This window comes from Aedoeadaptatus acetigenes, assembly GCF_025566985.1.
GTDB lineage: Bacteria > Bacillota > Clostridia > Tissierellales > Peptoniphilaceae > Aedoeadaptatus > Aedoeadaptatus acetigenes.
This window is the reverse complement of record NZ_JAOQJD010000008.1, coordinates 1-107742: the sequence shown is the minus strand read 5'-3', so window position 1 is coordinate 107742 and position 107742 is coordinate 1. Positions and strand designations below refer to the sequence as shown.

The window sequence follows — 107742 nt, the reverse complement described above, 5'->3', positions numbered from 1 at the left end:
GTTCGAGTCCCACCCTGAGAGCCATAAGCCGGGGTGGCGGAACTGGCAGACGCACAGGACTTAAAATCCTGCGGTCGTTGAGATCGTACCGGTTCGATTCCGGTCCTCGGCACCACTATGGATGTAATGTATCCATCAGCAATATGTATCGCGGGATGGAGCAGTCTGGTAGCTCGTCGGGCTCATAACCCGAAGGTCGTAGGTTCAAATCCTGCTCCCGCTACCAAATGGCCCCGTGGTCAAGCGGTTAAGACACCGCCCTTTCACGGCGGTTACCCGGGTTCGAATCCCGGCGGGGTCACCATATAAGGGCGCATAGCTCAGTTGGGAGAGCATCTGCCTTACAAGCAGGGGGTCATAGGTTCGAGCCCTATTGCGCCCACCAACCTGGCCTGGTAGTTCAGTTGGTTAGAATGCCAGCCTGTCACGCTGGAGGTCGTCGGTTCGAGTCCGATCCAGGTCGCCATTACATAAGTTACCGCTTATGTTTTTTGAAAGAAGAGCTCTTAATTAGTTGTCATTGTGCTGGTGTAGCTCAATTGGTAGAGCAACTGATTTGTAATCAGTAGGTTAGGGGTTCAAGTCCTCCCACCAGCTCCAGTGCGAAAGCACTTTTGGAGGAGTTCCCGAGTTGGCCAAAGGGGACGGACTGTAAATCCGTTAGCTCAGCTTTCAGTGGTTCGAATCCACTCTCCTCCACCATATAAATTATCAATCAAAGTTAGAGGCGGTAGTTGGGTCGCTGTGCGGTTCTTCGAATCGACCATCTCTAGTACCGGGAGTTATTTCGATATTCACCTGCGGGTGTAGCTCAGTGGTAGAGCCCCAGCCTTCCAAGCTGGTTGCGAGGGTTCGATTCCCTTCACCCGCTCCACGAGCACCTATAGCTCAGTAGGATAGAGCAACGGACTTCTAATCCGTGTGTCGGGGGTTCGAATCCTCCTAGGTGCGCCATTAATTTTGTTGGGGCGTAGCCAAGTCGGTAAGGCACCAGACTTTGACTCTGGCATTCCACAGGTTCGAGTCCTGTCGCCCCAGCCATTATGATCCATTAGCTCAGTTGGCAGAGCACCTGACTTTTAATCAGGGTGTCCCGCGTTCGAGTCGCGGATGGATCACCATAATAGGAGAGGTATCGAAGCGGTCATAACGAGGCGGTCTTGAAAACCGTTAGGGTTCACGCCCACGTGGGTTCGAATCCCACCCTCTCCGCCAATAAGGAGAAGTACTCAAGTGGCTGAAGAGGCTCCCCTGCTAAGGGAGTAGGTCCTTCACGGGGCGCGAGGGTTCAAATCCCTCCTTCTCCGCCAATTTGTGAGGGCCTTTAGCTCAGTTGGTTAGAGCTCCCGGCTCATAACCGGTAGGTCCAGGGTTCGAGTCCCTGAGGGCCCACCATTAAGCCCAGATAGCTCAGTCGGTAGAGCAGCAGACTGAAAATCTGCGTGTCGCTGGTTCGATTCCGGCTCTGGGCACCAGTTGAGTAAAGACTCGGAGCTGTAGCGGAGGCTACAGTTTTTTTATACAATTCCCAAATCGGGAACCATGAAAAGGGATTGAAAACAGTGTAAAAATCTGTTAGTATATTAACATCGAGTATAGGAGTATAGTTCAGTGGTAGAACGTTGGTCTCCAAAACCAAATGTCGTGGGTTCAAATCCTACTACTCCTGCCAAATGAAGCCGAGTTTGCCTCGGCTTTTTTTGTGTCTTTATAATATGGCTCTATACTATTCATTGGGGAGTAACTCTTCAATGGTTGTCATAGAGCCATATTTTTGATACGAATTAACGAGTGTTTGATCAAGGGAAAAAAACAATCATTTCTATGAACAAAAGCAGCGTCTAGGGATGAAAGATTCATTGAATAGTTATAGGTTAAAGGAGAATAGAATAAGAACAGCTCGACATGCAAACGTTTGACAAAATATTAAAAAGATGCGATCATGTCTCATAAGCAGATAATAGTGTGGATTAAAACAATTTGCTACATACCACTACTTATTACAAAAAAGTGAGGAAGGAAATATGTTTGTCGATAAATTATTGTTAAATTCTGCTAGGTATAGTAATGGCGACATATTGAGTAAGGCTCGGCCGGTTTAAGTAGGCCTACAAAATTGCGTTGGTAAACAGTACCGGAATAACCGGAAAAAGGAGATGGAAACCCCCATATTGTAAGTTTTTAACAACTAAAGTAAAGGAGAGATGGTATGAAAAGAGCATCTATAGTTAGTTTATTAGCTTTAGCCCTGACCCTGGTGGCCTGTGGTCCCAAAGAGACCAAAGACCCGGCCCAAGCACTGGCCCAAGACTTTGCCAAGCTCTACCTGGCCCAGCTGGACTTTAAGGAAGAGGATTGGAGGCAGTTGGAAGAAGAACTAAGCCGGGCAGGCCAGGTCATTAAACTGGATGGAGACCCGGAAGCTGGCCGAGAAGCGGCCCGGGATCTGCCCGCTCTCTATGACCCCTTTAAGGAAGTCATGACCCGGGAGGCACTGGAGACGATGGTGGCCAATGGGGATTACCCCTACTTCCCCCTAAGAGAAAAGACTTTGGACAGTGTGGATCTGGTTTCTGTTACAAGAGTGGATCCGGATGATGATAGCTACGACCTGGTCTTTGTCACCAAGAAGGGGGACCGAGAGACCCGGCATGTCATCAGGGCTACTATTCGCCAAAAAATTTTCTATTTGGAAAGTCCCAGCCAGGTTTTTGACCTGTGAGGGTAAGTAAAAAGGCTGCTAGCAAATGCCATGGTCATTCTGCCGGCAGCCTTTTTTGGCCAATCTCTTACAATTTAGCCTCCATGAAAAATCGGCTCTATGTGAACCATTGGGGAGTTTAGTGAAAACCAGACTCCTCTTTGTTTTCCTAAGTTACTCATCACCGATCTGTCAAATAAACACCCATTTGATTCGGAGATGGTGAAAGTTGCGCATCTCAAAGGCGATGTGCTTCACCATCTTGATCTTGTTGTGCATTCCTTCCACATAGCCGTTGCTCTGCGTGAAATCAACGCTGTCGCAAGCACTCTAAACCGATTCTTGTAGGCTCATAAGCAAATGCGCGACTCTCCTTGTCCGCCTTTTGTCGCCTTGCCTATTCAATGTGAAAGAGGAATGCTTTGAAGCGGCTATCTTTGTGAAAGGATATGGGTAAAAAATACGCGACTTGAATGGCATCGCTTCTATCGAGCATGGTGGCGATCGGTGCCTTTTTCTCCTCTCTCAGCTTCCGAACCCGGCGTCTTTAAGCGGTTGCGACTCCTTTTAAAGCAATTTTTTTCGCCCCCGTGATCCGCTGCCGCTCCCGTTACCTTCACATCTTGGATTTCTAAAAGCAATGTGGTAATATTGTTTTTACTTTTTTTCCCCCCTTTACTTCATTGTAGTGATTTAATTTTAGGCGATAGAGAAAACAAGTGCTATCTTTTTGCACAATACTATCCATTGAGGAGGTTACTCCTCAATGGATAGTATTGAGCCTGTTTAGTATTGGTGGTGTTAAATGAAAAAAATGTATTTGTTGTTTTTGAGTGGGTTATTTTTATTTATCATAATTATCCCATCCATTGATTATAGAATAAGTCACCAGAAATATATAAGTAAATTTGGAATGTTCAATATAAACTCAAATGAGACAGAAGCGAGAAGACTAAACGATTCAAATTTTGAAATTTATGAAATAGTCTTTAAGTCTAAAATAGACTATAAGAAATTTATTGAAAGTGTAAATAAGACAGAAAATACGCTCAAGTATGATTCGACTGCAATTGAAAAAAATCAGAACATTAATAACCTATTAATGGAATTGAAGCGGAAAAAGAGCATTAGAAATGAAGTAGATGAAGTGTACTGCATATATAAAACGATCGACCATGAAGTTTATGCAGATATTATTTTTACTGATTTGGCAAGTGATTCATGTTATTTTATGATGGACTTTAAATGCAATGATTAAAACTTATTTTTGACACTTATTTTAAGGATCACTGTTTTACGCTGATGATGAACGTTTGAAGCGGCTATCTTTGTGAAAGGATATGGGTAAAAATACGCGACTTGAATGCCATCGCTTTTCTCGAGTATGGTGGCGATCAGCCTCTTTCCGTCCCCGTGATCCGCTTCCGCTTTCGTTACCTTCACATCTTGGATTTCTAAAAGCAATGTGGTAATATTGTTTTTACTTTTTTGCCCTTCTTCATTAATTTGTGATGATTTAATTTTAGGCGATAGGGAAAACAAGTGCTATCTTTTTGCAGAAAAATATCCATTGAGGAGCTTACTCCCCAATGGATTTTATAGAGCCTTTTAGGTGGTGAATTATCGACTTTTGTTGCGGAGTTCATGAATGAACGAAAGTAGGGTGTCGTAATAGACGATATTCTCCAAAGAAAAAATCAAATAGCCTTCCGGCGCCGGCACGCTTTGTTCGATGAGCATGTCGCTTTCAAGGACGAGGGCGCGGCGTTCGGCGTCGTAGGGAAGGATTTTCGCCGGAGCATCCAGGGTAAAGCGGCCCGCCTTTTCCACATAGAGCAGATCGTCGTATTGCACATAGCGGTCCATGGCGGAATCGGTCTTTCCCGTGATTTGGAAAGGATGGAGGCTGAATCCGTCGATCTCCAAATCGGCTCGGCGCAGGCGGTCTTTTAGACGCGATAAATATTTTTCTGCCGCCGCCATGGCATTCAGATTACCTTTGATTTGCTCCACGAGATCATTTGGACCCGCTTCTTTAAAGAAGCGGGGGAAATTCTCGCCGACGCATACGGATCCCTCAAATCCGCCTTGAAGGGCCAGATTGGCCAGGCGATAGGAAGCGAGGGACGCGATCGCCGTGCGCTTTTTAATTTCGTCGAAAAGATCCGCCGCCACCTCCAGGCGCTCGCGGGCTTTTTTTGTTAAATAAGGCCAAAGAATGCGGGTTTCAAATTGCCCGTGAAAGAGATATAGGGTATTCTGTATAGGTAAAGACTCCAAGGCGCGGTTTAAGGGCGCGATCCAATCTTCTGCAGGATCTTCCGCCTCCCGCTCGATGATGTAATCCTCTCCGAGGAGGCCGTAGGCTACGGGGCGGGCCTTGGGACCGTAATGAGAACAATAAATTTGTAAGAAATAAACCATAATTTCCTCCTGGGGCAAGTATACCACAGGAAAAGGAGGCAACAATGATTTACTTAGACAACTGCGCCACGACGCGGCCGCTGAAATCGGTAATCGATGCCATGACCACGGCATTGCAGGAGGATTTCTCCAATCCCTCCAGCTTGCACCAATTCGGCTATGCCGTGAGCAAGAAGAAGGAAGCCATTCGCGAAAGCATCAAGGACTATTTCAATTGCCGCAGCGGCGAGCTCTACTTCACTTCCGGCGGCACGGAGTCCAATAATACGGCCATTCGCTCCGCCATCGAAAACAAGGCCGCGGGAAAAAATGTGGTGACGACGAATATCGAGCATCCGTCAATTTTAAATGTCATTAAAGCATCGGAGATGGAGCTGCGCCAAGTGGCCATCGACGAAACGGGGCATATCGCTTTCGAGAAACTCATGGATGCTATCGACGAAGACACGGTGCTTGTGAGCCTCTTTCACGTGAACAACGAGCTGGGGAGCATCAACCCGGTGGTAGAGTGGGTGCCGAAGATCAAGGAGGCCTACCCGACGGTGAAGGTCCACGTGGACGGGGTGCAGGCCGTGGGAAAACTGGTCGTCGACTTCGATGCTATCGGCTGCGACACCTATTCCTTTAGCGGCCACAAATTTCACGGACCTAAAGGCATCGGCGGCCTCCTCGTGAAAAAATCCGTGAAGCCCTTTATTTACGGGGGCGGACAGGAAATGGGCATGCGCAGCGGCACGGAAAACATTCCGGGCATTTACGGCCTAGGTGCCGCCTTCGACGCGCTGAAAGAAGAAGGCATCGCCTTGGATGAAGCCGAGGCGCGTATGGCCCATTTAAGAGCCGCCATTGAAACCATCGACGCCATTTCCATCAACACCACGGCGCCGGCCAGCCCCTATATTTTAAATGTCAGTTTGGCCGACACCAGAGGCGAAGTGCTCTTGCATATGCTGGAAGAAAAGGAAATCTACATTTCCACCTCCAGCGCCTGCTCCAGCCATCGCACCGGAAAGAATCCCGTGTTAACGGCCCTGGGTCTTTCGGACAATCTCGCCGAAGGGACCATCCGTTTGTGTTTGAGTCGGGAAACGACCATAGAGGAATGCGACGAATTCGTCGAGGCCCTGAAGGAAGCGGTGGAGACCATTCGCTCCATTATGAGGAGGTAATATGAAGCGTATACTCAGTTTAAGTTTAGGCGAGGTGGTATTAAAAGGCGCCAATCGCCGCTATTTTATCCGCAGGATCATTCAAAACATCGAGAGTAGCCTCTCCGATGTCGGGTATATAGACATTAAGCCGGAAATGGGGAAAATCCAAGTGGAAATCGACCCGGCGGTGGAAGATACGGCCATCAATCGCCTGCGCTTCGTCTTCGGAATCGTGTACATTTCCCCCAGTTGGTGCTTTGATAAAGATTGGGACCGGCTGAAAGAAGAGACGGTAAATTACATCGACGCCCTTTTAAAAGAAGAGCCGGAATTCAAGACCTTTAAGGTCGTGACGAAGCGGAGCGACAAGGCTTTTTTCAAGGACTCTCAAGAGGTCAATATGGATCTCGGGGGAGTGATTCTGGATCACTTCTCAGATCGCCTCGCTGTGGATGTCCACGATCCGGACTTCTATCTCTACGTGGATATTAAAAACGAGATGTATCTGTACCACAAAAAAATCCCCACCTACGGCGGCCTGCCTTTAGGCACCAACGGCAAGGGCCTGCTCCTTTTAAGCGGCGGCATCGATTCGCCGGTAGCGGGTTTTTTAATGGCGAAGCGCGGCGTGCAGGTGGATGCCCTGCATTTCCACTCCTATCCCTTCACCTCGCCTCAGGCCGAGGAAAAGGTCATGAATCTGGCGAAAATTCTCGCCCGCTACGTGGTCAAGATGAATGTGTACAGCGTGAACCTTTTGCCCATTCAAAAGGAACTGAACAAACACTGCCCGCCGGAAGAGATGACCGTCCTCTCCCGCCGCTTTATGATGCGCATCGCCAATCGCCTGGCGGATCAGCACGGCTACAAGAGCGTGATCACCGGGGAAAACCTGGGACAAGTGGCGAGCCAAACCATCGACGGGCTCACGGTGATGAACGATGTGGCCGAGCGCATCGTCTTCCGTCCCCTGATCGGCATGGACAAGGTGGATATTATTCGCTGGGCCGAGCGCATCGAGACCTACGAAACCTCCATTCAGCCCTTTGAAGATTGCTGCACCGTCTTTTTTCCGAAACACCCGAGCCTGAGGCCCACGGTGGAAGACATGGAAGCCTCGGAGGCGAATTTAGATATCGAAGCCCTGGTGGACGCATCCATGGAAACATTGAAAATTACAACCATTCGAGCAAAGGAGGACCGATGAAAAAATTAATTCCCGTACTGGCGATACTGTTGATCATTGCCGGCATTTTCGGATCCACGTACAACAAACTCCAAGTAAAAGACGAAGATGTAAACCAAGCCTGGGCCCAAGTGGAAAACACCATGCAGCGCCGGGCGGACCTGATTCCCAATTTAGTGGAAACGGTGAAGGGTTATGCAAAACACGAAGAAGATGTGTTTACAAAAGTGACCGAAGCGCGGAGTGCCGTCAAGGCGGCCTCCACGCCGAAAGAATACGCCGCGGCCAACGAGCAAATGGATCAGGCGGTGAGAAACATCAATGTGGTCGCCGAAGCCTATCCCGAGCTGAAGGCCGACAGCAACTTCGCAAACTTGCAAGCGGAACTGGCCGGCACGGAAAATCGCATTGCCGTGGAGCGCAAGCGCTACAACGAAGCCGTGGCGGATTTCAACAAATCGGTGAAGCATTTCCCCACCAATCTTGTGGCGAAGGTGTTGGGCTTTGGTCAAAGAGAGTACTTCCAAGCGGCGCCCGGTGCCGAAAAGGTGCCTCAAGTTAAATTTTAGGACCGGGCCATGAAAAAGCGCCTGTTCCTACTGGTTCTGGCCCTGTGCTTTTTGTCTCTACCCGTCTTTGCCGCCGGCCTTCCCGAGGCGACCCGTGATTTCTACGTCTACGACGAGGAAGGCATATTAAGCGACGAGGCGAAAAGCGACATCGTAAGAACCAATGAATCCCTTTTCGAACAAACCGGGGCCCAGGTAGTGGTTTGTATTCTGAATCACTTGCCCGAGGACAAAACCGTCGAAGAAGCGGCTGTGGATATTTTCGACAAATGGGACATCGGCACCAAGGAAAAAGACAACGGCATTCTGCTACTTATCGTCATGAAAGACAGGAAGTTTCGAATCGAAGTGGGCTACGGTTTGGAAGGCGCCATTCCGGACATGGTGGCCAAAGAGATTTTAGACGACATGGTGCCCTACTTTCAAGACGGCAACTACGAAGCGGGCATTCGCGTAGCTTTCGGCGAAATCCTGTCGAGGGTGGAAGACGAATACCAAATCACCATCGAGGGAAAAGATGCCGTAACCGAGGGCATCGAGGAGCAGACTGAAGAAGGCGATTTAATGGATATGATTAAAATGGCAATCGTCGTCATCTTTATTCTGTTCCTTATAAGCCGAGGCAACAATCGTCGCGGCTTCTACGGCGGAGGCTATACCGGCGGTTTCGGCGGCGGCTTTGGCGGCGGCAGCTTCGGAGGAGGAGGCGGTTTCGGCGGCGGAGGAAACTTCGGAGGCGGCGGATCCTCCGGCGGAGGCGGCGCCAGCGGCGGCTGGTAAACGCCAAAACATCGCGTCGAAAAATCATAAAACCGAGAAGGCTTTCGCTTTCTCGGTTTTTTGCATGAAAAAACCTCCGAAAAAATCGGAGGCTTATCACTTTATTTTGTTGTTAGCGGATAGGACGCCTCTGCGATTCGGGCATTGGATAGACCGACAAAGCAGATGGTTCCGCTCATTTCCAAATATCTTTTTTAAACCTAAATCCGGCCGGTGTGGGTTTTGTCGTAGTGAACGCCGCTCCAATACATGGGCGTGTAGACGATGGCCTTATCCGGAAGATTGACGCCTTCCATGACCCAATCTTTAAAGACATTAAAGCCGGTGCGGTCCACGATGTAGCCGATGTGTTCCTTTCGTGCCGGCGCATTGGGATCGATGTACTTCTCCACATAGCTATAGGTGTTTTTAATGATCTTAATGATGGAGTCTTCGTCGGCCCATTTGATGAAATCTTCGCCGAGGCGCGGGTTGCGCTTGCCCGTGCGACCGAGTAGGGTGAGCTTATAATATTTTTCTTTCGAGCGGGTCCAGGCACGCATGGGGCAGTAAACGACGCAGACGCCGCATCCGATGCATTTGTCCGGATCGCGCTCCGGTTTTCCGTTTACCATTTTAATGGCCTGCACGCTTTTGTTGCGGCAATACTTTTCGCAAGCGCCGCAACCGACGCAGCGATCCTTATCGAGCTGAGGCTCCGTCATGCCCATAATGCCGAAGTCGTGCATGCGAACTTTGGCGCAGTCGTTGGGACAGCCGGTCAGGGCGATCTTAAAGTGAAGATCGTGGGGGAAAATGGCCTTTTCAATGCGTGTGGCAAAACCCGTGGTTTCGTAGCAGGCATAGGGGCAGACGCGGTTGCCGATGCAGGCCGAGATGTTTCGCGTGCCGGCAGAAGTGTAGCCTTCGTCCCGGACATCCTGATTAATGTCCAGCTTGTCGATTAAGGGCTGCACGGCTTTATTGACTTCGTCCATTTTATCGAATGGAATCCCCAAAATTTCAAACCCCTGGCGCGAGGTGATGTGGACTTCGCCGTTTCCGAAGGTATCGGCGATGTATTGAACCTGGCCCAACAGCTCGCCGGTGATGTGGCCGCCGGGTACGCGAATTCGGACGGCGGTAATTCCGCGCCGTTTCGTAACGCGGAAGGCGTTTTTGCGCATCTTTAGTGCGTTGTAATCGTGACTCATCATAGCCTCCTTAATCGAACATATGGCGGCCCACGGTGTAATTATAAACCGGGCCATCGGTGCAGACGTAACTTTCATTGATTTTGCAGTGACCGCATTTTCCAAGGCCGCAACACATCTTTCGCTCTTGGCTGATCCAGATATTTTCTTCTTTAAAGCCGAGCTCGAGCAGTTGCAAACAGGTGAAGTGCATCATCATCGGCGGGCCGACGACGATGGCCACAGCCTCTTGGTAATTGTCGATTTTTAAATTGGGCAAGTGCTCCGTTACCAGGCCGATCTCACAGGTCATGTCGCCGGGATCGCAGTCCAGGGCATCGACGGTGAGAATCAGATTGACGGTTTCGCGCCAACGGGCTTGATCGGCCAAAAACAACACATCGGCAGGCGATTTAAACCCGGCGACGAGGGAGATGTGCTTGCATTCCTCCGGATGACCGGCGAAATAATCCACCACGCCGCGCACGGGACTGAGCCCGGTGCCTCCGGCGACGACGAGAAGCTCCTTGCCTTTGTAAATCTCCACGTCGAATCCGTTGCCGTAAGGTCCGCGCATAAATAAGCGGTCGCTGTGGAGGAGATCGAAGATTTCGTCGGTGACCTTGCCCACTTTGCGGATCGTGAGGTCGATGGTATTTTCGTCGATGCCCGAAACGGAAATCGGCGCTTCGCCGACCTTGGGAATCGAAACTTCGAAAAATTGGCCCGGACGCACGTCGCCTGTGTATTCGACGCGGAAGGTGTGTTCCAGCGGTGTATGCTCGATGATTTCTACAATTTTTGTAGGGAAGGGCAGGTATTCGTTACGCATTCTCTTCCTCCTTGTCCCTGGTCATAGAGGCGACCTCCGTCACCATGGTGGAAAATGAAATGTATTCCGGACACACGTCGTCGCAGCGGCCGCAGCCGGTGCACATGTGGTAGCCGAATCGCTTTTTAAAATCATAGACCTTATGCAATGTTTTAAAGCGCATGCGTTGGCCGTGTTTGTCGCGGTATTTTCCTCCGCCGGCCACATCGGTAAAGCCGTCGACCATGCAAGAAGCGTGCACGCGGCGCCGTTCGCCGGCGCGCCCGTTGTCTTGATAGAAGAGATCTTGCATGGTAAAGCAGGTGCAGGTGGGGCAGACGAAATTGCAGCGGCCGCAGGCGATGCAGCGCTTGTCGTATTGGTCCCAGAAGGGGCTTGTGAGCACTTTGTGGGGATCAATGGCGTCGCTTAATTTGACGCGGGTCGGCGTTTCGGTAACGTAGCGAGGCTCCACCGGGAGATTTTCCTCACTGTGGCGTTCAAAAATCTCGTCGAGATCATCGTCCCGCACGTCCATGTAAAAGAAATCGCCGCCGCGATCAATGGACGCCGCATAATTGTCGCTCTTGTTGGTTTCCATATCCACGCAGAAACAATTGTCGTAGGCAGTGGGGCATCCGATTAAGACAAATTTCATCTTTTCGCGAAGTCGCTTGTAATAGGGATCGGCGAACTTGTTTTCAAGATAAATGGCGTCCAGGCGCTTGACGCTATGTAAGTCGCATGAACGTAAAAACACCAGAGCATCTTTTTTTATGCGGGGTTCCGACTCGGTAACGGTGTTTTCCGTAAAATAAAACAAGGTCTCGCTGATCGGGTAGAAGACTTCCTTCATCGAGTAATAGCTTTTTGCATCGAGCTCCGCCTCTTCAATGGATTCGATTTCTCCGTAGCGAATACTGTCGAGATCCGAATAGGGGGCCTCACCTTCAAAGCGCTTCGGGGCGAAGATCAAATAGTCTTCCGATAAATCCTTCAGTAGCGCATTTAAAGAAGGCAGACTGAATTTGTATCCCATATTGACTCCTTCCTGTGCCGAATTGCTAAAAACAATTCCATTGACAAAAAATAATAACATCCATTCTACTTATTATCGTAAAAGGATGTTATTATTTATTCTGTGAGAAATATCACGTTAAATGAAATTAGTCGCCACTTTTAAAGTAATGTTCCAGGCGTTTGCGATCGGGAATGACAAAACGCGCTTTGTCGTAGATGACGAGCCCGCTCTCGAGCAAAGGCTTTATACTTCTCGAGACGCTTTCGCGGCTGGCGCCGATCAGTTCCGCGAGAAACGTCATGGTAATTTTCATGTCGATGGCCACCCCTTCGGGATGGGGTGCAGGGTAATCCTTCGAAAGCTTCCAAAGCTTGGCGGCGATGCGCTTGTCCAGGCGCACGAAGCCCGATGAATTTTTCAGCTGACGATACAGCCGGCGCATGCGTAAATTGTAGAGATCGATGATATTTAATGCGAGGATCGGGTCCTTTACCATGGCATGAGACAATGCCTTTTGCTCCAATTTATAGACGATTCCTGCGCGGATCACATTGCATGAAACAGAAATCGGCCCGGGGTGTGGTTCGGGGTAATTGATGATTTCGCCGGGACCCAAGGTAAAGATGACGCGGTGGTCTCCGGAGGAAGCTAGTTTATAGAGGGAATACTGGCCGCTATCGACCAAATAAATCGAATTCAAGATGTCGCCTTCTCGGAACAGAAGGGAATTGGCTTCGGTATTCACTTTGATCAATTTATTCGTCAGCGCATGGACGATTTCTCGGTCCACGCCCTGAAAAATATTTAATCGTTCACTTAAAAAGTCCATGGAGAACCACCTTGTGCTTTGATAAGAAAATTATAGCATGTATAGGGCGAGGCTGTTTAGAATCAGCAAAAAAAGCGGCAAAAAATGACAAACCATCCATGGAATGTATTTTATCAAAAAGGCTTGTCAAAAAAGGCGCAATCTTATAAAATAGATAGGGAACGCCTATTCCATTCGATCGCAACACATCGAATAAATGGGGGTTTCATCGTCTATTTCGAATTTAAAGGACGGCAACCCCGTTCTTTTTCTATGTTTTCGCCCAATCGGGCGCTGAGAGAAGGAAAACATGAAAAAATTACTGGCCCTGTGGATGGCGGCCCTGGTCCTTATGACCGGGTGCGGACAAAAGAATACGGCACAAAACGAGCCGAGCAATAAGAATGAGGTGCAGGCAAGTGAGGCGGGGGAAATTTCCCGCTACCAAACCACCTTTTACGATACCTTCGATACGGTGGTGAGCGCCATTGTCTATGCTTCGAGCGAAGAAGAGGCCAACGCGTATTTTGAAACCATTCACAAGCGCTATCAGGAGCTGGACCATCTGTACAGCAGCTTTAAGAATTACGACGGCATCGTCAATGTGAAGTCCGTGAACGATCAGGCCGGCAAGGGCAAGGTCGTCGTGGACGAGGAATTGTACGATCTGCTTCGCTTCTCGAAGGAGCAGTACGAAAAATACGGCGAGACGAATATCGCTTTCGGCGCCGTCACATCCATATGGCAAAGCTACCGGGACGCCTACGAGGTGGTGCCGGAATCGGAACGCTCCGCCGACGACGAGGCCTTGAAAAAAGGCCTGCCCGACGCGAAGATCCCCACCATGGAGGAGCTTCAGGCGGCCAATAAACATACGAATATCGACGACATCGTCTTAAACGACGCGGATCATTCCGTAGAAATTAAAGATCCCGAGCTGAAAATCGACGTGGGCGCCGTGGCCAAAGGCTATGCCACGGAGCTGATCGGCGAAGAGCTGCGGGCATCGGGCCTTGAAACCGCCCTGATCAGTGCCGGCGGCAATGTAAAAATCATCGGATCCGCGCCGGAGGCGGAGCGCAACAGCTTCGGCATCGGCCTGCAAAATCCGGAAGCCATCACAGGTGACAGCGCGTCGGAAGATAACATGAAAGACATTATCTACACCAACGACACCTCCGTGGTGACCAGCGGCGACTACCAACGCTACTACATCGTGAACGGGAAGCATTACCACCACTTAATCGACCCGGACACACTCATGCCGGCGGATCATTTCCGCTCCGTCACCATCGTGACCAAAGACAGCGGCCTGGCGGATTTTCTTTCCACTACGGCCTTCTGCCTGCCCTATGAAAAGGGCCGCGCCCTCATCGAAAGCTTGGACGGCGTGGAGGCCTATTGGATTTTCGAAGACGGCTCCACGGCTTTCACCGACGGCCTGAAATCTATGCTGGACAGTCAGGGGGCGACGAATGCGCAATAATTTGCTCATTTTCTCACTGGCTCAATTGTTTTTGATATTGATTTACGCCGTGGTGTTGATCTATCTGCACTTATCGCCTACACTGGAAAGTGCCGTTTACAGCCACTTTTTTCTCCGGCTGATTCCGGCGGTGCTCACGGCTTTGGTCTATCTCATCGTCGGCCGATTTATGAATGTCAAGGGACTGACCGACGGCATTTTGATCCTGGTCCTGCCGGCTGTGATTTGGGGCATCTGCCTCGCCATGGCCTACTTCGGCGGCGGTGCCGAAGGCTTTGTGCGCGGCGCCTTCCGTTCCCTGTGGCGCTTTCCCGCCGACATCACCATGCTGCCCCAAATGGCCGTGGTGAGCCTTCTCAGGATTAAGCAAACCACGGCGGTTTACGCGGCATCGGCGGTGATTCCCCAGTGCCTCGCCCTACTTGTGGCGGCGCGAGGCCCCGTTACCTATCGGCATCGGCGTGACAGCAGACGTCGGGAGAAATAGAAAGAGGACAACATGTATAATTACGATATGAAACGCCTGTATGAAACCACCATCGAGGCGTTAAAAGATAAAGGCATAGAAATTTCCGACATTGCGGCCATCGTTTACGAGCTGCAAAAGGACTACGTGCCCGTCACCATGGATTTGTGCGAAGAGCACGTCCTGGCCGTGCTTCGAAAGAGAGAAACCATTCACGCCGTCTTAACGGCTCTGGCCATCGACAAAGCCGTGGAACAAGGGCGCTTTGAAGAGCCCATCCAATCCATTATTGCCAAGGACGAAGGCCTCTACGGCATCGACGAGGTGCTGAGCCTTTCCATTGTCAATATTTACGGCTCCATCGGCCTCACGAATTTCGGCTTTTTAGATAAAAACAAAATCGGCATTATTGATGAATTAGATAAACGAAAAGGCGATGAAGTCACCACTTTCAGCGACGACATGGTGGCGGCCATCGCAGCAGCAGCGGCCTCTCGCCTGGCCCACAGCAACAAAATGAAAGAGGAGGGGGAAAATTATGAAGCGTAAACTCACGACCCATTGGATCGCGACTACAGCCGTATTGGCGGCGGTTTACTACGCTCTTACCGTGGTTTTTGCCCCTATTTCCTACGGCCCCGTTCAATTCCGCGTGTCGGAAATTATGAACCTTTTGGCCTTTTACAACCCCGCCTTCGCGCCGGGCATCGTCCTCGGCGTCTTCCTTTCGAATATAAGCTCGCCCCTCGGCCTATATGATTTATTCTTCGGCACCTTTCACACGGCGATCAGCTTGTATTTTATGTGTAAGCTCCACAAGAAGTGGGTGGCAAGCCTCATGCCCGCCCTATTCTCCTGGATTATTGGTTTCGAGTTGGTTCTTGCTTTCGGCGGCGGACTCGTCGGATTTTTGACCATGAGCCTATCGGTTGCGGCCAGCGAAGTGATCATCTGCACCCTGATCAGCTTGCCCGTGTACGAAGCTTTGGACAGAAATGCGGCCTTTCGTTCCATTGTCAGCAAGAATCCGCAGTAGGTAAATTCAGAAGGAGAGAGTATGAGAGTAAAAGTTTGTGTCGGCGCCCGCTGCACCATGATGGGCGCAAGTGCCGTTCTCGACGCCTTGGAGGATCTTCAACAACGCTATTTTAAAGACGGCGGCCTGGATATCGTCCACGTCAACTGCATGAACGTATGCAAAGAAAAGGGCGAAAAGTATACGCCGGTCGTTGAAATCGACGACGAGGTTTTCACTTCGGTAAAACCCCACGAGATTTCGGGCGTTATCTTAGAACGCGCCGGAATACAATAAAACGGATCGAATAATTCAGAATATGAGGAGGTAAAAAAATGAAAGAAAGTTATGCAAGTATCGTAAGTCTTCGCCGTCGCGTATTCTCTGAAATCGCAAAGATGGCCTATGCGGACACGCCACTGCAAGAATTGGAATCCATCGGTCACCGTCTCTATCCCGGTACGTCTCCCGACGACAGAGAAGAGCTCTTCAGAAAGCGCGCCATCGTCGAAGAAATGACGCGCCTGGCTATGGGTATGAACTTGCGTGATTACGACGAGTACATAAAGGTAACCGAAGGCTTCGACGACGTGGACGTCTCCACGAGCATCTTTAAGACGCCCTTAGTCGACGTCATTAAATTCGCCTGCGAATCCTGCCCCACCCGCGCCTTTACCGTAACCAATAACTGCCGCAAGTGCATGGCCCATCCCTGTACCAATGTGTGCCCGGTAAACGCCGTGTCCATCGGCCAATACGGCGCCGTCATCGACCAATCGAAATGCGTGAAGTGCGGACGCTGTAAGCGTACCTGCCCCTACAACGCCATCGTCGAATATGATCGCCCCTGTGCATCGGTTTGCGGCGTAGGTGCCATCGAAAGCGACGACAAGGATCGCGCAATCATTAACCACGACAAATGTGTGGGCTGCGGCCGCTGCGTCGTACAATGTCCTTGGGGCGCCATCGGCGACAAGACCATGATCTATCAATTGGTCAAGGCCCTAAAGGAAAAGAACAAGCGCATCTATGCCATTCCCGCGCCGAGCTACATCGGCCAATTCGGTGCCGATACCTCGCCGGAGCAAGTCCGCGCCGCAGTAAAGGCACTGGGCTTTGAAGACATGGTGGAAGTCGGCCTCGGTGCAGACTACACCACCCTCCACGAAGCCAAGGAATACTTGGAGCGCGTACCCAACGAAATTCCCTTCATGGGTACCAGCTGCTGCCACTCCTGGACGCTTCTCATCGAATACAAGTTCCCCGAACTGAAAGAATACGTCTCCGACTCCGGCAGCCCCATGCGCTACACGGCGGAACACATTAAGCGAAAGGATCCCGACGCGCTGGTTTGCTTCGTCGGTCCCTGTACGTCGAAAAAAGTGGAAGCCATTACCGGTGAAGTCAAAGACTATGTGGACTTCGTCATTACCTTCGAAGAGCTCATGGGCATGTTCGTTGCAAGAGACATCGAACCCTCTGAAATCGAAGCAGTGGACGAAGAGGAAGAATCCTCCTCCTCCGCCAAGGGCTATGCTATGGCCGGCGGCGTCGCCGCAGCGGTAAAGGAAGTGGCCGAAAAGATCGATCCCGAACGCCACATTAAGATCGAAGGCGCCAACTCCCTTAAGGAATGCATCCGCATGCTTCAAATGGCCAAGGCCGGCAAGAAAGACGGCTACCTCTTGGAAGGCATGGCCTGCGAAGGTGGCTGCATCGCAGGGATGGGCACCATCGCTTCCACCACCCGCGTGCGCAAGGCATTGGGCAACTACATGAAGGATTCTGAATATCAAACGCCCTTGGAAAACGTCCTGATCGACGATTCCTTAAAGGACTTCAGCAAATAAAAAGCGGTGTCAAACCGATTTAAAATTCTAAGAAAAGGCATTTTTCTCTTTCAGAAAGATGCCTTTTCTTTTTTATTGAGCCGACTATAATAAAGGTGAAGACGCGTGTTTTTCGTAAATACATGAATCGAGGCGCAATATGAAAGACAGCGGGTATTTCACCATGACCGACGGCACGGACATTTATTATCGGCGCATGGGCGCCGGAGAGCCGGTCTTATTTTTACACGGAAACGGCGGCAGCAGTCGCTTTTTTAAGTACCAAGTCCCTACCTTTGAACCGTATTTTCAATTGATCTTTTTCGACAGTCGCGCCCACGGCAGGAGCACCAATGGCGGTGAGGCATTAAACTTTCGCCTTATGGCAAAAGATACGAAAGAAGCCCTGGACGCCTTGGGGATCGAAAAAACATCCATCGTGGGCTTTTCCGACGGGGCCAATCTGGCCATGGCCTTCGCCGCACTTTACCCAGAAACCGTAAACAAACTCGTATTAAATTCGGGGAATCTGTATTTCAGCGGCACGAAATTCTTCGGGCGCATCACGTCCTATCTGCAGTACGGCCTCGGCGCCGCCTTGAGCAAAATTTCCGATAAATTTGAGGACATTCGCCTCAAGGCCAAGCTCCTCGTAAAGGATTCGGACATTCCCGAAGGCGCACTCCGCCATTTGAATTGCCCGGCCATGGTCATCGTCGGCGCTCGGGATGTGGTGGAGACGGCCCATTCCAAATACATCGCCTCGCTGATTCCCCATTGCCGCTACGTGGAGGTGCCCAATCACGGCCATCGCCTGGCCAGGACCAATGCGAAGGCATTTAATGAAATCGTCATAAACTTTTTAAAAGGAGCGTCATGAAAAAAATCATCGAAACCCTAAAGAAATACGGGGAGCCCCTGTTTGTGCTGAGCGTATTTATTCTCGTCGTCGTGGAATTTAAGAGCTTATCCAAGGAAATTTCCTACGACCAAGTGGTGGCCACCTTGGGCGGCATTCCATTTTTGAACGTCACGCTCATGCTCATCGCGGGCATACTCGCCGTGCTGCCCATGTTGAACTACGATGTGATCTTTAATCGCCTCCTGGAAAACGACCTGGACAAGCGAACCATTTACGAAACCAGCTACACCGTCAACACCATGAACAACCTGATCGGCTTCGGCGGCTTGATTAATATGGGCCTGCGCCATTATTTCTACGGCAGGAAGCAGGACAAGGTGGAAATGGTGAAAGTCGTGTTGGAAACGTACTTTTACTACTTAATCGGCATTTCCGCCCTGAGCCTCTTCGGCCTCGTGTACCTGTATTTCAATCGGGATTCCACGGCGGCGATCTACGCCCCCTGGCTCGTCGGCGGCTTGATTTACTCCCCGGCGGTGATCCTCTTTTCCAATCGCAAAAAAGAAGACAAGAAACGAGTGCCTCAGTGGGCGCAAAGGGAACTGCTCTTAACCTCGGTTTTGGAATGGCTTAGCGCCATCGGTACTTTCATGCTCATCGGGCGGGCCATGGGCCAGTCCTTTCACCCGGCGGAAGTTTTTACCGTGGTGGTGGCCACGAACCTTATCGGCATGGTGTCCTTAATGCCCGGCGGCCTGGGCTCCTTCGATCTCATGACCTTGGTGGGGCTCGGGAATTTGGGCATCGGCTACGAAAACGCCCTGGCCTGGCTGCTCTTGTATCGCCTCTTTTACTACGTGGTGCCCTTTTTTATCGGCCTGTACTTTTTCATCAAACACTTCGGCCGCAGCTTCAACGAAGAAAACGACGGCGTGCCGGCGGAGTTCGCCAAGTCCATCGGCCACGACCTTTGTTCCTTGATGATGTATATCTTCGGAATCTTTATGATTTTGTCCGCCACGATTCCCGACAAAGTAAACACCATCAAGCTTTTGGCGAAACTCAATCCCATTCACGCCAACATTCTCTACCAATCGCCGAGCATCCTTTTGGGCCTGGTCTTTATCTTCCTCGGGCGAATTCACGTGGAGCGGCAGGAAAAAGCCATGGGGCCCACCTTGCTCTTCTTGGCCCTCACCTTCGTCTACGCCGTCATGACGGGCTTCGGGCTCATCACCTATCTGTATCTGATCCTCCTCACGACCCTCACCGTCGCCTCCCGGCGGGATCTGTACCGCAAACAATTCATCTACCGAAAAGAAAGCCTGTTTACGGACTTGGGAATCGCCCTTTTCTTTATTACGATGTACCTGCTTTCCATCGCAAGCAAGGCCAAGGGCATGGGGTTCTTGTTGAAGGCCCGGGAATTTATCGTCCTGCCCTTTGAAGAAAACTGGTTGCGCATCAGCCTGATGCTTCCCATTATCGCCGGGGTGCTCTTGGCCATCTACCGCCACGTGCGGGGCGAAGGCAAAACCGTGGGCGAGGCACCGGACATGGCGCGCGTCGAAGCCCTTCTGAAGGCCTACGGCGGCGGTATGGACGCGGGCCTCGTGTACTTGGGGGACAAGGACCTCTATTGGTATCAGGTGGAGGGAGAGGACATGTGTGCCCTTCAAATGAAAACCGCCCAAGACCGGGTCATCGTCATGGGCGAGCCCATGGGCAATCCCGAGTATGTAGATGACTGCGTAAAAGAATTTATTCGGGACGCGGACGAAATGGGTTATGAGACGGTCTTTTACGAGGTATCGAAAGAGCTGATTATGAAGCTCCACGACTACGGCTTCCACTTTATGAAATTCGGCGAAACCGCCGTGGTGGATCTGGAGGATTTTACTTTAGAGGGAAAGAGCAAAAAGGCCTTTCGCAATGTGCTCAACAAATTCGCCAAGGAAGACATGCACTTTGAGGTCCTCGAGCCGCCCTACGACGCGTCTTTTCTCGCCGATTTAAAAGCCATTTCCGACAAATGGTTGGAAGGCAGGGGCGAGCGGGGCTTTTCCATGGGCTACTTCGACGAAGCATACCTGAACCGGGCGCCCATGGCCGTGGTAAAAGACGGGGCAGGGGAGATGATCGCCTTCGCCAATCTCATGCCCGTTTACAAAGAGGGTTGGGCCACCATCGACCTCATGCGCTACGATCCCCAAGAAGCCCCGGCGGGCACCATGGACTTTATCTTCCTGAATCTTTTCGCTTACTTTAAAGACCAAGGCAAAATCGCCTTCGACCTGGGCATGGCACCTCTGGCTAATGTAGGCATCAACGAACACAGCTTTTTGCAGGAAAAACTGGCCTACTTCGTGTATAAATTCGGCAGCAGCCTTTACTCCTTTGAAGGGCTGCGCAGCTTCAAAATGAAATACGCCGCCTATTGGGAGCCGAAATACACGGGCTACAGCCATCGGAGCAGCCTGCTCTTTACGGTGCTGAGCCTGGTGCGAATCGACCGAAGGGGGTCGAGGAAAGAAAATTAGCGCATCTTCCGTTGAATGCGGCTTAAAATATCGTCGCCGGACATGAGGGATTTTAGATTGTCTCGGTCAAGGAGCAGAATTTTGTTTTCGCGAAGGGCCTTTTTCGCTTCGGAATCCAAGACGGCGGAATCCATGAGAAGCACCTTCTTTTCCTTTACCTCTTTCGGGAAGTGGGCGAGGATACTGTCCAAATGTTCCGCATGGGCCACGCCTTCGATGGCGATGCGCTTAATTTCCACGGCGTAGACGAGGCCGTCTTTTTCCATGGTAAAATCGTAGGGAAGCTCGGGATTGTCGTAGTCGTTTTCCAAAATCTCGTAGCCGCAGCGGGAAAAGGCCATGGCCGCCAAGCGCTCGTGGGTCATTTCCTCTTCCAAAAGCTTTAAGGCGCTGACCAGATGAAGGGGATCCAATTTCAAGACGGCGGTGCAGCCGTAGGAGTCGTCTTTTTTCGGAAAATGCTTCACGTCAAAGGCGATCATGCGGTCTTCCACCACGGTAAAATAGCCGTGGGCGATGGCGTTTCGCATGTGGCGCACCAAGGCGGAAATTTTGGTCTCGTGCTCCCCGGTGGTGAGGATCACCTTCTGGCAGTTGGTGCAAATGGCTTCCATGTAGTAGTCGACGATGTCGTCGTCAATGTAATCCAAAAACAAAATGTCCTCGGCATTCAGGTGAAGGGCCTCGGAGACCAAGCCGAAGCTGAAATCCTCGTAAAGGGGCTCGGTAATCAACACATTGGAAGGGGACTGAAAGGAATTAATATTGGGCACGTACCACAAGAGATACTCCAGGGCCCGGGTGATGGCCTCGGAGAGAGGCAGCGGCCGCGGGTCGTGGACGATGGAGTAGTCTTTTTTTACGTGGTGGTCGCAGTCGTAGGAAAAATATTTAAAGCGGGGAAGATGCCCGTTGTGGTTTGTCATAAGTCACGTCCTTTCTTGTTCGTATCTTTATTATAGCCCGAAGTAAAAAACTTCGCCATGGGAGAAAAGGGCACAAATCAGCGAAAAACACTTGACAGATACTGCGGTTTGCTCTATACTAATTGCTAGTGTTTTAAAGCCCCGGAAACTTTTGAACATTATCCCTTTTGATATAGCAGGAGGTCATCCATGAAGACAACCATGGCGAAAGCCAATGAAGTAGATAGAAAATGGTACGTCATCGATGCCGAAGATAAAGTCCTCGGCCGCTTGGCTACCGAAGTCGCAACGCTTTTACGCGGCAAGCACAAGCCCATTTACACCCCCCACGTGGACACCGGCGATTACGTTATCGTCATTAACGCCGATAAGGTAAAATTAACCGGAACCAAATGGGACAACAAGATTCACGCATCCCACACCGGTTACCCGGGCGGACGTCGCGAAGTTGTTTACAAAGAAATTCGCGAAAAGCACCCGGAACGCGTCATCGAATACGCGGTCAAGGGCATGCTTCCCAAGAGCCGTTTGGGTCGGTCCATGTTCGGTAAATTAAAAGTTTACGCCGGTCCGGACCATCCCCACGAAGCGCAAAAACCGGAAGTCTACGAAGTGTAAGGAAGGGTGAATTACATGGCAGATCAAATTAGAGCAACAGGTAGAAGAAAAACGTCCGTAGCCCAAGTCAGACTCCTCTCCGGTAGCGGCAAATTCCTCGTCAACGGCAGAGAACTCGACGACTTCTTCGGTTACGAAACCTTACGTACCGTGGCAAAAGAGCCCTTAACCATTACGGAAACCGAAGGCCAATACGACGTCCTCGTCAAGGTCAACGGCGGCGGCTACACCGGACAAGCCGGTGCCATCCGCATGGGTCTTGCACGCGCACTGCAAGAAGCCAATCCCGATTTCCGTCCCGTTCTTAAAAAAGCAGGTTTCTTGACCCGCGACCCGAGAATGAAGGAAAGAAAGAAATACGGCTTGAAGAAAGCCCGTAAATCTCCCCAATTCTCCAAACGTTAAGCACATACAGACAAACACCGCCGAGAGCGGTGTTTTTTTGTTGCGCAAAAAAACCGCCGGTTTTTCCGGCGGCTTGGGCGAAGTTATTTTAACAAATGCAAGTCTTTTACCATGGCGATAAGATCGTCTTTGTCCGCGCCTTCGGCGGAGATGGAGACGAGGAGGCCGTCTCGTTCGAAGTCGGCATCACGGCCTTGAATGATGACCTTTACGCCGTCCACATTGACTTCGTAGATTTTGCCTTCGCCGCCGGTTTCATAGGCGGTTTCAGGAGACGAGATTCGCTCGTTAAGGTAGATGGTCTTGCCGTCTTTTTCATAGGTGAAGGCGACGTAATCGGAAAGTGTCCCCGGATCGGCGAAGATTTCCGATTCCACGTAGTTGTATTTCTCCGAGAAGACCAGGGGATTGAAGTTTAATTTTTTGGCGATAACATCCACCGGGGCCTTGTCGCCCGTATCTTTTTTCACTTCGTCGGCGTACTCAAAGGTGACTTCGCCGGTGCGGGTGGCTTCGTCGTAATTGCTTCCCACGATTTCCCGGCCGTCTTTGGAGTAGACGTGCTCTGCATTTTTCAGGACTTCGAGGTCGGTGATTTCATTTCCCTCTTTGTCGAAGACCTTTCCCTTTAATTCGTCGGGGAAGGGGATGGCCACGGCCGGCTCGTCTTCGTTAACGACGATGCGGCCCGAGGGGCTTACAGCTTGTTTCACCGTGTTCACGATGCCGCCGCCGAAGCTCGTAAAGGGGAGGGTGGCGATTAAAAGGGCGCAGGCCGCGGCGATGGCGGGCTTTTTATATTGTTTCTTTTGTTTATTTTTCATTTTTGCGTAGACCTCCTGCTTGTCTTTTTCATCGGTAGCGTAGAGATTTTTTAAATTTTGGCTTACGTCAACCTGGGGGTTTTTATTTTTATTCATAATAGGCCTCCATTTCTTTTCGCAATTGATTCAGCAGGCGGTGGATCATGACGCCCACGTGATTGGGATTCGTGTCCATGAGTGCGGCGATGGTCTGATTGGAAAGCTCCGCACCGAATTTGTAGCTGACCAACAACTGATCCCGGGGCTTCAGTTTTTTCACGGCACAGCGCAAATAGGCGATTTCTTCTTTGTTTTCCATTTGTTCTTCGGTCGTGGGATCTTCCTCCGCCATGTCTTTTGCTGCAGTGATAGGCAACCACTGAAAGCGATTCTTTCTGCGGTAGTAGTCTTTCACATGATTGCCGGCGATGGTATAGAGCCACACCTCGAAGCTGCCTTTTTTCGGATCGTAGGCGGAAAATTTCCTGTAGATCTTAAGAAAAATATCCGCCGTGAGATCCTTGGCCACTTCTCGATTGCCGGTGCGGTAGGTGACGAAACGAAAGACGGGCTCGAAGTAGCGATCGTAGACCGCTTCAAATGTGACGGTATCGTCCATGACCGTCGGCATGTCGGTGGTTTTATCCATTGGCTTCACCTCCTTGTCCTTTCACTTGTATATACGCGGGAAGGTGTTCTTTATTACAAAATTTCTCGTTTTATTTATTGTACCGAGTGGGGGATAAAATTTTAACCGTGTGGCGACAAAATCTCTTTACAGGGTAAGCTATAAGTGGTATCATAATGAAAGGAAAACATTTCCTGAACTTCATATATTCTTCGGGGCGAGGTGCAATTCCTCACCGGTGGTAAAGTCCACGAGTCGTATGATTGAATCGGTGCAATTCCGATACCGACGGTATAGTCCGGATGAAAGAAGAAGCGAAGGCAACTTTTGTTGTCTTTCATTTGATTGTCACTCCGAAGCATTGCGCTTCGGTTTTTTTAATGCAGGAGGCTTTATGGATGAGCAGTATATGAATCGGGCATTGACTCTTGCGAAAAAGGGCTTGGGCAAGACCAAGACCAATCCCATGGTAGGCGCCGTCTTGGTAAAGGACGGGCGAGTCATCGCCGAGGGCTACCATCACGGTTTCGGCCTGGACCATGCCGAGGTGGATTGCCTGAAGCAGGTGGAGGAATCGCCGAAGGGCGGCACCATGTATGTGACCTTGGAGCCTTGCTTCCACTACGGAAAGACGCCGCCCTGTGTCGTGGCCATCGAGCGGGCGGGGATCGCCCGGGTAGTGGTAGGCACCTTGGATCCCAATCCAAAGGTCGCCGGTCGCGGCGTCGCCGCTTTGGAAGCGGCGGGGATTCAGGTGGATGTAGGCGTCCTTGAGGAGGCATGCCAATCCCTGAACCGGGCCTTTTTCACGAGCATTTTGACGCAGACGCCCTATGTGATTTGTAAATTCGCCACTACATTGGACGGCAAGATTGCCACGGATACAGGCGAAAGCCAATGGATCACATCGGAGGCGGCGCGGAAGGACGGTCATAAGCTTCGCGGTGCAGTGGACGGAATTCTCGTGGGCACCAACACGGTGATCAAGGACAATCCCCGCCTCAGCAATCGCAGCGGCGAAGGAGAGGATCCCACGCGGATTATTTTGGACCGCCGCGGCGCCGTGAATCTCGAGGCCAATGTCTACGACGGCACTCAGCCCACCATCGTCTACACGGTGCACATGGAGGAGGCCAAGATGAAGGCCCTAAAAGAACGGGGCGTCGTCGTGGAAGTCGTGAAAGAGAAGAAGGGCAAGCTGGATCTTCGGGCCGTGTTAAAGGACCTATACGCCAAGGACATGGGCCGCATTTTGGTGGAAGGGGGCGGACGCCTCCACGGCAGCCTCATCGACGAAGATTTAGTGGATGAATTCGCCCTCTACCTAGCCCCGACCTTGTTCGGCGGCGGAAAAGATGCCGTCGCGGGCCGCGCCATCGCGTCCTTAAGTGAGCGGCGGGACTTCGCCTTTGACGAGGTGAAGATGCTGGGGCCGGACCTGTTTGTAGGAGGGGTCAGAGGATGTTTACGGGAATCGTAGAGGAAGTGGGCACCGTGGCTGCTCTTGAAAAGCGGGGCGAGAGGATCGTCCTGCGGGTCAAGGCGCAGACGGTGCTTGAGGACACGAAGATCGGCGATTCCATCGCCACCAACGGCGTCTGCCTCACGGTAACCTCCATGGCGGAGGGCACCTTTACGGCGGACATGATGACGGTGACGGCGAAAAAATCCGCTCTGGACCGCTTGCGGCCGGGAAGTGCCGTGAATCTGGAGCGGGCCCTTCTTCCCGCGAGCCGCATGGGCGGACACATCGTCCAGGGTCACGTGGACACGGTGGGAGAGGTGAAGGGCATCGAGCCACACGAAGGGGGCTATCTCCTTCACATCGCCGTGAAGCCGGACTGGGCGCCTTATTTCGTGGCCCAGGGCTCGGTGGCCCTAAACGGCGTCAGCCTAACCATCGCCCGGGCGGGGCGGAACGATTTTTCCGTCTCCCTGATTCCGGAGACCTTGCGCTCCACCAATTTAGGTGAGCTGAAGCCCTCAGATCCCATCACCGTGGAATTCGACATCGTGGGCAAGTATTTATTGAGACAAAGTGAAGTGGCGGAAGAAGCTTCTGCCCTTGATATGAATTTTTTAAGAAAGCATGGATTTTAGGAGGAAATTATGTGGAACACAATTGAAGAAGCAATCGACGCGCTGAAAGCAGGCAAGATGATCATTGCCGTGGATGCGGAAGACCGTGAAAACGAAGGGGACATGATCGTCGCCGCCGAAACCTGTACCACGGAGCAATTAAATGCCATGGCTACCTACGCCAAAGGCCTGATCTGTATGCCCATGAGCCAAAAAGAAGCGGATCGCCTGCACTTAAAGCCCATGGTCTCCAAAAACAGGGACAATCACGAAACGGCTTTTACCGTCACCATCGACCACGTGGACACCACCACGGGGATCAGTGCTGTGGAACGGGCATTCACCGCCAGAAAAACCGCCGATCCCAATTCGAAAGCCGAAGACTTCCGCCGCCCGGGCCACATGTTTCCTCTTATCGCCAAGCCCGGCGGGGTATTGGAGCGTGAAGGGCACACGGAAGGCACCGTGGATTTATTGCGCCTCGCCGGTTTAACGGAGGTGGGTCTTTGCTGTGAAATCATGGAAGATAACGGAGAAATGATGCAGCGGGACCGCATCTGCGAACTGGCAAAGGAATTAAACGTCCCCCTCATTAATATCGAGCTATTAAAAGAATACAGAAAGACCCACGATTGCCTTATCGAACGGGTAGCGGAAGCGGACATGCCCACGAAGTACGGCCATTTTAAAGCCGTAGGCTATCGCAACACCTTAAACGGCGAACACCACGTGGCCCTGATCAAAGGCGACATTACAAAAGAGGACGCCATCTTAACCCGCGTCCACTCCGAATGCTTAACCGGCGACGCCTTCGGCTCCCTGCGCTGCGACTGCGGCGATCAATTGCAACGTGCCATGATGCAAGTGGAGGAAGAAGGCAATGGCATCGTCCTTTACATGCGTCAAGAAGGCCGGGGCATCGGTCTTTTGAATAAATTAAAAGCCTACGCCCTTCAAGATGAGGGCATGGACACGGTGGAAGCCAATGTGGCTTTAGGCTTCCCGGAGGATGCCCGGGAATATTACATCGGCGCGCAAATTTTGAAAGATCTCGGCGTGACAAAAATGCGTCTTTTAACCAATAATCCCGACAAGGTGTATCACCTGGAACAATACGGCATGGAAATTGTAGAACGCGTACCCATTGAAATTCAATCCCACGAAAACGACCACTTCTATTTGGAAACCAAAGCCAAAAAGCTGAACCACTATTTACACGAATTCGGCTGCGATTGCCACGGACACGTGGAAAAACAAAGCAAGGAGGCCAACCGATGAAAATTATGGAAGGAATGTTAAGAGGTGAGGGAAAATCCTTCGCCATTGTCGTCAGCCGTTTCAATGATTTTATTACGTCGAAACTTTTAGACGGCGCCTTGGACTGCTTGTACCGTCACGGCGTGAAGGACGAGGACCTAAGCCTGGTGCGCGTGCCCGGAGCTTTTGAAATTCCCGTGGCGGCACAAAAGCTGGCCCAATCCGGCAAGTACGACGGCGTCATTTGCCTCGGCGCCGTGATCCGCGGAGCCACCACCCACTACGACTACGTCTGCAACGAAGTGTCCAAGGGCATCGCCAAGGTATCGCTGGATACGAATATTCCCGTGGGCTTCGGCATCGTCACCACGGAAAACATCGAACAAGCCGTAGAACGTGCCGGCACCAAGAGCGGCAACAAGGGCTACGACACCGCCATGAGCGTGTTGGAAATGGCGGATCTCTTCGACGCCATGTAATGGCCGAAAATCCCGCCGAGAAGAATAAGCGAAAATTCAGAAAGACGCTTCCGATTCGGGGGCGTCTTTTTTGCGTAAAAAATTTTTCGAACAGCCATGATTTTCAATGTGAAAAGGGTATAGTGGAAGTGACAATGTGTCACTTATCTATCGGCGATTCGAATAAAGTGCCTGTGGCGCTTCCCATGAGGAGATGAGAATGTGGTAAAAAAGAGAACTTTATTTTTGCTGGCCGGGCTGATTTGGTCCCTCGCCGGCGGCAATGTATTAAAAATAGGCCTTCAGGCCTATACAAATGCCTTTAGCGTGCTCAATGTCGGCCTCACCGCCTTGGTGTTTTTCCTGTTTTGGACGAAAGTCTTCCATCCCTTGGTGGGAAAGCACGTGATCCGCATTCACGGCTATGAAGAGGAGTACAAGCGGCCGTGGAATTTCTTCGATAAAAAATCCTTCCTGATTATGGCCTTTATGATGACCTTCGGCATTGCCATTCGGGTGATGAACCTGATGCCCGAGAGCTTCATTGCCTTTTTCTATACGGGCCTCGGGACGGCTTTGGCCATGGCGGGAATTTTGTTTCTGGCGAATTACATCGGCTACAACAAAAAGGCCGTGAGCGAAGAGTAAAGCATCTCAGGTGCTTTTTTGCGCAAGAAAAGACCCTCGCCGAGGCGAGGGTCTTTGTGATTCAGTTGAAGATTAGTCTTCTTCAGACAGTTCTTTGTAGCGTTTGTAGGTTTGTCTTGCATCTTCTTCCGAAGCGTCGAGAAGTTCTTCGCCTTCTTCGGGGGAGCGACGGAGCAGGGATGCGTAACGGTTTTCGCTCATAAGGAATTCGCGGTAGGACTTGGAGGGTTCCTTGGAATCCATGCTGAAGGGATTTTCGCCCTTGGCGATGAGCTCGGGATTGTAGTGGTACAGTTGCCAGTAGTTACTTTCGACGGCTTCTTTTTGTTGTTTCGTAGCATAAGCCATGCCCTTGGTAATACCGTGGTTGATACAGGGCGAGTATGCGACGATGAGAGAGGGTCCGTCGTAAGCTTCGGCTTCTTTAATGACCTTGATTAAGTGGTTCATATTGGCACCGAGGGCGACCTTGGCGACGTAGATGTCGCGGTAGCTCATGGCCAACAGACCCAAGTCTTTCTTCGCGGTCTTCTTACCTGCAGCGGCAAATTGTACGACAGCACCCTTCGGGGTAGCTTTCGAGGATTGACCGCCGGTGTTGGCGTAAAGTTCGTTGTCAACGACGAGGACGTTTAAGTCGGCGCCTGTTGCGAGGACGTGGTCCAATCCGCCGTAGCCGATGTCATAAGCCCAGCCGTCGCCGCCGTACATCCAGAAGGATTTCTTGGTGAGTTGTTCTTTGTGGGCGAGGACATAGTCTCTTGCCTTCAATGCTTCGCCGTCGAGATCCAGGCGTTTCAGCGCTTCGATCACAGCGTCGCTGCGTTCGCGGGTGCCTTCGCCGACATTGTAGTTGTCGACCCATTCTTTAAAAGCGGCTTTTGCTTCCTTGTCGTCGATGGCGGCATTGACCTTTTCGAGTTCCATGGCCACTTTTTCACGTTGTTGACCGGTAGCCAGGTATAGACCTAAGCAGAATTCCGCATTGTTTTCAAACAACAAGTTGGACCATGCGGGACCGAAGCCTTGGTGGTTGGTGGTGTAAGGTGCGATGGGGAATGCGCAGCCCCAAGCTTGGGAACAACCCGTCGCATTGGCGATGTACATTCTGTCGCCGAAGAGTTGGGTGAGAAGTTTCGCATAGGGAGATTCGGAACAGCCGGCACATGCGCCCGAGAATTCGAGGAGCGGTTGTTCGAATTGACTACCCTTGATAGTGAACTTGTCCATGGGGTTTTTCTTGTGGGACAAGGTCATGGCGTAATCCCAGTTTTCTTGTTCCGGAAGTTGTGTTTCGAAATCTTCGAAGACCAGGGCTTTTTCCTTGGCCGGGCAGGTTTGAACACAGTTGCCGCATCCCGTACAGTCGAGGGGATCCACTTGAATGGCGAATTCGTATTCTTTGAAGCCCTTCGCGGGGAGCGTGCGGAAGTTTTCGGGTTTGTTCTTTGCTTCTTCTTCATCTAACAAGAAGGGGCGAATGGCTGCGTGAGGGCAGACGAAAGAACATTGGTTACATTGGATACAGTTATCCGGTTGCCAACGAGGAACGTGAACGGCGATGCCCCGTTTTTCGAATTTCGAGGTACCCAAGGGAATGAAGCCGGATTCGTAGCCTTTAAATGCGGATACGGGCAGGTCGTCCCCGTGAAGTTCCGTAATGGGAAGCATCATGTTGCGGACGTAGTCGGATAAGGTCGGATCGACTTCCGGTTTTTCCACGGTGAGGTTCTTCCATTCGGCCGGTACTTCGAATTTGCGGAGGTTTTGATAGCCCACTTCGATGGCCTTGTAGTTCATGTTGACGACTTTTTCGCCTTTTTTGCCGTAAGATTTCTTTGCGAATTCCTTCATCAAGCGTTCGGCTTCATCCATGGGGATGATTTCTGCGAGCTTAAAGAATGCGGATTGCAGAATCGTGTTGGTACGACGACCTAAGCCGATTTCTTCAGCCAATTCAACAGCGTCGATGGTGTAGAATTGAATGTCGTTTTCAGCCAGGTATTTCTTAACCTTGTTGGGCAGGTGGCTGACAAGGGTTTCGTCGTCCCAAGTGGTGTTCAACAAGAAGACGCCGCCCGGACGAATTTCGTTGACGATGTCGTAACGGGAAATGTAGCTTTGGTTGTGGCAAGCGATAAAGTCGCCATAGGTGACGGCGTTGCTGTTGCGAATCGGTTCGTGGCCGAAGCGTAGGTTGGATTTGGTGATCCCGCCGGTCTTCTTGGCGTCGTATTCGAAGTACGCTTGTACATACATATCCGTGTTGTCGCCAATGATCTTAATGGAGTTTTTGTTGGCACCGACGGTACCGTCGCCGCCGAGACCCCAGAACTTGCAGTTGATGATCTTGGGATTGCGAATAACGAAGCTGCGATCCACCGGTAAGGAACGATAGGTAACGTCGTCGACGATACCGACGGTGAAGTCGTCTTTCGGTTCGTTTTGATTCAGGTTTTCGAAAATGGCGTTAATTTGTGCGTGGTCCACGTCTTTGGAGGAAAGACCGTAGCGGCCACCGTAAATTTCAGGCGCATTTTCCATGTTGTTGTAAACAGCGGAAACATCTAAGAACAAGGGATCTCTGCCGCCCGGTTCCTTGGTACGGTCGATGACGGAAATCCGTTTGACGCTCTTGGGCATTTCAGCTAAGAAATGCTTCTTGGAGAAGGGGCGGAAGAGGTGTACTTGTAAGTAACCGGTCTTTTGGCCTTCTTCATTTAAACGGTCGACGGTGTCTTTTACCAAACCGCTGACGGAGCCCATACCGACGATGACGTGTTCTGCATCATCTGCGCCGTAGTAATTAAAGAGGCGGTAGTCCGTGCCCTTTAATTCGTTGACTTTATTCATGTAGCTTTCTACGATTTCAGGCAGACGGTCGTAGAAAACGTTAATGGATTCTCTGGATTGGAAGTAAGTATCCGGGTTTTGAACGATCCCTCTTTGTTTCGGGCGTTCCGGATTCATGGCGTTTTGTTTGTAGTGTTCCACGGCATCCCAGTTTAAGAGATTGCCCAGATCTTCGTAATCGAAGACTTCGACTTTTTGAATTTCGTGAGAGGTTCTGAAACCGTCGAAGAAATGCATGAAGGGTACGGAGCCTTCAATGGCTGCCAAGTGGGCGACGGCGGCCAAGTTCATGGTTTCTTGAACATCGCCGGATGCGAGCATGGCCCAGCCTGTTTGACGGCAAGCCATAACGTCCGAATGATCCCCGTAAATAGAAAGAACGTGGGAACCTAAGGTACGTGCGGCAACGTGCATAACGCCCGGGTACAGAGAACCGGCGGTACGGAACATACTGGGGATCATGAGAGCAAGACCTTGCGATGCGGTGTAGGTCGTGGTCAATGCGCCCGCTTCCAAAGAGCCGTGCAGGGTAGCTGCAGCACCGGCTTCAGCTTGCATTTCTACTAAACGTACTTCTTGTCCGAAAAGATTCTTCTTTCCGTCAGCAGACCAGCTGTCGACTGAAGCTGCCATGGGGGAAGAAGGGGTAATCGGGAAAATTGCTGCTACTTCGGTAAATGCGTAAGAGACGTAAGCCGCCGCTTCGTTACCGTCCATAGACTTATAGACTTTTTCGGTCATGTACACACTCCTTAATATTCTTGCGAGTATTATGTCCAATCGTCGGCGGAACCGACAGGTGCGGGGTGCGGCCCGAACATGAAAACGTTATCAGGCTGAATTCCCCGTCCTCGAAAAACATTATATACAAAGGCGTCGAAAAATGATAGCTGATTTTCAGAAAATTGTGAAAAAGCATAATTTCTAAAGAATTTTGTCGACAAACAACAATATTGGCGGATGTAAATTGAAAAAACAAAAAAATGAACGAAGGAAAAGGGGGAAGTTAAAACTTTCACGGTCCGAGGCAAAAATTTTCGGCTGTTTTTTAAATCAAAGGTGAGAAAAATGACGAATCTTCCTTAAAACGCGCGGGTCGAATGATTCGATCGCCGGATTTTTTTAGGGACAGCCGTTGCAATGGTTAACCCGGCCCGATTTGGCGCGTGTATCTTCGGCAGGCGGGAAAGTCGACGAAACAAGGGAAGCGAATCGCCGCATCGACGATAAAAACGAATCCGAAGGCGGAGGTTTACGCCCGTAAGAAAGAGAGGAGGAAAAATTATTTTTGACGGGAAGGACGGTCGGGGTCGGGATTCCGGTTCATAGAATGCTTTTCATCGAGACGTAGTTAATTGAAAGAAGAGATAAATTCTCGTAGAAAAAGTCGTCATAAAAAAGGAGTTGGGCGATTTATTTTTCCTTAAGAGGCCGTGAAGATTTGATTGATCTCGTAGAGAAATTCGATTATAATATACATTTAAATAATCAATTCTCTGTTACCGGAGATGAATCCGAAAAATTTAGGCGCAAACAGGTGTACGGAGGTTTTTATGGACAGCATGAACGGAAAGAAGAAAGTAAAAGCCATAGGTGTCGAGACCTTTGTGTTTCTCGTTATACTTCTCGGCGGATTCTATTTAATCGGTCACAAAATGGGCGTCGGCATGATGTTCAAGACCATGATGGCCACGGCCCACGATCTGCTCTTGTCGACGGTCTTTTTAATTATGGCCATGGCCGTGTTGGCAGGCGCCATTAGCGGCGTCATGTCGGAATTCGGCGCCATCGCCCTGATTAATAAAATCTTCGCGCCCTTGATGAAACCCGTCTGGGGACTTCCCGGTGCCAGCGTCACCGGTGCCGTGGCCACCTTTTTGTCGGACAATCCGGCGATTATTTCCTTTGCAAAGGACAAGACCTTTACCCAGTACTTTAGAAAGTATCAAGTGCCCGCCCTTTGCAATTTAGGGACTTCTTTCGGCATGGGCCTCATCGTCACCACCTTTATGATTGCCCAAGGCGAGGAATTTATCGCGCCGGCCATTATCGGAAATCTCGGCGCCGTCATCGGCTCCGTCGTCAGCGTGCGCCTGATGCTGATTCAAACGAAAAAATATTACGGCGACGTGGCTGAAGATCCCTACGACGAAACCTTGACGGCGGAAGATCTCGAAGGCAAAAATGAATTCCGCTACATTCGCGAAGGCAATCTCTTCCAACGCACCTTGGATGCGCTCCTCGAAGGGGGAAGAAACGGCGTGGATATGGGCGTGTCCGTCATCCCCGGCGTGCTCATCGTCTGTACTTTCGTCATGATGATTACTTTCGGACCCGGCGAGGGTGGCCAATACACCGGCGCGGCCTATGAAGGCGTGGAATTTTTGCCCTTGGTCGGTCAAAAGCTGCAATTTATCTTTGAACCGATCTTCGGATTCCAATCGCCGGAAGCCATTGCCTTTCCCATTACGGCACTTGGCGCCGTCGGTGCGGCGATTTCCCTCGTACCGAACTTTATCGCAACGGGCGTGGCCCTGCCCAACGACATCGCCGTCTTTACGGCCATGGGCATGTGTTGGTCCGGCTATTTAAGCACCCACATCGCCATGATGGACGCCTTGGACTCCAGAGAATTGGCGGGCAAAGCAATTTTGTCCCACACCATCGGCGGCTTGGCGGCGGGCATCGCAGCGCACTTCATTTTTATGCTTATCGGTTAAGACACAAAGGCGCGGAGGAATCTGCGCTTTTTTTCATTGCCCTTTATGAGATTTGTGTTAAAATCATGTAGAAAACCGTGAAAGAAATGGGGAATCAATTTGCAAAGTTTGAATAAAAAAAGATTACGAAGCTATGCCATTCTCGGCATCGCCATGATTTTATTGAGGCAAGGGGTAATGGCCGCGGGATTTATGCGGGCGACCACGAATTTCATCGCCGCATGGGGCATGGCCCTTGCGGGCATCGGCTTTGTCGTCTTTCACCTTGAATTGCGCCGCGGCCGGGGCATATCTCCCGAAGGCGAAGAAGTGCTCTTCGGCGGGCCGATGCTTCACGGCGGGCTTATCGTCGCTTTGTCGCTGTTCTTTTTTGCGCTGACATTGGCAAAGGGCCTGATTATCGGCGTCCTCTTCGGCGGCCTGCTTCTGCTTTTTACGAAGTTAATTCGCAATGTAAAACAATCATAGATGAACAGCCATGGGATCTCTGCGGAGATCCTGTTTTGATTTGAGGCCTGTCTTTTTTTATTTTCAAAATAAGGGAAATAAATGGAGAGGGAAAAGAACGGAAGATTGTGTATTTGCCCCTGTGGCGGGTAAGAATTATAAATCGGAGAAAACCATTTAGCGACCGGTACGGATCAATCGTATATTGGAAAGAGCCTTTATGAAAAAAGTAATGACAATTTTAAAACGGGATTTTAAGCGGATACTGACCAACGAGGCGGCACTTCTCGTTCTCGTGGGCATTTCTTTGCTTCCGTCTTTTTACGCGTGGTTTAATATTGCCGCAAACATGGATCCCTACGGAAATTTGGATCAGGTAAAGATCGCTATCGCCAACGAAGACACCGCCGTGCCCTTTCAGGGGAAGGACCTTAATGCCGGCGACGAAATCGTGGCGGAACTAAAAAAGAACGACCAGCTCGGGTGGACCTTTGTGGATAAAGAGACGGCCATCGAGGGAGTAAAGGCGGGGGATTACTACGCCGCCATCGTCATTCCTTCGGATTTTTCCTCGTCTTTTCTGTCCATTTTAGATGAAGGCGCCATTCGCTTCCCGGCCCTGGATTACTATGTCAACGAAAAACTCAATGCCATCGCGCCGAAGATCACCTCCACAGGGCTCGGCACCCTGGAAGCGCAAATTGACAGTCGCTTCGTGGCCATGAGTTCGGAGATTTTAGGGGAAAAAGTGGCGAAGGCCACGACGGATTTCCGCGGCGAGACGGAGGAAAAGCGCGACGACGCCATTCAAAGTCTGGGCAAGGTGAGTCAAAACCTGACGGAATATGAAACGGTGTTAAAAAACATGGACGACGAGCTGAATCGCCTGTCGGAATTGAGCCGCGGCGCCCGCAAGGACGTCACGGCTTTAAAGGATGCGGTGAAAAAAGGCGAAATCACTTTAGATGAAGCCTCGGCGCTTTTGGAAGAGACTCGTCGGCAAAGTGAAAAGATCGCCGGCGCCTACGAAAACATGATGGACGACATGAATCGCATGGGGCGCATGGCCGACACCTATTCCGAGAAAAAGTACTTATCTTTGGACCGAGACTTTACTTATGAAAAACAGCGCATCGAGCGCAGTCTCGTGGACATGGAATTGATTAACGACATAAACAGACGAATTCTCAGGGATTTGGACACGCTCTCGCCCATACCGAAAGAGGCGCGGCCCTTGGATGTCGTAGGGCGTTGGCAGCAAATCAATAAAAGGAACGGCGCCCTCTTGGACGCCGCGAGGGAGCAAAATGCGGCCATAAAATCGGCGAGGATCTCTCTGGAAGACAACCACCGCACGATTCAAAATCGCCTGAAGGAATCCTCCGACGCCCTCGACGATTTAAGGCTGGACTTTAGGAACAGCGTTCCTCCGATCATGAATCAAAGCTTCGATTTGCTGAATCAAGTGGAAGGACATTTTTCTGCAAGCTTATCCACCATGCCCGTGCTCCTGGACGAATTTGATCGCCTGCTCGGCGACATGGAGGCTATGACCGGCGAAGCCCACAAAACCGTGGAAAATAGCTTGGAAAGTCTTGGACGCGCCCAAAACAGCATTTCCGGCCTACAAAAGGATTTGGGGCAATTGGACCGCGGTCCCCTCTATGAAAAAATTCGCCGGGCCACCATCTTCGACGAAAACACCTTTACCACCTTCATGGAAAGTCCGGTGAAGATCAACGAACACGTGGTTTATCAAAGCGAGAACTACGGCAGCGCCATGACGCCCTTTTTCACGAACCTGGCCCTTTGGGTCGGCGGCATGATTCTTATTTCGATTATAAAAATCGACGTAGACAGAGACGAGTCCGTGGAACCTTTGAGCTTTAAAGGAGCCTACGTCGGCCGCTGGGCCCTCTTTGCCTCGATCGGCCTGATTCAGGCCCTTATCGTCAGTGTCGGCGACCTGTGGCTTTTAAAGGTTCAGTGCGCCCATCCCTTCCTCTTTGTGCTAACGGCCCTCTTGTCCTCCCTGGCCTATGTGTCCATGATCTATTCCTTGGCGGCCACTTTCAGAAACATCGGCAAGGCCATCGCCGTTATCGTGCTGATCTTGCAAATTCCCGGCGCCTCCGGCACCTATCCCATCGAAATGATGGCGCCCTTTTTCCGCTCCATCTATCCCGCGCTGCCCTTCCACTACGGCATCGACGCCATGCGGGAGGCCATGCTCGGCGTGTATGGATTCCACTTGGGAAAATATTGGCTGATATTGCTGGCCTATTTGCCCCTGTCTCTTTTCATCGGCCTGGTCGGTCCTCGGATCTTCGGCGGCCTCAACCATATTTTCGATTTAAAACTGGCGGAAAGCGAGTTGATCCACGGCGACCTTCCGGAGAAACAAAGCATTATGAGCGGCGACTTGATCCCCATGATTTTATCCCAAGATACTCGAGGCTTGGCGCAGGTGAAGGATAAGCACGCGCGCTTCTTTGCCGGCTACGAAAAAAAGAAGTACTATGCCTTTGTGGCCTTGGCCCTGGTGCCCGGCATTTCCCTCTGTCTGCTCCTGGGCATGGACACAAAGATTCGCTACCTGGTCATTTGGGTCGCCTCCATCATCGCCTTTGCCACCTATTTGATTTGGCTTGAATATTACCGCCGTCGCTACGAAGTGGAAGCAGAGTGGTTAGCCCTTTCCGAATCGGAAGTACTGGATCGACTGAAAGAGAGGGACGCCCATGAATAAAATTAAGAACCATATTAAGGAAGATTTTTCCAGAATTAAAAACAACAGCATTGTCCTCGTGTTGTTTTTGGGCATTAGTTTGATTCCCTGCCTCTACGCCTGGTTTAACATTGCCGCCTCCTGGGATCCTTACAAACATACGGAGAACATTCCCATGGCCGTGGTCAATGAAGATAAGGGTTACGAGCCCACCTTGATTCCCAAAACCTTTGACATCGGCGAGAAGCTGAAAATGAACCTCGCCGTGGAAGAGACGGTGAATTGGATCTTTACGGATCGGGAAGATGCCGTAGAAGGTGTGAAAAGCGGCACCTATTACGCCGCCATTATTATTCCCGCCGATTTCAGTGAAAAGATGTTTTCATTCCTGTCTCCGGGAGGCGAAGCGCCGGAGCTGGAGTACTACGTCAACGAAAAGAAAAACGCCATCGCCCCGAAAGTTGTGGGAAAAGAAGCGGGCAATCTGACCGATTGGGTGAAAGAAACCTTCACGAAAACCCTCTACGACACGGTCTTCGATTCCCTCCTGACGTTCAAAGAAGACGGGGAAAATGCCCGCACCGACGCCCTGTGGGATCAGCTGCAGCAACAATTGGGCCAAAGCAGCGACGCCTTAAGTGTGCAGGCCGCCACCCTGCGCTCCTTTAAACAATTGGCCGAGGCCTCGAAAGTGGTCATGAAAAGCGGCGACAATCTCATGGATACGTCCAAAAGCGCCCTGGACGAAAACATGGGGCGAATGAAGGAAGATCGAAAGGATTTAAATGAATTAAAATCCACATTAAACCTCTTTCGCCGAAACATGGAAACGGCTTTGGATAAAAACATTGCCTACATGGAAAAATTAGGCGGCGACGTGGACGACCTTTTCGAAGACGGAGAAGCGAAGCGCGACCGCTTTGTGGCCAATCGTCGGGCCGTGATCAGCACCTTGGAACAGGACATCAAAGACAAAGAAGAGATGGTGAGAAAAATCACGGATCTCAATGACGAACTCCCCATTCCCCTTATGGGCTTGGAACGGGCAGCGGAAAAAATTTGCCGAAGCAAAGGCTACGAAGAGGCCATGCTCAAGGATCTTAAGGCCGTGGACGACGGGGAGGCCGAAGCCTACGAAGACATCGCCGCCTTGCGCCGTGAATTTCTCGACAGCAAAGAGAGAAACCAAGAGAATTTAGATGCCCTTCGCCGGGAAATCAACGAAACCATGTTTGCGCGTTTGGATTCCGTTCAAAATCAATTGGACGGCGTGGGCAAAGATACAGAAAAACTCTGGGCCGATGCCCGTCAGTCGGCGAAGGAAGTGGCCCGCCTGTCGGCCCGGCTTCAGGGAAATTTGTCCGATCTATCAAATCATATGGATCGTTCCATTGATTTAATCGACGGGGCGAAACAATCCGTCGACGACCTCTACGACAAAACCGTGGTATTGGAAAATTCCGAAGGCGTGGACAAGATAAAACTCTTTTTATCGGAAGATACGAAACAGTTGAGCCAATTTCTCGCCAAGCCCATGCAGACGCGCATCCACCACATATTTGCCGTGGAAAACTACGGATCGGCCATGGCGGCCTTCTACACGACCTTGGCACTGTGGGTCGGCGCGGTCATCCAGGTGGCGTTGATCGACGTGAAGACGCCGGCGTCCTACGAAGAAAAATACGGCGAATTTAAGCCCCACGAGCAGTATTTGGGAAGGCTCAGTCTGTTTCTGATTATCGCCACCATCCAAAGCCTGCTCATCGCCCTGGGCGACCTGTACTTTTTGGATATTCAGTGTTTGCATCCGGCTCATTTTCTCTTTACAACCTGGGTGGCGTCCATGGTATTTACCATGGTCATCTACACCCTGACCGTCTCCTTCGGCGACATCGGAAAAGCTATCTGCGTCGTGCTCATGGTGATTCAGGTGGCGGGCAGCGGCGGGACCTTTCCCATCGACGTGGCGCCGAAATTTTTCAGGACCATGTATCCCTTCCTGCCCTTCGTACACAGCATGAATGCCATGAAAGAAACCATCGCCGGTTTTTACGGCGCAACCTACACTCGGTCCCTTTTGATCCTTCAAATCTATCTGATCGGATCGTTGGTGCTCGGCCTCGTTCTCAGAAAGCCCATTGTAAAATTGAACGACCGCTTTATGGAGCGTTTGGAAGAGACCAAAATTATGTAGACAAACGAGAAAAAATCTTCTCTGTCCTTTTTGCGACGGGGAAGATTTTTTATTATAAATTGTTTCAAGAGGGAAACTAGAAAAGACTTTTATAATTCCTTGACTTTCGGACTTTAGTAGACTAGAATATTAGCAACTTAAGGAAAAACTTAAGTGCAGAAAAAATACTTAGGGATTTAGGAGAGATGACTATGAAACTAAGAAGAAGACGCATTCTGTCCATGGCTCTCGTAGCCATGATGCTGTTAGTGTTCACGGCAGCCTGCACCAAAGTCGATACCGGAAAAGCCGGCGACAACGGCGGCAAAGATGCGCCCCAAGAAGCCACGCGTGCAAAATACGAAACCTTAAAAGACGGCGACACGATCCATATCGGTATTGTAACCGGTACCGTATCCCAAGCGGAAGACGAATTCCGTGCGGCTCAAGAAGCCATTAAGAAATACGGCAACGCCGACGAAGGCGGCATGATTCGCCACGACACCTATCCCGACCGTTTCGAAGCGGAACAAGAAACCACCATTTCCAAAATCGTCGCCATGGCAGACGACCCGGACATGCGCGCTGTCATCGTGAACCAAGCGGTTCCCGGAACTTCCGCCGCATTCCAACAAATCCGCGCCAAACGCCCGGACATTATCTTAATTAACTTGACGGCTCAAGAAGATACGGTCATGGCTGAAAACAGCTCGGACTTAGTATTAGACGCCGACAACGTCAGCCGCGGCTACCGCATCATCAAGGCTGCAAAAGACATGGGCGCAACGAAGTTTGCACACATTACCTTCCCCCGCCACATGTCCATCGAGCTTTTGGCTCTTCGCCGTGCCATTATGGAAGAAGCCTGCAAGGACTTAGGTCTTGAATTTATTTCCTTAAACGCTCCCGACCCGACCACCGACATCGGTGTTCCCGGCGCACAACAATACATCGCAGAAAACATTCAACCCTGGATCGACAAGTACGGCAAGGACACGGCGTTCTTCTGTACCAACGACGCCCACACGGAACCCTTGTTAAGAGGGGTCGCAGCCGGCGGCGCCATCTTCGTCGAACAAGACTTACCTTCTCCGATTATGGGTTATCCGAAAGCATTCTCCGTCGACATTCAAGACAAGGCCGGTGACTGGCAAGCCATCAACGCCGAAGTCGAAAAAGCAGTCGTCGCAGCCGGCGGTTCCGGTCGCATGGGTACCTGGGCATACTCCTTAGGTTACTCCCTCACCTTAGGTGCCGTTGACTTAGTTCAAGAAGTTCTCCACGGCAAAATGGAACTCACCAACATCGACAACATCATCGACTGCATCGACAATTACACCGAAGGTGCAAAATGGATGGCCGTCAACTACGTCGACCGCGCATCCGGCGAAAAGAAAGACAATCACGTCCTGCTCGCGCAAGATACCTACGTCTACGGCAAGGGTTACCTGGGCATGGATAAGGTCGAAGTACCTGAAAAATACATGACCATGAATATCGACTTGGATGCCATTAAAGCATCGCAAGAACAAGCGGAAGGCGAAACAGGTGAATAATCGTCACTAGACGAGCATACGCATCGGAGATAAACCAGCGATTTTCGTTGGTTTATTTCCTGTTAGGAGGTAAATTTTGGCTGAGAACATGTTGGAGGTTCGACATGTCGAAAAGCGCTTTGGAGAAAACGTCGTATTGAGAGACGTGAGCTTCGCCCTGGCGCCCGGGGAAATTCTCGGGCTCGTCGGCGAAAACGGCGCAGGCAAATCGACCTTAATGAACATTATCTTCGGAATGGAAGTCATCCGGGACACCGGCGGCTTCGACGGAGAAATTTTACTGAACGGAGAGCCCATCGACTTTAAATCCCCCATCGACGCGTTGGATGCGGGGATCGGCATGGTGCATCAGGAATTTAACTTAATTCCCGGTTTTACCGCCGCCGAAAACATTACGTTTAATATGGAGCGAACCAAGCAATCGGTGATCTCTTCCATCTTCGGAAAGAAGTACGCCACCATTGACACGGAGGCAAACATCGCCCTCTCCGGCGAATCCCTTGATACCTTAGGCGTGGCCATCGACCCGAGAGGGATGGTGTCTGAAATGCCCGTAGGTCATAAACAGTTTATCGAAATCGCTCGGGAAATTACCCGGGAAGATGTGAAGCTTATTATTATGGACGAGCCCACCGCCGTCTTGACGGAATCGGAAGCCGACCAACTGATGGCGGCCTTGAAACGATTGTCGGATTTGGGCATCGCCATTATCTTCATTACCCACCGGTTGAGAGAGATCTTAAATGTGTGCGATTCCATCGTCGTCTTAAGAGACGGCGAAATCGTGGAACGCCGAAAAAACGAAGGTCTCAATATCGACCAAATCGCCGCGTGGATGGTGGGCCGTGAAAACGGCATTCGTCCCGAAGCGAGAGAAGAACGAAGAAAGACTTCTGAGGAAGTGGCCCTCAGCATTCGGAACCTGGCCGTGGACATGCCCGGCGAACAGGTTTACGATGTGAATCTCGACGTCTGTGAAGGGGAGATCTTAGGCATCGCCGGTCTCGCCGGCCAAGGCAAACTCGGCATCGCCAACGGCATCTTGGGCACCTATCCCGTCACGGGCTCCGTGGAATTTCACGGAAAGCCCTTGGAGCTCGGAAACACCAATAAAATATTAAAAAGCAAAATCGCCTTTGTTTCCGAAGACCGTCGGGGCGTGGGCCTCTTGCTGGACGAGCCCATTTACTGGAACATTTCCTTTAACGCCATGCAGGTGCAAAATAAATTCGTGAAACGCGTCCTCGGGATGCGCTTCAGAGACGAAGCGGAAATGCGTCGCGTCTCTGACGAATACATTCAGTCCCTAGCCATTAAAACCACCGGCGGCGATCAAAAGGCCGGGAACCTTTCCGGGGGCAATCAACAAAAAGTCTGCCTCGCCAAGGCCCTGTGCATGGATCCGGAGCTTCTGTTTGTATCGGAGCCCACCCGGGGGATTGACATCGGCGCCAAAGAATTGGTGTTAAACGCTCTTGAAAAAATCAATCGGGAAGAAGAGACGACCATCGTCATGATCTCTTCGGAACTGGAAGAATTGCGCAGCATTTGCGACCGCATCGCCGTCATCTGTGAAGGGCGCATCGCGGGGATCTTGCCTGCGACGGAAGATCCGAGAAAATTCGGCTTGTTAATGAGTGGTGAGAAAGTAGAGGTGGATACTCTTGAATAAAACATGGATTCAACGAATCGGGCTGCCTCGACTGATCATCGGTCTGTTCCTATTGGCCCTCTTCGTGGCGGCGCCTGCCGCCGGCGTGTCCCTGGGCGATTCCGTCGAAAACGTCCTGGCGCGCTTCGGCATGTTCTCAATCCTAGTTCTTAGTTTGATTCCCATGGTCCAATCGGGCTGCGGGCTGAACTTCGGTTTGCCCATCGGCGTCGTCGCCGGCATCTTAGGCGGTGTCACCAGCATCGAATTCGGTCTCACGGGTTTTGCCGGCATCTTCTTAGGGATGCTTTTAGGCGCCTTGGTGGCCATCGTCTTCGGATGGGGTTACGGCGTTTTGTTAAACAAAATCAAAGGCGACGAAATGTTGATCGCCACCTACGTCGGCTATTCCTTTACGGCATTTATGTGTATGATCTACTTGATCCTGCCCTACAAAAACCCGGTTTCCGTATTAAGTTACGCCGGCAAGGGCCTTTCCCAACAAATTCCCGTCGCCGATTACTGGATGAACAGCGCCGTGGATGCGGCGGGAACGAGAACCTCCACCGGCGTCTTGACGGACTTCTTAAGCTTCCACATTTTCGGCGTGCGCATTCCCGTGGGAATGTACTTGATCTTCGCCATCCTGGCACTGGCCGTGTGGGCCTTCTTCCGTACGAAAACCGGTACGGCCATGACCGCCGTGGGATCGAACCCGGAATATGCCAGAGCCGGGGGCATTAACATCAACCGCATGCGCCTGTTCTCGGTCATTCTTTCCACCGTCATCGCCGCTGTGGGCATTATCGTCTATCAACAATCCTACGGATTTATTCAGCTCTATCAATCGCCCCTGTCCTTTACCTTCCAAACCGTCGCGGCCCTCTTAATCGGCGGTGCCAGCATTAACAAGGCGACGATCCCCAATGTCATCATCGGGACCTTCCTGTTCCAGGGGATTATTACCTTGACGCCGACAGTCATCAACGGCGCCATTAACATCGACGTGTCGGAAGTTCTCAGATTGATCGTCACCAACGGTATGATCGTCTACGCATTGACCAGGAGGAATCGCAATGAATAAGTCCTTTACATCAAAGCTGTCGCGATACGCCGTGCCGATTCTCTTTACAATCATCATCGCCATCGGCTTATGGATCGCAAAGCCCCCCTTAAGTTATGTGACGTCGGAAATCGGCAAGCGCATGGTGCGCAACACCTTCCTCGTCCTTTCCCTTATTATTCCCATTATCGCCGGCATGGGGATCAACTTCGGTATCCCCTTGGGAGCCATGAGCGGCCAAATCGGTCTGATCTTCGCCCAAGACTGGGGCATCACCGGCCCGGCAGGTATCTTGGTCGCCGTATTAATCGGAACGCCCATCGCCATTATGCTGGGTAAATTCTCCGGCCACGTCTTAAACCGTGCCCGAGGTCGAGAAATGATCACCTCCATGATGCTCGCCTTCTTTATGCTGGGCGTGTACATGCTCTTTTTGCTCTACCTGTGCGGGTCACTTGTGCCCATGCACAATCAATCCATGATTTTGTCGAAGGGCTACGGGATTAAAAACTCAATCACCCTGACGACGGGTCATGCCATCGACAACATTCTGCTCTACAACATTAATTTCCCCGTGACGGCGAAACAGTCCGTCAACATCGACATCCCCGTGGTGACGATTTTGATCATCGCCCTGCTCTGCGTGTTTATCGTATGGTTCAAAAAGACCAAGCTGGGCCACGACATGAAGGCCGTCGGCATGGACCAAGTCATTTCCAGAAATGCCGGGATCTACTCCGACAAAGTGCGGGTACAATCCATCGTCATCTCCACGGTACTGGCGTGCTACGGGCAAATTATCTATCTGCAAAACATCGGTACCCTGGCTACCTACGCCGGGCAAGACCAAGCGGCCCTTTACGCGGCGGCCTCCATCCTCGTCGGCGGCGCCAGTGTTATGCGGGCCTCCATTCCCAACGCCGTTTTGGGAACCATGCTGTTCCACTTAATGTTTATTATCCTGCCCCAAGCCGGCCGGATCCTTACCGGCGACGCCATGATGGGCGAGTACTTCCGTACCTTCATCTCCTACGGCGTCGTAACCGTTGCCCTGATTATGCACGCGTACAACCGCCTGAAACAAGCGGAAGAAGCGCGTCAGGAAAACAGGCGAGAGGCATTGGGTGGCGGCGAACCCACATCCGGTGAATCGGCGGCATCGTAACATGATTAAGAGACTCGAAAGGGTCTCTTTTCATTTTGATCGCAAGAGGTGGTAAAATAAATAGCATCGAAAAAGGATTGGTTTTTGTAGGAGGTGTTTATGTTTAAAAATGAAGTCGACCGCGTCGGGCAAGCGGCGGCGGACAAGGTTCGCTTTTTAAGGGAAAATCCCGGCGGCTATTTCGTCTCATCCCTTATGGCGGGCATGTACATCGGTTTCGGTATTTTGCTTTCCTTTACCATTGGCTCCATGGGCTCCTTGCCTCTCATGAAGCTCTTCATGGGCATGTCCTTCGCCTGTGCCTTGAGTTTGGTCGTTATGGCCGGGGCGGAGCTTTTTACGGGCAACAACATGATTATGGCCACGGGCTTTTTGAAAAAAACCGTGTCGGCCAAGGAGGTGCTGAAGCTCTGGCTGATTTGCTATGCGGGCAATTGGCTGGGAAGCATTCTTCTCGCCTGGATTTTTTCCCGCACCGGGCTCATGACCGAGGCTTTTTGCGAGACGGTGGCGAAGGCGGCTGCGGCAAAGGTGAGCATTCCCTTCGGTGCGCTGCTTCTTCGCGCCGCATTATGTAATATGCTCGTATGCCTCGGCGTGTGGTGCTCCATAAAAATGGCCTCGGAGTCGGGGAAACTGATTATGATCTTCTGGATCATCGTCATCTTCTTCACGGCAGGCTTCGAACACTCCGTCGCCAATATGACCTTGCTCACTTTGGATTTTCTCGCACCGCACACGGCCATGACCGCAGGGGCTTATATGTATAATCTTTTAACCGTCACCTTGGGAAATATTTTAGGCGGCGTGTTTCTCGTGGCACTGCCTTACGTCCTTATGGGCAAAAATGAATAGCATGTCTTCTTCAGATGAAAGATGACAAGATAACAAGGCGGTTTTAGATCCTTTTAATGAAAGACTTCATCCTATAATATTTAAACGGCATGAAGGTATTTATCTTTGTGTCGATTTTTTAAGAGTTCGATATAAAATTTATAATAATGGATGTGGAATATGGTGGTAAAAGGCATGAAAAAGATACTAATAATCGAAGATGATAAAAATTTAAATAAAGGTCTCTCAATCGCTTTGAATAAGGACTATGAGGTTTTCTCTGTAAGCACAATGAGTGAAGCCAAAACTTTTATTGATGATACCGATTTGATTTTACTTGATATGAATTTGCCGGATGGAGATGGACTTGAAATAATAGAATACACGAGACAAGGTTCGTCAATTCCTATTATAGTTTTATCAGCTATAGATTTAGAAGCATATATCATTTCAGCCATAAATTTAGGGGCAGACGACTATTTAACCAAACCTTTTTCTCTAGGAATCCTAGAAGCAAAGATAAAAAGAGCCTTTGAAAAAATAGTGTCTTGTGATTTAAATCTTTATAAGAAAGAGGGTCTAGACTTTGATTTCAATAAAAATATTTTCTATGTAGGTAATAAAAACATAGATTTCACAAGGACCGAGACAAAACTGTTGTACTATCTAATAAAAAACAAGTCTCAAGTTATAACTAAGGAATTGCTATTTGATTTTGTTTGGGGAACAGATGATGAATTTATTGATCAAAATACATTGAGTGTCAATATTTCTAGAATCAGAAACAAATTAAAACCTTATGACCCTATAGATACAGTCTTTGGAGTTGGCTATAAATGGAATTATTAATAAGTATTCTAGTAATTATAATTGGAATTCTTGCATTTAAATACATCGTCTTGAGAAATGAAATGCGTGAATTTTCAGCTTATATTGACAAGGCTTTAGCCGGAGATTTAGAAACTACTGAATTTGATGAAAAAGAATTATCTAAAATTAAATCAAAACTCATTAAATTCTTATATGCCAGCCAAATAAAAGAAGCGAAAATAAATGCAGAAAAAAATAAAACAAGAGATTTAATAGCAGACATATCTCATCAAACCAAGACGCCAATCGCCAACCTTTCTCTATACATGAGTCTCTTAGAAGAAGATCCAAAAGATGAGTATATTGAAATTATAAAATATGAGTTAGAGAAACTAAAATTTTTAATCGATACTCTTGTAAAATCTTCTAGACTTGAAACTGACATTATTGGACTACAAATAAGTCCAGTAAATCTAAAAGACGTAGTAAAAGAGGTTTTAGAAGAGTTTGCAACCATCTTATCGGAAAAAAATATAAGAGTTATTTTGAAAGATGAAGACTTAATTTTTGATATAGACGAAAGATGGCTTAAAGAAGCAATCCATAATCTAATAGATAATGCCATAAAATACTCGCCAAATGGGTCTACTATCACTATTTCAGTTTATAAATCTTACCTGAATTACAATATAGACATAGAGAATGAGTGCCAAGACGTATCAGAAGAAGCTTTGCCAAAAATATTTGAAAGGTTTTATAGGGGCAAAAATTCAGTTTCCAAGGACGGTTTGGGTTTAGGTCTTTATATAGCCAGAGAAATTATAGAAAAACATGGTGGCAATGTAAAAGCATCATTGAACGAAAATAGAATAAAACTTTCAGTAGACTTCCCCTTGTGAGAAGTCTTTTTTATCTTACAAAACAGTAAGAAGTCTTGTAAGTACTTTGTAAGACAGGAATGTTATATTAAATGTAAAGAGGTGACATATATGTTAAAAGTAGAAAATTTAAAAAGATTTTATAAAACAAATGATGTTGAGGTGAAAGCTCTTGATGGAGTAACTTTCGATGTAAATAAGGGAGAATTTATTTCTATAATCGGAGCATCAGGATCTGGCAAATCAACTCTTTTACATTTACTGGGGGGACTTGATTATCCTACAAGCGGAAAAGTTTTAATTGATGATACCGACATTTATGCATTGAAAGATGATGAGAGAACCATTTTTAGAAGAAGAAATATTGGTTTTGTCTTTCAGGCATATAATCTCTTGCCCATGCTAAATGTATATGAGAATATAATTATTCCCTTTGGTCTTGATGGGGACAAAGTGGATAAGAGATATGTTGATTCCGTAATAGACATTCTAGAAATAAGTGATCAAAAATATAAAATGCCTAATGAATTATCTGGTGGACAGCAACAAAGGGTTGCCATAGCAAGAGCCTTGGTTACCAAACCATCTTTAATTCTAGCTGACGAACCTACAGGAAATTTGGATTCAAAATCTTCTTCCCAAGTTGTTTACTTACTAAAAAAGATTAATAAAGAGCTTGGAAATACTATTCTTATGATTACTCACGATGATGCCGTCGCTCAAGCTGCAGAAAAAACTATAAGGATAGAAGATGGAAAGCTGGTGGGAAAAAATGAAAGTCAACAATAAGGCTTATATAAGGCGTCTTGCAAAAAGTATTTTAAATGCGAATAAAAGTAGGAGAAATATACTCTTATTAGCCATTGCCTTAACTTCTATACTATTTACGAGCCTATTTTCAGTAGCCTTAGGGTTAGGAAAAAGCATGGAAACTCAAACGATGAAAACTATTGGAACAATCAGCCATGGCTCTTTTAAAGAACTTTCTGACAAAGACATAAGTATTTTATCCAAGGATAAAGACATAAAGGAATTTTCAATAAGAGAGAAAGTTGGTATTCTTGATGATGAAAAAATAAGTGCAGAACTATCCTATATAGATAACAATGGATTTGAGTGGTCACTAATAGAAAAAGTTAAAGGGAAATTTCCTGAAAAAGAAAACGACGTATTTATAGATTTGGCAACTGCAAAAAAGTTAGGTTATCAGGGTGAAATTGGTGAAGAGATAGAAGTTCCTTTCAATATAGAAAGACCTTACACAGGAGAAATTATCGAAAAGAAAAGTGATAAATTTATTATATCGGGGACTTTCCAAAATCCTATTGACTCCAATGTTGGTGTAGGACAAATCTATTTATCAAAAGCGTATGTAGATAAATTATCTCTTCCAGAAAATAATAAAGATGTGGAGGTAATGCTAAAGAATTCCTTTATGATAAGAGATAAGCTTTTAAACATTGCAGAGAGAAATGGTTATAAGGTGGCAGATAATCCCGGGCATTTATCAGATAAGGAAATAAGAATTGGTGTTAACTTTGCATATCTTTTATCTGGTGATTCTAGTTTTGATTTTAAAACATTTCTACCCTTCTTAGCTTTTTTAATTTTGGTAATGGTCGCAGGATACTTAATTATAAACAATATTTTTAAGATATCCGTTAATGAAGATATTAAACTTCTGGGACTTTTAAAAACAATTGGAATGACAAGGCCGCAAATCAAAAAACTTATTCATCTAGAGTCTTTAGCAACCTCCCTTCCAGCAATAATAGTTGGAGATATAGTAGGAATTTCTATCGGGAAAATCATTTTAAATAAAATATTTGCCAATAATGAGATGCTAACGGATGTAAAATTATCGCTCATTGTAATAATCTTAATTATCTTATTTTCGACAGCCTTTACTTTGCTTACAGTATTTCTATCGGTTATGAGGCCTGCAAGGTATGCAGCCAAAGTTTCTCCAATAGAAGCCAGCAGATACAATGAAACCACAATAAAAAAGAAATATAAAAGCGAGAATATTACTCTAGGCAAGCTTGCTAGAAGACAGGTATTTTCCAATAAATTTAGATTTGTGTCGATTGTACTTTCCATTAGCCTTTCGGCAGTTATTCTAAACAGTGTGTTAACCTATACTGGAAATATTGATTTAGAAAAGGGCGTTTCTGATGTCATTGCAACAGACTATAATATAGCAAGCCCAAAATATTTTAGGTATATGTACTCAGGAAGTGAGGATGGAATTAACGAAAAGTTTATTGATGAGATAGAAAACCATAAAGGTTATAAAGGTGGGGGAGCATTATACTATTATGGTTATGAGCACACGTATCCAGATATTAAAATAGAAGATCATAGAATTGCTCCAATTCTATTTGGTATAGATGAGTTTCTAATAAACAAACAAAAAATTACAGAGGGGGACTTCGATAAAGATAAATGGCAAACCGGGAATTATGTCATGCTTGGAGAATATGGAGATAAAAAATCCGCATTTAAAACTGGCGATAAAATAAAAATCAATGTAAAAAACAAGGTAAAAGAAGTCCAAGTGATGGGCAAGGTTGAATATAATTTTTCAAATGGATTAAGATATTTTCCTGTAATTAAGGAAGATGTAAATGACGAGTCAAGTACTACTTTAGGCTTGGAGTATATTTATATGAATCCGAATGAGTATAAAAAACTCACAGGTGATAAAAGCATCATGTCCTATGGATTTGATGTAGAAAAGAGTGAAAAGGAGAATTTTGATAAGCTGTTAAAATCTTTTGAAAATGAACCAGGATTTTCCTACGATTCAAGAAATCTTCAGATCAAATCTACAATGGAATTCAAAAATCTAATAGAATTTGCCGGCTACAGTTTATCAATCGTGTTGTTCTTAATATCTGTATTGAACTTTATTAATGTTATTGCGACTGAAATATTGAGAAACATGGTGAACCTATCAATCCTTGAAGCAATTGGAATGACAAAGAAAAACATCAAAATATATTTAGTGAAAAAGAATTTGATTTATTCTTTTTGTGGCTTAGTATGTTCTTTTATTATTATGCTTCTTGTTGATCAATATATCTTGATAGATTTTATGGAACAGACGAAGTGGACATCCTTTAGATTTGTGATTAGACCTCTTATTCTTGTGAACTTTGCGAATATAATCATTGGAATAATATTTACTTGTAAGTTTTATGAAAAGCATAGTCAAAACAGTCTTGTAGGTAGAATTAAAAGTTTAGAATAGAATCATTCATGTTGTGTTAGCAAGAGAAAAGGCTATGAGCATTCAAGTTCATAGCCTTTTCTCTTGCCATCTAAGGATTCCCTACACTGGCTCTTATAAGATTTGCATTTAGTGAGCCGCTCGGGCCGCTTTTTTGTTTTAGTCAATGGGCTTTCATGATATAGTGAATGGAAACACAGAATTGTAGAAAGGGAAAGGAAGATATTATGCACTACACAGGACAGACATTTCGCCCGCCGAGAGAGGCATACAGCCCCCTATTGGAAGTGACGGTGGGCTGTTCCCATAACGAATGCACCTACTGTGCCATGTATAAGGACGTGAGTTTCAGAAAGGCGCCGAAGGAGCAGGTAATTGCGGATCTTCAAGAGCTTTCGCCTTATGCCGATCGCCTGGACCGCATCTTTCTCTTAAACGGCGATCCCTTTATTTTGGACACGGACTACCTTCTGGAAATCGCCGATTGGATTTACGAGTACCTGCCCAATATCGAGACCATTACCTGCTACGCGTCGATTTTCGACATCAAAAACAAAACTGTGGAAGATTTGAAGCGGCTGAGAAAGGCCGGGTACAATCAATTGTACATCGGCATCGAAACGGCCCACGATCCCACATTAAAGCGCATTAAAAAAGGTTGCACCCAGGAAGACGAGTACCGCGAACTGGCCAAGTTGGAAGAAGCGGGCATCGACTGGATCTGCATGGTCATGTCCGGCATCGCCGGCAAGGAAGACAGCTTTGCCCACGCCGAGGAAACGGCGGCGCTTTTAAACAAGCATCGGCCCTTGAGTGTCTCGCCCCTGACTACCTCGGTCCACGCGGGCACGGAGCTTGCGGAAGAAGTGGCGCGAGGGGATTTCGTGCCTCTGACGGAAGGGGACATTCTTCTCGAGGAAATCCACCTTTTAGAACATTTGGACCTCAACCCGCGAGCACTGTTTTTCGGCGTTCACGCCTACAATACGGCGCCGGTCATCGGCCGCTTCTCGGAAAAAGAAGAGATGCTGAGAAAGCTTCGGGCGGTCTACGACAGCATGACGGAAGAACAGAAAAACGCGCGGTTGCAACGCTACGGTTATTAATGAAAAGGCCTTTGTATGAAGCTGTAAAAGGCCTTCGCGGCGGGGCGAATTTCGCCATGCCGGGGCACAGGGGCCGGGTGGCTTTTGATTTTAATTTTAAGGACGATTGGACGGAGGTCACCGGGGCGGACAATCTTTTAAATCCCACGGAGGCCATTGCCGAGGCTCAGGCGGAAATCGCCGCGGCTTACGGCGTGAAGAAAAGCGTCATCGTCCCCGCGGGATCCACCACGGGAATCAAGCTGGCCCTTTATCTCGCGTTAAAGCCCGGGGAGAAGATTTTAATTCAGCGCAATTCCCACCAGTCCCTCTTTCACGGGGCGGTGACCTTGGATCTTCACCTTTCTTATTTGCCGGCAAATGTGGACGAGTCCACGGGTCTGTTTTCCGGCGTGGATCCCGCAGATGTGGAGAGGGCCCTGGACGAAGACCCGTCCATTGCCGCCGTGTTTTTGACGAGCCCCGATTACTTCGGCGGCGGTCTGAAGCTGAAAGAAATCGCAGACATCGTCCATGCCCGGAACAAGATCCTCATCGTGGACGAGGCCCACGGCTCCCACTGGGCCTTTACGCCCTTAGCGGATTTCAGCGCCGTCAATTTCGCCGACTACACGGTGCAGTCCCTGCACAAGACCATGGCGGCCCTGACCGGGGCGGCGCTTCTGCACATAAATGGGCACGTGGACGAGAAGAAGCTTTTAAAGGGCATGGGCCTCTTTCTCTCCACCTCACCTTCTTATTTGCTTATGTTGTCTTCGGAATACGCCGTGGCGGCGGGGAAGGATTTGGATTGGGAGAAGCTCCTACGCCATCGGGCGCGGATTGAGAGAAACCTGCCGCAGCTCACCGTCGTAAAGGCGCGGGGGCCTTTTATGGCCTGCGAGGATCCCATGAAATTTCTCTTTCATCTGCCCGGATACCGCGGCGACGACGTGGTGTCTCTCTTGGCGGAGGAAGGTGTTTACCTGGAAATGGGCGACGGGTATTACGCCCTGGCGATTTTGTCTCCCTATCACGAGGACGAGGATGTGGACCGATTGATTCGCGCCATTCACTCCCTTCCGAAAAAAGAAGAGGGAAGCGGCTTCGAAAAGGGTATATATCCCGAAACGGAGGCGGTCTTTCGGCCCAGGGAAGCTTTTTTTACGGAGACGGAAATCGTATCCACTGACGAGGCGAAAGGCCGCGTGGCGGCACAAAACATCACGCCCTATCCGCCGGGCATTCCCGTCGTAATCTATGGCGAGCGGATCACGGAGGAAGTGATTCAGGCGATTAAAGGGAGAAAAGACATCCCGGGCTTTGAAGGCGGAAAAATCACGGTCATTAAGGAGGCATTATGAAGTATTATCTCATCGAAGGCAAGTTCAAGACCTTCAGCTTTTCACTGTACGACGACGAAAACAAGGATTTGAAGGCGGAATTCGACGCTTTTATTCAGGCGGGCATGGACCGAGGGGATTTCCTCATGTTCGGCGATAAGGCCCATGGCCTTCTCGGCTTTGCAAGGGGCGGCCATTTAGACGACGTGCTTTCGGAATTTGAAAGCGACCCGCTGACTTTGGCTGATGTGGTGGAATACCGCATCGTCGAAATCGAAGATGCCGTGATCAGCAAGCATCCGGAGAAATTCTTAGAAGAATAAACAAGCAAAAAGCGAGCGCGCAGGCTCGCTTTGGACGCAAGACAAGCGATCAACATCATTAGGTGTTTATCTTCTTATGTGCGTTCCTGTATGAAAAATGCCGAAGTCCAAAGGGGCTTCGGCATTTTCATATAAAAAGGCTCTTGATCGCTGATGTGATTTATTCTATATTTTCAAGGACGTCAATCTTACGGAAAAAGTGCGATTCATTTGCTTGCAGACAAATCAAAGATAAATTCGTCGCCTATCGCTTCCTCCTTATTGGATTCTTTCCCGCTACGGTTGGGAAGTTCCGCTTTATATAATTGACACTTCAATGATGTGATGTCGTTTAACAATTCGTCGGCGGTGACTTCGCTGGTAACCGGCGAGAAGTAGAGAGTCGCCGTGTTTTCATCTGCTTCGAGCGTTTCGAAATGAACTAAGCGACCTATGGAATCTCTCGCCTTTACCGAAAAAATACTGTCCTTTGCCGATGATGGATAGGTGAGAATCATTTTTTGTGAAGCCGGGCTCATGGCAAATTCTTTAATCATAATTCTGTTTGAATTCGGCACGGCAAAATCATTTGAGATGATCCTTTTATCCATTTTCATCTTCGCCATATCCACATTGGTAGCAATGGAAATTTTTTTGCTGTTGCCTAAAAGCGTGTCAAAGATAAACTCCAGCTGTGCCGTGCCTTCCTTCGGTAGGGGACTTTCCAAGCAATACTTTAAAGAGGTGGCGGTTACATTGGGCTTGCCCGGCAAATTTCCTTGCTGGCCGCTTGAGCCGAGGACGCCGACTCTTTTACCGTTTACTTTAAGTTCCGTTAAGTTGGCACCCTCCGACAGCTTTTCACCTGGACCATTGAAGCTCAAAAGCACGGCGTAGAGGTTATTGTCCTCTGTCGTGATGGTATCCAAAACATAATTTTTGCCGTCGATTTCGAAGGGTTCATGTAATTTGACGCTATACTTGTCTACATCGGCTGATAGGCCCATTGCGCTCGACAAACTCAGTGTGATGTTGTCCGTGATCTCTCTCGTCTTTGCCAAAACATAGCCGCCAGATGCATAGTTCGTAACGCCAAAGGCCAATAGCAATATGGCCGTGATCGCTCCTGTTTTTCTGACGAAAAGTTGCCTCTTGTTGTTGTGTTTCAATTTCTTCACCACCTTTTTGAGATTTTCTCTTTCAAAATCTTTGAGAGGAACCTCTTCGTATTCTATTTTCATATCGTTCAATCGATCGTAAAGATTATCTTTCATACATTTTCACCTCTCCATCTTTTTAAAAGCTTCCTTGCCCTGCTGACCTTTTGATAGGCATTTTCCGTAGAAATATGTTGTTCCGATGCCGCCTCGCCATAGGAAAGTCCACGAATAAAAATATTTTCAAAGAGTTTTCTATCCTCATCGTTTAAGGCGGATAGAGCTTCTTCTATTTCTAAATTGGAATGGACGTCGGAATCTTTTGACGCGGAATTTTCGTCGAGAAGAATAGCCTCAAATTTACTTTCTCTTCGGAGCAAATCGATGGCTTTGTATTTTGAAACCGCAGCACACCAATTTTTAAAAGAAGACCGCTTCGGATCAAAATAGTCGATATTTTGCCAGATACTTAAAAGAGAATCATTCATCGCCTCATCCCAAAGGCTTGGGTATTTCCAAAGTGTTTTTGAAATAACGCCTTTTAATACTTTTCCATAGACTTCGATCACGACGTATAAAGCGTCTTCATCTCTGTTCTTCAGCCTTTGTATCAATTCTTTATTCTCCATATTTCCTCCTTTCACTAGTATATTCGTGTTGAGAGTCGGCGTTCTGACAATTTTTTTTGAAGGAGCTTCTTATTAAAAAAAGACGAGCCCATCTATTTCGGATTGCAAACAAATCGAAAACGTCCCTTTTTTATGGCGTGGAGTCGACCGGCGGTTTTTAATAGTTTACTACTTAGAGCTTAAAGAGGTTTGAAGACACAAAAAAGGAAGGGTGAATCGGGTGATTCTCCCTTCCTTAGCATCACGCTGAAGCGAGCATCGGCTCGCTTTTTTTGGCCATGATTTACTTTTCGAAGAAGGATTCCGCATAGCGCACGGATGCCATGGCGTCTTTGCAGTAAGCGTGGGCGCCGATTTCTTCAGCGTAGTCTTTCGTTAAGACGGCGCCGCCGACCATGACCTTCGTCTTGGGGGCTTCTTTTTTCAGGAGGCCAATGGTCTCTTCCATAAAGGGCACCGTGGTAGTCATAAGGGCGGAGAGGCCAACCAGGGGAATGTGCTCTTCTTTCACGGCCTCGACGATTTTTTCCGGAGACACGTCTTTTCCAAGATCCAAAATATCGAAGCCGTAATTTTCCAAGAGGGCCTTCACGATATTTTTTCCGATGTCGTGGATATCGCCTTTCACCGTGGCCACGAGTATGCGGCCTTTGTTTTCGGCAACATTGCCCTCTTCATCCATTTTGGCGCGGATCACCGTAAAGGCCGCGGCGGCGGCATCGGCGGCGCGAAGAAGCTGGGGAAGGAAGAGGGTCTTTTCCTCGAAGCCCCGGCCCACTTTGTCCAGGGAGGGCACCAGGTAGCCGTTAATAATATCGATGGGGCTGTGATCGGAAAGAAGGGCCACAGTCATGTCTTTGGCGTCTTTGCTCAGGCCCTTTTCGATGGCGTAGGATAGATCCCGGTCGCCGGTATGGGCTGAGGTTTTTTCTTCTTCCGTAAAGGCGGCGATAAATTCGCTGAAATCCGGATCGCAGCCTAAAAGGGCCATGGAGGATTTGTAGGCCTTTTGCATGAGGGCAGAGGAGGGATTCACGATCCCTCCGCTGAGCCCGGCGGCGAGGCACATGGCATAGAAATTGCTGTTAATGAGCTCCCGATTGGGCAGGCCGAAGGAAATATTGGACACGCCCAAGGTGGAGTGGAGTCCGCGAGCCTTTAGTTGGCGCAAGGTCTCCAGAACGACGACGGCCCCGCCTTTTTGGCTGGAGATGGTCATGGCCAAAGGATCGAAGAGAAAAGCTTCAGGGCCCAGTCCGTAACGTGCGCCTTCTTCGAGGATTTCATCCACGATGGCCATGCGTTTTTCCACGGTTTTCGGAATGCCCTCGTCGTCTAAAAGAAGGGCTACGCACAGGCCGCCGTATTTTTTCGCGATGGGAAAGACGGCGTCCATGGTGGAGCGCTTGCCGCTCACGGAATTCAACAGGGGGCGGCCGTTGTAGATGCGGGCGGCGGCTTCCATGGCTACGGGATTGCTGGTGTCGATGGCCAGAGGCAGGTCGCACACCCCTTGCAGGGCGCGGATCATTTCGGGCAGCACCGCCAATTCATCCAGGCCCGGCACGCCCACGTTCACGTCCAAGACGTGGGCGCCGTCTTCTTCCTCTTCCAGGGCGATGGCCAATACCGCCGAGGTGTGGCGATCCTTCAATGCTTGCCCGAGGTATTTCTTTCCTGTGGGATTGAGCCGCTCGCCGATCATCACCGGCTTTTCGTCGAAATCCACCACGTGGGTGTAGGAGCTTACGGCGGACCGGGGGCGCCCCTTCGGCTCCATGACGTCAATGGCCCGGGTTTTCTCCACGGTTTTTTCGATGTAGGCGGGCAGGGTGCCGCAGCAGCCGCCGAGCACACGCACGCCCATCTCCGCAAATTGAATCATGTAATCGGAAAAGGCATCGGCGTCGATGTCGTAGGTGGTTTTTCCGTCTTTGATACTCGGCAGGCCCGCATTGGGGCTCACGATCAGAGGGATCGTGGCGAGGGAAGCCATTTTTTCCATAAGGGGCAGAGTTTGCACCGGGCCGAAGGAGCAGTTCATGCCCATGGCGTCGGCACCTAAGGCCGTAGTCATTTCCACATAGGCGTCCATGTCGCAGCCCGTTAAGAGGCGCCCGTCTTCCTGAAAGGCAGCGGTGACGAAGACGGGAAGATCCGAATTTTCTTTTGCGGCGAGAAGAGCCGCTTTAATTTCGTAGGTATCGGACATGGTTTCGATGGTAATCAGATCCGCCCCGGCCTCGGCACCGGCCAAGACGATTTCCTTAAAACAATCGTAGGCATCCTCGAAGGCCACATCCCCCAAAGGCGCCAAGATTTTTCCCAAGGGGCCGATGTCCAAAGACACGTAGCCGTGGCCTTCGGCCTTCACGGCAGCCTTCCCGTTGGCCACGGCGGCGGCCACGACCGTTTCCACCGACACGTCGGAATCCGCAAACTTAAAACGGTTGGCGCCGAAGGTATTGGTGAGAATAATGTCCGCGCCGCTTTTTAAATAGGCCCGGTGCATATCCACGATCACCTCGGGGGCGTCGATATTCAGAAGTTCCGGCAGGGCGCCGGCCTTCAATCCCTGTTGCTGCAAGTAGGTGCCGCAGGCGCCGTCGTAGTAGAGGCGGCCGTTTTTCAATGAATCCAATAGCGATGTCATACAATCCTCCGATCCAAACCCATAAGGGCGGTAATGGTTTTTGTCGGGACGAGCATATTGCCTTGTGTTAAGGCGATGTGCATTTTTTTATCCGCCTGCAAGCTGCGTATTAAAGGCCACTGAAATTCCAAGCCGAAATCGGCGAAGCCGGGGGAGAAGCGCGGGTGGGCGATGAAACCTTGTTGCGCCGCTTCTTCCCGCACATGGGCGCAGTAGCCATTGGCGTAGCTTTCCAAATATTCCGCGCAGCAGGCGTCGGTAATAAAAGCGTCGGCCTTGGATGTAATGAGCAGGCGGCTGATCAGTCGGTCCACGGCCGGGCCCAAGGTCATGGCGAAGAGAAGGGCGTATTCGCTGGTCTTCATATTCTTTTGAAGGACGGCGCTCGATGTAGAAAAATCGCCGAAGACGATGGCATCGCCTTTTTTCGTCACCGGGCGAAGGGAAGCCACGTGCCGCAGGGAGATCGCACCCTCGAGGCGCTTTAAATTCCGCTCCACATCGGCGGAAGTGGCGGCATCGGGGGCATTTCCCTCCAGGCGCAGGTAGCGGTATATTTCCCTGCGCCTGAGATCCTCGGGACCGATGGCGGGTACCTCGTGAATAGAGGTCAGATCAAGCATGGAAGAGGCGGCCCAAATCCCGGACGATCCGCTCCGGTATGGCCGGCTTGTTCATGGTGTAGACGTGAATACCGCTGACGCCTGCAGCCACGAGATCCGCCATTTGATTTTCGGCAAAGGTAAGCCCCGCATCGAACATGGCGTCGGGATCATCTTTAAAGCGGTCCACCATGCGCAAGAGGGAATCGGGAAGGGCGGCGTCGCTTAAATCCTTGATGCGGCGCACCTGCCCGGCGCTGGTAATGGGCATAATGCCGGCCAAAATGGGCACGTCGATGCCCATGGCGCGGGCCTTTTCCAAAAAGCGGTAAAAGACCTCATTGTCGAAAAACATCTGCGTGGTCAAAAAGTCCACGCCCATGTCCACTTTTTCCTTTAGGTGGCGCAGCTCTTCATCCATGGAAAGGGCGGGATCGTTGCCTTCGGGGAAGCAGGCGGCGCCGATGGTGAAATCGCCGCGCTCGCGGAAGTAAGCCACCATGTCCTTGGCATAGGGCAAGTATGCGTCTTCGCCCAGCTCCCGGGCGGAGTCGCCGCCTAAAGCCAGAATATTCTTGACCTTGTTTTCCGTGAGCTCGTCGTAAACGGCGGGGAGCTCGGTTTTCGGAATACCGGAGCAGGTCAGGTGTGCGATGGAGGGAATTCCCATCACTTCGCTGACGGCATTTGAAATTTGAATGGTCTGATCCCCGCCGCTGCCGTCGGCCTTAAAGGTCACGGACATAAAGTCGGGCTCGTAGGCCGCCATGCGTGCCGCTGAGGCCATGACGGCTTTTAAAGACATTCGTTGATTCGGGGGAAAGATTTCAAATGAAAGTCGCGTGTGATCGGGTGAGAAAAATTCTTTAATGTGCATAAATTACCTCCAAATGTAATTTTCACATTATAACATAGAAAGCACGTAGCGAATAGATGCCGTGAAATGTGCGTTCCACACTTCACGGCATCTATGGCGACGTGCTTTATTTTTTCTTGGCGAAGATATAAAAATGTTGAACCAGGTAGCTGATGATGAATACGGTAAATTCCACGCAGAGTTTCGCCACCGTGGCCTGAAGGCCCAAGACATTGCCGTAGAAGCTTAAAAGCAAACTGTTGGCGGCAAGAAGAATGGCGACGAGGGCGGCGTACTGCAAAAAGTCTTTAATCAAGGGATCCTTGGATTCAAAGACGTAATTTCGGTTTAAGTAGAAATTTAAATTGGCGCTGATCAGCCTCGCCGCCACATTGGGAATGGCCAGGGCGTAAGCCATGTGCAGGGGGCGGGCGAGGTAATAAAATACATTAAAGAGCAAAAAGTCCAGAGTAAAGCTGATGATGCCGCTCAATGTAAAGAGTACCGCCTCGCCGTTATCCAAGAGGCTGCGAAAGATCCTGGAGGAATCCTTCAGGGCGTTGTAGTGGGAAGTGGAATTTTCCTTGTCCCGGTAGATGGTCTCGATGGGCACCTGCACCAGGGGATAGGGGCTCTTCGCCCAATCCATGAGCTGGCGCATTTCATATTCGTAGCGTTCCCCTTCCATGGAAAGAAGCTGATCCAAATGCTTGGTGCTGAAAGCCCGAAGCCCCGTTTGGGTATCCTCCAAATCCTTAATGCCCGTCAACCGGCCGAAGACTTTTGCCGTGAGGCGATTGCCGATGCGGGAGCGCAGGGGCGTGTTCTCGGGAAAATCCCGCACGCCTAAGACGAGGGCATCGGGATTTTCGTGGGCCGCCTTGAGAATGCGCAAGGTATCCTTCGGGCTGTGCTGGCCGTCGGCATCGGCGGTGACGATAAATTCCACTTGGGGCATGGATAAAATCTTTTCCATGGCATACTTCATGGCATAGCCCTTGCCTCGATTGATTTCATAGGAGAGGAGCGTGACCCCTTCGGGAAGGCGGTCGAACACCGGTCGAAAGGCCTCGCCGCTTCCGTCGTCCACCACCATCACCTGAAGATCCTCGGCCAAGAGAGCCTTAGCGAAGGAAAGCAGGCTTTCGTCGGGCTCGTAGGCGGGGATTAGAACCAAATCCCTATTCAGTTGAAGGCCGCGATCAGTCATTGTCCGCGCCGAGGGAAATAAATTCCACTTTTTGCGGCAGGCGGCTACGTAAAAATGCCGCCGTGTCTTCGCTCAGCTCGCCGGTAAAAGCCATTTTCAATTTTCCCTCTCCCTCCTTTTTAATGTTTCCCTCAAGTTTTCGCATGAGCTGGCGCACCGTAGCGGCGTTGCCGTCTAATATTTCCATGTGCTCGGGAAGAAGCTCGCGAAACAGATCCCGGTACCAAATAAAGTGGGTGCAGCCCAAGACCAAGGCGCCGTATTCCTCGAGAGGATAGGAGGCGAGAATGGTCTCCAGATCGTAGCGAACGGCGTCGGTGTCGAATTCCAAACGCTCGGCGAAATCCACCAAATTCGGCAGAGGCAAAATGTCCACCAGGCGGTCGTCGTCGAATTTTTCGACGAGGCGGCGCAGGCGGGCGCTTTTTCCCGTGCCCTCCGTGGAAAGCACCAAGATCCGCTTGAGGTCCACATCGTGTTCGATGGCGGGCTTCACGGCGGGTTCCATGCCCACAATTGGAATGGTGTATTTCTTCCTCAGGTAATCGGCGGATGTGACCGTGGCCGTGTTGCAGGCGAGGAGCACGGCCTTCGGTGAATAGGGGCGGGTAGCCGCCATCATTTGATCCAAATAGCCCTGAATTTTCTCGGCACCTTTCGGGCCGTAGGGCACGTGGGCCGTGTCCCCGTAATAAATAAAATGCTCCGCCGGCATGGCGCGAACTGCTTCCATGAGTGCCGTGACGCCGCCGAGGCCGGAGTCGAAAATAACAATTGAATCTGACATAGGTCACAACCTTTCTCAATCTATTATAACAGAAGAAAGGCGCCGCTTCCTAAGGCGCATCTATTCTGACACTGTATTTGATACAATTTAACGCTGGTGCGTAAGTCATGTGTTTATCCTCGAAATCCCTTGATTTACAGGGATTTTCTCCTTTCCGCAGAACTTCCTCTGCTGCTTTTCGTGGCAGTTTTTGTATGATTTTTTGCTTTTATATATCTCTTTCCATCATACCTGTTTCCGATTTTCGTACCCTTCGGGAGCAATCGTTAAAAAGTGTCGGGAATCGTTAAAATGAAAAAAGGCGGCCTTAGCGAAGGTCGAAGGAAAGCTCAAAAAGATGCAGGCGACCAAAGCCGATATCAAGTTCTGCCTGAAACAGCTGCAAAAACAAGACAGGCTTCTGCAAGCATTCAATGCACAAAGCTTATGTGCCCTCGTAAATCATATCACGGTATTCAGCAAAGAAGATATCCGCATAACCTTAAGAAATGGCTCAGAAATCAAGGCTCTATAAAATGTCCGAATGGAGCTTTTTATTTTAACCGGGGTTGAATGAAATGCTTTTAAAGAGGTTTAATCAAATGTACTAAGTTAGCTTATTTTAACTCAATGGAGGTTAATTGTATGAAAAAATCATCTGGAATTAAAGCAAAAGATTTGATCACCACAGGTGTTTTTACTGCCATTATGTTTGCTCTTTGCATGGCAGTAGCAATGCTGGGTTACATGCCAATATTTATTCCGCTTTTAGGCATCATCGTGCCGCTTATTGACGGTATTCCGTATGTGTTGTTTGTGAGCAAAACGAAAAAGTTTGGGCTTATAACCATTATGGGATTTTTGCTTGGACTACTAATCGGGGTCATGGGAATGGGTGTATATGCACCCTTCACCGGACTTATCGCGGGCCTTTTAGCGGATTTGTTATTAAAATCCTCGGATTATTCCAGTGCAAAAAAAGTAATTCTCAGCAAAGGTATTTTTTCAATATGGCTGATCGGCAACTATATTCCTATTGTTATTAGCCGTGATGCTTATTATCAAAATTTAGCACAAGGCGGTTACGGAAAGGCCTATGCGGATGCACTTATGAAGCTTATTCCGGACTGGAGTTTGATCCCATTACTTGTAGGCATGTTTATTGCGGGCATCCTTGGTGCTTTGATTGGACGTTCCCTTCTAAAAAAGCAGTTCGAACGCGCCGGGATTGTCTAATTCATCATGCAACCTATTCAAACGCGATCAAAAAAAGAATTTCTTGATCCTCGAACAAAAATACTTCTTGTCTTTACCATCGCTGCAGTCGTTGTGGGAGGAGGACATGGATATTGGCTGGCTCCGATTCGAATACTCCTTATATCTGTTCCCTTTATACTGTTTCTTACTGAAAGCAAGTGGAAATATGCCTCCATATATGCCATTTTATTCATAGCGGCCTATGTAGGGCAGATATATCTTTTGCCGCTCGTTACCGGATTTTTAGGTTTTCTGTTGGTGGCTTTTTGCGGTATTTTTGTTCGCATGATGCCGGGACTTGCCATGGGTACCTATTTGCTCAGCTCAACGAAAATCAGCGAGTTTATGGCAGCAATGGAACGCATGCGTGTTCCTACCCAGATTACGATTCCACTTTCCGTTGTTTTTCGCTTTTTTCCTACCATCTTGGAAGAGTATCACGCTATAACCGATGCAATGAAAATGAGAGGCATCTCTTTAGGTGGTTCAAAACCGTGGAAAACAGTGGAATATCGTCTGGTTCCGCTGATGGTGTCCTGCGTAAAAATCGGTGACGAACTTTCCGCATCTGCTTTAACACGTGGCTTAGGCGCGCCGATTAGGCGCACCAATGTCTGTAAAATTGGATTCCATTTGCAGGATATACTCTTTCTGATGCTTTGCCTGGTTAGCTTGTGTGTACTTATCTTTTATAAGATCGGAGGTTCGTCATGATAGAAATAAGAAATTTTTCTTTTTCCTATACATCCTCTGACCAAAGTACACTTAAAAATATCAATCTGAGAATCCCTGACGGTCAATGCATTCTTTTAACGGGAATGTCCGGATGTGGTAAGACGACCATAATACGAGCTTTAAATGGGCTTATTCCTCATTACTATGAAGGGAAAAGTTTGGGAAGTGTTTCTGTTTTTGGTAAAAATCCACAAACGCTTGCTCTGTATGAACTCGCGCCGATTGTTGGCTGCGTATTTCAAAATCCCCGCAGCCAGTTTTTTAATGTAGATACGGATAGTGAACTGGTTTTTGCCTGTGAAAATTTAGGTATGTCAAAAGAAGAGATTCGATTGCGCTTTAACAAAATCGTATCCTCTTTGCATATTGAGAGATTGATGGGAAAGAGTTTGTTTCATCTTTCTTCCGGAGAAAAACAAAAAATTGCTTGTGCCTCTGTGGCTGTGCTTTCTCCCGATCTTGTTCTTATGGATGAGCCAAGCGCTAATCTTGATTTTTCCGCTATCGCAAATTTGCAAAGGATGATACAATTTTGGAAAGATGAGGGAAAAACAATCGTTATTGCCGAGCATCGCATCCATTATTTAAAAAAATTGGTGGATCGTGTGATATTGCTTGATGCCGGCGAGATGATCGGAGACTATCAAGGCGTTAACTTTTTCGAGTTACCGAGTTCGTTTTATGAAACGCATGGGATACGTATTCCGGACATAAAACAGCTTTCATTTGGAGCTTCCGATACATTTTCGCCAACGAAAGATTTTTTAGAGCTTTACGATGTGAATTTTTCCTACCAAAATACGCAAAGCGTATTGAATATTCCGAAGTTTCAACTTCCTCTGGGAAGGGCAACAGCTCTCATAGGTTCAAACGGTGCCGGTAAGTCCACTTTTGCCAAACTTCTTTGCGGACTGGTGAAAAAAGATAAAAGCAAACTGATCTATAAAAACAAGACTTTTCCACCTAAAAAAAGACGTGATCTGACCTATCTTGTGCAACAGGAAGTGAATCATCAGTTGTTTACAGAAACGGTTATGGAAGAGCTTTTGATTTCTCAGGAAGAAGAAAATCATTCTGCAGCCGAGGCAATGCTCCAAGAACTCCATCTGGATGGCTTTAAAGATGAACATCCCATGTCTCTTTCAGGAGGGCAAAAGCAGCGTGTTGCAGTAGCCTCCGCTCTAATGAGCAATCGAAATGTTTTAATCTTTGATGAGCCGACCAGTGGTCTTGATTTAGAAAACATGCAGCGTTTTGCACAAATTATAAAGAGGATAATTCTTTTAGGAAAAACATGCTTAATTATTACTCATGATCCTGAGTTTATCGCTCTTGCCTGTCAGCATATTGTTGAAATGAAAGATGGGCAGATTAAGGAGCAATATGATTTGAACCAGACGACAGTACAGAAATTGCAGAATTTTTTTAGAGAGGAGGTTTCATGGCAATGAACGCCTTAGGCAATATGGGAGATAATATCAAAATGCAGAAACGAGAAGATGGCAGTTCTATCTTTTTTTTGCATGATGAAACCGGCTCGGGGACGATGACTTGCTACTCCCTTTTCGAAGGCGTCTTTGTACTTTTTAATGACTTTCATCTCAAAACTTGTTACTCAGCTTTCAAGCCACATCAATCGATGTTCACCATTGATTACTGCAAAGAAGGAAGAATAGAAAATAGCATTCATCCGGAAAAGTACACTTATATTAGTGCTGGTGATTTGCAGATGGAAGTACGCACCCATCATCGCGGAGAGTTTTACTTTCCACTTAAACACTATCACGGAATCACAATCAGCATTCTCTTTCCGCAGGGTTCTGAAACGATAAGGACATTATTAAACGGATTTCCGGTTGATGTGGAAAATTTGAAAAACAAATTTTGTAGAACATCAAAAGGCTATGAAACCTTTATTATGCGTTCCAATCCACAAACGAACCATATCTTAGCCGAGATCTATCAAATTCCTGAAAAAGATAGAGTTCCTTATCTGAAAATTAAGGTATTAGAACTTCTTCTTAATTTGGATGGTATGGATATTTCTTTGGCAAAACAACAAAACGACTTTTTAAATTTCGCCCAAGTAACTAAGATCAAATCGTTGGAAAAAAAGTTGACTTCACATCTTGACCGATTTTATACGTTAACTGAATGCTCGAGTTTCATTGATATGCCACTCACATCTATGAAAAAAGCGTTCAAAATTATTTATGGAAAATCGATTTATGCCTATATGAAAGAGTATCGCGTTAATGCAGCGGCTTTGCTCTTACAAGATTCATCGAAGAGCATACTTGAAATTGCGAATGATTTAGGCTACCAAAACCCATCCAAGTTTTCAGCTGCCTTCAAGTCCCTTCGTGGATTAACGCCACGAGACTATAGAAAAACTCTTGTCTGAACGGGGCTGTTTTCCCATTAGAGGGTGGAACGGATGACACCTTATTTCATAAACTGTTTTAGAGAATACGTTGAATTCTCTTCGACCAAAACAGTTTTGAAATGAGGTGTTTTTATTTTGAAAAGCAAAAAAAGAATATTTCCGATTGTTCTGTCTTTTGCAGATAGTGCGAAACCACAGTTTATACTATCTATTCTATTTGCCGTGCTAAGCGTTTTCTGTGGTTTTTTGCCTTATTTTGGGATCTATCAAGTCCTTCTCGTGTTTTTTTCAAAAGTACAAGATAGCAGTCAAATTTCTGTGCATTCACTTGTCCCTTGGTTCCTTTTGTGCGTCGCAGGATATGGCCTTAAAGTCTTGTTTCACACAATCTCAACGAATCGGTCTCATCATGCCGCCTACCATATTCTTAAAAATATACGAAGCCGACTGACTGATAAATTAATGCGATTGCCGCTTGGAACTGTAACAGGAAAAACCGCCGGTGAACTCAAGAGCATTATTGTTGACCGTGTAGAAACGATTGAATTACCTTTGGCACACTTGATACCGGAAGGCTTTTCGAATCTGATTTTTCCTGTTATCGTATTTATTTTCATGCTGGTATGGAATTGGAAAGTCGCATTGGCATCTGTTGCCTGCATTCCTTTTGGCGTACTCGCCTATGCGATCGTCATGAAGACATTTAACAGCAAATATGACAGCTATATGAAAGCTTCTAAAAACGTGGACAGTGTGATTGTGGAATATGTGGAAGGCATTGAGGTTGTCAAGGCTTTTAATCAATCCGGTAAATCCTATAAAAAATATACGAATGCGATCACGTCTTTTAAAGATTTTACATTAGATTGGTTTCGCTCCACTTGGCCGCTGATGAATTTTGCAGCCGCGATACTGCCGAGCACACTGTTAGGCATTCTTCCGGCAGGTATCTTGCTTTATGCTACAGGAGATCTAACACCTGCTGAACTAACGCTTACCATCATCCTTTCCTTAAGTCTGGTAGGCCCCGTTTCATACTTTACGACAGCTGTCAACAGCTATAAATCCATTGAATACGCGCTGCTGGATGTTCAGAAAATCTTAGACTTGCAAGAGCTTCCGGAAGAAAAAGAGTCGAAAGAACTGTCCGGTTATGACATTTCATATAAGGATGTCACATTTTCTTATGAAGAGGCTCAAGCACCTATCGTTAAAGATTTTTCCTTACAAATACCCGAGGAATCTTTCGTAGCTTTGGTAGGTCCTTCCGGCGGAGGAAAATCTACCTTATCTCGATTGCTTTTGCGTTTTTGGGATGTGAATCAGGGATGTATTTGTATCGGAGGAAAGGATATACGCTCTTTGCCACTTGAACAGCTCTCAGGACTCATCAGCTATGTTTCTCAGGATAATTTTCTTTTCAACATGTCCCTTTTTGAAAATATCCGCGTAGGCAATCCGGCCGCAACAAAAGAAGAGGTGTTTCAGGCTGCTCATATGGCACAATGCGAAGAGTTTATTTCACGTTTAGAACAAGGTTGGGACACGCCGGCTGGAGAAGCGGGGGATAAACTGTCGGGCGGTGAAAAACAGCGTATAGCGATTGCCAGGGCAATACTAAAAGATGCCCCTATCGTTGTTTTGGATGAAGCAACCGCATTTACTGATCCGGAAAATGAACTTCAACTCCAAAAATCGATTAATGAACTAACGCGTGGCAAGACGCTGTTAGTAATTGCCCATAGGCTTTCTACGATAAAAAATGCCGACAAAATCGTTGTTTTGCAGGAAGGCACAAAAGTGGCGGAAGGAACGCAGAATGAACTTCTGAAGGCTTGCTCCCTTTACCGCTCCATGTGGGAAGCACATGTTGGTGCCAAAGCATGGGCGACATCCAATCAAGAGAAAGGAGCGGATAAATAAATGTTTACCATGATCAAACGTATCGTTAATTGGACAGGTTCTTATAAAAAAAGATTTTACTGGGGCATCGTCTGGTCGTTATTAGAGAATTTCTTTATTGCTTTTCCCTTGATGGGAGCGGCTTATGTACTGAACCTTATGCTGCAGGATACGGCAGGGCTCAGGAGTCTGCACACAAAGGAAGCTTTATGGGCGCTTTTGTTTATGGTTTTCTGTGTTTTAGGTCGTTTCTTCTTCTCCTATCTGCGGGCTGTTTTTCAAGAAAGCATTGCTTATGAAAAAACAGCCGAGGAGCGCATCGAGATAGGCGATATATTAAAGCGAGTTTCCCTTGGCTTTTTTGATCGTCACAAGACCGGTGAAATTGCGGGAACAGTTACAACCGACTTATCTGCTCTGGAATTGTATGCCATGAAGATGACGGATACGGTTATCGGAGCTTATTTGCAGACTCTTGCCATGATTCTATGCATCCTTTTTTTCTCATGGAAAGTGGCAACTGTTGCTTTAGTGGGTGTATTATGCTCTGCATTTTTCCAGCGCCGACTGGTGAAAGATAGCCGGGCAAACACAGCGGTGCGCCAGAAAGCCAATGATAGCATGATTAACGCAACACTCCAATTTATCCGTGGAATAACGGTTATTAAATCGTATGGGAGAACAGGAAGCGCCGTTGCGGAACTACAAAAATCTTTTTCCGATCAACGTGACATCAACATCAAAATAGAAAATGCTTACATGTGGACGAACGGTCTTTATCAGTTAAGCCTAAAATTGACCTCCGTAGCAATCGCTTTTATGGTATGCCTTCAAACCATTCACGGTGAAATTTCTCTGCCTATCATGCTCATGATAGTGATCTTTTCATTTGTTATGTTTGCTCGTTTGGAAACGGTAACTTCTGCTGCTCACACCTTGGAAATGATGCGAGCAGCGCTGGACAAACTTCAAACAATTAAGACGGCAAACTATATCGACGAAAATTCAAAAGACATTGTTTTAAACAATTTTGACATTTCTTATCAGAACGTATCCTTCGCTTACGATCACAAAAATGTTATCGAGAATGTGAGCTTTTCGCTTCCCGAAAATTCAACTTTAGCCATCGTGGGACGCTCCGGTTCCGGTAAAACAACGCTCTGTAATTTGCTTGCCAGATTCTATGATGTCAATCATGGGTCTATTTCTATCGATGGACATGATATCAGGGAAATGACTTGTGATACTCTGCTGCGATATATTTCGATCGTTTTTCAGCATGTCTATCTGTTTCATGACACGATATTGAACAACATTCGTTTCGGTAGACCGGAAGCCAGCATGGAGGAGATTAAAGAAGCTGCCAAAAAGGCGGCTTGTCATGAATTTATTGAGAATTTACCAAACGGCTATAACACAATGCTTGGCGAAGGCGGATCGACACTTTCAGGAGGAGAAAAACAACGCTTATCCATTGCTCGTGCCATACTAAAAGATGCACCTATCGTTATATTAGATGAAGCAACTGCCAGTGTTGATCCTGAAAACGAGCATTTAATTCAACAAGCCATATCCGCCTTGGTCAAAGGAAAAACATTGATCGTTATTGCTCACAGGCTAAACACAATACAGTTCGCTGACAATATTTTAGTTATAGACCAAGGAAAGCTGGTACAGCAGGGAACGCATGAACAGTTAATAGAAGAAGAAGGAATATATAAAGATTTCCAAAAAATACTCAATAAGACAAGTAACTGGCAACTCAGTTGAACAAGTTTATTTTAATTTAGCAACTCCAATTATTATGAAAAGGGGGACTCCTGCATACTCATATTTGCAGTCAGTCCCTTTTGTTTTAGGGTTAGCGCATTAGTTTTCGTACCCCTGAGAATGAGTTCCGTACCCTAAGCGGCTGTGCCGTTAAAATGTATCAAATATGGCGTTTTGTTCTCATGAATTTAAATAGTTGTAAAAAGGCATAAAAAAAGTCGCCCTATCGGCGACCTTGGTGGAGATGAGGAGAATCGAACTCCTTACCTCTTGAATGCCATTCAAGCGCTCTCCCATGTGAGCTACACCCCCGCAATTGAGTTCTTAATTAGTATACGAGGATGTAAGATAAATGTCAAGCCTTTTTTAAAGGAGAATGGAAAATAAAGCATTGCTTCCGAAATCCGGCGCGTCCCGGCGGTAGGAGTGGTAGCGGGGATCGGTGAGGGTATCGGAGGGATCAACTTCGATGTTTTCCGCCAAAATACCGGCTTCACAAAGCATGCGGGCGTTGGTTTTTTTCATGTCGATAAAGTCGTGTGCGTCGTCGTCAGGCAAAATTACGTCTTCTGCAAAAGAAAATGCTTCCCGCCAGAGGGCGCTCACTTCCTTTCCCACCTGAAAACTCGCGGGACCGATGCAGGGCCCGATAAAGGCAAGTACGTCTTTCGGATCCGTGCCGTAGTGCTTTGTCATGGCCGAGAGGGCCTTCGCCGGCAATTTCTGCACCGTGGAGCGCCAGCCCGCGTGAACGGAAGCCATGGCGTCCTTCACGGGATCGTAAAGAAGCACCGGCGTGCAGTCGGAAATGCGCGTCGCGAGAGCCACGCACTTTTTGTTCGTAATCATGGCGTCGGTGTCGATTATGATGCGCCAGCCGAAGTAGTCTTCGCCGCAGTCTTCGTCGATCACAGCCACGTGATCGGAATGGGTTTGGTTCATAAAGTAAACGTCTCTCGCTTTGACGCCGAGTTCGTTGAGAAAATTCTTCGTATCCTTTCGGAAATGGTCTTCGCCCAATGCGGCGCGAAAATCGTAGGGCTTTTTCGATACGGCGAAGCGTATCCCTTTAGAATCTCTGAGTAACACGGTTTGATCCGCCTTTCCATCTTTGTTTCCATTGGTTATAATGGTGCTGGAGGATTTTATGAGCAAATTTAAAAAGAGGATCGTCCTCTTTCTTATTATTATAATGGCGGCGAGTCTGGGAATCAAAGGAAAGACCCTTCTTCCCTACAAGGCCGAGCCCCTGTTTCAGGTAAAGACCGATCAGGAAATCATGAACATGGGCATTCTGAAAGGCGGCGTGCTGGCCACATTCGACGGCGACCGCCTGGCGTTTTACGACAGACAGGGCCGAAAGAAGACGGTGGATCGCCTGGGCGAAGGGCAAAAGGCCTTTTTTGGTGAGGCCGACGCCATGCTCTACGACGAAGATGTAGACAAAGTGGCGGTCTTCGGCGAAGACGGAAAAGAAAAACAAACTTACCGCGTCGACGGCACCCTATTTAACGCCCGGGTGCAGGAAGGCACGCGGATTTTCCACTGCCGCTACGACGACGGAGAGAAACTTTTTGTCGCCTCCGACGGCGGCAGCCTCACGGAAGTGTTTCAGACGAAGAATTACATTTTGGACTACCGCTTCGATTCGTCGAAGTCCTTTGTGGTGACGGAGCTTTCCAACGCGGCCAACGGCTACAAAACCACGGTGTATCGAGAAGAGGGAAAGGGCGATCGCAGCGCCATGGCGTCCACGGAATTTCCCATGGAAGTAGCCATGCGCATGGTGATGGGGAAGTACCCCGTCGTCGTGACGGAAAAGCATTTGTACGGCCTGGACAAGGAATTGATTACGGAAAAGACGCCGATTTTATCCGACATCATCTTGTACAACGGCCGCTTGCATTCTCTGCACAGCGGTTTGTTGAGCGTATACGACGGCCACCTGAAGGAGAAAAAACACTACCTTATGGAGGCCAATGTGGATCGGCTGGCGGTGATGAAGGAAGGGCTTTTCGCCTACGGCAATCGGGAGATCTTGTCCCGGCCCATGTCCAAGGCGCCTTTTCACATTCGCTTCGACGACAATCAGGAAAAGCTCCTTTTAAAAGACGGCTACCTGGCCGCTTACGAACACAAGCACGTGGCTTTCTATCGCCTGAAGCCCCATTTTTCATTTAGCAAGGATAAGATTCAGGAATTAAAACACACAGAATAACAGAGGGGAGTTGTTATGGCTGAAGTCAAAGCCTTTTTATTTACGGCGCCCGGGAAATTAAGCATTCCCGGCATAATCCTCTCGGGGATCATTCTCTTTTTTGTATCGCGGATTGCCGTGAGCCTTATCGGTACGGCTCTGGGCAAGTACATCGCCAATCGGGAGCAAAAAGAGGTGCGAAACAAGCGGCGGGTCATTACCTTAACCCATTTGGCGGGAAGCGCATCAAAATATGCCATCTACGGCGTGGCCCTTTTAATCTTTTTAAATCTCTGCCGGGTAAACACATCCACCTTAATCGCAACGGCGGGGATCGGCTCTCTGGCCATTGCCATGGGCGCCCAGGAAATCATTAAAGACTTTCTCAACGGCTTTTTCATTATTTTTGACGACCAATTTGCCGTGGGCGAGTACGTGGAGTGCGCCGATAAAAAAGGCTACGTGGCGTCTCTGGGCTTTCGCGCCACAGTAATCCGCGACTTCGACGGCACCTTGCACACCATCCCCAATTCCGCCATACGCATTGTCACCAATCGTGGGCGGGGCAGAAAGCGGGCCAAAGTCGTGGTGCCCATCGACCGCAGCGAAGATCCGGATCGGGCGATTGCCGCCATCGACGGCGCGGCAAAATCCTTAAAAGAGATTTACCCCAACGCCACGACGGAAGTATGGGGCGTGACGGATTTTATCGCCAACGGCTACGAAATTACCGTGGTGGCCTGGGACGAAGCGCGCTATCAATTTGATTTGGAATACGATCTGAGAAAGGCCATCGCCAAGGCCATGAACGCACAAAACATCAGCATACCCATCGCCCGTTACGCGGGCCCCCTTAAAGGAGAGGTGAAATGAACCGACTGTATTACGAAGAAGGCGACGTGGTCACACTGAAAAAAGGCCATCCCTGCGGCGAAAATCTGTGGAAGATTTTGCGCACCGGCGTGGACATTAAACTGGCCTGCATGGGCTGCGACAGAACCATTTGGATGGCGCGCATGGATTTTGAAAAGCGCGTGAGGAAAATAAAAGAAGGAGAAAAAATGGTGGCCATCGTCCACCATCTTCCGAAAGACGCCTCAAACGAAGGTGAATAAATGATGAAATATTCGCCATTCGTTGCGGGATTCGGGCGGATTTGCTAAAATAGAAAGTTAGTGAAAGGAACGTGTATAAATGTCTCTATTAGATAAAATATTCGGCACCTACTCCAGTCGGGAGATTAAAAAAATCCGCCCGACCATGGAAAAAGTCCTCGCTTTGGACAGTGCCATGCAAAAATTAACCGATGAAGAATTAAAGGCAAAGACCGCCGAGTTTAAAGGCCGTGTGGCCGGCGGCGAAAGCCTCGACGACATCCTCCCCGAAGCCTTTGCCGTGGTTCGCGAAGCCGCCGACCGGGTTCTAGGGATGAAGCACTTCCCCGTGCAAATTCTCGGGGGGATCGTACTGCACCAAGGCCGTATCGCCGAAATGAAAACCGGTGAAGGGAAGACCTTGGTCGCCACCCTGCCCGCCTACTTAAACGCCTTGGCCGGCAAGGGCGCCCACGTGGTCACGGTCAACGACTACTTGGCCGAGCGTGACAAGCAATGGATGGGCAAGGTATATACCTTCTTAGGCATGACCGTCGGCTGTATTCTCCACGACATGACGCCGGAAGAACGGCAAGTGGCCTACGGCGCCGACATTACCTACGGGACCAACAACGAGTTCGGCTTCGACTACCTTCGCGACAATATGGTTGTCTATCAGGAAAATCAAGTTCAACGGGAACTGTATTACTGCATCGTGGACGAAGTGGACTCGATCTTAATCGACGAAGCCCGTACCCCCTTAATCATCTCCGGTCAAGGGGATGAATCCACGGAACTGTACACCCAAGCGAAAAATTTCGTGGACACCTTGAGCTATCGAATCAAGGATCAGGCGGAAGAAGCGGAAGACCGCTTTAACCGCGAATTCCGCGACGAAACCGTGGACTACGTCATCGACGAAAAGCAAAAGACCGCCACTTTGACCGAAATCGGCCAAGGCAAGGCTGAAAAATACTTCGGAATCGACAATTTAACCGATCCCGACAACACCGAGCTTCTCCACCACATTCACCAAGCCCTAAAGGCGCAGGGTACCATGCACAAAGACATCGACTACGTGGTGGACGACGGTGAAATCATCATTGTCGACGAATTCACCGGTCGTCTCATGTACGGCCGCCGCTACTCCGAAGGCTTGCACCAAGCCATCGAAGCGAAGGAAGGCATCGAAGTGCGGGCCGAATCGAAAACCCTGGCCACGGTTACCTTCCAAAACTTCTTCCGTATGTACAAAAAGCTCGCCGGCATGACCGGGACCGCTATGACGGAAGAATCGGAATTCAGAGAAATCTACAACATCGACGTCGTGGAAATTCCCACCAACAAAGAAGTCATCCGTGAGGACCAAGACGACGCCATTTATCGCTCGGAAGACGCGAAATTCCGCGCCGTGGCCGACGAAATCGCTCTTCGCCACGCTACGGGCCAACCGATCCTCGTGGGTACCGTATCCATCGAAAAGTCGGAAAAACTTTCGTCTTATCTTAAAAAGCGCGGCATTCCCCACAAGGTATTGAATGCGAAGCGCCACAGACAAGAGTCCGAAATCGTCGCCCAAGCCGGTCGCTATGGCGCCGTGACCATCGCCACCAACATGGCCGGTCGTGGGACCGACATCGTCCTCGGGGGCAATCCCGAGTACATGGCCAAGGAAAAAATGGCCAGAGAAGGCTTTGAAGACGAAATGATCGAAGCGGCGGACAGCTATTTCGAAACCGACGACGAAGAAATCTTGGCGGCAAGAAAGCGCTTCAGCGATCTGCGCGACGAAATCAAGGTGGAAACCGACTCCGAAAAAGAAAAGGTCATCGCCGCCGGCGGCCTGCACATTATCGGTACCGAACGCCACGAATCCCGTCGTATCGACAATCAATTGCGCGGCCGTTCCGGTCGTCAAGGGGATAAGGGTAGCACGAAGTTCTACATTTCCGCCGAAGACGACGTCATCCGCCTCTTTGCCGGCGACCGCTTTAAAAAGGTCATGGACGGCATCGACGCCCCGGAAGACGAACCCATCGAAGCGAAAATGCTCACCCGCCTCATCGAATCGGCCCAACGAAAGGTTGAAGGCAACAACTTCAGTATTCGTAAAAACGTCTTGCAATACGACGACGTCATGAACAAGCAACGGGAAGTCATCTATACCGAACGTGAAAAAGTATTGAAGGGCGACGACCTTTCCGGCGACATCGCCGCCATGACGGAAGATTTAATCAACGATACCGTGGACTTTAACGTCAAGGTCAACGACAAACACGAAAAATACATCGACTACGAAAGCATCTACCGCTTCGGCCGTGCCGCCTTCGATTTCGACGAAGACTTTATGGACGGCCACGAAACGGCGAGTGCCGACGAAATCAAGCGCTTTATGAAGGAAGAAGCCAAGGAAGCTTACGCCAAAAAGGTGGAAGAATTCGGCGAAGAAGCCTTCCGCGAAGTGGAACGGGTGGTTCTGCTCAGAGTTGTCGACCAACGCTGGATGGATCACATCGACGCCATGGATCAATTGCGTCAAGGGATCGGCTTAAGAGCCGTAGGCCAAATCGACCCGGTCCGCGCCTATGCGGAAGAAGGCTTCGATATGTTTGAAGCCATGAACGAAAGCATTCGGGAAGAAACCGTGCGCATTATGTTCCACGTTCAAAACCCCGAAAAGATGGAACGGAAACAAGTGGCCAAGGAAGTGAAGACCGTGAATCCCGACAGCGGCGTACAAGAACCCATTCGCCGCACGGAAAAGAAAATCGGTCGCAACGATCCTTGCCCCTGCGGCAGCGGAAAGAAGTACAAGCACTGCTGCGGCAAAAACGCCTAAGTCCGGAAAGGAACCCTATGGAGCAAAATTTATTTTTGGATCGGGGTCGACTGGAAGCGGTTGAAGAGCTGGTGGATCGACTGGCGAAGAGCATCGACATCGACGGCTTGAAGGAAAAGAATCGTGCTTTAACGGAAAAAACCATGGAGCCCGGCTTTTGGGACGATTCCGAAGCGGCGCAAAAAGTGATCCGCGAGCAAAACGCCCTGAAATCCCGCACCGACGTCTACGACGAGCTCATGGAGGCCATGGAAGAGTCGGCAGTGATGTTGGAGCTTATGGAAGAAGAGGACGACTTCAGTTTCTACGATCAGTTTAAGAAAAGCCTCGATGCCATTGAAAAAAAGGCCCACGATTTTAAAATCCAAACCCTTTTAAACGGCGAGTACGACACGAACAATGCCATTCTCGCCATTCACGCCGGCGCCGGCGGCACGGAGGCCCAAGACTGGGCGAATATGCTTTTAAGAATGTATACGCGCTACGCCGAAGGCAAGGGCTATTCCGTGGAAGTGCTGGACATGCTGGAAGAGGACGAAGCGGGAATTAAATCGGCCACGCTTCTGATCTCCGGTCCCCACGCCTACGGCTATTTGAAGTCGGAAAAAGGCGTGCACCGCCTGGTGCGCATTTCGCCCTTTGACGCGGCGAAAAAACGCCACACTTCTTTTACTTCCGTGGACGTCTATCCGGAACTGGACGACAATACGGATGTGGAAATCAATCAGGAAGATTTAAAAATCGACACCTACCGCTCCTCCGGGGCCGGCGGCCAACACGTCAACACCACCGACTCCGCCGTGCGCATTACCCACATCCCCACGGGCATCGTGGTGCAATGTCAAAACGAGCGCAGTCAAATTCAAAACCGCGAGCAGGCCATGAAAATGCTTCAGGCCAAACTCGTGGCATTAAAAGAAGAGGAACAAAAGGAAAAGATCGAGGACTTGGCGGGGAACTATTCCCAAATCGCCTGGGGTTCTCAGATCCGCTCCTACGTCTTCCAACCCTACACCATGGTGAAAGACCATCGCACCGGCTTTGAAATGGGCGATGTGAGTCGCGTCATGGACGGGGATTTGGATCCCTTCATAAATGCCTACCTGGAAGACAAAGCGGAAGCATAAATCACGAATAGAGAATAAGAAGAGAGGCTTGCCCTCTCTTTTTAAATGGAGGAACCATGACCATCGGAAGGATATTAGCCGGGGAATTTCACATCGCCCCGGAGCAAATGGACGCCACGCTGAAACTTTTGGACGAGGGCAATACCGTGCCCTTTATCGCCCGCTACCGAAAGGAAGTGACCGGCGGCATCGAAGACGAGACCCTTCGTAAGATCGAAGGTCGAAAAAAAGAACTGGAAAAGGTGGAAGACCGTAGGCAGACGGTGTTAAACACCATCGAAAGCCAGGGCAAGCTCACCGAGGAATTAAGGGCGGCCATCGACACTACCTGGGACATGCAGACCTTGGAAGATTTGTATCGCCCCTACAAACCCAAGCGGAGAACCCGCGCCACAGATGCCATGGAAAAGGGTCTGGGGCCCTTGGCGGAAAACTTTTTGTCCGACGCATCCTTAAAGGATTTTGAAGACGCCGTGGACGCCTTTGAAGGCCTTGAGCGAGAAGAAATTCTCCCGGGCGTCAGCGACATCGTGGCGGAGGCCGTAGCAAACGATGCCAAGGTGCGCCGCTTGTTGAAAAGCTACCTGTGGCGGCGAGGCGCCCTCATCACGGAAGAAGGCAAGGAGGCGAATCCCGCCTATGCCATGTACGGGGACTTCACCGCACCTTTAAAGGATGTAAAAAATCACAACATTCTCGCCATAAATCGCGGGGAAGCGGAAGGCGCCGTCAAGGTGAAGATTCAGTGCGGCGAAGAGGCGCTGATCTCCATGATCGTGCAGGTCGCCGGTCCTTCCGAGGAAAAGCGTGCCGCCTTTCTTCCCATGGCGGAAGATGCCTTTAAGCGACTCCTCTTTCCCTCATTGGAGCGTGAAATTCGTCGGGATTTAAAAGAGCGGGCGGAGGCCGATGCCATCGAGGTCTTTGCACAAAATTTAAAGCCTCTTCTTCTTATGCCGCCACTGGGCCATTACGTGGTCTTGGGCCTGGACCCGGGCTACCGCACGGGTTGCAAAGTGGCCGTGGTGGATGAAAACGGAAAGTTTTTAGACAACGCCGTCATCTATCCCGCGCCGCCGAAGGCGAGAGTGGAAGAGGCGAAAAAAATCATTGAGCGGCTTGTCCTAAAGCACGGCGTGAAATTTATTTCCATCGGCAGCGGCACGGCGAGCTACGAAACGGAGCAATTCGTCTCGAATCTCATCGAGGAGAAAAACTGGGACGTGGCTTACGCCGTGGTAAGCGAAGACGGCGCCAGCATTTACTCCGCATCGGAGCTGGGTATCGAAGAATTTCCCGATTTAGACGTCACCGTGCGGGGCGCCATTTCCATCGCGAGACGCCTTCAGGATCCCTTGGCGGAGCTCGTGAAAATCGAGCCGCGCCACATCGGCGTGGGCCAGTACCAACACGATCTGGATAAAAAAGCCCTGGACGATCGCCTGCAGGGCGTAGTGGAAGGCGCCGTCAACGAAGTGGGCGTGGACATTAATTCCGCATCGCCCTCCCTTCTGCGCTTTGTGGCGGGGATCGGGCCGAACCTCGCGAAAAACATCGTGGCCTATCGAGAAAGCGAAGGGGCCTTTAAAAATCGCCGGGAGATAAAAAAGGTAAAGGGCCTGGGCGAAAAGGCCTTTGAGCAATCGGCGGGCTTTTTACGCATACAAAACGGCGAAAACATCTTGGACCGCACCGGCGTCCACCCGGAATCCTACGATTTGGCGGAATTGATCCTGAGGGAAGAAAGCCTCACCGACGAGGAAAAGGAAAAACTAGCCGGAGCAGGGGCCTTTACCGTGGAAGACATTCGCAAAGAATTGGAAAAACCCGGCCGCGATCCGCGAGGCGATACGGAAGATGTGGGCCTGCGCCGTTCGGCCCTCACCATGGAAGAATTGGTGCCCGGCCTGGAGCTGGAAGGCGTGGTGAAAAATGTCGTGGACTTCGGCGCCTTTATTGACATCGGCGTAAAGAAAGAAGGCCTGCTGCACATTTCAAAAATGAAGGGCAAGAGAAATACCGCCATCTATAATCTTTTAAAAGTCGGCGACCGCATGAAGGTAGTCATCGAAAAAGTGGACAAAGAGCGCGGAAGGATTTCCTTGGATATAAAGGAGTAATTGAAGCGGGGAGAAATCCCCGCTTTTCTCTTTCCGTCGACACAGACGATTGAATAAAGATCGCTGATGTGATAAACTATTTGCGATAGTGCTGTTTGATTACGGTGGTTACCGATTCGATCGGTAGTTTTTATCTGATGCAGGGTATGCGATGAGTGTTCGAAAAGTGCCTGATGTGGGATTTTTCGAGCCGTTAAGCACATCTGTTGGCTCAGAGTTTTTATAAGAAAAAATCAGCAAAACAAAAAGCATCGACACCATCCGAAGATTGCGAATTTAGGAGAACCTAAGGCGGCAGTCTTTTTTTGGTTCCCTAATCGTCGAATTAGGAGTGACATTTATGCTCAGTTCTTTGCTGAGAAACCTGGGATTAACGAAGAAAGAATTCCTTAAAATTATGTTGGGCTGCGCCATTATGGCCTTCGGCGTAGTCAATGTCCACGAGCCCGCTCAAATAACCGAGGGGGGCGTCTTGGGCCTGGGCCTGTTTTTGAAAAAAGTCGTGGGCATGAACCTGGCTTACGTTTCGCCCATACTGGACGGCTTGTGCTACGCATTGGGCTTTTCCATGTTGGGTGCCCGCTTCTTAAAGAAGTCGGCGGTGGCCACCTTGGGCTTTTCCGGATTCTATTGGATCTTTAACTTTATGGGCCCGGTCCTTCCCAATTTGTACCATTTGCCCGCTCTCGCCGCCCTTGCCGGCGGGATCTTTATCGGCTGCGGCTGCGGCATTGCCGTGACAGCCGGGGGCTGCGCCGGCGGCGACGACGCCCTGGCCATGGTCATCTCGAAAAAATTAAAGTGGCCCATTTCCCGCGCCTACTTCTTTACCGACGCCGTGGTGTTGGCTTTATCCTTAAGCTACATCGCGCCGAGTCGACTGGTCTTTTCCTTTATGACGACCATTGTTTCGTCTTACTTAGTCGGCCAGTTCGAACTGAAGATGAAGGCACCGGCTTGGCAAGTAAGCCAAGGCGGCATAGAGAAAAATGCATAAGACAAAAAAGCGACGGATGGAATGCATCCGTCGCTTTTTGCATGGAAGAAAGGCGCGGGACTCATTGGGCGAGTGGTATTTAGCCGGGGGGATAAAAAGTATAGCATGACGAGGGTTTATTGCGCAGAACTTGTCTTGATAGTATAATTGTTACAAGAAATTTTTTTCGGCCATCCTCTATGGTCGAGCATATCATCTATATGCAAGGAGGCATACATGTCAAAGAACTTTTACGTTACAACGCCCATTTATTACCCCAGCGACAATCTACACATCGGCCACACCTACTGCACCGTGGCTGCCGATGCGGTGAAGCGTTTTAAAACCCTGCAAGGCTACAATGTCTTGTTTACCACGGGAACCGACGAACACGGCCAAAAGATTCAGGAAAAGGCCAAGGAAGCCGGCAAGGAACCCTTGGAATACATCGATGCCATTGTCGACGATACCAAGGCTTTGTGGAAGACCATGGACATCCATTACGATTCCTTTGTGCGCTCCACGGATCCCCAACACGAAAAAAACGTGCAGGCGTTGTTCCAAAAGCTCTACGACAAGGGCGAAATCTATAAAGGCGAATACGAAGGCTACTACTGCACGCCCTGCGAATCCTTCTGGGCCGAATCCCAATTGCTGGAAGGCCATTTGTGCCCGGACTGCGGCCGCGAAACCCATTTGCAACACGAAGAAAGCTATTTCTTCCGCCTCTCCGAATACCGGGACAAGCTCCTTCAATACTACGAAGATCATCCGGAATTTATTCAACCGGCCTATCGAAAGAGCGAAATGATCAACTCTTTCTTAAAAGACGGCCTGGACGATTTGTCCGTCACCCGCTCCACATTCGACTGGGGCGTTCCCGTTCCCTTTGACGACAAACACGTCATCTATGTCTGGATCGACGCCCTGTCCTGCTACCTCACCGGCGCGGGCTTGGGCACCGACGACGAGAAATTTAAAAACTTCTGGCCGGCGGATGTGCACTTGGTAGGCAAGGAAATTATGCGTTTCCACACCATTATTTGGCCCGCCATGCTTATGGCACTGGATCTGCCCCTGCCGAAGCAAATCTTCGGCCACGGTTGGATTCTCTTCGACGACGACAAAATGAGCAAGTCCAAAGGCAATATTATTTACCCCGAACCCATTATCGACCTTTACGGCGTCGACGCCCTGAAATACTTCCTCTTACGGGAATTCTCTTTCGGCCACGACGGCAGCTTCAATGTACAAAGCTTTATGAAGCGCCTTAATTCCGACTTGGCCAACGACTTGGGGAATTTGGTGTCCCGCACCGTCTCCATGATCGAAAAATACAACGACGGCATCGTTCCCGCACCTCACGACGAAACGGCCGTGGACAAGGAATTAAAGGACTTGGCCGTGAGCATTTGGGGCGAGCTGGAAAAAGAAATGGGAACCTACCAATTCTCCACAGCTCTGGAAGCCATTTGGACATTGGTTCGCCGCAGCAACAAGTATGTGGACGAAAACGAACCGTGGGTCTTGGCCAAGGGCGGCGAAGACGAAAAGAAACGGCTTGATACGGTTCTCTACAATTTGGCGGAATCCTTGCGCATCGTCTCCATCCTTCTGTCCTTCTTTATGAACAACACGGCCATCTCCATCGCCGAACAAATTACGGCGACGAAAGAATTCGAAGCGGAAGACGCCACGCGCTGGGGCCTTCTGGAACCGGGCAAACACGTGGGCGAAAAGAAGATCATCTTCCCGCGCCTGGACATCGAAGAAGAAACGAAGCGCCTCTGGGACGCCAACCACGCCCTCATTGAAAAGCGGAAGGCGGAAAAACTCGCCAAAGGCGAAGCGGTGGAAGAAGAGGAAGCCTTGGATCTGAAGCCTGAAATCACCATCGACGACTTCGATAAATTGGACATTCGCGTCGCCACCGTGGATTCCGTGGAAGATCACCCCAATGCCGATCGCCTCTATGTATTAAATCTCAGCGTCGGCGGCGAAAAGCGGGTCATCTGCTCCAGCATCAAGGAATATTACACGAAAGAAGAGCTCACGGGCAAACAAATCTTGCTTTTGGCCAACTTAAAGCCCACGAAACTGCGCGGCGTTCTGTCCCAAGGCATGCTACTTGCGGCGGAAGATGAAGACGGAAAATTGTCCCTGGCCACCACCATGGAACAATTAAAATCCGGCGCACAAATCAGTTAGGAGGATCTATGATAGACGCCCATTCCCATTTGGAAAATGAGGCATTTGACAAGGATCGAGAAGAAATCATCGCTCGCATGGAAGAAGACGGCCTCGACGCCGTGGTGAATGTGGGAAGCGATATGGAAACATCCCGCGCCGTGGCGGAATTGGCGAAAAAGCACGACCGCCTTTACGCCGTGGTGGGGATTCACCCCCAAGAGGCGAAGCATTACAATGACGCCGTGCGCGAGGAGCTAATTGCCCTGGCAAAGGACGAAAAGGTCCTGGCCATCGGCGAATGCGGCCTGGACTACTACTACGAAAATTCACCCCGCGACGTGCAGCGGGAGGTTTTTCGCGCCATGTGCGACTTGGCGGCGGAAGTGGATCTGCCTCTGGTGATCCACTCCAGGGATGCGGCGGAGGAAACCTACGACATCGTCCGCGACTTTCTCGAGGCCCATCCCGGCCACCACGTACTCATTCACTGTTACAGCTATTCCGTGGAAATGATGGCGCGCTTCATGGCCCTCGGGTGCTACATTTCCCTGGGCGGCGTGACCACTTTTAAAAACGCCAAGGTGCCGAAAAAAGTGGCGGCGGCCGTGCCCATGGATCGCCTCCTTCTGGAGACGGACTGCCCCTACATGACCCCGGAGCCCAATCGCGGCAAGCGCAACGAACCCAAGTACGTGGCCTATGTGGCGAAAAACATTGCCGCCCTTCGGGCCATGGATGTGGCGGAACTTGTGGCCCACACGGATGAGAACACGAAACGGTTTTACAAATGGAAGAAATAATACAAGAAGTGATCGTGGTCGAGGGAAAAGACGACATCGCCCGAGTGAAGAGCGCCCTGAATTGCGACGTTATGGCCACCGGGGGCTACGCTTTCGGCGAGAAATTTCTGCGCGAGCTGAAAAAAGTGGAAGCGCGCCGCGGCGTCATTATTCTCACGGATCCCGACTACATGGGAAAGCAAATCCGAAATCGCCTCACGGAGGCTTTGGCATCGCCGAAACAGGCCTATTTACCTCAGGACAAGGCCCTTTACAAAGACGACATCGGCATCGAAAACGCCCGGCCCGAGGACATTCGGGAAGCGATTTTTCGCGCCAAGCCCATGAAAAAATCCTACGAGGAGACATTTACCAAGGCGGACATGATTCGCTACGGCATGACGGGGGCATCGGATGCCGCCGAGCGTCGGGAAAAAATGGCCGAGGCATTGGGCATCGGCCACGGCAACGGCAAGCAATTTTTGCGCAGGCTCAATAGCTTCGGCATTACGGTAGAAGAATTTGAGCGAATTTACGGGGAGGTGTTCGGTGAATAAACGACTTTACAGCCCGGCACGCATTCGCGAAATTCAGGAAAAGTGGGGCTTTCGCTTTCAAAAATCCCTGGGACAAAACTTTCTCATCGACGGAAACATCGTCCGCGCCATCGCCGACAGCGCCGAGGTGGGCGAAGGGGATGTAATTTTGGAAATCGGCGCCGGCATCGGCACCCTGACGGAAGAATTGGCCTTACGCGGCGCCAAAGTGTTTTGCGTGGAAATCGACGAGCACTTAAAACCCATTCTGGACGAAACCCTGGGCGCGTACGAAGACGTGGAGATTTTCTACAAAGACGTACTCAAAACCGATCTGAAAAAAGAACTCACCTCCCGCTTCGGTGATCACAAGATCAAAGTGGTGGCCAATCTGCCCTATTACGTGACCACGCCGATTTTTGTGCATCTCTTCGATTCGGACCTGCCTTTGGAATCGGTTCACGTCATGGTGCAAAAAGAAATGGCCAATCGCATGGCGGCCAAGGCCGGTACGAAGGCCTACGGCTCCATCTCCGTCTTCCTGCAAATGCGGGCGGAGGTTTCCGTGGCTCTCGCCGTGCCCCGCACCTGCTTTATGCCCCAGCCCAATGTGGACAGCGCCGTCTTGGCCCTCGCGAATTTTAAAACCGATCACGGGGAAAACTTAAAGCGCGCCGAGGCCGTGGTGCGGGCGGCATTTTCCAAGCGGAGAAAAACCGTGGCAAACGCCCTGTCCACCTACGGCTTCGCCATCGAAAAAGATCAGATCCTTCAGGCCTTGGCCGAGACGGGCATCGAGCCCAATCGCCGGGCCGAAGCCATTACCGTGGAAGAGTACCGAATCTTGGCGAAAAACTTTCCGAAAGTAGAAAAGGAGGGCGACTGATGGCGGAATACAGAGACGAGACCTTTCACGCCTTTGTAGAAAACGAGCCCTTAATCGAAAGCTTGAGCGGCATCTTTAAAGTCATGGCCGATCCCACGCGGCTGAAGATTCTCTACGCCCTCATGCTGGGCACCTGCAATGTGTCGAAACTCGTGGAGCTTTTGGGCATGAGCCAATCCTCCATTTCTCATCAGTTGATTCTTCTGAAAGAAGAAGGGCTGATCCGTTCGAGAAAAGAAGGGCGCAAAGTCTACTACTCCCTGGACGACGATCACGTGGAGACCCTTTTTTCCATGGGCTACACCCACGCCATGCATAAAATCGGAGAAGATGATTAAGCCCATACCTCGCGGGTATAAATCGACTAATCGAATAGATGAATTATTTTGGGAGGAATGACAATGTCAGAAGTAAAAGTTTATACAAGCAACACCTGTCCTTACTGCACCATGGCAAAGGACTATTTAAAAGAAAAAGGCATCGAATTTAATGAAAAAAACGTGCAAACCGACGCAGCCGCAAGAGATGAATTGATCTCCATGGGCTACACCGGCGTACCCGTCTTGGTGATCGGCGAAGAAGAAATCGTCGGCTTCGACCGCGCACGCATCGATGCCGCCTTGGCAAAATAAGTTCACGGAAAAAGGGGCTTCGGCCTCTTTTTTTTGTGTCGAAAAGCAAAAGTTTTCTAAAAAAAGGCGAAGACTTTTCCTTTTCGGCGGCGGCCTTCGGGGCCTGTGTTATAATGTCATACGAAAAAAGAACTGGAGGAGATTATGAAATATCTAAAAAAATACATGGCGGCAGCCCTGGCCCTTCTCATGATCCTTACGATGCAGGCACCGGTGTTTGCCGATGCCGTGGAAGGGGACGTGATTCTGTGTTTCGGTCAGGACCTTACCCCCGAGCAGCGGGACGCGCTCATGAAGCGTTTTAACGGATCCGACGAGGATCAAATCATCGAGGTCACCAATCAGGAAGAGCACAAGTACTTAGGCGATTTCGTGCCGGAATCGAAGATCGGCCGCAAGGCCATTTCCAGTGCGAAGGTGGAATACACCGCCGAGGGAAGCGGCATCCAAGTGGAAACGTCGAAGCGGATTCGCTACATTACCCACGATATGTATCGCCAAGCATTGGAAACGGCAGGCATTAAGGACGCGAAGATCACTGTGGATGCGCCGATGAATGTCAGCGGCACGGCGGCGCTTACCGGGATTATGAAGGCTTATGAAACCTCCACCGGCAAAAAAATCAGCGACAAGGTGAAAAAGGCGGCCAACGAAGAGATGGTCGTCACCTCGGATTTGGCCCAAGATGTGGGCGCCGACAAGGCAACGGGCCTGGTGAAGGACATTAAGGAAAAAATCGCCACGGAAGCACCGAAGACGCGGGAAGAAGTGCAAAACATCGTCATCAATATTTCCAATCAGTACAATCTCAATTTGACCGCCGAGCAGACGGATAAGTTGACCAATTTCTTCGATCGCCTGCGAAAGACGGAAATCGACTGGAACGGCCTGGCCGACAAAGCGAAGGGCGCCGCCGATCAGGCGAAGGAATACATTAACAGCGAAGAGGGCCAAAGCTTGATTCAAAAGATCAAAGCCTTTTTCGCCGATCTGTTCAATTCCATTTTTAACAAATAAAAATGAACCCGCTCCGGCGGGTCCTGCAATGAAAAAGGCCTCCCTGCGCGGGAGGCTTTTTGTTATTTTGCTTCGACGATTTTGTTTAAAGCCTTCATGAGTTCATCGGCGTCAAATCCGTGAACGTAAGCAGCTTCTTCTAACGATTCCATTTGACTGGACGGGCAGCCCACACAGCCCATGCCGAATTGCATGAGGATTCGAATGGCTTCCGGGTATTGGCGAACCAAATCGCCAATTAAAGTATCTTTAGTAATCATCCTAGCCTCCTTTGAGATTATTTCCCAATCATTTTATCCTAAGATAAAACCATTGGCAAGTTAGTTCAGGTTTTCCTTCATATAGGCGATAATGTCGTCGGATTCGAGCATCCATTCGTCGCCGAAATTGAGACAGGGCACTTGTTTTCCGCCGCTGCCTTCCAACAAGGCCTTTTTGGCGTCGTCGTCTTTGTCGACGAAGAGAACGTCCACCTTGTCGATGCCTTCTTTTTCCATAAAGTCGATGACTTTTTTGCAATAGGGGCAGTAGGTGGCCGCGTACAATTTATAATCCATAGTCATCCTCCTTTTTCATTCTGTTTGTTTTATACCCAAGTTGTGCCTATTCACACAGGCGACGAAGAAATCAAAAAAAGTCTAATCCTTATCTAAGTCGGAAAAATTGCGGCGGCCATGTGGTATGCTTAATTCGAGGTGAAGCCATGGATATTTTTAACAGCATCGGAAAAGGTTTTGAAGATCTGTCCAATCAGGTAAAGGATCTAAGTATCAAGGGCCTTTACAGCGCGAAGGAAGCTTCCAATGTGGCGAAGCTTCGCCTGCAGATACGAGAATTAGAAGCGAAAATTCTGGAAGAATACACCCACTTAGGGGAAGTTTACTATATGGAAATGCGGGAGCAATCCCATTTGGCGGACACGACGAGCTCGGAGCTTCTCTTTGCCATCGATGAATTGCAAAAGGAAAAGGCGAGTTTGGAAAATCGCATCAGTTCCAAGGAGCTGGAGGGCGAGGTCTTTCGCTACGAGTGCCCGGATTGCCACACGGAAATCGCCAAGGACACGAATTTTTGCCCTCACTGCGGCAGAAAAATCGAGATCGTGGAATTGATCGCCGAGGATCCGGATTTCGTGGAATGCAAGAATTGCCATTTTCAGGCGGAAGCGGGGGCCACGTACTGCCCGCGCTGCGGCACGCCCTTGGCATAGGAGGTTTTTATGGACAAGAGACATTTGGACGAAGAGCAATTACGGGAGTCTCTGGGGGATGTGGCCTATCACGTCACCCGCGAAAAGGGCACGGAGTTGCCGTTCTCCCATCCCTACGATCACTTATTCGACGAAGGAATTTACGTGGATGTCATTACGAAAGAGGTTTTGTTTTTGTCGAAGGACAAATTCGATTCAGGCTGCGGCTGGCCCGCCTTTTCCAAAACGGCGCCCGATGCGCCGATTAAAGAGCAATCGGACACCCGCTACGGCATGATTCGCACGGAGGTGGAGACGGAGACCACCCACTTGGGCCACGTCTTTAACGACGGACCGAAGGAGGCCGGGGGCCTTCGCTACTGCATCAACGGCGCCAGCATCGAATTTATTCCGAAAGAAGACATGGAAAAAAGAGGGTACGGTTCTTGGTTGAATTGTCTCTAAATTGATAAGACTAAGGCGGCCAATGAAGGGTATAATAGATATATACGTTAGTGAACTAAAGGAGGTATTATGAAACGGAAATTTTTATCCCTGGCACTGGCTATGGCCATGGTTCTCGGCGTCATCGCCGGTCCTGTAAGCGTCTTTGCCGCGCCGGCGGAAGAAACCAAGACCATTACTTTGCTCCACACCAACGATGTCCACGGACACATGGTGGCGGAGCGCGGCAAGGACAAGAAGCTCACCAATATCGGCTACGCCCGAGTAAAAACCTATGCGGACAGCATTAAAAATTCGGTGCTTTTAGATGCCGGTGACGTCACCCACGGCACGGCATTGGCCGGCATTGAAAACGGCAAGGGCGTCATCGACCTGATGAAGGCCATGGGCTACAAGGCCATGGTGCCCGGCAACCACGATTTCAACTACGGCTACCAAGCCCTGGTTGACTTTAAGAATCAAGCGGCTCCGGCCAAAGGTTCTTCCGAAGGCTTCGATATTTTGGCTGCCAACATCATTAAAAACACCGGCACCAACGACTTTAAAGGCCAAACCATCCTCGATGTAGACGGCGTCAAAGTCGGTATTTTCGGCATTGCCACGGAAGAAACGAAAGTTAAATCCAATCCGAAGAACACCGAAGGCATTACTTTCCTGGATCCCGTGGAAGTGGCTCGCGCCCAAGTAAAATCCCTGAAGGATCAAAAGGTCGATGTCATCGTCATGTTGGCACACGTCGGCATTGACGACGCCACCGTTGTAAAGACCACGGATATCGCTGAAAAAGTGGACGGCATCGACGTTATTATCGACGGTCACTCCCACACGAAGCTTGACAACGGCAAAGTGGTTAACAATACCTTAATTGCTCAAACGGGCAACTATCTGAAAAACTTAGGCGAAATCAACATCACCTTACGGGGCAAAGATGTTATTTCCAAGACCGCCGTCCTTCGCGACGCCGCTTTCTTCGAAAAGATCGAAGAAAACAAAGACATCGCAAAGAAACTTGACGACATGTACGAAGCAAACAAGACCAAGTTGGAACGAGAAGTCGGCACCACGGCTGTTGAATTAGACGGCGTAAGAGAACACGTCCGCGCACAAGAAACCAATTTCGGTAACATGGTGGCAGACGCCATGCGCGAAGCGGCAAAATCCGACATCGCCATTACCAACGGCGGCGGCATCCGCGAATCCATTCCCGCAGGGAAGATCGACATGACCCAAATCTGGACCGCCTTCCCCTTCGGAAACACCATTATGAAGATCGAAATCACCGGTGCCGACTTACTGGCAGCCTTGGAATACGGCGTGGCCGATGCACCGGCACCTCAAGGGAAATTCCCCCAAGTTTCCGGCGTCAGCTTTAAGTACGATCCGAAACAAGAAGCCGGCAAGCGCGTATTCGACGTGAAAGTCGGAGATAAGGCCCTGGATCTCGAAAAAACCTACACCTTAGCCACCAACGACTTTATGGCAGGCGGCGGCGACGGTTACACCATGTTCGCCAAGGGCAAAAAGCTCGGCGACTACGGCATGTACACGGAAGTATTGGAAAAATACCTGGCCGAACACAAGAACGTGAACCCGAAGGTTGAAGGCCGCATCGTGGTCGAAGCCAAGGGCGAAGAAAAACCCGTCGAACCCACACCGGCACCCAATGCCTTTACGGACATTAAGGGTCACTGGGCAGAAAAATTCATTCTTTCCGCAACGGAAAAAGGCCTCTTTAAAGGCGTAAGCGACACCCGATTTGCTCCGAACAGCCCCATTACCAGAGGCATGCTCGTTTCCGTCTTGGCCCGCATCGAAGGACAAGATGTTAAGCAAACCGCAGCAAATCCCTTCACTGACGTAAAAGCCGGAGAATGGTATGAAAATGCCGTTATTTGGGCATCGAACAATAAAATCGTCAAAGGTTACGAAGACAATACCTTTAAGCCCAATCAAGTGGTCACCCGCGAAGAAATGGCGACGATCTTGGGTCGCTACATCGAAGGTAAGAAAGTTCCCTACACGCTCGACTTGAAGGAACCCTTCGCCGATCAAAAGATGATCTCCAAATGGGCCCTCGAACCCATCGACATCGTTCGCCACACCAACTTAATGCAAGGCCGCGAAAACAATCTTTTCGCACCGAAGGCATCGGCTACCCGTGCTGAACTGGCAAAAGTCATGGACGCATTGAATGAAATCGTGAAGAGCGCGAAGAAGGTCGATGAAAAGTCCGAAGCTGAAAAGAAAGCAGCCGAAGACAAAAAGGCTGAAGCCGAAAAGAAAGCAGCTGAAGACAAAAAGGCCGAAGCTGACAAAAAAGCAGCTGAAGACAAAAAAGCTGACAAGAAACCGGCTGAAGACAAAAAAGCCGTCGAAACTGAAAAGAAGGCAGCTTAACAAACCGGAAAAAAGAGCCGTCGTCGGCTCTTTTTTCATGGGAAGATAAGGACGATGTAAAACCAAGGTAAAGTGCGAATAAAAATTTGTTGTTAATTATTAAATATTCCCCTTGACCCGACCTTCTTTTTGCGATATTATATAGCGTTATTTGACTTGACAAAGGGACAGGAATCTTGTATACTGGTTACACATATAATTGTGTGGATAGAAGGGCGGTTCCAATGACACAAATGGATATGATTAAAAACGAATTGTCCGAGCATATCGGCAAAGAGGTCATCGTGAAGGCAAATCGAGGACGGAAACGCATCGTCACACGCAGAGGCGTGCTCACGGCGGTCTATCCCTCCCTATTTGTCATCAGCATCTCTTCCGACGATCGCACGGATCGAAACATCTCCTTTACCTACGCCGACGTACTCACGTCCACGGTAAAGATTATGATTCTTGAAGAAGATGTAGATACGGCTAAACTAAAAATATCGTAGTAAAAGGCTCCCTCGGCGGAGCTTTTTTTATGGGAGGATACTTTGCGCGCCTACGGAAAAATCAATGTCGGTCTCTGGATAAAGGGGAAGCGGGCCGACGGCTACCACGAAATAAAAACACTTTTTCTGCCCATCGGGCTTTACGACGAAATTGAAATTGAAAGGGCGGCCGCCTTTTCCATGGAAGGGCCCAATTACGGGGAGAAGGACCTGATGGTCGCGGCCCACCGCTATTTGGAAAGCCGCTTCGGCCCCTTGCCCGTGAAGCTCCGGATCGAGAAAAACATTCCTGCCGGGGCGGGTCTCGCCGGGGGCACGGCCGACGGCGCCCTGGTGTTAAAGGCCGTGAGAGACATTTACAGCCTGCCTATGACCGATGAGGAACTGATCCATGACTCTGCTATCCTCGGGGCGGATTTCCCCTATTGCCTCTACGGCAAGGCTGCCGTGGGCGAGGGGATCGGCGATGTGCTTCATCCCGTGTGTGTCCCGTCCTATCCGGTGCTCTTACTGAATCCCGGCTTCGCCGTGTCCACGAAAGAGGCCTACGCCATGGCGACACTCGGCAAATCGAAAGGCTCTTTAGAGGATACGGTGGATCTTCTTCAAAAAGGGCGGCTCGAAAGATTGAAGGAGACCGTGGCCAACGATCTCTATGACGGCGTGCGCCTCATGCATTCTGAAATCGACGAAATGATCGCCGATCTCTACGAGGCGGGGGCCGCTTTTTCCCACATGTCCGGCTCCGGGCCCACGGTGTACGGATTATTTAAAAAAATCGAGGAACGGGACGCCGCCTATGCTATACTAAGAAAGAAGTATCGTATCGCGATTAAAACGGAAACGGCGGGAGAGGAACATGGAACGACTGGGAATAGCCATCAAGGATAAAGCGGGCATCTATGCGGCGGCTGCAGTGATTCGGCGCCGCACGGATCTCTCCTTTACGGTCCTCTACGATCCCGCGGAAGAGGGGGATTTTTATGAAAAAAATAAATCCCGCTTCCGAGCCATGAAGCTGGGCCCTTCCCTGTGCCTCTCCCAAGATCCGTGCGGCGATTTTTCCGCCCTCGTGGAGAAAGCTTCGGCAAAGGGCCGCACCCTGGGCTATCGCCATCACGATTTAAACACGGAAATTGCAGCCCACACAGTAGAAGACGGCCTCTTTCACCACAGCTACGTTCTGGAAATTCTGGAAGCCTACGGGGCGCGCTTTGAAGATGACGGGCGAGAGGCGGTGCTCGCTCTTTTGGGCTACAGCTATCGGCGCGACGATTTCGCCCGCGCCTTTCGACCCAAGGGAATCGCCGTCGTCGATCCGCTGGATCTTTGGCTCGATGCCATTCCCGAGACGGGAGAGAAGGGAGACTGCCGCTTTTATTGGACGGTGCGGGACTTTTCCATGGAGCGACTCATGGGCGAGCTTTTAGGCGAGGAGGTTCGTTTCAGAAAATACTATTCACACCCCTGGCTCCGAGGCGAGGCGTCGAAAAAAAGATAATACGAAATGGCCCTCTCTGCATGATGCACTGACCCCCAAAAGTTGGACCGAGACATCCACTCTTGGGGGTCTTTTCATGGAAAAAACAATGACGAATAGAAGAAAGAGAAGATTAAAATCATTTAAAGCAGATAGAGAAAAGATAATTGCCGCGACAACACGCCCATTAAAAATTCTTCAGTTCACTGAAAAGAGAAGTTACGTCTATCGAAGCCGGCAAGGATGCGCGGGACAATCAAATACTTAAATGCGTCAACTCTAACGATCGATTCAAAGAAAAGTAAAAAGGCGAGATTCCGAAGTAAATCGTGAACGAATGAATACAACCTAGATCAAATGCAATATAAACAAAATGCTGTAAGCGAAGCGTTGAAAATTATGACCAAATTAACAGGAGTACTCTATATGTAGTTTGTCTAGGCTTCGCTCTTGACAAACTCAAATGAGAATGATAGCCTATATTAAAAGAACGAGTGTCGGTCAATAGGCGGTGAGGTTTTGGCAAAGAGAAATGTAAAAGATCCGGAAGAAAGAAAACAGGAGCTTATAAATATAGCATCCAGACTTTTTGAAAAATATGGGTATGAGAAAGTTTCTGTTAGAGATATTCTCGCAGAAGTTAATGGAGCGCCGGGGATGTTTTATTATTATTTCAAATCAAAAGAAGATATTTTCTTGGCGTGTATGGAAACATACTTTGATGAAAAATTAAAAAATAAGTTAGGTATCCTTCAAAACAAGGAAATAGATTACGAAGAAAGAATAAAAATTCTAAGAGATCTCATAGTAAAAGATATCAGTCAATTTACAACAAGATATAATTTTTCAAAAGAGAATTCAATTACAGATAACTCGTACAGGCTATGGGAATTGATTCATTACATTGGAAAATTTATAGATGTCTATTCAGAGTTTATAATTGAAGGAATTGAAAATAAAAAAATAGAAAATAATATGGGAATAAACAGGGAAAATGTGAGAAGTTTTGCAGCTTTTATTTTATACGGAGCTGTTGGAACAATATATAATGACTATATTATTAAGGGAGAAAACAAAACAAATTCAAGTGAAGCCTTTGGAATAATAAGCGAACTATTTCAAAGACCTCATTAGAGAAAATAAAATATAAGTATTTTACAAGGGAAACATCAATGGTGTTTTCCTTGTATTAGTTTTAAGGCAAATGAACGAACTCGTTCGGCAAGGAGGTATGTTTTAGATGAAAAAGAAGAAATCAATCAAAGATATTATTTCCTACAGTGAAATAAAAAAAGGACAACTTGTAGGAGGGATATTATTTGTTAGTCTTGGTATGCTATTAAGTATTTGTCCAATTTTGGTGATATACAAAGTCATAAAATCTTTATTTTTATATGGAAAATTAGAACAAAGTACAATACAGTTCTGCACCTATGGACTTGCAGCAGTGGTATTGTCATATTGCTTAACTTACATTGGAGGTATTTTATGCCATAAGTTTTCATATGTTTTAATAGCTAACTTAAAAAAGAAGATATTATTTCATATTGGGAATCTTCCTTTAGGTTTTTTTACCGGAGACAACAAGTCAAAAATAAGGCAAGTATTAGGATCGGACATGAATCAAATTGAGGGATATTTTTCTCATCAATTACCAAATTTAATTTCAACTTTAGCACTAATTTTAGCAATGATAATTGTTATGTTGAAGATAAATTTAATATTAGGTCTTACGACTTTGTTAATTATATTTGTTGGTTTAGGAATTCAGATTGCAATCATGGCAAAGATTATAAAGTCGGGTGGACTTGAGAAGAACTTTGCGATTTTGGATCAAATTAATTCAGCAACTACTGAATACGTTAATGGTATGCCGGAAGTGAAAATATTTGGAACAGGAGCAAAATCATTTAAAACTTTTTCAAAGTCAGTAGGAGAATATAGAGACTTTACAAGTTCGATGACATCAATGATAAGACCGGGATTTGTTTCATTTAGAATGTTTATTTTATCTGTTGCTACATTCATAGTTCCAGTAGGAATACTTTTAATGTCACGAAATAATAACTTGGATTTTGCTACAGTTTTTATTTTCTATTTGATTCTTGCACCTGCCATTAGCGTACCTGCATTAAAACTTAGAGATTTTGCAGAAGGAATGAATTTACTAAATGAAGTTGTTTTGAGAATCTACGAAATTATAGATCAAAAAGAATTGGCAATTGAAAATATCGAGGAAGAGATAAAAGGTCATGATCTTGAATTCGAGAATGTAAGCTTTTCTTATGGAGATGAAGAGGTTTTAAAGAATATAAGCTTCTGTGCTAAACAAGGAGAAGTTACAGCATTAGTTGGCTATTCGGGAGCAGGCAAATCTACCATTGGAACGCTAATACCCAGATTTTACGATCCTTCAGAAGGCTCTATTAAAATTGGTGGAGTTAATATAAAAAATATTCCGATGAACGCCTTAATGGAGAGGATAGCATTCGTTTTTCAAGACAGTGATCTTATCACAGATACAGTCTTCAATAATGTTGCTATGGCAAAGACAGGTTCTACAAAAGAGGATGTCATAAAAGCATGTAAAAAAGCAAGATGTCATGATTTTATTGTAAAACTTCCTGATGGGTATGACACTGTTTTGGGTAAAGGGACTTATTTATCCGGAGGAGAGAAACAACGTATTGCTATAGCAAGAGCGATTTTAAAGGACGCACCAATATTAGTATTAGACGAGGCAACAAGTTTTGCTGATTCTGAAAATGAATATCTTATGCAGGAAGCTTTGTCTGAATTGGTTAAAGATAAGACAGTTATCATGATTGCTCATAGGTTAAATACCATAGAGAATGCAAATCAAATTTTAGTAATATCTGATGGAAAAATTGCAGAAAGAGGGAAGCATGAAGATTTAATCCTTGCAGATGGAATATATAAGCGACTCTTTGATATTTATAAGAAGACGAATATTTGGCAAATGGATATAGAAGGGAGTGAGAATGAATGATAAGAAATATTACATTAGGAAAGATGAATAATATAAGAAAATCCATTGCCTTAAATGTTTTGGCTTCTATTTCCAACCTTATACCATTTATTGCTTTGGCGAAAATTGTAGAAACACTATTTTTAAATAGAGGTGCAGATAGTATAGATACGAGCCTTTTATGGAAGTATTTTGGGATAATGGCAATATTTTTCTTTGTAACATTCTTATTGGAAAATTTAGCCACAAAATATACCTATGAACTTGGATACAAGTCAAGTGCAGATGGAAGAATAGAGCTTGCAGACCACATAAGAAAACTGCCGATAGGTTATATTTCAGGGAAAAGCTCAGCAGAGATCGTAGATACATTAATGAATGATTTTTTCAAAGTTGAAACGGCAGTAACGCATCAATTACCTCAATTTTTCAGTGGCATATGTGTAGCGGTTCTTTGCTCAATATTATTTTTGATAATTAATGTAAAAATAGGGATAGCAACACTTATTGGATTGCCGATTTCTGTTCTACTTCTCACACTCATGCAAAACTTTCAGAAAAAAATTTATTTGAAAACAAAGAAAATGAGGATAAAAGAGGAAGAAGATACAAACGAATATTTGGATGCTATTAAGACTCTAAAAGCTTATAACAGCTTAGATGATACATTAACAAAGCTTGAAGAAGATATAGATAACTCAAGAAATGCAAATATTAAGAGTGAGAAAGGTGTTGGTTCATTAACTACTATAGCAAGTATGATTTTAAGAATAGGACTTCCTTTGATGAGTTTAGCCGGTTCCTATTTATTTATAAATGGATCTTTGGAAATTGACACATTTTTAATGTTCTTATTTGTAGGCACAAGAATTTTTGATCCCTTGGAGCTTGCACTTGTAAATTATACAGGTCTACAAATGGCATCAGTTTCAGGAGAGAGAATCATTAACCTGCTTAACGCTGAACCCATGTCAGGAAATTGCGATGTAATCGAAAGCAACAAAATTGAAATCCACGATGTTTCATTTTCTTACAAGGAATCTAAGGTTATCGATAATGTTTCATTAGACATTAATGAAGATGAATTAACTGCTTTTGTTGGTTACTCTGGCTCTGGAAAATCTACACTAATTAAATTAATTTCCAGATTTTATGATCCTAATGAAGGGACAATTAAAATTGGTGGAGTAGATTTGCTAACAGCCGACCCTGATAAATTAATGGAGAAATTTTCTGTTGTTTTTCAAGATGTGTATCTTTTTAAAGACACAATTTATAACAATATAAAATTTGGAAATGAAGATGCAAGTAAAGATGAAATCATGAATGCTGCAAAAATGGCAGGAGCTTATGACTTTATAGTCAAAAAAGATGATGGATTTAACACTATGATTGGACAAGGAGGAGCGACTCTGTCTGGAGGTGAGAAACAAAGAATATCAATAGCGAGAGCAATACTAAAAAATGCACCAATAATACTACTTGATGAAGCAACATCTTCACTTGATCCTGAAAATGAACTTATTATACAGGAAGCAATATCAAATTTAATTAAAAATAAAACAGTTGTGGTTGTAGCTCATAAATTAAGGAGCGTAATGGGAGCTGATAAAATTGTTGTTTTAAACAAAGGAAAGGTAGAGGAAGTTGGGAAGCATGAAGAACTTATAAAAAATGAAGGACTATATAAAGACTTATGGAATTATCAAGAAAAGTCTAAAGAATGGAAGATTGTACAGTAACAATTAATTTTAAAGGAGGAAACTTATGAAAACACAAAAGAAATCATCAAAAAACGCAGTTACAGCCGGTGTTTTAATTGCACTTTACTTTGTAACATATTTAGTAATTGGGGCAATATCTATGCCTGTCCCTGTTTTATTTTTACTAATGCCTATGCTTGTAGCACTACTTGCTGCACCAACCTATCATATGCTTCTTGCAAAGACAAAGTCAGCTACTGCTATTGTTATCGCAGCTATCTTACCAAGTATTTTATTAGTTGCAACTGGACATATTCCAATTGCGCCATTAGTGGCAGTGCCTGCCGGAATAATTGCTATGTTCATAGCAAAAGGTGGAAATTATACAGACTTTAAGAAAAATACAATTAGTCATATGTTTTTTTCTCTAAACTTATTTGGAGGATTCTTACCAATCTGGGTTATGAGAGAAGCATTTTTTGAAAGTGTAATAAAAGGTGGCTTAGATCAAAGCTTTTGTAACACAGTAAGAGCATGGACACCAATATGGATGTTACCGGTTATGATTATAGGAACATTTATATTCTCTTTGATTGGTTCTTATTTTACAAAAAAAATACTAAATAAAAAGTTGGAATCCGCAGGAGTTTTATAATGGAAAATTCAAAGTTTGTTCTGGGGTCAAAATATGACCTCAGAACAAAACTTATCTTGCTTATAGGTGCGAATATTTTAATTTTTTTAGGGTTTGATTGGATCTATCAAAGCCTTATTACATTATTTTTCCTTGTCATTATTATTAGCGATGGTTATAAAAAATCCGCTATAAGGTATGTTTTATTTTTTGTAATAAGTGTAGTATTGGAAAAATCTTTAGCCTATTTTAGTATGAATTTTCTTTTGAATTTAATTTTATTTATCTTAGCAATTGGAAGAAAATTTCTGCCATGTATTATCATGGGTAAATGGATTTTAAATTCAACATCTGTTTCCGGTGCAGTGGCAACTTTACAAAAATTAAAACTTTCAAAAGATTCGCTCATAATGATTTCTGTAATATTTAGATGTTTGCCTACTATTAAAGACGAATGGAGTCATATAAATATGGCGATGAAAACAAGAGGGATTAGCATTAGTATTTATAATTTATTTCATAGACCTGCTGCGACAATGGAATACTTTTTTGTACCCTTATTCGTAAGTGTAATAGAAATTGGGGATGAGCTATCCCAATCAGCTATTATAAGGGGGCTTGATGCTCCTGTTCAAAAAACAAGTAGATACCTAATTAAGATTAGAAAAAATGACATTGGCGTTTTAACTCTTATGATTTTAATTTTATCAATAGTAATATTTATGAAAGTGTCAGGGTGGGATTTATGATTGAAATTAGAGAATTAAGTTTTAAGTACAAGGGAGGATCTGATTACTCATTAAAAGATATAAACTTGAAAATCAAAAAAGGGGAATGCATTCTTCTATGTGGCAGGAGCGGTTGCGGAAAGTCGACTCTATTAAAGCTTATGAACGGCATAATACCTGAGTTTTATGATGGGGACATTTCCGGCAGTGTTATGGTCAATGGTATGAATACATTTACTACACCAATTTATAAATTATCTAAGAATGTAGGCTCGGTTTTTCAAAATCCCAAAACACAATTCTATACAACCAATACAACTGACGAAATTGCATTTGGTTTAGAAAATTACGGCATAGAAAGAGAAGTAATTAACAAAAGGATTGAAGAAGTTGAAAAAGAGCTTCATCTTGAAAACTTGATGAATAAAAATATATTCAATCTTTCTGGAGGAGAAAAGCAGAAGATTGCTATAGCAAGCATTTGCGCATTAAACCCTGAGATATTTATTCTTGATGAACCATCTTCAAGCTTAGACATAAAGTCAATGAAAGAACTATCGCTTACAATAAAAAAGCTTAAATCTTTAGGAAAAACTATTATTATTGCAGAACACAGGTTGTGGTATTTAAAAGACAATGTTGATAGAGCAATATACTTAGAGGATGGAAAAATCATCAGAGAATATAGTATGGACGAAATTGAAAATCTAAGTGAAGATGAACGAATGAGAACGGGACTTAGGCATTCTGATTATAAAGCCATTGAAAGATTTGATGATTTTGAAACTTCAAATAAAGGGACTTTATTAGAGTTAAAAAATCTGATGTTCAAAAGAAGTACCAGAACAATTTTGTCCATTAAGGATCTTAAATTTAGCTATGGGAATATTATTGGGATTGTTGGAGAAAATGGAATTGGGAAGTCTACATTAGCAAAAATCATATGTGGCTTATACAAAGAAAATAAAGGGAAAATTTTAAGAGATGGTGAGAATTTAAATATAAAAAGTAGGCTAAATGAGAGCCTGCTTATTATGCAGGAAGTGAACTATCAGTTATTCACAGACAGCGTTAAAGATGAAATAGTATTAACATCAAATATTAAAGATGATTATGTTTTAGATACTTGGCTAAAAGACATGGAGTTAAAAAACATTGGTGATAGAAATCCTCACACCTTGTCAGGAGGACAAAAACAGAGAGTGATTATTTTATCCGCTTTACTATCCGACAAGAAAATCCTATTTTTCGATGAGCCAACCAGTGGATTGGACTACAGAAATATGAAAATAGTAGCTAAAAACATAAAGAAAGTTAAGGAAAAAGACAAGCTGATTTTAATAATATCCCATGATGTTGAGTTTTTTGAGTCAGTCTGCGATAGGGTTGTAAAGTTTTAGAACAATAATGTAACTTTTCCGTGAGCAGGAGCACGTGTTTTTATCGCATCGGGCATCTTGAAGCAATTGCACCCCTTGAACGTGGAAGGAACTACAATGGGGACATAGCCGCTCGTGAATGGCACACATTATTATTATAAAACGTTTTTTTGTAGCACCGGCTACCTCGACATCTTGGATTCCTAAAAGTATTGTTGTAATATTGTTTTGCGCTTGTTTAACCCCCTTTATTAATTTGTGGTGATTTAATTTTAGGTAATTGGGAAAACAAGTGCTATCTTTTTGCACAAAAATATCCATTAAGGAGGTTACTCCCCAACTGATATTATAGAGCCAACAAAAATGGCCCCTTGCGCATAAAAGCGGAAGGGGCTTTTGTATGTGTGGAATTTTTTGCAAAGAAAAAGCGGTTCCGAAGAACCGCGATTTTATATGTAGCCATGCACCCGACTTTGCACAAGTCTTCCACGCGTTACCGAGAGAGTTAACTCAGAGCAGGCGAATCTACGTCACATAAGCGGACTTACTTAGTGCTGCTTCCGTCAAGACCTGACACGGTTCGCAAGGGCTTATTGCGTAGGACCCACTCCTCAACATCACTTTTCTCGGGCAGGCCGCAAAAGAAATGCGCTGGATCGGGAATTCAATCTTGTTGTAGCGGATTACAAGTTACAGGGTGCCGCTAATTCCCCATCTAGCATGGCAAACTTTTCCTGGCGGAGAGAGGGGGATTCGAACCCCCGATACGCTATTAACGTATACCCGCTTTCCAGGCGAGCGCCTTAAACCAACTCAACCATCTCTCCATTGGATTACAGTATATGATTATACGGGCGAATCGGTTTTTTGTCAAGGGGAAGTTTTTAATTTGTAAAATTACCAGCTGCCTTCGACGGAAATGGCGCCGGCGGACAGGCGAAGGATGCGCCCTTCCACGGCGACGAGAAGGGCACCGTCGTCGTCGATGGCCTCGGCCACGCCGGTGTATTCGATGTCGCCTTTGGCGAAGCGAATGGTTTTTCCGATGGTGAGATTGTATTTTCGATAGGCATTTAAGATTTCATCGGCGGGCCTTTGAATCCAACGATAGAGCGCATTCATTAGATCCGCCGCCAATTGATTTCTGGAAATATCCCCTGTGAGGGAGCCGGCGGTAGGTAGGGCCTGTTTTTCAAAAAGCTTCTGAGGCGTGTTGGTGTTGATGCCCAGGCCGATGACGTAGCGGGCCTTGCCTTGGGAGAAATCCGCTTCCGTCAAAATGCCGGCAATTTTTTTGTGATTGAAGTACAGGTCGTTGACCCATTTAATCTTTACATCCTCGTCGCTCTGCTCCGTTAAGGCTTCTTTTAATGCCACGGCGGCGGCCATGGTGATGAGGGACGGATCGGGCGCGTCGTCTGCGTGAATAATCGTCGAGAGATAAAGTCCCGTGCCGTAGGGGGAGAGGAAGGATTTCCCCACGCGCCCTTTTCCCGCCGTCTGTTCCTCCGCCGTCATAAAGGAAAAGGAAGGGAGGGGCGAGGCGGCGTCTTCTCTGAAGATGGCGTCGTTGGTGGAATCCACGCGGTCAAGGACCGACACGGTCACGTCTTTTAAATCATCTGTGAGGCGGCTTCGAATGCGCTCGGCATCCAGGGCTTCGTAATTTTCGTTTAAGCGGTAGCCCCGATTGGTGACGGCGTCGATGTGGTAGCCGTCTTGCCTAAGGGCTTTTATGGCCTGCCACACGGCGGCGCGGGAGATGTTCATCGCCCGGGCCAGGTCTTCTCCGGAAAGGTAGTCGTCGGCCTCTTTCAGTGCTTTTAGGATGTAGTCTTTGCTTTTCATCAGGCCATCCCCGGATAGTCCAATTGGCGCAGAGCTTCGAAGAGAATGATGTTGACGGAGACGGATAAATTTAAGCTGCGGCCGAAATCTTTCAGCATGGGAATGCGAATGGCCGTCTCGTCGTGGGCCTTTAACAAGGGCTCGGGCAGACCCTTGGTTTCTTTGCCGAAGACCAGAAAGTCGCCGTCTTGAAATTCGATGTCGCAGTAGCGCTTGTGGGCCTTGGTGGAAGCGAAAAAGAAGCGGTGGTCTTTGTATTCTTCCATGACCTCTTCGATGCTGTCGTGGTAGCGGATGTCCACGAGATCCCAGTAGTCCAGGCCGCAGCGCTTCAAATGCTTGTCGTCCACGGAAAAGCCCAGGGGACGCACCAAGTGCAGGACGCTTTTCGTCAGGCCGCAGCTCCGGGCGATGGCGCCGGTGTTGTGGGGAATCTCGGGTTCAACTAAACAGATGTGCAGTGTCATAATTACCTCCAAAATGCGTTTATTTTTTCTATCATATCGTCCACCGACGCCACGGTTTCCACTCGCCAATGGGCGGGGAGCAGGGCGCGAATGTCGGGGCGCAGGTAGCGGTCGTCTAAGAGAAGCAGTTGGCCACGGTCGCTGTCGGAGCGAATGATGCGCCCGGCGGCCTGCACCACTTTCGTGAGCCCCGGGTAGGTGTAGGCATAGGCGTAGCCGTCTTTTCCCAAGCGATTAAAGCGATTTTTAATAAGCTCCCGCTCACGGGACAGGCCTGGCAGTGAAAGAGTTAAAATACTTACGCCCATAAGGGCTTCGCCGGAAAGATCCACGCCTTCGGAAAAGGCGCCGCCCATGACGCCGTAGCCGTGGACCGGGCGCTCGTTTCTGAACCGGTCGATGTAATCGGCCCGTTCTTTTTCCGTCATGGAGCGGGCCTGATCGTGGCCGCATTCCTCCCACTCCATGCAGGCGGCATAAACCTGATCCTTGTAGGCGTAGGAGGGAAAGAAGTGGATGAAATTGCCTTCTCGCGTGGTGGAAAAGGCCTGTAAGTAGCGGCTGATCTCGGGAAGGGTGCGGGCCCGGTCTTTGTACTTGGTGGACAGGTGGGGCGGGTGCAGAATCAATGGATGGGCGGGATCGAAGGGGCTCGCTAAGACCATGGTTTTTCGCTCCTCCCCGGCGCCCAAGCAGTAGCTGTGGTAGTCCATGGGAGAGAGGGTAGCGGAAAAATACACCGCCGATTGAAACAGCTCTCGCCGAGCGGAAAGGACGCGAGACGGATCCAAGCATATGAGGCGCAGGGTGTTTTTCCGGGGCACGAAGAAAGTAAAGCGGTCCTCGTCGTAGTAGAGATTTAAATTCTGCCAGTCCAAGAGGTGAAAGTACAGCTCGAGAAAATCCTCCTCGGGCTCCGCCTTCAGCCGGGCGAGGTAGTTTGCCGCCTCGTCGATGAAATCCTCCACGGCTTCCGAAAAATCCTCGTCTAGTTGGTCGTAGGTCGTATCTTCCGCGGCAGCCACGGCGCGAATCTTCTCCGCCAAATCGATGGCACGGTCTTGGAAGAAGGCATGCTTCACATCAAGACCGAAAAGCTCTACAACGAAAGCCGCATCAACAACATCATCAAGATGATCGGCGAAAGTGAAAAGAACAAATCCATGGCGCAGAAAAAGGCGGAAAGTATGGCGGACTCTCTGGTGAAGTATTCCTTCCTCGGCGCCGGCTTATCCTACGCCTTGACGGGCTCCGTACAAAAGGCCAAGGCCTTTTTAATGGTCGACTATTCCTGCGCCCTGAAGCTCACGATCCCCATCGCCGTCATGAAAGCCATGAGCCAGTCCGGCCAAATGGACGTTTTGGTCAAAGGCGGCAAGTATTTGGAAAATCTGGCTCAGGCGGACACCATCGTCTTTGACAAGACGGGGACGTTAACGAAGTCCACGCCGACGGTGGAAAAGGTCATCGCCTTTGACGGCCATTCGGAAGACGAGTGTTTGCGCATCGCCGCATGCCTGGAAGAACACTTCCCCCACTCCATCGCCAATGCCGTGGTGGATGCGGCCGTCAGAAGAGATTTGCGTCACGAAGAAATGCATTCGGAAACGGAATACATCGTGGCCCACGGAATTTCTTCAAAAATCGACGGAAAAACCGCCCTGATCGGTTCGGCACACTTTATTTTCGACGACGAAAACGTGCATTTGCCTTTGGCGAAGGAAGCCCTGATCGAAGAGCTGAAGGAAAATTATTCCCTGCTTTATCTGGCCTACGACGGCGAATTAATCGCTGTCTTGTGTATTTCCGATCCCATTCGCGAGGATGCGAAAGAAACCGTCGACGCCCTTCGGGCATTAGGTTTTACCAACATCGCCATGCTCACAGGCGACGCGGAAAATTCCGCCCGCTTCGTGGCAAATGAATTGGGCCTGGACTACTACCGATCCCAAGTCCTTCCCGAGGACAAGGCGGAATACATTCACGCTCAAAAAGCCATGGGCAGAAAAGTCGTTATGATCGGCGACGGAATCAACGACTCCGTGGCCCTCTCCGGCGCCGATGTGGGCATCGCCATGCACAAGGGCGCGGACATCGCCCGTGAAATCGCAGACATCGCCATCGGCAGCGACGACTTGGCCTCCATTGTAAATGTGGTGAAAATCGCCAAGGAATTGGACAAGCGAATTAAAAAGGATTACAACCAAATCATCGGTTTTAATACCTTGCTCATCGCCCTGGGCTATTTCGGCGTGATCTCCAACACCACGTCGTCGTTTTTGCACAATTCGTCCACTGTGGCCATAGGCATGGAAAATATGCGAAATTACGCGTTGGCTTAAAAACTGTTCGGATGACAAAAAGAAGCTCTCTTAAAAACCCTCAACCCTTGGATTCAACCGAAGGCTGAGGGTTTTTTGCGTCGCGGAAGGGGCATTAAGAGGGCATAAAAGTAAATATTTATAATAGAATGAAAAAATGCAATATACAAATGAATCTGTTTTTGTGATAGCATTAAATGACAGGGTTCAAATGAACAGAAGGGGGAGCGTATGATTGAATTTATCGACGTGGCGAAAATCTATAAAACCCAAACGGCAGTTGAAAATATAAGCTTTAAAATAAACGATGGTGAATTTATCTGTGTCATCGGCACCTCGGGATCGGGGAAGACGACGATTATGCGGATGATCAATCGCATGACCGAGCCGTCCAAGGGAAAAATCCTTATCGACGGCGAAGACATCATGGAGAAAAATCCGGTGAAGCTGAGGCGGGAGATCGGATACGTGATCCAGCAAATCGGCCTTTTGCCTCATATGACCATCTATGAAAACATCACCTTGGTTCCGTCCCTCTTAAAGTGGGACGAGGAGAAAAAGCGGAGCATCGCCGAGGAACTGATCAAAAAAGTGGACCTTCCCGTGGAGTATTTGGACAAGTACCCGAGTCAGTTGAGCGGGGGCCAGCAACAGCGGATCGGCGTTGTCCGGGCTCTTGCGGCGGATCAAAACATTATTTTGATGGACGAGCCTTTCGGCGCCCTGGATCCGATCACCCGGGAAGCCCTTCAAAATTTAATTAAGAACATTCAAAAAGAAATGAACAAGACGGTGGTCTTCGTAACCCACGACATGAACGAGGCCTTAAATCTCGCCGATCGCATTTTGATCATGGACATGGGGCACATGGCGCAGTTCGATACGCCGGAAAATATTTTGAAAAATCCGGCCAACGACTACGTCCGCGGGTTGTTGGGCGAGGACAACTTAAATAAGGCGAAGACATCCTATAATTCCGTAGAAACCATCATGATTCGAAATCCTGTTGCTATTAACGAGGGAAAAACCACTCGAGAAGCGCTGAAGTTAATGCGAAAGAAACGAGTGGACACGCTCTTTGTGACCGATGCGAAAAATGTACTTAAAGGCGTCGTGGGCATTTTCGAACTGGGGAAATTGGGCCGCGTCGACACGTACGTTTCGGAAATTATGAACGATGCGGTCTCCATTACAAACTCGACGAAAATCATCGAAGCCATTCACCTGATCGTGGAACTGGGTTATCGCAACCTCCCGGTGGTAGACGAGAAGGGGAAATTAGTCGGCATCGTCACGCGGGCCTCCGTCGTGGATACGATTTACAACAACATTATCGGCGGTGATGGGGATGATTAATTTCTTCGCAGAAAATTACCTTCTCATCGGAGAAAAACTACTGGAGCATCTCTACATTTCCGTGGTCTCTTTGGCCATGGGAATCGTCGTCGCCGTGCCCTTAGGCATTTTGCTGTCCAAATATGAAAAGATTTCAAACGGCGTCATGGGCGTGGCATCGGTGCTTCAAACCATTCCCTCTTTCGCTCTTCTGGCCCTGATGATTCCCGTATTCGGCGTCGGAAAAAAGACGGCCATCGCCGCTCTTTTCATCTACTCTCTGCTGCCGATTCTGCGGAACACGTTTCTGGGCCTTACCTCCGTCACTCCGTCGGCCGTCGACGCGGCCAAAGGCATGGGCATGGAAGAGCGACAGATTTTGACGAAAGTAAAGATTCCCTTGGCGCTGCCTGTGATTATGTCGGGCATTCGCCTGTCCGCCGTCTATGTGCTGGCGTGGACCACCCTCGCCGCTTACGTGGGCGCCGGGGGACTGGGAGACTTTATTTTCAACGGACTGAACAATTACGTGCCGCCCATGATTTTATGGGGCACGATTCCAATTACGGCCTTGGCTCTTTTAACCGACCACCTGTTCGGCCGATTGGAAAAACGTCTGTCCCCCTACAAGGGAGGTGAGTAAAATGAAGAAAATCAAAAAAATTCTTCTCGTTTTTTTCACTGTCCTCTTAACGGCATGTTCTCTGCCGGGGATTTCCTCCTCCGTGGAAAATGACGTTATCGTCGCTTCGGGCACCTACACGGAAAGGCAGGTGTTGGCGGAGATCGTGACGCAAATGGTGGAGCACAACACGGATTTAAAGGTGACCCAGATTAAAAACCTGGGATCCACCACGATGACGCACATCGCCATGGAGAAAAAATCCCTCAATGTAGTGGGCGGCATGTATACCGGCACCTCACTTACCGGGGAATGCGGCATGGAACCGGAGAGAGATCCTGAAAAAGCCATGGAACTGGTTCGGGACATCTATTTAAAGAAGTTTGACCGGATCTGGTTCCCCTCCTACGGTTTCGACAACACCTACGCCTTTATGGCGACGAAAGAATTTGCCGAGGCCCACAATTTAACGAAAGTGTCACAGCTGAAAGACATCGCCGGAGACATTAAAGTCGGCGTGGATTCCTCATGGGTTGATCGGCCCGGCGACGGCTACGAAGCCTTCAAGGCCACTTACGGCTTTGAATTCCCGAACTTCTATTCCATGGACATCGGCCTGGTTTATTCTGCCCTATCGAGCGGCAATATGGACGTGGTCCTCGGTTATTCCACCGACGGGCGAATTAATTCTTATAATCTCGTCCTTTTGGAAGACGACTTACAGCTTTTTCCCTCTTACGACTGCTCTCCCGCAGCGTCGGTGGAGATATTAAAGAAACATCCGGAGCTTATCGAGATCCTGTTGAAATTAAAGGGCACCATCTCTTCCGAAAAGATGCAGGAATTAAACAAACTGGCGTCGGAAGATCGAATCGAGCCCAATGTCGTGGCCAAAGAATTTTTGGAAGCGAATCATTATTTCGACGATGTAAAAGTGGATCAAAAAGAACTGGAACGAATCAGAGGTGAAGTAAATGCTAAGTGAGCTCACAAATTATTACGCTGCAAACTTCAGCTACATTGCGGAACAATTTTCCCGCCACTTTCTCATCGCGATTTACGGCGTGCTCTTCGCCTGCATCGTGGGCATTCCCTTGGGATTTTATGTTTCAGGTAAGGAAAAAAGCCGAAACATCGTCATCGGCATCGTCAATGTCATTCAAACCATACCGGGCCTCGCCATGCTGGCTATTTTAATGATGGTGATCGGCATCGGCGCAAATACCGTGGTCCTTTCCGTATTCCTCTACGCCCTTTTGCCAATCATAAAAAATACGATCACCGGAATCGACGCCATCGATCCGGGAATTATCGACGCGGCACAGGGCATGGGCATGACCCAAGTGCAACAGGTGATGAAGGTTGAATTTCCCCTAAGCGTTTCCGTGATCATGGGCGGCATTCGAAACGCATTGGTCGTGGGCATCGGCGTCGCCGCCATCGGCACCTTTATCGGCGCCGGGGGCCTGGGCGATATTATTACCAGAGGCACCGTGGTGGCAAACGGCTCCGCCATTATCTTGGCCGGCGCCATTCCCACGGCCCTCATGGCCATCGTGTCGGATCTGGTGCTCGGTTGGATCGAGAAAAAACTGAAGCAATAGAATGGAATCCCGCTTCGAAAGACGACGGGAATACAGAAAGACCCTAAGGCTCTTGAAAGATCGAGCCGAAGGGTCTTTTTCTATTTTCGTGAATCCAATTTGTGTACAAATAAAAAAGGTTCTATGTCAACCATTGGGGAGTCTAGTGAAAACTAGGCTCCTTTTTGTTTTCCTAAAAGCCATTCATCACCGGTCTTTTGAACAGACGAAAAGCAGTTTGGTTCGGAAATGATGAAAGTTACGCATCCCAAAAGCGACGCGCTTCACGGTCTTGATCTTGTTGTGCGTTCC

Annotated in this window: 98 protein-coding genes, 18 tRNA genes, 1 other RNA gene, 2 pseudogenes and 1 riboswitch; of the genes and pseudogenes, 91 read left to right on the top strand and 28 right to left on the bottom strand. The window is 48.4% G+C overall.

The features are described from left to right. The first annotated feature begins 27 nt into the window (after positions 1-27). The 17 genes from OCV31_RS05955 to OCV31_RS05875 all read left to right on the top strand — a co-directional run bounded on the left by OCV31_RS05955 (position 28) and on the right by OCV31_RS05875 (position 2722). Positions 28-115 (top strand) — tRNA-Leu (locus OCV31_RS05955). 34 nt (positions 116-149) lie between these two features. Continuing rightward, a tRNA-Met gene (locus tag OCV31_RS05950) sits at positions 150-226 on the top strand. Between the two features lie 3 nt (positions 227-229). Next, positions 230-304, top strand: a tRNA-Glu gene (locus tag OCV31_RS05945). A gap of 5 nt (positions 305-309) precedes the next feature. Next, positions 310-385 (top strand) — tRNA-Val (locus tag OCV31_RS05940). Between the two features lie 4 nt (positions 386-389). After that, positions 390-466, top strand: a tRNA-Asp gene (locus tag OCV31_RS05935). Positions 467-524: 58 nt separating this feature from the next. Continuing rightward, positions 525-600: transfer RNA gene (locus tag OCV31_RS05930), tRNA-Thr, on the top strand. Between the two features lie 16 nt (positions 601-616). Then, positions 617-702: transfer RNA gene (locus OCV31_RS05925), tRNA-Tyr, on the top strand. Between the two features lie 98 nt (positions 703-800). Further along, positions 801-874: transfer RNA gene (locus tag OCV31_RS05920), tRNA-Gly, on the top strand. Between the two features lie 3 nt (positions 875-877). Then, a tRNA-Arg gene (locus OCV31_RS05915) sits at positions 878-954 on the top strand. Positions 955-964: 10 nt separating this feature from the next. Further along, a tRNA-Gln gene (locus tag OCV31_RS05910) sits at positions 965-1041 on the top strand. 4 nt (positions 1042-1045) lie between these two features. Beyond that, positions 1046-1121 (top strand) — tRNA-Lys (locus tag OCV31_RS05905). Between the two features lie 5 nt (positions 1122-1126). Further along, positions 1127-1215 (top strand) — tRNA-Ser (locus tag OCV31_RS05900). Positions 1216-1219: 4 nt separating this feature from the next. Then, positions 1220-1310: transfer RNA gene (locus tag OCV31_RS05895), tRNA-Ser, on the top strand. A gap of 8 nt (positions 1311-1318) precedes the next feature. Next, a tRNA-Ile gene (locus tag OCV31_RS05890) sits at positions 1319-1395 on the top strand. A 4-nt stretch (positions 1396-1399) separates the two neighbouring features. Continuing rightward, positions 1400-1475: transfer RNA gene (locus OCV31_RS05885), tRNA-Phe, on the top strand. 122 nt (positions 1476-1597) lie between these two features. Further along, positions 1598-1672 (top strand) — tRNA-Trp (locus tag OCV31_RS05880). Positions 1673-2209: 537 nt separating this feature from the next. Further along, entirely contained in the window at positions 2210-2722 is a 513-nt protein-coding gene (locus tag OCV31_RS05875) for a hypothetical protein (RefSeq protein ID WP_148473408.1), read from the top strand. 171 nt (positions 2723-2893) lie between these two features. On the opposite strand, the pseudogene OCV31_RS09790 reads toward OCV31_RS05875, so the two are convergent. Next, positions 2894-3004: pseudogene (locus tag OCV31_RS09790) on the bottom strand (transposase); the annotation flags it as partial. 502 nt (positions 3005-3506) lie between these two features. Between OCV31_RS09790 and OCV31_RS05870 the strand changes: the two are divergent. Then, positions 3507-3959: a hypothetical protein gene (locus OCV31_RS05870; RefSeq protein WP_148473404.1), complete on the top strand. Its 453-nt coding sequence runs from the start codon at positions 3507-3509 to the stop codon at positions 3957-3959. Here the strand turns inward: OCV31_RS05870 and OCV31_RS05865 are convergent. After that, positions 3956-4243 (bottom strand): hypothetical protein, encoded by a 288-nt coding sequence (locus OCV31_RS05865; RefSeq protein WP_148473402.1) that lies wholly within the window; start codon positions 4241-4243, stop codon positions 3956-3958. The two genes, OCV31_RS05870 and OCV31_RS05865, sit on opposite strands and share 4 nt — an antisense overlap. Positions 4244-4321: 78 nt before the next feature. Further along, the gene (locus OCV31_RS05860) at positions 4322-5125 is read right to left on the bottom strand and encodes a hypothetical protein (protein WP_148473400.1); all 804 of its coding nucleotides are present in this window, start codon (positions 5123-5125) and stop codon (positions 4322-4324) included. Positions 5126-5169: 44 nt separating this feature from the next. Here OCV31_RS05860 and OCV31_RS05855 point away from each other — a divergent pair, with 44 nt between their 5' ends. The 4 genes from OCV31_RS05855 to OCV31_RS05840 are packed head-to-tail and all read left to right on the top strand — an operon-like array spanning position 5170 to position 8811. Further along, positions 5170-6294, top strand: coding sequence for a cysteine desulfurase family protein (locus OCV31_RS05855; RefSeq protein ID WP_148473398.1), 1125 nt, complete (start codon positions 5170-5172; stop codon positions 6292-6294). Position 6295: 1 nt separating this feature from the next. After that, positions 6296-7483 carry a tRNA uracil 4-sulfurtransferase ThiI gene (gene thiI, locus OCV31_RS05850; RefSeq protein WP_148473396.1) on the top strand — a complete coding sequence of 396 codons (1188 nt, stop codon included), beginning with the start codon at positions 6296-6298 and terminating at the stop codon, positions 7481-7483. After that, positions 7480-8031, top strand: a complete 552-nt coding sequence (locus tag OCV31_RS05845; protein ID WP_148473394.1) for a LemA family protein — start codon at positions 7480-7482, stop codon at positions 8029-8031. The genes thiI and OCV31_RS05845 overlap by 4 nt, the downstream gene beginning before the upstream one ends. A 9-nt stretch (positions 8032-8040) precedes the next feature. After that, positions 8041-8811 (top strand): TPM domain-containing protein, encoded by a 771-nt coding sequence (locus tag OCV31_RS05840; protein ID WP_148473392.1) that lies wholly within the window; start codon positions 8041-8043, stop codon positions 8809-8811. A 200-nt stretch (positions 8812-9011) separates the two neighbouring features. Here OCV31_RS05840 and asrC read toward each other — a convergent pair whose 3' ends face one another. From asrC to OCV31_RS05820, 4 genes are all read right to left on the bottom strand, one after another. After that, positions 9012-10004, bottom strand: coding sequence for a sulfite reductase subunit C (gene asrC, locus OCV31_RS05835; protein WP_267303830.1), 993 nt, complete (start codon positions 10002-10004; stop codon positions 9012-9014). 10 nt (positions 10005-10014) lie between these two features. Further along, positions 10015-10815, bottom strand: coding sequence for an anaerobic sulfite reductase subunit AsrB (gene asrB, locus OCV31_RS05830; protein ID WP_148473389.1), 801 nt, complete (start codon positions 10813-10815; stop codon positions 10015-10017). Then, on the bottom strand, positions 10808-11833 hold the full coding sequence (gene asrA / locus OCV31_RS05825; RefSeq protein ID WP_148473386.1) for an anaerobic sulfite reductase subunit AsrA: 1026 nt from the start codon (positions 11831-11833) through the stop codon (positions 10808-10810). Before asrA ends, asrB begins: the two co-directional genes overlap by 8 nt. Positions 11834-11960: 127 nt before the next feature. Beyond that, positions 11961-12644 carry a Crp/Fnr family transcriptional regulator gene (locus OCV31_RS05820; RefSeq protein ID WP_148473384.1) on the bottom strand — a complete coding sequence of 228 codons (684 nt, stop codon included), beginning with the start codon at positions 12642-12644 and terminating at the stop codon, positions 11961-11963. A 289-nt stretch (positions 12645-12933) separates the two neighbouring features. Between OCV31_RS05820 and OCV31_RS05815 the strand changes: the two genes are divergently transcribed. The 8 genes from OCV31_RS05815 (at position 12934) to mprF (ending at position 20821) form a co-directional block, all read left to right on the top strand. Continuing rightward, entirely contained in the window at positions 12934-14109 is a 1176-nt protein-coding gene (locus OCV31_RS05815; RefSeq protein ID WP_148473382.1) for an FAD:protein FMN transferase, read from the top strand. Further along, on the top strand, positions 14099-14596 hold the full coding sequence (locus OCV31_RS05810) for a hypothetical protein (RefSeq protein ID WP_148473380.1): 498 nt from the start codon (positions 14099-14101) through the stop codon (positions 14594-14596). Before OCV31_RS05815 ends, OCV31_RS05810 begins: the two co-directional genes overlap by 11 nt. A 12-nt stretch (positions 14597-14608) precedes the next feature. Next, positions 14609-15124, top strand: coding sequence for a phosphatidylglycerophosphatase A family protein (locus OCV31_RS05805; RefSeq protein ID WP_148473378.1), 516 nt, complete (start codon positions 14609-14611; stop codon positions 15122-15124). Further along, the gene (locus OCV31_RS05800) at positions 15114-15611 is read left to right on the top strand and encodes a QueT transporter family protein (RefSeq protein ID WP_108830595.1); all 498 of its coding nucleotides are present in this window, start codon (positions 15114-15116) and stop codon (positions 15609-15611) included. The genes OCV31_RS05805 and OCV31_RS05800 overlap by 11 nt, the downstream gene beginning before the upstream one ends. A 21-nt stretch (positions 15612-15632) precedes the next feature. Continuing rightward, positions 15633-15887: a (2Fe-2S) ferredoxin domain-containing protein gene (locus tag OCV31_RS05795; protein WP_148473376.1), complete on the top strand. Its 255-nt coding sequence runs from the start codon at positions 15633-15635 to the stop codon at positions 15885-15887. Between the two features lie 38 nt (positions 15888-15925). Further along, positions 15926-17440 carry a 4Fe-4S dicluster domain-containing protein gene (locus OCV31_RS05790; RefSeq protein ID WP_148473374.1) on the top strand — a complete coding sequence of 505 codons (1515 nt, stop codon included), beginning with the start codon at positions 15926-15928 and terminating at the stop codon, positions 17438-17440. 139 nt (positions 17441-17579) lie between these two features. Next, positions 17580-18299, top strand: coding sequence for an alpha/beta fold hydrolase (locus tag OCV31_RS05785; protein WP_148473372.1), 720 nt, complete (start codon positions 17580-17582; stop codon positions 18297-18299). Then, positions 18296-20821 (top strand): bifunctional lysylphosphatidylglycerol flippase/synthetase MprF, encoded by a 2526-nt coding sequence (gene mprF, locus OCV31_RS05780; RefSeq protein WP_148473370.1) that lies wholly within the window; start codon positions 18296-18298, stop codon positions 20819-20821. Before OCV31_RS05785 ends, mprF begins: the two co-directional genes overlap by 4 nt. Here mprF and OCV31_RS05775 read toward each other — a convergent pair. Continuing rightward, the gene (locus tag OCV31_RS05775) at positions 20818-21747 is read right to left on the bottom strand and encodes a restriction endonuclease (RefSeq protein ID WP_148473368.1); all 930 of its coding nucleotides are present in this window, start codon (positions 21745-21747) and stop codon (positions 20818-20820) included. The two genes, mprF and OCV31_RS05775, sit on opposite strands and share 4 nt — an antisense overlap. Before the next feature lie 189 nt (positions 21748-21936). On the opposite strand from OCV31_RS05775, the gene rplM reads away from it, so the two are divergent. Together rplM and rpsI are read left to right on the top strand one after the other, a co-directional pair. Continuing rightward, positions 21937-22365 carry a 50S ribosomal protein L13 gene (gene rplM, locus OCV31_RS05770; protein ID WP_148473366.1) on the top strand — a complete coding sequence of 143 codons (429 nt, stop codon included), beginning with the start codon at positions 21937-21939 and terminating at the stop codon, positions 22363-22365. 15 nt (positions 22366-22380) lie between these two features. Beyond that, entirely contained in the window at positions 22381-22770 is a 390-nt protein-coding gene (rpsI, locus tag OCV31_RS05765; protein ID WP_108830603.1) for a 30S ribosomal protein S9, read from the top strand. An 83-nt stretch (positions 22771-22853) separates the two neighbouring features. Here rpsI and OCV31_RS05760 read toward each other — a convergent pair whose 3' ends face one another. Continuing rightward, the gene (locus OCV31_RS05760) at positions 22854-23690 is read right to left on the bottom strand and encodes a hypothetical protein (RefSeq protein WP_148473364.1); all 837 of its coding nucleotides are present in this window, start codon (positions 23688-23690) and stop codon (positions 22854-22856) included. Next, complete coding sequence (locus tag OCV31_RS05755; RefSeq protein WP_148473362.1) at positions 23683-24222, bottom strand: RNA polymerase sigma factor; 540 nt, start codon at positions 24220-24222, stop codon at positions 23683-23685. The genes OCV31_RS05760 and OCV31_RS05755 overlap by 8 nt, the downstream gene beginning before the upstream one ends. A gap of 183 nt (positions 24223-24405) precedes the next feature. Then, positions 24406-24519: riboswitch (FMN riboswitch) on the top strand. 76 nt (positions 24520-24595) lie between these two features. Here OCV31_RS05755 and ribD point away from each other — a divergent pair. The 5 genes from ribD (at position 24596) to OCV31_RS05730 (ending at position 28643) form a co-directional block, all read left to right on the top strand. After that, positions 24596-25681 carry a bifunctional diaminohydroxyphosphoribosylaminopyrimidine deaminase/5-amino-6-(5-phosphoribosylamino)uracil reductase RibD gene (ribD, locus tag OCV31_RS05750; protein WP_148473360.1) on the top strand — a complete coding sequence of 362 codons (1086 nt, stop codon included), beginning with the start codon at positions 24596-24598 and terminating at the stop codon, positions 25679-25681. After that, positions 25663-26301, top strand: coding sequence for a riboflavin synthase (locus OCV31_RS05745; protein ID WP_148473358.1), 639 nt, complete (start codon positions 25663-25665; stop codon positions 26299-26301). Before ribD ends, OCV31_RS05745 begins: the two co-directional genes overlap by 19 nt. 9 nt (positions 26302-26310) lie before the next feature. Then, positions 26311-27558: a bifunctional 3,4-dihydroxy-2-butanone-4-phosphate synthase/GTP cyclohydrolase II gene (locus OCV31_RS05740; protein ID WP_077074285.1), complete on the top strand. Its 1248-nt coding sequence runs from the start codon at positions 26311-26313 to the stop codon at positions 27556-27558. After that, complete coding sequence (ribH, locus tag OCV31_RS05735; protein ID WP_148473356.1) at positions 27555-28016, top strand: 6,7-dimethyl-8-ribityllumazine synthase; 462 nt, start codon at positions 27555-27557, stop codon at positions 28014-28016. Before OCV31_RS05740 ends, ribH begins: the two co-directional genes overlap by 4 nt. 201 nt (positions 28017-28217) lie before the next feature. Then, on the top strand, positions 28218-28643 hold the full coding sequence (locus OCV31_RS05730; RefSeq protein ID WP_148473354.1) for a hypothetical protein: 426 nt from the start codon (positions 28218-28220) through the stop codon (positions 28641-28643). Positions 28644-28715: 72 nt separating this feature from the next. Here the strand turns inward: OCV31_RS05730 and nifJ are convergent, their stop codons facing one another. Next, positions 28716-32237, bottom strand: coding sequence for a pyruvate:ferredoxin (flavodoxin) oxidoreductase (gene nifJ, locus OCV31_RS05725; RefSeq protein WP_148473352.1), 3522 nt, complete (start codon positions 32235-32237; stop codon positions 28716-28718). A gap of 812 nt (positions 32238-33049) precedes the next feature. Between nifJ and OCV31_RS05720 the strand changes: the two genes are divergently transcribed. The 16 genes from OCV31_RS05720 to OCV31_RS05645 all read left to right on the top strand — a co-directional run bounded on the left by OCV31_RS05720 (position 33050) and on the right by OCV31_RS05645 (position 53504). Then, positions 33050-34216 carry a CD0519/CD1768 family membrane protein gene (locus OCV31_RS05720; RefSeq protein ID WP_267303829.1) on the top strand — a complete coding sequence of 389 codons (1167 nt, stop codon included), beginning with the start codon at positions 33050-33052 and terminating at the stop codon, positions 34214-34216. A gap of 108 nt (positions 34217-34324) precedes the next feature. Then, positions 34325-34684 (top strand): hypothetical protein, encoded by a 360-nt coding sequence (locus tag OCV31_RS05715; protein WP_148473349.1) that lies wholly within the window; start codon positions 34325-34327, stop codon positions 34682-34684. Between the two features lie 211 nt (positions 34685-34895). Further along, on the top strand, positions 34896-37412 hold the full coding sequence (locus OCV31_RS05710; protein ID WP_267303828.1) for a YhgE/Pip domain-containing protein: 2517 nt from the start codon (positions 34896-34898) through the stop codon (positions 37410-37412). Continuing rightward, entirely contained in the window at positions 37405-39585 is a 2181-nt protein-coding gene (locus OCV31_RS05705) for a YhgE/Pip domain-containing protein (RefSeq protein WP_148473345.1), read from the top strand. Before OCV31_RS05710 ends, OCV31_RS05705 begins: the two co-directional genes overlap by 8 nt. Positions 39586-39776: 191 nt before the next feature. Next, positions 39777-41120, top strand: a complete 1344-nt coding sequence (locus tag OCV31_RS05700; protein WP_148473343.1) for a DUF3798 domain-containing protein — start codon at positions 39777-39779, stop codon at positions 41118-41120. A 76-nt stretch (positions 41121-41196) separates the two neighbouring features. Then, entirely contained in the window at positions 41197-42792 is a 1596-nt protein-coding gene (locus OCV31_RS05695; protein WP_148473341.1) for a sugar ABC transporter ATP-binding protein, read from the top strand. After that, positions 42785-43855 (top strand): ABC transporter permease subunit, encoded by a 1071-nt coding sequence (locus OCV31_RS05690; RefSeq protein ID WP_267303827.1) that lies wholly within the window; start codon positions 42785-42787, stop codon positions 43853-43855. Before OCV31_RS05695 ends, OCV31_RS05690 begins: the two co-directional genes overlap by 8 nt. Then, on the top strand, positions 43848-44999 hold the full coding sequence (locus OCV31_RS05685; RefSeq protein ID WP_148473337.1) for an ABC transporter permease subunit: 1152 nt from the start codon (positions 43848-43850) through the stop codon (positions 44997-44999). The genes OCV31_RS05690 and OCV31_RS05685 overlap by 8 nt, the downstream gene beginning before the upstream one ends. A gap of 99 nt (positions 45000-45098) precedes the next feature. Continuing rightward, on the top strand, positions 45099-45854 hold the full coding sequence (locus tag OCV31_RS05680; RefSeq protein WP_148473335.1) for a formate/nitrite transporter family protein: 756 nt from the start codon (positions 45099-45101) through the stop codon (positions 45852-45854). A 174-nt stretch (positions 45855-46028) separates the two neighbouring features. Then, positions 46029-46682, top strand: a complete 654-nt coding sequence (locus OCV31_RS05675) for a response regulator transcription factor (RefSeq protein ID WP_148473332.1) — start codon at positions 46029-46031, stop codon at positions 46680-46682. Continuing rightward, positions 46670-47542 (top strand): sensor histidine kinase, encoded by an 873-nt coding sequence (locus tag OCV31_RS05670; protein WP_148473330.1) that lies wholly within the window; start codon positions 46670-46672, stop codon positions 47540-47542. Before OCV31_RS05675 ends, OCV31_RS05670 begins: the two co-directional genes overlap by 13 nt. A gap of 90 nt (positions 47543-47632) precedes the next feature. Next, complete coding sequence (locus OCV31_RS05665) at positions 47633-48310, top strand: ABC transporter ATP-binding protein (RefSeq protein WP_148473328.1); 678 nt, start codon at positions 47633-47635, stop codon at positions 48308-48310. Beyond that, complete coding sequence (locus tag OCV31_RS05660) at positions 48273-50774, top strand: ABC transporter permease (RefSeq protein WP_148473326.1); 2502 nt, start codon at positions 48273-48275, stop codon at positions 50772-50774. The genes OCV31_RS05665 and OCV31_RS05660 overlap by 38 nt, the downstream gene beginning before the upstream one ends. Positions 50775-50980: 206 nt before the next feature. Beyond that, a complete protein-coding gene (locus OCV31_RS05655) occupies positions 50981-51859 on the top strand; it encodes a radical SAM protein (RefSeq protein WP_148473324.1) in 879 nt (292 codons plus the stop codon). Then, positions 51859-53202, top strand: a complete 1344-nt coding sequence (locus OCV31_RS05650) for an aminotransferase class I/II-fold pyridoxal phosphate-dependent enzyme (RefSeq protein WP_148473322.1) — start codon at positions 51859-51861, stop codon at positions 53200-53202. Before OCV31_RS05655 ends, OCV31_RS05650 begins: the two co-directional genes overlap by 1 nt. Continuing rightward, on the top strand, positions 53199-53504 hold the full coding sequence (locus OCV31_RS05645) for a hypothetical protein (protein ID WP_148473320.1): 306 nt from the start codon (positions 53199-53201) through the stop codon (positions 53502-53504). The genes OCV31_RS05650 and OCV31_RS05645 overlap by 4 nt, the downstream gene beginning before the upstream one ends. 206 nt (positions 53505-53710) lie before the next feature. Here OCV31_RS05645 and OCV31_RS05640 read toward each other — a convergent pair whose 3' ends face one another. The 7 genes from OCV31_RS05640 to murI form a co-directional block, all read right to left on the bottom strand. Next, complete coding sequence (locus OCV31_RS05640) at positions 53711-54757, bottom strand: DUF4179 domain-containing protein (RefSeq protein ID WP_148473318.1); 1047 nt, start codon at positions 54755-54757, stop codon at positions 53711-53713. Continuing rightward, the gene (locus OCV31_RS05635; protein ID WP_148473316.1) at positions 54754-55269 is read right to left on the bottom strand and encodes a sigma-70 family RNA polymerase sigma factor; all 516 of its coding nucleotides are present in this window, start codon (positions 55267-55269) and stop codon (positions 54754-54756) included. Before OCV31_RS05635 ends, OCV31_RS05640 begins: the two co-directional genes overlap by 4 nt. Positions 55270-55552: 283 nt before the next feature. Next, positions 55553-57922 (bottom strand): homocysteine S-methyltransferase family protein, encoded by a 2370-nt coding sequence (locus tag OCV31_RS05630; protein ID WP_148473314.1) that lies wholly within the window; start codon positions 57920-57922, stop codon positions 55553-55555. Further along, positions 57919-58545, bottom strand: a complete 627-nt coding sequence (locus tag OCV31_RS05625; protein ID WP_148473312.1) for a hypothetical protein — start codon at positions 58543-58545, stop codon at positions 57919-57921. The genes OCV31_RS05630 and OCV31_RS05625 overlap by 4 nt, the downstream gene beginning before the upstream one ends. Continuing rightward, positions 58538-59401 (bottom strand): methylenetetrahydrofolate reductase, encoded by an 864-nt coding sequence (locus tag OCV31_RS05620; protein WP_148473310.1) that lies wholly within the window; start codon positions 59399-59401, stop codon positions 58538-58540. Before OCV31_RS05620 ends, OCV31_RS05625 begins: the two co-directional genes overlap by 8 nt. Positions 59402-59507: 106 nt before the next feature. Further along, positions 59508-60590 (bottom strand): bifunctional glycosyltransferase family 2/GtrA family protein, encoded by a 1083-nt coding sequence (locus OCV31_RS05615; RefSeq protein ID WP_148473308.1) that lies wholly within the window; start codon positions 60588-60590, stop codon positions 59508-59510. After that, a complete protein-coding gene (gene murI / locus OCV31_RS05610; protein ID WP_148473306.1) occupies positions 60583-61377 on the bottom strand; it encodes a glutamate racemase in 795 nt (264 codons plus the stop codon). The genes OCV31_RS05615 and murI overlap by 8 nt, the downstream gene beginning before the upstream one ends. A gap of 337 nt (positions 61378-61714) precedes the next feature. On the opposite strand from murI, the gene OCV31_RS05605 reads away from it, so the two are divergent. From OCV31_RS05605 to OCV31_RS05575, 7 genes are all read left to right on the top strand, one after another. Then, a complete protein-coding gene (locus OCV31_RS05605; protein ID WP_267303826.1) occupies positions 61715-61891 on the top strand; it encodes a hypothetical protein in 177 nt (58 codons plus the stop codon). Between the two features lie 110 nt (positions 61892-62001). Next, entirely contained in the window at positions 62002-62592 is a 591-nt protein-coding gene (locus tag OCV31_RS05600; RefSeq protein ID WP_081944185.1) for an MptD family putative ECF transporter S component, read from the top strand. 6 nt (positions 62593-62598) lie between these two features. Beyond that, positions 62599-63327 (top strand): energy-coupling factor transporter transmembrane component T, encoded by a 729-nt coding sequence (locus tag OCV31_RS05595; protein ID WP_148473303.1) that lies wholly within the window; start codon positions 62599-62601, stop codon positions 63325-63327. Beyond that, positions 63324-64799, top strand: coding sequence for an ABC transporter ATP-binding protein (locus OCV31_RS05590; protein WP_148473301.1), 1476 nt, complete (start codon positions 63324-63326; stop codon positions 64797-64799). Before OCV31_RS05595 ends, OCV31_RS05590 begins: the two co-directional genes overlap by 4 nt. Continuing rightward, positions 64790-65752 carry a helix-turn-helix domain-containing protein gene (locus tag OCV31_RS05585; protein WP_148473299.1) on the top strand — a complete coding sequence of 321 codons (963 nt, stop codon included), beginning with the start codon at positions 64790-64792 and terminating at the stop codon, positions 65750-65752. Before OCV31_RS05590 ends, OCV31_RS05585 begins: the two co-directional genes overlap by 10 nt. Before the next feature lie 117 nt (positions 65753-65869). Next, positions 65870-67657 (top strand): ABC transporter ATP-binding protein, encoded by a 1788-nt coding sequence (locus tag OCV31_RS05580; RefSeq protein ID WP_148473297.1) that lies wholly within the window; start codon positions 65870-65872, stop codon positions 67655-67657. Further along, the gene (locus tag OCV31_RS05575; protein ID WP_148473295.1) at positions 67658-69406 is read left to right on the top strand and encodes an ABC transporter ATP-binding protein; all 1749 of its coding nucleotides are present in this window, start codon (positions 67658-67660) and stop codon (positions 69404-69406) included. Between the two features lie 236 nt (positions 69407-69642). Here OCV31_RS05575 and OCV31_RS05570 read toward each other — a convergent pair. Both OCV31_RS05570 and pgeF read right to left on the bottom strand, forming a co-directional pair. Further along, positions 69643-69718: transfer RNA gene (locus OCV31_RS05570), tRNA-Ala, on the bottom strand. A gap of 54 nt (positions 69719-69772) precedes the next feature. Continuing rightward, complete coding sequence (pgeF, locus tag OCV31_RS05565) at positions 69773-70495, bottom strand: peptidoglycan editing factor PgeF (RefSeq protein ID WP_267303825.1); 723 nt, start codon at positions 70493-70495, stop codon at positions 69773-69775. A 58-nt stretch (positions 70496-70553) separates the two neighbouring features. Here pgeF and OCV31_RS05560 point away from each other — a divergent pair, with 58 nt between their 5' ends. The 14 genes from OCV31_RS05560 to OCV31_RS05495 all read left to right on the top strand — a co-directional run bounded on the left by OCV31_RS05560 (position 70554) and on the right by OCV31_RS05495 (position 85799). After that, on the top strand, positions 70554-71624 hold the full coding sequence (locus tag OCV31_RS05560; RefSeq protein ID WP_148473290.1) for a hypothetical protein: 1071 nt from the start codon (positions 70554-70556) through the stop codon (positions 71622-71624). 15 nt (positions 71625-71639) lie between these two features. After that, positions 71640-72476: a mechanosensitive ion channel family protein gene (locus tag OCV31_RS05555; protein WP_148473288.1), complete on the top strand. Its 837-nt coding sequence runs from the start codon at positions 71640-71642 to the stop codon at positions 72474-72476. Continuing rightward, the gene (locus tag OCV31_RS05550) at positions 72473-72718 is read left to right on the top strand and encodes a DUF951 domain-containing protein (protein ID WP_108830634.1); all 246 of its coding nucleotides are present in this window, start codon (positions 72473-72475) and stop codon (positions 72716-72718) included. Before OCV31_RS05555 ends, OCV31_RS05550 begins: the two co-directional genes overlap by 4 nt. Positions 72719-72797: 79 nt before the next feature. Continuing rightward, positions 72798-75536 carry a preprotein translocase subunit SecA gene (secA, locus tag OCV31_RS05545; protein WP_148473286.1) on the top strand — a complete coding sequence of 913 codons (2739 nt, stop codon included), beginning with the start codon at positions 72798-72800 and terminating at the stop codon, positions 75534-75536. Positions 75537-75553: 17 nt separating this feature from the next. Further along, the gene (prfB, locus tag OCV31_RS05540; protein WP_148473284.1) at positions 75554-76663 is read left to right on the top strand and encodes a peptide chain release factor 2; all 1110 of its coding nucleotides are present in this window, start codon (positions 75554-75556) and stop codon (positions 76661-76663) included. Between the two features lie 56 nt (positions 76664-76719). Next, on the top strand, positions 76720-78783 hold the full coding sequence (locus tag OCV31_RS05535) for a helix-hairpin-helix domain-containing protein (protein ID WP_148473282.1): 2064 nt from the start codon (positions 76720-76722) through the stop codon (positions 78781-78783). Positions 78784-79123: 340 nt separating this feature from the next. Beyond that, positions 79124-79780 carry a YitT family protein gene (locus OCV31_RS05530; protein WP_148473281.1) on the top strand — a complete coding sequence of 219 codons (657 nt, stop codon included), beginning with the start codon at positions 79124-79126 and terminating at the stop codon, positions 79778-79780. A 216-nt stretch (positions 79781-79996) separates the two neighbouring features. After that, on the top strand, positions 79997-81967 hold the full coding sequence (gene metG / locus OCV31_RS05525; RefSeq protein WP_148473278.1) for a methionine--tRNA ligase: 1971 nt from the start codon (positions 79997-79999) through the stop codon (positions 81965-81967). 8 nt (positions 81968-81975) lie between these two features. Next, positions 81976-82749 (top strand): TatD family hydrolase, encoded by a 774-nt coding sequence (locus tag OCV31_RS05520; RefSeq protein WP_148473276.1) that lies wholly within the window; start codon positions 81976-81978, stop codon positions 82747-82749. Beyond that, a complete protein-coding gene (gene rnmV / locus OCV31_RS05515; protein WP_267303824.1) occupies positions 82737-83285 on the top strand; it encodes a ribonuclease M5 in 549 nt (182 codons plus the stop codon). Before OCV31_RS05520 ends, rnmV begins: the two co-directional genes overlap by 13 nt. Next, the gene (gene rsmA / locus OCV31_RS05510) at positions 83278-84150 is read left to right on the top strand and encodes a 16S rRNA (adenine(1518)-N(6)/adenine(1519)-N(6))-dimethyltransferase RsmA (RefSeq protein ID WP_148473274.1); all 873 of its coding nucleotides are present in this window, start codon (positions 83278-83280) and stop codon (positions 84148-84150) included. The genes rnmV and rsmA overlap by 8 nt, the downstream gene beginning before the upstream one ends. Beyond that, the gene (locus OCV31_RS05505; RefSeq protein ID WP_148473272.1) at positions 84150-84488 is read left to right on the top strand and encodes an ArsR/SmtB family transcription factor; all 339 of its coding nucleotides are present in this window, start codon (positions 84150-84152) and stop codon (positions 84486-84488) included. The genes rsmA and OCV31_RS05505 overlap by 1 nt, the downstream gene beginning before the upstream one ends. 63 nt (positions 84489-84551) lie before the next feature. Then, positions 84552-84782 carry a glutaredoxin family protein gene (locus tag OCV31_RS05500; RefSeq protein ID WP_108830644.1) on the top strand — a complete coding sequence of 77 codons (231 nt, stop codon included), beginning with the start codon at positions 84552-84554 and terminating at the stop codon, positions 84780-84782. 144 nt (positions 84783-84926) lie between these two features. Beyond that, positions 84927-85799 (top strand): DUF1002 domain-containing protein, encoded by an 873-nt coding sequence (locus tag OCV31_RS05495; RefSeq protein ID WP_148473270.1) that lies wholly within the window; start codon positions 84927-84929, stop codon positions 85797-85799. A 62-nt stretch (positions 85800-85861) separates the two neighbouring features. Here the strand turns inward: OCV31_RS05495 and OCV31_RS05490 are convergent, their stop codons facing one another. Together OCV31_RS05490 and OCV31_RS05485 are read right to left on the bottom strand one after the other, a co-directional pair. Then, a complete protein-coding gene (locus OCV31_RS05490) occupies positions 85862-86059 on the bottom strand; it encodes a DUF1858 domain-containing protein (protein ID WP_148473268.1) in 198 nt (65 codons plus the stop codon). A gap of 60 nt (positions 86060-86119) precedes the next feature. After that, positions 86120-86356, bottom strand: coding sequence for a glutaredoxin family protein (locus OCV31_RS05485; protein WP_148473266.1), 237 nt, complete (start codon positions 86354-86356; stop codon positions 86120-86122). 146 nt (positions 86357-86502) lie between these two features. Between OCV31_RS05485 and OCV31_RS05480 the strand changes: the two genes are divergently transcribed. The 12 genes from OCV31_RS05480 to OCV31_RS05425 all read left to right on the top strand — a co-directional run bounded on the left by OCV31_RS05480 (position 86503) and on the right by OCV31_RS05425 (position 99275). Beyond that, entirely contained in the window at positions 86503-87009 is a 507-nt protein-coding gene (locus OCV31_RS05480; protein ID WP_108830648.1) for a zinc ribbon domain-containing protein, read from the top strand. Between the two features lie 9 nt (positions 87010-87018). Further along, positions 87019-87453 (top strand): peptide-methionine (R)-S-oxide reductase MsrB, encoded by a 435-nt coding sequence (gene msrB, locus OCV31_RS05475; protein ID WP_148473264.1) that lies wholly within the window; start codon positions 87019-87021, stop codon positions 87451-87453. 69 nt (positions 87454-87522) lie between these two features. Then, positions 87523-89850, top strand: coding sequence for a 5'-nucleotidase C-terminal domain-containing protein (locus OCV31_RS05470; RefSeq protein ID WP_148473262.1), 2328 nt, complete (start codon positions 87523-87525; stop codon positions 89848-89850). 224 nt (positions 89851-90074) lie between these two features. Then, on the top strand, positions 90075-90341 hold the full coding sequence (locus OCV31_RS05465; RefSeq protein ID WP_108830651.1) for a Veg family protein: 267 nt from the start codon (positions 90075-90077) through the stop codon (positions 90339-90341). 42 nt (positions 90342-90383) lie between these two features. Continuing rightward, a complete protein-coding gene (gene ispE / locus OCV31_RS05460; RefSeq protein ID WP_148473259.1) occupies positions 90384-91232 on the top strand; it encodes a 4-(cytidine 5'-diphospho)-2-C-methyl-D-erythritol kinase in 849 nt (282 codons plus the stop codon). Beyond that, positions 91201-91842 (top strand): hypothetical protein, encoded by a 642-nt coding sequence (locus OCV31_RS05455; RefSeq protein WP_148473257.1) that lies wholly within the window; start codon positions 91201-91203, stop codon positions 91840-91842. Before ispE ends, OCV31_RS05455 begins: the two co-directional genes overlap by 32 nt. 498 nt (positions 91843-92340) lie before the next feature. Beyond that, complete coding sequence (locus OCV31_RS05450) at positions 92341-92955, top strand: TetR/AcrR family transcriptional regulator (protein ID WP_148473255.1); 615 nt, start codon at positions 92341-92343, stop codon at positions 92953-92955. Between the two features lie 106 nt (positions 92956-93061). Further along, the gene (locus OCV31_RS05445) at positions 93062-94831 is read left to right on the top strand and encodes an ABC transporter ATP-binding protein (protein ID WP_148473253.1); all 1770 of its coding nucleotides are present in this window, start codon (positions 93062-93064) and stop codon (positions 94829-94831) included. Beyond that, positions 94828-96552 carry an ABC transporter ATP-binding protein gene (locus OCV31_RS05440; protein ID WP_148473251.1) on the top strand — a complete coding sequence of 575 codons (1725 nt, stop codon included), beginning with the start codon at positions 94828-94830 and terminating at the stop codon, positions 96550-96552. The genes OCV31_RS05445 and OCV31_RS05440 overlap by 4 nt, the downstream gene beginning before the upstream one ends. 25 nt (positions 96553-96577) lie before the next feature. After that, on the top strand, positions 96578-97168 hold the full coding sequence (locus OCV31_RS05435; RefSeq protein ID WP_004827287.1) for an MptD family putative ECF transporter S component: 591 nt from the start codon (positions 96578-96580) through the stop codon (positions 97166-97168). Beyond that, positions 97168-97896, top strand: a complete 729-nt coding sequence (locus OCV31_RS05430; RefSeq protein ID WP_148473249.1) for an energy-coupling factor transporter transmembrane component T — start codon at positions 97168-97170, stop codon at positions 97894-97896. The genes OCV31_RS05435 and OCV31_RS05430 overlap by 1 nt, the downstream gene beginning before the upstream one ends. Next, entirely contained in the window at positions 97893-99275 is a 1383-nt protein-coding gene (locus tag OCV31_RS05425; protein WP_148473247.1) for an ABC transporter ATP-binding protein, read from the top strand. Before OCV31_RS05430 ends, OCV31_RS05425 begins: the two co-directional genes overlap by 4 nt. 438 nt (positions 99276-99713) lie before the next feature. Here the strand turns inward: OCV31_RS05425 and ffs are convergent. From ffs to OCV31_RS05400, 5 genes are all read right to left on the bottom strand, one after another. Then, an RNA gene (gene ffs, locus OCV31_RS05420) (signal recognition particle sRNA large type) lies at positions 99714-99978 on the bottom strand. Between the two features lie 11 nt (positions 99979-99989). Next, positions 99990-100081: transfer RNA gene (locus tag OCV31_RS05415), tRNA-Ser, on the bottom strand. 70 nt (positions 100082-100151) lie between these two features. Beyond that, on the bottom strand, positions 100152-101102 hold the full coding sequence (locus tag OCV31_RS05410) for a biotin--[acetyl-CoA-carboxylase] ligase (protein WP_148473245.1): 951 nt from the start codon (positions 101100-101102) through the stop codon (positions 100152-100154). Further along, positions 101102-101569: a tRNA (cytidine(34)-2'-O)-methyltransferase gene (locus tag OCV31_RS05405; RefSeq protein WP_108830688.1), complete on the bottom strand. Its 468-nt coding sequence runs from the start codon at positions 101567-101569 to the stop codon at positions 101102-101104. The genes OCV31_RS05410 and OCV31_RS05405 overlap by 1 nt, the downstream gene beginning before the upstream one ends. Before the next feature lie 2 nt (positions 101570-101571). Next, positions 101572-102234 carry a helicase C-terminal domain-containing protein gene (locus OCV31_RS05400; protein ID WP_267303831.1) on the bottom strand — a complete coding sequence of 221 codons (663 nt, stop codon included), beginning with the start codon at positions 102232-102234 and terminating at the stop codon, positions 101572-101574. Positions 102235-102621: 387 nt separating this feature from the next. On the opposite strand from OCV31_RS05400, the pseudogene OCV31_RS05395 reads away from it, so the two are divergent. The 5 genes and pseudogenes from OCV31_RS05395 to OCV31_RS05375 all read left to right on the top strand — a co-directional run. Then, positions 102622-103911, top strand: a pseudogene (locus OCV31_RS05395) (heavy metal translocating P-type ATPase); the annotation flags it as partial. Positions 103912-104121: 210 nt separating this feature from the next. Continuing rightward, positions 104122-105246, top strand: a complete 1125-nt coding sequence (locus tag OCV31_RS05390; RefSeq protein ID WP_148473239.1) for an ABC transporter ATP-binding protein — start codon at positions 104122-104124, stop codon at positions 105244-105246. Then, entirely contained in the window at positions 105239-105868 is a 630-nt protein-coding gene (locus tag OCV31_RS05385; RefSeq protein ID WP_148473236.1) for an ABC transporter permease, read from the top strand. The genes OCV31_RS05390 and OCV31_RS05385 overlap by 8 nt, the downstream gene beginning before the upstream one ends. A gap of 1 nt (position 105869) precedes the next feature. After that, positions 105870-106832, top strand: coding sequence for an osmoprotectant ABC transporter substrate-binding protein (locus tag OCV31_RS05380; RefSeq protein ID WP_148473233.1), 963 nt, complete (start codon positions 105870-105872; stop codon positions 106830-106832). Then, the gene (locus OCV31_RS05375; protein ID WP_148473231.1) at positions 106822-107451 is read left to right on the top strand and encodes an ABC transporter permease; all 630 of its coding nucleotides are present in this window, start codon (positions 106822-106824) and stop codon (positions 107449-107451) included. Before OCV31_RS05380 ends, OCV31_RS05375 begins: the two co-directional genes overlap by 11 nt. Before the next feature lie 186 nt (positions 107452-107637). Here the strand turns inward: OCV31_RS05375 and OCV31_RS09785 are convergent. Beyond that, positions 107638-107742, bottom strand: a 105-nt coding sequence (locus OCV31_RS09785; RefSeq protein ID WP_148472326.1) for a transposase, incomplete at its 5' end; no start/stop codon positions are given.

Excerpts from the sequence above, each read along its gene's own strand:
- OCV31_RS05675 (WP_148473332.1), top strand. The coding sequence starts at position 46,029 with ATGAAAAAGATACTAATAATCGAAGATGATAAAAATTTAAATAAAGGT.
- OCV31_RS05705 (WP_148473345.1), top strand. The coding sequence starts at position 37,405 with ATGAATAAAATTAAGAACCATATTAAGGAAGATTTTTCCAGAATTAAA.
- asrC (WP_267303830.1), bottom strand. The coding sequence starts at position 10,004 with ATGAGTCACGATTACAACGCACTAAAGATGCGCAAAAACGCCTTCCGC.
- OCV31_RS05535 (WP_148473282.1), top strand. The coding sequence starts at position 76,720 with ATGACCATCGGAAGGATATTAGCCGGGGAATTTCACATCGCCCCGGAG.
- OCV31_RS05760 (WP_148473364.1), bottom strand. The coding sequence starts at position 23,690 with ATGAATAAAAATAAAAACCCCCAGGTTGACGTAAGCCAAAATTTAAAA.
- OCV31_RS05870 (WP_148473404.1), top strand. The coding sequence starts at position 3,507 with ATGAAAAAAATGTATTTGTTGTTTTTGAGTGGGTTATTTTTATTTATC.
- OCV31_RS05560 (WP_148473290.1), top strand. The coding sequence starts at position 70,554 with ATGAGCAAATTTAAAAAGAGGATCGTCCTCTTTCTTATTATTATAATG.
- mprF (WP_148473370.1), top strand. The coding sequence starts at position 18,296 with ATGAAAAAAATCATCGAAACCCTAAAGAAATACGGGGAGCCCCTGTTT.
- OCV31_RS05410 (WP_148473245.1), bottom strand. The coding sequence starts at position 101,102 with ATGAAAAGCAAAGACTACATCCTAAAAGCACTGAAAGAGGCCGACGAC.
- OCV31_RS05390 (WP_148473239.1), top strand. The coding sequence starts at position 104,122 with ATGATTGAATTTATCGACGTGGCGAAAATCTATAAAACCCAAACGGCA.
- rnmV (WP_267303824.1), top strand. The coding sequence starts at position 82,737 with ATGGAAGAAATAATACAAGAAGTGATCGTGGTCGAGGGAAAAGACGAC.
- OCV31_RS05440 (WP_148473251.1), top strand. The coding sequence starts at position 94,828 with ATGATAAGAAATATTACATTAGGAAAGATGAATAATATAAGAAAATCC.
- OCV31_RS05585 (WP_148473299.1), top strand. The coding sequence starts at position 64,790 with ATGGCAATGAACGCCTTAGGCAATATGGGAGATAATATCAAAATGCAG.
- OCV31_RS05530 (WP_148473281.1), top strand. The coding sequence starts at position 79,124 with ATGCTCAGTTCTTTGCTGAGAAACCTGGGATTAACGAAGAAAGAATTC.
- OCV31_RS05660 (WP_148473326.1), top strand. The coding sequence starts at position 48,273 with ATGGAAAGCTGGTGGGAAAAAATGAAAGTCAACAATAAGGCTTATATA.
- nifJ (WP_148473352.1), bottom strand. The coding sequence starts at position 32,237 with ATGACCGAAAAAGTCTATAAGTCTATGGACGGTAACGAAGCGGCGGCT.
- OCV31_RS05555 (WP_148473288.1), top strand. The coding sequence starts at position 71,640 with ATGGCTGAAGTCAAAGCCTTTTTATTTACGGCGCCCGGGAAATTAAGC.
- OCV31_RS05790 (WP_148473374.1), top strand. The coding sequence starts at position 15,926 with ATGAAAGAAAGTTATGCAAGTATCGTAAGTCTTCGCCGTCGCGTATTC.
- OCV31_RS05495 (WP_148473270.1), top strand. The coding sequence starts at position 84,927 with ATGAAATATCTAAAAAAATACATGGCGGCAGCCCTGGCCCTTCTCATG.
- OCV31_RS05680 (WP_148473335.1), top strand. The coding sequence starts at position 45,099 with ATGTTTAAAAATGAAGTCGACCGCGTCGGGCAAGCGGCGGCGGACAAG.
- OCV31_RS05550 (WP_108830634.1), top strand. The coding sequence starts at position 72,473 with ATGAACCGACTGTATTACGAAGAAGGCGACGTGGTCACACTGAAAAAA.
- OCV31_RS05470 (WP_148473262.1), top strand. The coding sequence starts at position 87,523 with ATGAAACGGAAATTTTTATCCCTGGCACTGGCTATGGCCATGGTTCTC.
- OCV31_RS05600 (WP_081944185.1), top strand. The coding sequence starts at position 62,002 with ATGAAAAAATCATCTGGAATTAAAGCAAAAGATTTGATCACCACAGGT.
- rpsI (WP_108830603.1), top strand. The coding sequence starts at position 22,381 with ATGGCAGATCAAATTAGAGCAACAGGTAGAAGAAAAACGTCCGTAGCC.
- OCV31_RS05380 (WP_148473233.1), top strand. The coding sequence starts at position 105,870 with ATGAAGAAAATCAAAAAAATTCTTCTCGTTTTTTTCACTGTCCTCTTA.
- OCV31_RS05595 (WP_148473303.1), top strand. The coding sequence starts at position 62,599 with ATGCAACCTATTCAAACGCGATCAAAAAAAGAATTTCTTGATCCTCGA.
- OCV31_RS05755 (WP_148473362.1), bottom strand. The coding sequence starts at position 24,222 with ATGGATAAAACCACCGACATGCCGACGGTCATGGACGATACCGTCACA.
- OCV31_RS05710 (WP_267303828.1), top strand. The coding sequence starts at position 34,896 with ATGACAATTTTAAAACGGGATTTTAAGCGGATACTGACCAACGAGGCG.
- OCV31_RS05875 (WP_148473408.1), top strand. The coding sequence starts at position 2,210 with ATGAAAAGAGCATCTATAGTTAGTTTATTAGCTTTAGCCCTGACCCTG.
- OCV31_RS05625 (WP_148473312.1), bottom strand. The coding sequence starts at position 58,545 with ATGCTTGATCTGACCTCTATTCACGAGGTACCCGCCATCGGTCCCGAG.
- OCV31_RS05810 (WP_148473380.1), top strand. The coding sequence starts at position 14,099 with ATGCGCAATAATTTGCTCATTTTCTCACTGGCTCAATTGTTTTTGATA.
- OCV31_RS05815 (WP_148473382.1), top strand. The coding sequence starts at position 12,934 with ATGAAAAAATTACTGGCCCTGTGGATGGCGGCCCTGGTCCTTATGACC.
- OCV31_RS05375 (WP_148473231.1), top strand. The coding sequence starts at position 106,822 with ATGCTAAGTGAGCTCACAAATTATTACGCTGCAAACTTCAGCTACATT.
- OCV31_RS05845 (WP_148473394.1), top strand. The coding sequence starts at position 7,480 with ATGAAAAAATTAATTCCCGTACTGGCGATACTGTTGATCATTGCCGGC.
- OCV31_RS05430 (WP_148473249.1), top strand. The coding sequence starts at position 97,168 with ATGGAAAATTCAAAGTTTGTTCTGGGGTCAAAATATGACCTCAGAACA.
- OCV31_RS05795 (WP_148473376.1), top strand. The coding sequence starts at position 15,633 with ATGAGAGTAAAAGTTTGTGTCGGCGCCCGCTGCACCATGATGGGCGCA.
- OCV31_RS05860 (WP_148473400.1), bottom strand. The coding sequence starts at position 5,125 with ATGGTTTATTTCTTACAAATTTATTGTTCTCATTACGGTCCCAAGGCC.
- ribD (WP_148473360.1), top strand. The coding sequence starts at position 24,596 with ATGGATGAGCAGTATATGAATCGGGCATTGACTCTTGCGAAAAAGGGC.
- OCV31_RS05455 (WP_148473257.1), top strand. The coding sequence starts at position 91,201 with ATGGAACGACTGGGAATAGCCATCAAGGATAAAGCGGGCATCTATGCG.
- asrA (WP_148473386.1), bottom strand. The coding sequence starts at position 11,833 with ATGGGATACAAATTCAGTCTGCCTTCTTTAAATGCGCTACTGAAGGAT.
- OCV31_RS05800 (WP_108830595.1), top strand. The coding sequence starts at position 15,114 with ATGAAGCGTAAACTCACGACCCATTGGATCGCGACTACAGCCGTATTG.
- OCV31_RS05480 (WP_108830648.1), top strand. The coding sequence starts at position 86,503 with ATGGATATTTTTAACAGCATCGGAAAAGGTTTTGAAGATCTGTCCAAT.
- OCV31_RS05605 (WP_267303826.1), top strand. The coding sequence starts at position 61,715 with ATGCAGGCGACCAAAGCCGATATCAAGTTCTGCCTGAAACAGCTGCAA.
- OCV31_RS05820 (WP_148473384.1), bottom strand. The coding sequence starts at position 12,644 with ATGGACTTTTTAAGTGAACGATTAAATATTTTTCAGGGCGTGGACCGA.
- OCV31_RS05700 (WP_148473343.1), top strand. The coding sequence starts at position 39,777 with ATGAAACTAAGAAGAAGACGCATTCTGTCCATGGCTCTCGTAGCCATG.
- OCV31_RS05575 (WP_148473295.1), top strand. The coding sequence starts at position 67,658 with ATGTTTACCATGATCAAACGTATCGTTAATTGGACAGGTTCTTATAAA.
- OCV31_RS05665 (WP_148473328.1), top strand. The coding sequence starts at position 47,633 with ATGTTAAAAGTAGAAAATTTAAAAAGATTTTATAAAACAAATGATGTT.
- OCV31_RS05740 (WP_077074285.1), top strand. The coding sequence starts at position 26,311 with ATGTGGAACACAATTGAAGAAGCAATCGACGCGCTGAAAGCAGGCAAG.
- OCV31_RS05640 (WP_148473318.1), bottom strand. The coding sequence starts at position 54,757 with ATGAAAGATAATCTTTACGATCGATTGAACGATATGAAAATAGAATAC.
- OCV31_RS05590 (WP_148473301.1), top strand. The coding sequence starts at position 63,324 with ATGATAGAAATAAGAAATTTTTCTTTTTCCTATACATCCTCTGACCAA.
- asrB (WP_148473389.1), bottom strand. The coding sequence starts at position 10,815 with ATGCGTAACGAATACCTGCCCTTCCCTACAAAAATTGTAGAAATCATC.
- msrB (WP_148473264.1), top strand. The coding sequence starts at position 87,019 with ATGGACAAGAGACATTTGGACGAAGAGCAATTACGGGAGTCTCTGGGG.
- OCV31_RS05645 (WP_148473320.1), top strand. The coding sequence starts at position 53,199 with ATGAAGTATTATCTCATCGAAGGCAAGTTCAAGACCTTCAGCTTTTCA.
- secA (WP_148473286.1), top strand. The coding sequence starts at position 72,798 with ATGTCTCTATTAGATAAAATATTCGGCACCTACTCCAGTCGGGAGATT.
- OCV31_RS05630 (WP_148473314.1), bottom strand. The coding sequence starts at position 57,922 with ATGACATCGCTATTGGATTCATTGAAAAACGGCCGCCTCTACTACGAC.
- OCV31_RS05745 (WP_148473358.1), top strand. The coding sequence starts at position 25,663 with ATGTTTACGGGAATCGTAGAGGAAGTGGGCACCGTGGCTGCTCTTGAA.
- OCV31_RS05670 (WP_148473330.1), top strand. The coding sequence starts at position 46,670 with ATGGAATTATTAATAAGTATTCTAGTAATTATAATTGGAATTCTTGCA.
- ribH (WP_148473356.1), top strand. The coding sequence starts at position 27,555 with ATGAAAATTATGGAAGGAATGTTAAGAGGTGAGGGAAAATCCTTCGCC.
- OCV31_RS05505 (WP_148473272.1), top strand. The coding sequence starts at position 84,150 with ATGGCGGAATACAGAGACGAGACCTTTCACGCCTTTGTAGAAAACGAG.
- OCV31_RS05720 (WP_267303829.1), top strand. The coding sequence starts at position 33,050 with ATGGACAGCATGAACGGAAAGAAGAAAGTAAAAGCCATAGGTGTCGAG.
- OCV31_RS05635 (WP_148473316.1), bottom strand. The coding sequence starts at position 55,269 with ATGGAGAATAAAGAATTGATACAAAGGCTGAAGAACAGAGATGAAGAC.
- OCV31_RS05840 (WP_148473392.1), top strand. The coding sequence starts at position 8,041 with ATGAAAAAGCGCCTGTTCCTACTGGTTCTGGCCCTGTGCTTTTTGTCT.
- OCV31_RS05490 (WP_148473268.1), bottom strand. The coding sequence starts at position 86,059 with ATGATTACTAAAGATACTTTAATTGGCGATTTGGTTCGCCAATACCCG.
- OCV31_RS05655 (WP_148473324.1), top strand. The coding sequence starts at position 50,981 with ATGCACTACACAGGACAGACATTTCGCCCGCCGAGAGAGGCATACAGC.
- OCV31_RS05445 (WP_148473253.1), top strand. The coding sequence starts at position 93,062 with ATGAAAAAGAAGAAATCAATCAAAGATATTATTTCCTACAGTGAAATA.
- OCV31_RS05685 (WP_148473337.1), top strand. The coding sequence starts at position 43,848 with ATGAATAAGTCCTTTACATCAAAGCTGTCGCGATACGCCGTGCCGATT.
- rplM (WP_148473366.1), top strand. The coding sequence starts at position 21,937 with ATGAAGACAACCATGGCGAAAGCCAATGAAGTAGATAGAAAATGGTAC.
- OCV31_RS05500 (WP_108830644.1), top strand. The coding sequence starts at position 84,552 with ATGTCAGAAGTAAAAGTTTATACAAGCAACACCTGTCCTTACTGCACC.
- OCV31_RS05400 (WP_267303831.1), bottom strand. The coding sequence starts at position 102,234 with ATGGTCTTAGCGAGCCCCTTCGATCCCGCCCATCCATTGATTCTGCAC.
- OCV31_RS05435 (WP_004827287.1), top strand. The coding sequence starts at position 96,578 with ATGAAAACACAAAAGAAATCATCAAAAAACGCAGTTACAGCCGGTGTT.
- OCV31_RS05775 (WP_148473368.1), bottom strand. The coding sequence starts at position 21,747 with ATGACAAACCACAACGGGCATCTTCCCCGCTTTAAATATTTTTCCTAC.
- OCV31_RS05805 (WP_148473378.1), top strand. The coding sequence starts at position 14,609 with ATGTATAATTACGATATGAAACGCCTGTATGAAACCACCATCGAGGCG.
- OCV31_RS05615 (WP_148473308.1), bottom strand. The coding sequence starts at position 60,590 with ATGACTGATCGCGGCCTTCAACTGAATAGGGATTTGGTTCTAATCCCC.
- OCV31_RS05405 (WP_108830688.1), bottom strand. The coding sequence starts at position 101,569 with ATGACACTGCACATCTGTTTAGTTGAACCCGAGATTCCCCACAACACC.
- OCV31_RS05520 (WP_148473276.1), top strand. The coding sequence starts at position 81,976 with ATGATAGACGCCCATTCCCATTTGGAAAATGAGGCATTTGACAAGGAT.
- OCV31_RS05855 (WP_148473398.1), top strand. The coding sequence starts at position 5,170 with ATGATTTACTTAGACAACTGCGCCACGACGCGGCCGCTGAAATCGGTA.
- OCV31_RS05650 (WP_148473322.1), top strand. The coding sequence starts at position 51,859 with ATGAAAAGGCCTTTGTATGAAGCTGTAAAAGGCCTTCGCGGCGGGGCG.
- prfB (WP_148473284.1), top strand. The coding sequence starts at position 75,554 with ATGGAGCAAAATTTATTTTTGGATCGGGGTCGACTGGAAGCGGTTGAA.
- OCV31_RS05785 (WP_148473372.1), top strand. The coding sequence starts at position 17,580 with ATGAAAGACAGCGGGTATTTCACCATGACCGACGGCACGGACATTTAT.
- OCV31_RS05465 (WP_108830651.1), top strand. The coding sequence starts at position 90,075 with ATGACACAAATGGATATGATTAAAAACGAATTGTCCGAGCATATCGGC.
- thiI (WP_148473396.1), top strand. The coding sequence starts at position 6,296 with ATGAAGCGTATACTCAGTTTAAGTTTAGGCGAGGTGGTATTAAAAGGC.
- OCV31_RS05385 (WP_148473236.1), top strand. The coding sequence starts at position 105,239 with ATGATTAATTTCTTCGCAGAAAATTACCTTCTCATCGGAGAAAAACTA.
- OCV31_RS05425 (WP_148473247.1), top strand. The coding sequence starts at position 97,893 with ATGATTGAAATTAGAGAATTAAGTTTTAAGTACAAGGGAGGATCTGAT.
- metG (WP_148473278.1), top strand. The coding sequence starts at position 79,997 with ATGTCAAAGAACTTTTACGTTACAACGCCCATTTATTACCCCAGCGAC.
- OCV31_RS05485 (WP_148473266.1), bottom strand. The coding sequence starts at position 86,356 with ATGGATTATAAATTGTACGCGGCCACCTACTGCCCCTATTGCAAAAAA.
- OCV31_RS05620 (WP_148473310.1), bottom strand. The coding sequence starts at position 59,401 with ATGCACATTAAAGAATTTTTCTCACCCGATCACACGCGACTTTCATTT.
- murI (WP_148473306.1), bottom strand. The coding sequence starts at position 61,377 with ATGTCAGATTCAATTGTTATTTTCGACTCCGGCCTCGGCGGCGTCACG.